This is a genomic window from Gracilibacillus timonensis, assembly GCF_900086715.1.
Lineage (GTDB): Bacteria > Bacillota > Bacilli > Bacillales > Amphibacillaceae > Gracilibacillus > Gracilibacillus timonensis.
In genome coordinates, this window is record NZ_FLKH01000012.1 from 2,076,172 (window position 1) to 2,191,514 (window position 115,343).

At 38.2% G+C, this 115,343-nt stretch carries 99 protein-coding genes and 2 pseudogenes (2 of these 101 only partly in view); 57 read left to right on the forward strand and 44 right to left on the reverse strand.

Going from position 1 to position 115,343, the window contains the following annotated elements:
- The 6 genes from BN6556_RS20835 to BN6556_RS20860 all read right to left on the reverse strand — a co-directional run.
- Positions 1-939 carry the start of an alpha-mannosidase gene (locus BN6556_RS20835; protein WP_066195954.1) on the reverse strand. It extends 2,046 nt beyond the left edge of the window, so the window shows 939 of its 2,985 coding nt (coding positions 1-939); its start codon is at positions 937-939; its stop codon lies off the left edge, out of view.
- Positions 940-975: 36 nt separating this feature from the next.
- A complete protein-coding gene (locus tag BN6556_RS20840; protein WP_066195956.1) occupies positions 976-3,153 on the reverse strand; it encodes a hypothetical protein in 2,178 nt (725 codons plus the stop codon).
- Entirely contained in the window at positions 3,146-5,188 is a 2,043-nt protein-coding gene (locus BN6556_RS20845) for a glutaminase family protein (protein ID WP_066195960.1), read from the reverse strand. Before BN6556_RS20845 ends, BN6556_RS20840 begins: the two co-directional genes overlap by 8 nt.
- Positions 5,189-5,257: 69 nt before the next feature.
- The gene (locus tag BN6556_RS20850) at positions 5,258-6,889 is read right to left on the reverse strand and encodes an extracellular solute-binding protein (RefSeq protein WP_066195963.1); all 1,632 of its coding nucleotides are present in this window, start codon (positions 6,887-6,889) and stop codon (positions 5,258-5,260) included.
- A gap of 42 nt (positions 6,890-6,931) precedes the next feature.
- Positions 6,932-7,822: a carbohydrate ABC transporter permease gene (locus tag BN6556_RS20855; RefSeq protein ID WP_066195966.1), complete on the reverse strand. Its 891-nt coding sequence runs from the start codon at positions 7,820-7,822 to the stop codon at positions 6,932-6,934.
- A 16-nt stretch (positions 7,823-7,838) separates the two neighbouring features.
- Positions 7,839-8,798 (reverse strand): ABC transporter permease, encoded by a 960-nt coding sequence (locus BN6556_RS20860; RefSeq protein ID WP_066195969.1) that lies wholly within the window; start codon positions 8,796-8,798, stop codon positions 7,839-7,841.
- A 349-nt stretch (positions 8,799-9,147) separates the two neighbouring features.
- Here BN6556_RS20860 and BN6556_RS20865 point away from each other — a divergent pair, with 349 nt between their 5' ends.
- Both BN6556_RS20865 and BN6556_RS20870 read left to right on the forward strand, forming a co-directional pair.
- Positions 9,148-10,272: a GntR family transcriptional regulator gene (locus BN6556_RS20865; RefSeq protein ID WP_161485733.1), complete on the forward strand. Its 1,125-nt coding sequence runs from the start codon at positions 9,148-9,150 to the stop codon at positions 10,270-10,272.
- Positions 10,273-10,325: 53 nt separating this feature from the next.
- Positions 10,326-10,733: a VOC family protein gene (locus tag BN6556_RS20870; protein ID WP_066195976.1), complete on the forward strand. Its 408-nt coding sequence runs from the start codon at positions 10,326-10,328 to the stop codon at positions 10,731-10,733.
- A gap of 158 nt (positions 10,734-10,891) precedes the next feature.
- Here BN6556_RS20870 and BN6556_RS20875 read toward each other — a convergent pair whose 3' ends face one another.
- The 8 genes from BN6556_RS20875 to BN6556_RS20910 all read right to left on the reverse strand — a co-directional run bounded on the left by BN6556_RS20875 (position 10,892) and on the right by BN6556_RS20910 (position 21,807).
- The gene (locus tag BN6556_RS20875) at positions 10,892-12,361 is read right to left on the reverse strand and encodes a sulfatase (RefSeq protein ID WP_066196709.1); all 1,470 of its coding nucleotides are present in this window, start codon (positions 12,359-12,361) and stop codon (positions 10,892-10,894) included.
- Between the two features lie 14 nt (positions 12,362-12,375).
- Positions 12,376-13,665, reverse strand: a complete 1,290-nt coding sequence (locus tag BN6556_RS20880) for a sulfatase-like hydrolase/transferase (RefSeq protein WP_066195979.1) — start codon at positions 13,663-13,665, stop codon at positions 12,376-12,378.
- A gap of 1 nt (position 13,666) precedes the next feature.
- Positions 13,667-14,626 carry an ABC transporter ATP-binding protein gene (locus BN6556_RS20885; RefSeq protein ID WP_078060206.1) on the reverse strand — a complete coding sequence of 320 codons (960 nt, stop codon included), beginning with the start codon at positions 14,624-14,626 and terminating at the stop codon, positions 13,667-13,669.
- The gene (locus tag BN6556_RS20890; protein ID WP_066195987.1) at positions 14,589-15,593 is read right to left on the reverse strand and encodes an ABC transporter ATP-binding protein; all 1,005 of its coding nucleotides are present in this window, start codon (positions 15,591-15,593) and stop codon (positions 14,589-14,591) included. Before BN6556_RS20890 ends, BN6556_RS20885 begins: the two co-directional genes overlap by 38 nt.
- A 29-nt stretch (positions 15,594-15,622) precedes the next feature.
- On the reverse strand, positions 15,623-16,486 hold the full coding sequence (locus BN6556_RS20895) for an ABC transporter permease (protein ID WP_066195990.1): 864 nt from the start codon (positions 16,484-16,486) through the stop codon (positions 15,623-15,625).
- A gap of 11 nt (positions 16,487-16,497) precedes the next feature.
- Complete coding sequence (locus BN6556_RS20900; protein ID WP_078060207.1) at positions 16,498-17,484, reverse strand: ABC transporter permease; 987 nt, start codon at positions 17,482-17,484, stop codon at positions 16,498-16,500.
- A 48-nt stretch (positions 17,485-17,532) separates the two neighbouring features.
- The gene (locus tag BN6556_RS20905) at positions 17,533-19,182 is read right to left on the reverse strand and encodes an ABC transporter substrate-binding protein (RefSeq protein ID WP_066195995.1); all 1,650 of its coding nucleotides are present in this window, start codon (positions 19,180-19,182) and stop codon (positions 17,533-17,535) included.
- A 267-nt stretch (positions 19,183-19,449) separates the two neighbouring features.
- Complete coding sequence (locus BN6556_RS20910) at positions 19,450-21,807, reverse strand: helix-turn-helix domain-containing protein (protein ID WP_066196000.1); 2,358 nt, start codon at positions 21,805-21,807, stop codon at positions 19,450-19,452.
- A 1,093-nt stretch (positions 21,808-22,900) separates the two neighbouring features.
- On the opposite strand from BN6556_RS20910, the gene BN6556_RS20915 reads away from it, so the two are divergent.
- From BN6556_RS20915 to BN6556_RS20935, 5 genes are all read left to right on the forward strand, one after another.
- Positions 22,901-24,658: a sensor histidine kinase gene (locus BN6556_RS20915; protein WP_066196002.1), complete on the forward strand. Its 1,758-nt coding sequence runs from the start codon at positions 22,901-22,903 to the stop codon at positions 24,656-24,658.
- Entirely contained in the window at positions 24,655-25,740 is a 1,086-nt protein-coding gene (locus tag BN6556_RS20920; protein ID WP_066196009.1) for a response regulator transcription factor, read from the forward strand. The genes BN6556_RS20915 and BN6556_RS20920 overlap by 4 nt, the downstream gene beginning before the upstream one ends.
- 64 nt (positions 25,741-25,804) lie before the next feature.
- Complete coding sequence (locus tag BN6556_RS20925) at positions 25,805-27,097, forward strand: ABC transporter substrate-binding protein (RefSeq protein WP_066196012.1); 1,293 nt, start codon at positions 25,805-25,807, stop codon at positions 27,095-27,097.
- Between the two features lie 88 nt (positions 27,098-27,185).
- Positions 27,186-28,112, forward strand: a complete 927-nt coding sequence (locus BN6556_RS20930; RefSeq protein WP_078060208.1) for a carbohydrate ABC transporter permease — start codon at positions 27,186-27,188, stop codon at positions 28,110-28,112.
- Positions 28,109-28,936: a carbohydrate ABC transporter permease gene (locus BN6556_RS20935; protein ID WP_066196014.1), complete on the forward strand. Its 828-nt coding sequence runs from the start codon at positions 28,109-28,111 to the stop codon at positions 28,934-28,936. The genes BN6556_RS20930 and BN6556_RS20935 overlap by 4 nt, the downstream gene beginning before the upstream one ends.
- 89 nt (positions 28,937-29,025) lie before the next feature.
- Here the strand turns inward: BN6556_RS20935 and dcuC are convergent, their stop codons facing one another.
- From dcuC to BN6556_RS20955, 4 genes are all read right to left on the reverse strand, one after another.
- Positions 29,026-30,447, reverse strand: coding sequence for a C4-dicarboxylate transporter DcuC (dcuC, locus tag BN6556_RS20940; RefSeq protein ID WP_222860571.1), 1,422 nt, complete (start codon positions 30,445-30,447; stop codon positions 29,026-29,028).
- A gap of 23 nt (positions 30,448-30,470) precedes the next feature.
- Positions 30,471-31,391, reverse strand: coding sequence for a ribonucleoside hydrolase RihC (gene rihC / locus BN6556_RS20945; protein ID WP_066196016.1), 921 nt, complete (start codon positions 31,389-31,391; stop codon positions 30,471-30,473).
- A gap of 151 nt (positions 31,392-31,542) precedes the next feature.
- A complete protein-coding gene (rbsK, locus tag BN6556_RS20950) occupies positions 31,543-32,439 on the reverse strand; it encodes a ribokinase (RefSeq protein ID WP_066196019.1) in 897 nt (298 codons plus the stop codon).
- 13 nt (positions 32,440-32,452) lie between these two features.
- A complete protein-coding gene (locus BN6556_RS20955) occupies positions 32,453-33,427 on the reverse strand; it encodes a LacI family DNA-binding transcriptional regulator (protein WP_066196021.1) in 975 nt (324 codons plus the stop codon).
- 659 nt (positions 33,428-34,086) lie between these two features.
- On the opposite strand from BN6556_RS20955, the gene BN6556_RS20960 reads away from it, so the two are divergent.
- From BN6556_RS20960 to BN6556_RS22220, 10 genes are all read left to right on the forward strand, one after another.
- Positions 34,087-35,886 (forward strand): cache domain-containing sensor histidine kinase, encoded by a 1,800-nt coding sequence (locus BN6556_RS20960; protein ID WP_066196023.1) that lies wholly within the window; start codon positions 34,087-34,089, stop codon positions 35,884-35,886.
- Positions 35,883-37,502 carry a response regulator transcription factor gene (locus BN6556_RS20965; protein WP_066196025.1) on the forward strand — a complete coding sequence of 540 codons (1,620 nt, stop codon included), beginning with the start codon at positions 35,883-35,885 and terminating at the stop codon, positions 37,500-37,502. Before BN6556_RS20960 ends, BN6556_RS20965 begins: the two co-directional genes overlap by 4 nt.
- Positions 37,503-37,920: 418 nt before the next feature.
- Positions 37,921-38,844: an ABC transporter permease gene (locus BN6556_RS20970; protein WP_235817568.1), complete on the forward strand. Its 924-nt coding sequence runs from the start codon at positions 37,921-37,923 to the stop codon at positions 38,842-38,844.
- 12 nt (positions 38,845-38,856) lie between these two features.
- Positions 38,857-39,732, forward strand: coding sequence for a carbohydrate ABC transporter permease (locus BN6556_RS20975; protein WP_066196028.1), 876 nt, complete (start codon positions 38,857-38,859; stop codon positions 39,730-39,732).
- 164 nt (positions 39,733-39,896) lie between these two features.
- Positions 39,897-41,528 (forward strand): type 2 periplasmic-binding domain-containing protein, encoded by a 1,632-nt coding sequence (locus tag BN6556_RS20980; protein ID WP_066196031.1) that lies wholly within the window; start codon positions 39,897-39,899, stop codon positions 41,526-41,528.
- Positions 41,529-41,807: 279 nt separating this feature from the next.
- Complete coding sequence (locus BN6556_RS20985) at positions 41,808-43,259, forward strand: sulfatase (RefSeq protein ID WP_066196035.1); 1,452 nt, start codon at positions 41,808-41,810, stop codon at positions 43,257-43,259.
- Between the two features lie 104 nt (positions 43,260-43,363).
- Positions 43,364-44,083 carry a YesL family protein gene (locus tag BN6556_RS20990; RefSeq protein WP_066196037.1) on the forward strand — a complete coding sequence of 240 codons (720 nt, stop codon included), beginning with the start codon at positions 43,364-43,366 and terminating at the stop codon, positions 44,081-44,083.
- A gap of 197 nt (positions 44,084-44,280) precedes the next feature.
- The gene (locus BN6556_RS20995) at positions 44,281-45,159 is read left to right on the forward strand and encodes an AraC family transcriptional regulator (RefSeq protein ID WP_066196040.1); all 879 of its coding nucleotides are present in this window, start codon (positions 44,281-44,283) and stop codon (positions 45,157-45,159) included.
- A gap of 321 nt (positions 45,160-45,480) precedes the next feature.
- A complete protein-coding gene (locus tag BN6556_RS21000; RefSeq protein WP_066196045.1) occupies positions 45,481-47,778 on the forward strand; it encodes a DEAD/DEAH box helicase in 2,298 nt (765 codons plus the stop codon).
- Position 47,779: 1 nt separating this feature from the next.
- Positions 47,780-47,950 (forward strand): hypothetical protein, encoded by a 171-nt coding sequence (locus BN6556_RS22220; protein WP_161485734.1) that lies wholly within the window; start codon positions 47,780-47,782, stop codon positions 47,948-47,950.
- Between the two features lie 214 nt (positions 47,951-48,164).
- On the opposite strand, the gene BN6556_RS22225 is transcribed toward BN6556_RS22220, so the two are convergent.
- The gene (locus tag BN6556_RS22225; protein WP_161485735.1) at positions 48,165-48,338 is read right to left on the reverse strand and encodes a hypothetical protein; all 174 of its coding nucleotides are present in this window, start codon (positions 48,336-48,338) and stop codon (positions 48,165-48,167) included.
- 145 nt (positions 48,339-48,483) lie between these two features.
- Between BN6556_RS22225 and BN6556_RS21005 the strand changes: the two genes are divergently transcribed.
- The 8 genes from BN6556_RS21005 to BN6556_RS21040 all read left to right on the forward strand — a co-directional run bounded on the left by BN6556_RS21005 (position 48,484) and on the right by BN6556_RS21040 (position 59,396).
- Positions 48,484-49,608 (forward strand): Rpn family recombination-promoting nuclease/putative transposase, encoded by a 1,125-nt coding sequence (locus BN6556_RS21005; RefSeq protein WP_161485736.1) that lies wholly within the window; start codon positions 48,484-48,486, stop codon positions 49,606-49,608.
- Positions 49,609-49,846: 238 nt separating this feature from the next.
- Positions 49,847-51,421 (forward strand): response regulator transcription factor, encoded by a 1,575-nt coding sequence (locus BN6556_RS21010; protein WP_066196048.1) that lies wholly within the window; start codon positions 49,847-49,849, stop codon positions 51,419-51,421.
- Positions 51,422-51,890: 469 nt separating this feature from the next.
- Complete coding sequence (tkt, locus tag BN6556_RS21015) at positions 51,891-53,891, forward strand: transketolase (protein ID WP_066196051.1); 2,001 nt, start codon at positions 51,891-51,893, stop codon at positions 53,889-53,891.
- Positions 53,892-54,306: 415 nt separating this feature from the next.
- Positions 54,307-56,217: a BglG family transcription antiterminator gene (locus tag BN6556_RS21020; RefSeq protein WP_262361343.1), complete on the forward strand. Its 1,911-nt coding sequence runs from the start codon at positions 54,307-54,309 to the stop codon at positions 56,215-56,217.
- Positions 56,210-56,668, forward strand: a complete 459-nt coding sequence (locus BN6556_RS21025; protein ID WP_066196057.1) for a PTS sugar transporter subunit IIA — start codon at positions 56,210-56,212, stop codon at positions 56,666-56,668. The genes BN6556_RS21020 and BN6556_RS21025 overlap by 8 nt, the downstream gene beginning before the upstream one ends.
- An 18-nt stretch (positions 56,669-56,686) precedes the next feature.
- Positions 56,687-57,001, forward strand: coding sequence for a PTS fructose transporter subunit IIB (locus tag BN6556_RS21030; protein WP_066196059.1), 315 nt, complete (start codon positions 56,687-56,689; stop codon positions 56,999-57,001).
- Positions 57,002-57,012: 11 nt separating this feature from the next.
- A complete protein-coding gene (locus BN6556_RS21035) occupies positions 57,013-58,104 on the forward strand; it encodes a PTS fructose transporter subunit IIC (RefSeq protein ID WP_066196062.1) in 1,092 nt (363 codons plus the stop codon).
- A gap of 11 nt (positions 58,105-58,115) precedes the next feature.
- Positions 58,116-59,396, forward strand: a complete 1,281-nt coding sequence (locus tag BN6556_RS21040; protein ID WP_066196065.1) for a class II D-tagatose-bisphosphate aldolase non-catalytic subunit — start codon at positions 58,116-58,118, stop codon at positions 59,394-59,396.
- A 306-nt stretch (positions 59,397-59,702) separates the two neighbouring features.
- On the opposite strand, the gene BN6556_RS21045 is transcribed toward BN6556_RS21040, so the two are convergent.
- Together BN6556_RS21045 and BN6556_RS21050 are read right to left on the reverse strand one after the other, a co-directional pair.
- On the reverse strand, positions 59,703-60,278 hold the full coding sequence (locus tag BN6556_RS21045) for a hypothetical protein (protein ID WP_066196069.1): 576 nt from the start codon (positions 60,276-60,278) through the stop codon (positions 59,703-59,705).
- Positions 60,279-60,836: 558 nt separating this feature from the next.
- The gene (locus BN6556_RS21050) at positions 60,837-61,490 is read right to left on the reverse strand and encodes a YesL family protein (RefSeq protein WP_066196072.1); all 654 of its coding nucleotides are present in this window, start codon (positions 61,488-61,490) and stop codon (positions 60,837-60,839) included.
- 221 nt (positions 61,491-61,711) lie between these two features.
- On the opposite strand from BN6556_RS21050, the gene BN6556_RS21055 reads away from it, so the two are divergent.
- The 6 genes from BN6556_RS21055 (at position 61,712) to BN6556_RS21080 (ending at position 74,318) form a co-directional block, all read left to right on the forward strand.
- Positions 61,712-62,641: a carbohydrate ABC transporter permease gene (locus BN6556_RS21055; protein ID WP_066196075.1), complete on the forward strand. Its 930-nt coding sequence runs from the start codon at positions 61,712-61,714 to the stop codon at positions 62,639-62,641.
- Positions 62,642-62,652: 11 nt separating this feature from the next.
- Entirely contained in the window at positions 62,653-63,486 is an 834-nt protein-coding gene (locus BN6556_RS21060; protein WP_066196078.1) for a carbohydrate ABC transporter permease, read from the forward strand.
- A gap of 131 nt (positions 63,487-63,617) precedes the next feature.
- Positions 63,618-64,946: an ABC transporter substrate-binding protein gene (locus tag BN6556_RS21065; protein WP_066196081.1), complete on the forward strand. Its 1,329-nt coding sequence runs from the start codon at positions 63,618-63,620 to the stop codon at positions 64,944-64,946.
- Between the two features lie 84 nt (positions 64,947-65,030).
- Positions 65,031-66,761: a sensor histidine kinase gene (locus tag BN6556_RS21070; RefSeq protein WP_066196084.1), complete on the forward strand. Its 1,731-nt coding sequence runs from the start codon at positions 65,031-65,033 to the stop codon at positions 66,759-66,761.
- A 200-nt stretch (positions 66,762-66,961) separates the two neighbouring features.
- On the forward strand, positions 66,962-72,688 hold the full coding sequence (locus BN6556_RS21075) for an immunoglobulin-like domain-containing protein (RefSeq protein ID WP_066196087.1): 5,727 nt from the start codon (positions 66,962-66,964) through the stop codon (positions 72,686-72,688).
- Positions 72,689-73,145: 457 nt separating this feature from the next.
- Positions 73,146-74,318, forward strand: coding sequence for an IS256 family transposase (locus tag BN6556_RS21080; RefSeq protein WP_066190544.1), 1,173 nt, complete (start codon positions 73,146-73,148; stop codon positions 74,316-74,318).
- A gap of 483 nt (positions 74,319-74,801) precedes the next feature.
- Here the strand turns inward: BN6556_RS21080 and BN6556_RS21085 are convergent, their stop codons facing one another.
- Positions 74,802-75,719 (reverse strand): IS3 family transposase, encoded by a 918-nt coding sequence (locus BN6556_RS21085; protein ID WP_066187785.1) that lies wholly within the window; start codon positions 75,717-75,719, stop codon positions 74,802-74,804.
- On the reverse strand, positions 75,716-76,018 hold the full coding sequence (locus BN6556_RS21090; protein WP_066187788.1) for a helix-turn-helix domain-containing protein: 303 nt from the start codon (positions 76,016-76,018) through the stop codon (positions 75,716-75,718). Before BN6556_RS21090 ends, BN6556_RS21085 begins: the two co-directional genes overlap by 4 nt.
- Positions 76,019-76,474: 456 nt before the next feature.
- On the opposite strand from BN6556_RS21090, the gene BN6556_RS21095 reads away from it, so the two are divergent.
- From BN6556_RS21095 to BN6556_RS21120, 6 genes are all read left to right on the forward strand, one after another.
- Positions 76,475-78,349 carry an anaerobic ribonucleoside triphosphate reductase gene (locus BN6556_RS21095; protein ID WP_066196092.1) on the forward strand — a complete coding sequence of 625 codons (1,875 nt, stop codon included), beginning with the start codon at positions 76,475-76,477 and terminating at the stop codon, positions 78,347-78,349.
- A complete protein-coding gene (nrdG, locus tag BN6556_RS21100) occupies positions 78,349-78,834 on the forward strand; it encodes an anaerobic ribonucleoside-triphosphate reductase activating protein (protein WP_066196097.1) in 486 nt (161 codons plus the stop codon). The genes BN6556_RS21095 and nrdG overlap by 1 nt, the downstream gene beginning before the upstream one ends.
- Before the next feature lie 53 nt (positions 78,835-78,887).
- Positions 78,888-79,391, forward strand: coding sequence for a GNAT family N-acetyltransferase (locus BN6556_RS21105; protein WP_066196099.1), 504 nt, complete (start codon positions 78,888-78,890; stop codon positions 79,389-79,391).
- Positions 79,392-79,478: 87 nt separating this feature from the next.
- Positions 79,479-79,997, forward strand: a complete 519-nt coding sequence (locus BN6556_RS21800) for a helix-turn-helix domain-containing protein (RefSeq protein ID WP_078060212.1) — start codon at positions 79,479-79,481, stop codon at positions 79,995-79,997.
- An 80-nt stretch (positions 79,998-80,077) separates the two neighbouring features.
- Complete coding sequence (locus BN6556_RS21115) at positions 80,078-80,920, forward strand: aldo/keto reductase (protein ID WP_066196100.1); 843 nt, start codon at positions 80,078-80,080, stop codon at positions 80,918-80,920.
- 18 nt (positions 80,921-80,938) lie between these two features.
- Positions 80,939-81,871, forward strand: coding sequence for a prenyltransferase (locus BN6556_RS21120; RefSeq protein ID WP_066196103.1), 933 nt, complete (start codon positions 80,939-80,941; stop codon positions 81,869-81,871).
- Between the two features lie 204 nt (positions 81,872-82,075).
- Here the strand turns inward: BN6556_RS21120 and BN6556_RS21125 are convergent, their stop codons facing one another.
- The 5 genes and pseudogenes from BN6556_RS21125 to tnpB form a co-directional block, all read right to left on the reverse strand.
- Positions 82,076-82,486 carry a type II toxin-antitoxin system VapC family toxin gene (locus tag BN6556_RS21125; protein ID WP_066196105.1) on the reverse strand — a complete coding sequence of 137 codons (411 nt, stop codon included), beginning with the start codon at positions 82,484-82,486 and terminating at the stop codon, positions 82,076-82,078.
- Entirely contained in the window at positions 82,473-82,727 is a 255-nt protein-coding gene (locus BN6556_RS22410; RefSeq protein WP_066196107.1) for a ribbon-helix-helix domain-containing protein, read from the reverse strand. Before BN6556_RS22410 ends, BN6556_RS21125 begins: the two co-directional genes overlap by 14 nt.
- A gap of 227 nt (positions 82,728-82,954) precedes the next feature.
- On the reverse strand, positions 82,955-83,140 hold the full coding sequence (locus BN6556_RS21135; protein WP_066196110.1) for a hypothetical protein: 186 nt from the start codon (positions 83,138-83,140) through the stop codon (positions 82,955-82,957).
- A gap of 29 nt (positions 83,141-83,169) precedes the next feature.
- Positions 83,170-83,409: a hypothetical protein gene (locus BN6556_RS21140; RefSeq protein WP_066196113.1), complete on the reverse strand. Its 240-nt coding sequence runs from the start codon at positions 83,407-83,409 to the stop codon at positions 83,170-83,172.
- 130 nt (positions 83,410-83,539) lie between these two features.
- Positions 83,540-84,660 (reverse strand): annotated as a pseudogene (tnpB, locus tag BN6556_RS21145) (IS200/IS605 family element RNA-guided endonuclease TnpB).
- 83 nt (positions 84,661-84,743) lie between these two features.
- Between tnpB and BN6556_RS22340 the strand changes: the two are divergent.
- From BN6556_RS22340 to BN6556_RS21165, 4 genes are all read left to right on the forward strand, one after another.
- Positions 84,744-84,884, forward strand: coding sequence for a ribbon-helix-helix domain-containing protein (locus BN6556_RS22340; protein WP_162840592.1), 141 nt, complete (start codon positions 84,744-84,746; stop codon positions 84,882-84,884).
- A 343-nt stretch (positions 84,885-85,227) separates the two neighbouring features.
- Positions 85,228-85,599: a hypothetical protein gene (locus BN6556_RS21155; RefSeq protein WP_066196119.1), complete on the forward strand. Its 372-nt coding sequence runs from the start codon at positions 85,228-85,230 to the stop codon at positions 85,597-85,599.
- A complete protein-coding gene (locus tag BN6556_RS21160) occupies positions 85,547-86,077 on the forward strand; it encodes an RNA polymerase sigma factor (RefSeq protein ID WP_392388606.1) in 531 nt (176 codons plus the stop codon). Before BN6556_RS21155 ends, BN6556_RS21160 begins: the two co-directional genes overlap by 53 nt.
- Positions 86,074-86,307 (forward strand): hypothetical protein, encoded by a 234-nt coding sequence (locus BN6556_RS21165; RefSeq protein WP_066196123.1) that lies wholly within the window; start codon positions 86,074-86,076, stop codon positions 86,305-86,307. The genes BN6556_RS21160 and BN6556_RS21165 overlap by 4 nt, the downstream gene beginning before the upstream one ends.
- Positions 86,308-86,399: 92 nt before the next feature.
- On the opposite strand, the gene BN6556_RS21170 is transcribed toward BN6556_RS21165, so the two are convergent.
- The 7 genes from BN6556_RS21170 to BN6556_RS21195 all read right to left on the reverse strand — a co-directional run bounded on the left by BN6556_RS21170 (position 86,400) and on the right by BN6556_RS21195 (position 91,367).
- Positions 86,400-86,648: a hypothetical protein gene (locus BN6556_RS21170; protein ID WP_066196126.1), complete on the reverse strand. Its 249-nt coding sequence runs from the start codon at positions 86,646-86,648 to the stop codon at positions 86,400-86,402.
- 188 nt (positions 86,649-86,836) lie between these two features.
- A complete protein-coding gene (locus BN6556_RS21175; RefSeq protein ID WP_066196131.1) occupies positions 86,837-87,316 on the reverse strand; it encodes a nucleotidyltransferase family protein in 480 nt (159 codons plus the stop codon).
- A 47-nt stretch (positions 87,317-87,363) separates the two neighbouring features.
- Positions 87,364-87,504, reverse strand: a complete 141-nt coding sequence (locus tag BN6556_RS22230; RefSeq protein ID WP_161485737.1) for a hypothetical protein — start codon at positions 87,502-87,504, stop codon at positions 87,364-87,366.
- 482 nt (positions 87,505-87,986) lie between these two features.
- Positions 87,987-88,157, reverse strand: a complete 171-nt coding sequence (locus BN6556_RS22235; RefSeq protein WP_161485738.1) for a hypothetical protein — start codon at positions 88,155-88,157, stop codon at positions 87,987-87,989.
- Positions 88,158-88,202: 45 nt separating this feature from the next.
- Positions 88,203-88,577, reverse strand: a complete 375-nt coding sequence (locus BN6556_RS21180) for a hypothetical protein (RefSeq protein ID WP_066196134.1) — start codon at positions 88,575-88,577, stop codon at positions 88,203-88,205.
- Positions 88,578-89,586: 1,009 nt separating this feature from the next.
- Complete coding sequence (locus BN6556_RS21190; protein ID WP_066196140.1) at positions 89,587-90,048, reverse strand: hypothetical protein; 462 nt, start codon at positions 90,046-90,048, stop codon at positions 89,587-89,589.
- A 623-nt stretch (positions 90,049-90,671) separates the two neighbouring features.
- A complete protein-coding gene (locus BN6556_RS21195) occupies positions 90,672-91,367 on the reverse strand; it encodes a DUF6060 domain-containing protein (protein WP_066196143.1) in 696 nt (231 codons plus the stop codon).
- Between the two features lie 382 nt (positions 91,368-91,749).
- Between BN6556_RS21195 and BN6556_RS21200 the strand changes: the two genes are divergently transcribed.
- The gene (locus BN6556_RS21200) at positions 91,750-92,658 is read left to right on the forward strand and encodes a polyprenyl synthetase family protein (RefSeq protein ID WP_066196148.1); all 909 of its coding nucleotides are present in this window, start codon (positions 91,750-91,752) and stop codon (positions 92,656-92,658) included.
- A gap of 65 nt (positions 92,659-92,723) precedes the next feature.
- On the opposite strand, the gene BN6556_RS21205 is transcribed toward BN6556_RS21200, so the two are convergent.
- Complete coding sequence (locus BN6556_RS21205) at positions 92,724-92,909, reverse strand: hypothetical protein (RefSeq protein ID WP_066196152.1); 186 nt, start codon at positions 92,907-92,909, stop codon at positions 92,724-92,726.
- A 51-nt stretch (positions 92,910-92,960) separates the two neighbouring features.
- Here BN6556_RS21205 and BN6556_RS21210 point away from each other — a divergent pair, with 51 nt between their 5' ends.
- The 5 genes and pseudogenes from BN6556_RS21210 to BN6556_RS21225 all read left to right on the forward strand — a co-directional run bounded on the left by BN6556_RS21210 (position 92,961) and on the right by BN6556_RS21225 (position 97,940).
- Positions 92,961-94,973, forward strand: a complete 2,013-nt coding sequence (locus BN6556_RS21210; RefSeq protein ID WP_066196155.1) for a sensor histidine kinase — start codon at positions 92,961-92,963, stop codon at positions 94,971-94,973.
- A gap of 4 nt (positions 94,974-94,977) precedes the next feature.
- Positions 94,978-95,598, forward strand: coding sequence for a response regulator transcription factor (locus BN6556_RS21215; RefSeq protein ID WP_066196158.1), 621 nt, complete (start codon positions 94,978-94,980; stop codon positions 95,596-95,598).
- 281 nt (positions 95,599-95,879) lie between these two features.
- Positions 95,880-96,278, forward strand: a pseudogene (gene tnpA / locus BN6556_RS21805) (IS200/IS605 family transposase).
- 11 nt (positions 96,279-96,289) lie between these two features.
- Positions 96,290-97,402 (forward strand): RNA-guided endonuclease TnpB family protein, encoded by a 1,113-nt coding sequence (locus tag BN6556_RS21220; RefSeq protein ID WP_066196161.1) that lies wholly within the window; start codon positions 96,290-96,292, stop codon positions 97,400-97,402.
- Between the two features lie 133 nt (positions 97,403-97,535).
- The gene (locus BN6556_RS21225; RefSeq protein WP_066196164.1) at positions 97,536-97,940 is read left to right on the forward strand and encodes a hypothetical protein; all 405 of its coding nucleotides are present in this window, start codon (positions 97,536-97,538) and stop codon (positions 97,938-97,940) included.
- A gap of 125 nt (positions 97,941-98,065) precedes the next feature.
- On the opposite strand, the gene BN6556_RS21230 is transcribed toward BN6556_RS21225, so the two are convergent.
- Positions 98,066-99,388 (reverse strand): DUF2254 domain-containing protein, encoded by a 1,323-nt coding sequence (locus tag BN6556_RS21230; protein ID WP_066196167.1) that lies wholly within the window; start codon positions 99,386-99,388, stop codon positions 98,066-98,068.
- 189 nt (positions 99,389-99,577) lie between these two features.
- On the opposite strand from BN6556_RS21230, the gene BN6556_RS21235 reads away from it, so the two are divergent.
- The 9 genes from BN6556_RS21235 to BN6556_RS21275 all read left to right on the forward strand — a co-directional run bounded on the left by BN6556_RS21235 (position 99,578) and on the right by BN6556_RS21275 (position 106,479).
- Positions 99,578-100,378: a VLRF1 family aeRF1-type release factor gene (locus BN6556_RS21235; protein ID WP_066196170.1), complete on the forward strand. Its 801-nt coding sequence runs from the start codon at positions 99,578-99,580 to the stop codon at positions 100,376-100,378.
- Positions 100,379-100,529: 151 nt separating this feature from the next.
- Entirely contained in the window at positions 100,530-101,192 is a 663-nt protein-coding gene (locus BN6556_RS21240; protein WP_066196173.1) for a lysozyme family protein, read from the forward strand.
- 558 nt (positions 101,193-101,750) lie between these two features.
- Positions 101,751-102,470: a hypothetical protein gene (locus BN6556_RS21245; RefSeq protein ID WP_066196178.1), complete on the forward strand. Its 720-nt coding sequence runs from the start codon at positions 101,751-101,753 to the stop codon at positions 102,468-102,470.
- A 168-nt stretch (positions 102,471-102,638) separates the two neighbouring features.
- Positions 102,639-103,010, forward strand: coding sequence for a GntR family transcriptional regulator (locus BN6556_RS21250; RefSeq protein ID WP_066196181.1), 372 nt, complete (start codon positions 102,639-102,641; stop codon positions 103,008-103,010).
- Between the two features lie 5 nt (positions 103,011-103,015).
- Positions 103,016-103,870, forward strand: coding sequence for an ABC transporter ATP-binding protein (locus BN6556_RS21255; protein ID WP_066196184.1), 855 nt, complete (start codon positions 103,016-103,018; stop codon positions 103,868-103,870).
- A 154-nt stretch (positions 103,871-104,024) separates the two neighbouring features.
- Positions 104,025-104,894 carry an ABC transporter ATP-binding protein gene (locus tag BN6556_RS21260; RefSeq protein ID WP_066196189.1) on the forward strand — a complete coding sequence of 290 codons (870 nt, stop codon included), beginning with the start codon at positions 104,025-104,027 and terminating at the stop codon, positions 104,892-104,894.
- A complete protein-coding gene (locus tag BN6556_RS21265) occupies positions 104,887-105,498 on the forward strand; it encodes an ABC-2 transporter permease (protein WP_066196192.1) in 612 nt (203 codons plus the stop codon). Before BN6556_RS21260 ends, BN6556_RS21265 begins: the two co-directional genes overlap by 8 nt.
- A 42-nt stretch (positions 105,499-105,540) precedes the next feature.
- Positions 105,541-105,789 carry a YfzA family protein gene (locus BN6556_RS21270; protein WP_066196195.1) on the forward strand — a complete coding sequence of 83 codons (249 nt, stop codon included), beginning with the start codon at positions 105,541-105,543 and terminating at the stop codon, positions 105,787-105,789.
- An 18-nt stretch (positions 105,790-105,807) separates the two neighbouring features.
- Positions 105,808-106,479, forward strand: a complete 672-nt coding sequence (locus BN6556_RS21275; protein ID WP_066196197.1) for a GOLPH3/VPS74 family protein — start codon at positions 105,808-105,810, stop codon at positions 106,477-106,479.
- A gap of 230 nt (positions 106,480-106,709) precedes the next feature.
- Here BN6556_RS21275 and BN6556_RS21280 read toward each other — a convergent pair whose 3' ends face one another.
- The 6 genes from BN6556_RS21280 to BN6556_RS21305 form a co-directional block, all read right to left on the reverse strand.
- Positions 106,710-108,374, reverse strand: a complete 1,665-nt coding sequence (locus tag BN6556_RS21280; RefSeq protein WP_066196200.1) for a glycoside hydrolase family 13 protein — start codon at positions 108,372-108,374, stop codon at positions 106,710-106,712.
- A gap of 18 nt (positions 108,375-108,392) precedes the next feature.
- The gene (locus BN6556_RS21285) at positions 108,393-109,235 is read right to left on the reverse strand and encodes a carbohydrate ABC transporter permease (protein ID WP_066196203.1); all 843 of its coding nucleotides are present in this window, start codon (positions 109,233-109,235) and stop codon (positions 108,393-108,395) included.
- A complete protein-coding gene (locus BN6556_RS21290; protein WP_066196205.1) occupies positions 109,235-110,128 on the reverse strand; it encodes a carbohydrate ABC transporter permease in 894 nt (297 codons plus the stop codon). Before BN6556_RS21290 ends, BN6556_RS21285 begins: the two co-directional genes overlap by 1 nt.
- A 72-nt stretch (positions 110,129-110,200) precedes the next feature.
- Positions 110,201-111,679 carry an extracellular solute-binding protein gene (locus tag BN6556_RS21295; protein ID WP_066196208.1) on the reverse strand — a complete coding sequence of 493 codons (1,479 nt, stop codon included), beginning with the start codon at positions 111,677-111,679 and terminating at the stop codon, positions 110,201-110,203.
- Positions 111,680-111,970: 291 nt separating this feature from the next.
- Positions 111,971-112,951 (reverse strand): LacI family DNA-binding transcriptional regulator, encoded by a 981-nt coding sequence (locus tag BN6556_RS21300; RefSeq protein WP_066196213.1) that lies wholly within the window; start codon positions 112,949-112,951, stop codon positions 111,971-111,973.
- Between the two features lie 465 nt (positions 112,952-113,416).
- Positions 113,417-113,809, reverse strand: coding sequence for a GIY-YIG nuclease family protein (locus BN6556_RS21305; protein WP_066196216.1), 393 nt, complete (start codon positions 113,807-113,809; stop codon positions 113,417-113,419).
- 154 nt (positions 113,810-113,963) lie between these two features.
- On the opposite strand from BN6556_RS21305, the gene BN6556_RS21310 reads away from it, so the two are divergent.
- Entirely contained in the window at positions 113,964-114,482 is a 519-nt protein-coding gene (locus BN6556_RS21310; RefSeq protein WP_148436848.1) for a type 1 glutamine amidotransferase domain-containing protein, read from the forward strand.
- Between the two features lie 821 nt (positions 114,483-115,303).
- Here the strand turns inward: BN6556_RS21310 and BN6556_RS21315 are convergent.
- Positions 115,304-115,343, reverse strand: partial view of an IS110 family RNA-guided transposase gene (locus BN6556_RS21315; protein WP_066188741.1) — the 3' portion only. The gene runs 1,079 nt beyond the window's last position; only the last 40 of its 1,119 coding nucleotides appear in the window; the start codon falls outside the window, past its right edge — the gene reads right to left on this strand; the stop codon is at positions 115,304-115,306.

Consider the following 115,343-nt stretch of genomic DNA (forward strand, 5'->3'; position numbering starts at 1 on the left):
TTGTACTTCCCAACGCCCTTCGGCAATTCGTTGTTTGATTTGTTCGTACAGCTTAGGGTAGTATACCTTCATCCACTGATATAACTGGGGTTGACTAGCGCCAAAGATATAGTCAGGATACTTTTCCAAGTTCCGAAGTACAGTGGCGAAGGATCTCGCTCCTTTACGAATCGTTTCCCTGATTGGCCAGAGCCATGCTAAGTCGATATGGGCATGGCCAATGGCGCTGATGGTCAATTCGACATCTCCATTTTGTTTGCCAAGTGGTACGGCCAATATATGGCGAGCCTGCTTGATGAGATCAGGTGACCAATCGACTAGCAAAAGGGAAACATCATATAAAGCCTGTAAGATCCTCGCCTTGCGGACAGCGTCATCCTCCAGCTGTTCTGCCAGCTCCAACAATACTTCTACATCATAGTATAAGGCCAGTGCCTCTTCATCACAGCTAGCAATCGTCGCCTCTTTTAAAGTACCGGATCTGTAATGACCAAACAGATCATTACAACCAGCGTCCGCCCATATGTTGATTTGTTCTGTCCCTAAGGCTTGATCTGTTACTTCTACCACTCTTTTTCCTGGCTTGCCTAGTGCGAGTTCGAATTCTGAATTGACATTGGTTAAGCCCTGAGTTGGAGTACCAGCATGATCGACGACACACAATTCCCCATTGACATCTATTAACAGTACAATTTTATCTCCGTGAGCACTTGAAGGAACCTCCCCGGTAAAATGGAACCAGGCACAATCCCAAAGCTCTCCCCATTTGTCGCCAGCAGCCAGGGTGAGGTAGTGGCCTGTCTCTTTTTCAGTAAAAGAGACAGGCTCTTTGGTTACCCATGCTTCTGTTCGCAAGGGAGCAATTTCTTTGTAAATGTTCGCTTCAATAAAATCTTTCATTCGATGTAATTTTTCTAATCTTATTTGTTCGTATGGCATGATTGACCCTCCGACCTTCTAAAGTTGAGTGGATATTTAGAGAGTAATTTGAATCGTTACTCCATCCGGGTGGTTATCATAAGTAAGCAGTAGCGTGTGGCTGTCTGGCTCCCATTCCGTATCTGCCTCCTGATATTTGCCCGGTTGTGTGGCAATAGATACTTTCTTCGGTTCTTCAGGACACTTTATTCTGTTGACGCCGGGTACATGCAGTGGTCCTTTTGCTAAAAAGGTGAACTGCCCTTGCTCTACTTCTGCTTCCTCTATTCGAGAGGAAGCGGCAATGACCTCGAAGCGTTGGCTATCTTGTTGATGCTGTAAATCATACACAAATGATTGCTTACCTGGAGAAACGTTGATGGTCTTATGGACGGTTAACTGATCATCTAATAAATCGACAAACAAACCGTCTAGCTGTAATACTTGTTCAGAAACCGACTCATCCAAAACGGCACTGATAATATAAGGTCCTCTTCTAATCAATAAATAGTTTTGTTCTTCCCAGATATCGTTTTGCTTGCCGGCTTCTTTGGTTCTTTTTACTGCTGTTAGTAATTGCTCTGCCATTTCTGCACTTTGCGCAAATTGCTTTGGATGTTTACGCAGAAGATGGACGACGCCTTTTCCGACTGCGTGCATATCTTGCTCTGATTGCTGATCTATCCCTAAGACTTCCAATAGATGTGCTGCCGGATTAGTGAAGGTTTTCTCCCCTTGGTTCCACCATTCTTTTGCTTGATGATAAGGATCACTGTCATCCCCAACATAAATGAGACAGCCGCCTTCCTGCACCCACTGACTTAAGGCAAGATGGATATCTGGTGATTCCGGTTTCATATACTCATAGCTTAAAATTAAGGTGCGATAAGGATCGAGATACGATGGGAATCGTCTAATATTATCTAATTGCACAGGTCTTATCGGTACCCCAGCCTTTAAAAATGGTAAGGTTAATCCATAAAAATCGGACCAGTGTAATAACTCCATGGCTGTATCGGTCTGCAGCATATCCACTTTTGTTCCATCATAGCGTTGTGATACCTCTTCGTTGGAGCTATCCAACGGACTACGTTGAAACATGGCGGAATCAGAAAGGAAAACGCCGATGGTATCTTGGTTTCCATCCCATTCGATGAAATCCTGCTTTAAATCTCGTAGGGTGTTCATCAGAATCAGCAAGGTTGCGGCATAGCTTGCAGGAATCTTCTCTTTGCCTGTGCCGTCTTTTTTGGGATAGGATTTAGTAAAAATACGATCCGGCCATGGCGAAATCTCATAGTGCCAGACATTAGGATGAAACAGTGATGCCGTTAATGTCTTGATATAATTTTGTTTGTAATCCTCCCAGTCATAACTTGGATTATCCTCAATCGGGTCATGTAAAAACCAGATTTTCCGATCGGTGCCGCGGGCAAGTTCTTGCATCATGCCATACTCTAAATAGGCCGTCTCAAAGGTACGCTCCTTGGTAACTCCTTTGTAGACATTTGGTGTGCGTGATGTCCCTGTCCAAACTTGAGCAATATAACCATCGATGGTAGGTAAATCAAGTAATTGTGATTGAGGACTGACAATCCGCCATTGTGTATAGTTAATTAAGCTATGTGTAGGCACATAGAAACGAAGCTCCCGACCATAGGTGACCAGTGCGTATTCTTTCAATTCTCCACAAAGCCGATCTAGGCAACGTTTGTATAGATAAGCCTTTAGTTTGGAAGCTCGGTATTGAGCGTCTGCCGATTCATGAGGGGCTTTCCAGGGTTCTTTATAATAAATTTGCCACTCTCTTTTAAAGGCTTCTGAATACCCGCCTTCTACCCAAAACTCTGGCTCTTCCAAATGAATAGCTTCTACTCCGGCATCTACGGCCTTTTTAATTCTTTGCGTAAGGAAATCGGTGTAAGCAATCGTTGGTACCATGTAGGGTACGTCCTTACCGTGGCTGATTATATCGCCAAGGCGGTTCTTTTGTGCCTCCTCCCAGTGATTTTTCCCGTCTACTTTTCCATATAAATAATCTTGATATTCTCCCCAAGCAACGCCAGTCATTAGATGGGTGATATAGCCTTTTTGCTGCCATTCCTGAATTCGTTGGGGCATCGAATCGTCAATGCCGTAAACCATGACAAAATCTGTTTGTAAATCAATCGCTGGGTGATAAGGCACCCTTTCCTGAAAGCCTGTACGTTCTTCCGATCTGTTTATACTATACATCCTGTCCCTCCAGATTAACTTTTTTATTGTTCTTCCAGTCTGCTTGTAAAAGTAAGAGGATATAGACACCACCTACGACGGATCGGTTTTTAAAGTTCATTCGCTTGGCTGTTTTGGTGTCATACCAATCCGAAAAAGGTACCCTGTCTGATGTTTCATGTAAAAAGCGCCAGAGCGGCTTGATTAGAGCCCTTTTATCCTCGCGTTGTTTCGCTAAGGACGCTGCCCATACCAGCCAATCCGCTTTCGTATAGGTTTCTCGACTATCTAATGGTGTGCCGTAGCGATTTCTTTGCGCTAGGTAGTAGCTAACCTCTTGTTCTTTTACCTCTTTAGAAAATAGATTCAATGAGAAGATATCATCCCAAATTAGGTTGTACTTTAGGCTCCATGTGTTTGGCTGGTTAAAGGTCAAGCGGTAGTGATCTTTGTCATCTGCCATGCGTTCCCATTCATTGGCCATGTCCTGAGCTAATGCTAACCATTGCTTCTTCTCTTCCTGTTTACCAATCCACCCACATAACAGACCATAACTGGCGATTCCCATGATTGCTTTGATGGAGAGGTTGGCATTATGAGCAAGATGTCCGGCAAAATCATCGGTGCAAAGTTGATGCTGTGGATCAAGGCCATTATTTTTTAGGTGCTGGGCCCATTGAGAGAGTAAATCCCAGTTTTCCTCGGCGAAATCGGTCTGATCGTCAGCCAAACAGACGGCGGCCATCATGATTAATAGATTGCCGGACTCTTCAATTGGCATTTGGTTTTCTAATTTGTTGTCACCATAGACCTGTCCGTTGGCAACTGGATAGCAGCCCACGTCATGTGGAGCAAAATCAAACGGCCACTCAGGTGATCGCGCAAAATGAAAGATAGCTCGCATCATTCCTTTAACCAAGTCAGGATTGTAAAGGAGAAACAGCGGAGTAGATGGGTAACTGATATCGACCGTCCCAATGCAACCATTGCTGTTGTTCTCCTTAGACAGAAATAATAACTCCCCATTATCATCTAAGACCAGCTTATGTGCTGCAATTGCTTGTCGATAGGCGAGGGCAGTGATATCGCGATAGTCCTCTCCACCGGCTGCAGTCGTGGCTTGGTTTAATTGCTGGTCAAATGCTTGACATTCTCGTCTGATATCGTGATATTCCGTGATGGCTGATTGGATAACGTCAGATATTTCCTGTCCGTTTCGTTTCCAGTAGCCGGGAAGGTGTTGATGAAAATATTCGATCGAAAAAATATCATCATAAGCAAGCACGATAAAGTTGGATTTTTTGTCTTGACTAACAGTGTCATAATTTATCGTAGTTGCCATGACAGGACAATCCTCATCCACGCTTCTTGGCGTATGGGAATGATCCTTTTCAGTTAAGCGCCCATTGATCGCCCATTTCCTGCGCACATCACTCGAATCAATCACCGAATGGCTATGCTGTGCATCAGGCAGTGCTAAATGGAGGTAGCCCCAGTCAATCCGGGTATCATCTCCTGTTCGTTTTAATATCGGTTGATCTTGAGTGCCCATTTTCATGACTTCGGTTTGATTTGCTAACGAATATCTCGACCAAGTGACCTTTTGTTCGGTGTCATGCACACACCATTCCCCAGTTACATCAAAATAAATCTGCACATCATGTGTTTGATGATCATTAGATGATACTTCAAATGCGACATAGGAAGCCGGACGAGACAGCAGATCCAGTTTATCAAGCAGAAGGGGCGTCATGAATTCTACTTGAAGCTGGATTCCGGCTCCTTCCAATGTATAACTAGTAGTTAATGGATCAACCGTAAGCTGTGTTTGCTCTAAGTGATCGATGTCGTCATGAATTTTCTTGCCCATAAAGTGATACACCTTACCATCGACACGTATCATGCCCGTCATACCGTGAATGCCAGTTGTTCCGTTTTCGTTATATGTCCAATGGTGGGTATGATTATCATAGAGGTGGTCATTACCGCTCCAAACATTGAAATAAGGATCTACCGTTAACAAAGGAACGGCAGGGGGTCTAAATGCAGTCGTCATGTTTTCACGTCCTTCTATTTGGAATAGGAAGCCCCTTCTATATTGGAAAGGGCTTCTTTAAGCAAGGTATTAATTGGAAGTACGATAACGCATAAATTCTGTTCCACTTTGTGCTTGTTCCGTGATCTCTGCAGCAACCTCTTCAATTCCGGCATTGCGGAGGGCGTCACGTGTTTCGTTAATAATGCTAAGCGCCTCTTCATCTGAACCTGCATGAATTGCCTGTTGCACAACATCTCCCATCACAATTGTCACCGGTTCAATTTGTTCAAAATTAGGGTGATCCCTTAAGACAGAATAAGGATCTATTCCAGTCACAGGTTGAACCCCGTCTTGTCTGACGATCTCAGCATACTCCTGTTGTACTTGATATTGTTTATTCGCTTGATGCCCCAAAGGTCCACCGCCTAATGTCGTTACGCGATCCATACCGGAAAGTGTTAAATAAGCGTTGTCTATTCCCTCATCCTTCAAAGTACCATCATTTATCTTTTCGATAACTTCTTCTTTAGCTACTACTTCGCCATCTTCTAAATCATAGTGTTCGCCTTCAATACCAAACTTGGAAAGCATATAACCTTCATCACTGGATAAATAATCAAATAAGCGGACAAATGCCTCTAGTTTTTCCTCGGAAGCGTCACCAAAGACAGCAATAAGCTGACTGCCCTGCACATTAAATTCGGTACGATAACGATCACCGCTAAAGTCTTCCATCGGTCCTAAAGGTACATATTTTTCTTCTAAGTCACCTTGTTTTGCGTCATTCCACATACCATTAAATTGATTCGGCATGACGGCATATCTTCCTTGAGATATTTTTTCGCGAGCAATTGTTCCTGTATGTGAGAATACCTCTGGATCCACTAATCCTTCTGCCATTAATTTTCGCATAAATAATACCCATTCCTCGTACTCTTCGGTCATAAAGTTGTATCTAGCATTACCTTCTTCATCGATAAACCAACTGCCTGCACCTGCTACGGGTACAAACATTTCAGAGGTAATATCTAATGGCCAGCCGTTATCATAAGCTCCTAAAGGGAAAACTTCATTGCCACTTTCTTCAAATCCACCTTCTTTCACTGCCTTCAGAAAATCATATAAGTCATCAGGTGTTTGCACCGAATCTGGGTCAATCCCCACCTCATTAGCAATATCCTGATTGACATATAAGCCATACAACCAATCCCCAATATCTTCTTCTGTTGATGGATACATAGAATGAAGAATGAATTGTCCGCCTTGCTGCTGACTGATGATATCATTGTACAAAGAAACAGACATGTTCTCTTCTTTCACTACTTCAGCTAATCTCTCATGTTCTTCAATATACGGTGTTAAATCATGCAAGAGGCCATCGTTCGCTGCTTCTAACAATAACTCTGATTCTTTACCCCAGGCTGGACCGATATAGACATCCGGAAATTCTCCGGTTGCTAATACCTGTGTCAGCTTATCTACCTCGCTGCCATTGGTATATTCAAACTCCAAGCTGACTCCTGTTTCTTCCCTGATTTTTTCTGCAACAGGATTATTCATGGGATCCTCTGGTGCATTACCACCGGAGCCATTCCAGTTGTGCAATACCTTTAACGTTACTTCACCATCACCTTCCCCAGAACTATCTTCGTTACTACAAGCCGCCAAAAGCGTAAAACTGAGCATCACCATCAACCACACAATTACTTTTGTTCTCATTTTTCTTTCCCCCATTTTAGGTTTTTTGGAAAACGAAATAAATTATCCTTTAATTGAACCTACCATAACCCCCTTGACAAAGTATTTTTGTAGAAATGGATATATACAGATAATCGGTAAGGTTGCTACGATTAATGTTGCCATTCTCAGTGACTCTGGAGTGACATTAATAATACCGGATGCTACGGTAGTGCCGGACTGTGAGGATCTTTGAGCGGCATTGGCTAATGCTTCGGATTCCGTTAATAATTCATTAAGTAATGTCTGCACAGGCCGCAATGCTTCATCGGTAACAAAGTAAGCACCGGTAAACCAATCATTCCAATGAAAAACGCCTTGGAATAAAGCGATTGTTGCTAATACTGGTCTTGATAGCGGCAAAATGATCGTCATAAAAATGCGAAAGTTACTTGCGCCGTCAATTTGTGCCGATTCCTCCAGTGATTTTGGCAGCTGTTCAAAGAAAGTACGAATAATAATGATGTGGAAAAAGCTGAACAAAAACGGAAACACATAGACCCAAAAGTTATTAATTAATCCCAGCTCTCGAAATAAAATAAAGTTGGGAATCATTCCTCCACTAAAGATCGAAGGTATAAAAATAAAGAAAGTAAAGAATGTTCTTCCAGGTAACCCCTTTTTGGTAAGGGCATAGGCAAATAATGCAGACAGGAATACATGTAAACTAGTACCAATAACGGTTCGTAACACGGTGATGACATAAGCATTTAAAAAGGTGCTATCTTGAAAGATTTGAATATAGTTTTCAAGAGTGAATCCGCGTGGAAAAAAATAAATAGGATGTTTCATTGCCTCGGCACCATCACTGAATGAATAGGCTAGGATGTAGATGAATGGATAGAGGGTGCAGAAGGCAAAAACAGCTAATAATGTATAGTTGACAATGGAAAACACCGACCAATTTCTCTTCATTTTGCGCGATACCTCCTTACCATAATGATGTGTCATTGACTTTTTTACTAATGCTATTGGCAATGATAATTAAAATCACACCTATCGCTCCTTGGAATAACCCCACGGCTGTAGCATAGCTTAGCCTGCCCTGCTCCAAACCTGATTGAATAACATGCACATCCAAAACCGTGCCAATCGAAGCAGTAGCTGGTGTATTAAGCAGTAGCAATTGTTCATAACCTACAGTCATAATGCCTCCACAGGCTAGCAGGAACATAATCACCATTACCGGTCGTATCGAAGGTAAGGTAATATGCCACATTTGCCGGAAGCGATTAGCGCCGTCCATCTTGGCCGACTCATATAATTGCTGATCAACCCCCGAGATAGCTGCTAGATAAATAATCGCTCCGAAGCCGACTGCCTTCCAAATATCAGAAAGGATAATGATTTGATAAAAATAATGAAGATTCCCTAAAAATTGAATTTTATCGAATCCTAGGGAAGCGATCATCTCATTGATTGGACCACCATATGGTGTGAGCATTCGCTGTAATATGGTAACAACTACCACCCATGAAATAAAGTGGGGTAGATAAGATATCGTTTGGACAGTCTTTTTAAATTTTAAGACTTTTACCTCGTTAAGAAACAAAGCTAACAAAATAGGCATGGGAAATCCTATCAATAATTTCATCAAGCTGATTGTTAGCGTGTTACGGATAATATCCCAGGATTGGTAGAAATTAAAGAATTCTTTGAAATATTTTAGACCGCTCCAATCACTACCGGTGATTCCTCCGACAAAATTAAAATCCTTAAAGGCGACGGTTAAACCATACATCGGTATATAAGAAAAAATGACAAACCAGATAATCCCAGGCAACATAAATAAATAATATAAGCGGTGCTGCCATATTCTTAACCAAAGACTTTTTTTGCGCGGTTTACTATCCTGGTCTCGATACACACCTTTTTCCGCTTCTGCATGCATTCCTGCCTCACTTCCTTTCTAGTTTTAAAATGTATGCGTTTTCAAGTGAATTATATTAAATATAATGTCATATGTCAATACATTATATTATATTAAAAATAATAATATGTTATAATTTTTGTATATGAGGAATAGATTAGGGTGAATAAATCTATCTTCTTTGGCATACGCCATGAAATGTGAAGGGGATAGAGTAAGCTTTTCTAATAAACATGATTATCGCAAAAATAGAGGGGGAAGAGGTAGTCTTTTCATTGATTAGACATGGAAACTAGGCTTATACTAAAAGATATATATGTTTTATAATTTTTGAGACGGAATATGGAGTTTGATGAATAGGTGGTGGCATATGAAACCTTTATACGAGCAAATATATAAATCGTTAAAAGAAGATATTATTACAGCAAAATATCAGGTGGGAGATCAGATCCCCTCCGAAAAAGAACTATCAAAATATTTTGATGTTAGTATCATTACGATTAAAAAGGCATTGGAAAAGTTAACAGATGAAGGATTAGTATCGAGAACGAGAGGGAAAGGGACGTTTGTTTCTAATCATACGAGTGGTAACACCATGCCAAGAAATAATGGTAACAAAAAAACACCCTTAATTGGTTTGATTGTAACCGATTTTGACGATAGCTTTGGCAATCGGCTAATCGGAGGGCTGGAGGATGCTGCTCAGGATAAATGTCATATTATTTTAAAACGGTCGCTGAGCAAACCAGAGAGAGAAGACAAGGCAATCCGGGAATTGCTTGATTATGGCGTCGATGGTCTGATTATTTCTCCTGCAAATGCAGAACATTATAGCCGTGAAATTCTTAAAATGATTGTCGATCAATTCCCGTTAGTATTAATTGATAGGGCCTATAAAAGCTTGGCAGTAACCTCGATCTCAACAGACAATGAAAAAGCAGCGAAAGAGGGAATCAATTATTTAATGAACCTTGGTCATGAAAGTATAGGTGTGTTAATACCGAAAGATAATACGACAACGGCTATTGAGGATCGGATTAAAGGTGTGGTAGAGGCCATCGTAGAAAAGAAGATGGTGGTAAACCGTGAATTGTGGTGTACCGATATCAAAAGTCCGTATCCGACCCATGTAGAAGAGATGCAAACAGACATCGAAACGATTAAAGCGCATTTACAACAACACCCTCAGATTACCGCATTATTTGCATTAGAGTATAATATTGCTTTATTAGCAAAACAAGCCGCGGAACAACTAAATTTGCAGGTTCCCGATGATCTATCGATTGTTAGTTTCGATAGCCCGCCAAGAAACATCATCGAATGGAATTTTACCCATTTACAACAGCAGGAAGAAGAGATTGGTCAACAGGCATTAAACCGATTGCTGGAAATGTATCAGGGCGACTTCGGGATTAATGATATTCGTATACCTGCAAAAATGGTAGAGGGCAGTACGACAAAACAATGGATGGTGGAGTATGTAAAGGGGGAATGACGCCTACTTCGCTCAGAGAATGATAGAAATTTCACAAATGGGAGGAATAAACAATGATCAAAAGAATTGGACACACGGCATATACAGTGGCGAATATGGAGGAATCGTTAACTTTTTATTGTGATTACTTGGGCTTCGAAAAATTATTTGAATTAAATAATCCAGAGGGAGAGCCATGGATTGTTTATGTGAAAGTATGCGAGGGACAATTTATTGAATTATTTTATGGTGGGGAAAAACGTAATCCAACAGATGAAAGTACGATCGGCTATCAACATTTATGCCTAGAAGTAGATGATATGAACAAGCTTGTCACTGACCTAAAAGCAAAGGGTGTAACCTTGGATGTAGAACCACAACAAGGTCTGGATAAAAACTATCAATGCTGGGTGAAGGACCCGGACGGGAATCGGATTGAGTTTATGGAATTGCATCCGGAATCGCCGCAGGTTAAGGGGTAGGGCATAATCGATTAGAGTGAAAAATCGATTAAAAAAGCATTTTCGAGCCAATTAGTATAAGATGATGTTACTTTCCGTATTATCATCCATAAATCCCCCTAAAAATTAGAATGAGATATTTAACTTTTAGGGGGTTGATACAAAGTCAACAGCTGTCTTTACACTTCCTCAGACTGTTTTTTTAAGCCGAATCGTTCATACTGCTCATTTGGTGCTTCATGTAGGTTCATTAAATCCACAATATACTGCTTCATTTGGGATTCAATTTTTATATCATTAATGGGCGTTTGTTGTTTGGGATCATGTTGAATATCAAATAATAAATGGCCCCCTTTCGTAAAGGGAGAGTTACTTTTAATTTTCAATAATTTGCATCCTTTCGTAAAAGTAAACGGCTCTATCAACTCTAAATTTTGAAGAATTTCAACTGGTGTTTGCTTAAAATGAAATAAAGGTAAGAGCGTATACTGGTATAATGGATGTTCATCATTGACCGGTGACCTCATATATACATAATTTCCATCCGTGCAATTTACATGACCACCATGAATTCCGAACAAGGCGGCGTTACGTATCTTTTTTCCCACCTTAATAACGTCTTTTAAAGGACTTCCTGTCATATCATCTGGGATATTTACTCCAAAATAATCCAAAATTGTCGGTGCAATATCAATGGTTTGGACTAGTTGTTCATTATCCATTCCTGCTCTTTCACTGCGAGGGTCCCAAATAAATAAAGGAATGTTTGCAATTTCATTATAATGCGGCATGATGTTTTTTGCCCACCAACCATGTTCCCCAAGGAGAAAACCGTGGTCTGTATTGACAATTAACATGGTATCTTTCCACAAATCTAATTCGTCCATCCTATCGATGATTTTACCTAAATAATGATCACACATACTAACGACGGATGTATATTGATACCGTATGTGTTCTACTAATTCTGGTGGCTCATCCACTTGCTTATAATTGGGCCAGTCACAATGCGGTCCATGATATTCATGAGGATACAATGCTTTATATTTTTCTGGGCTAAAGAAAGGTTCATGTGGACTAAAGCATTCCAGTTGTAAGAACCAGTTATCTTCTTGGAAATTCTTGTTTAGATAGTCCAGTCCCAGTTCAATAGTACGTGTAAGAGGATGATCTTCCTCGACAGCCATGTACTTCCGATTCACCCAATCTTGACGACACCTTTCTGGATCACGATCATTCAGCGTTTCTGGTACAGTAGGATTCCCCACATCTCCTTTCCATGTATCACCCTCTTGACCGCGTACGCCTTCCCATGTTGAGAATTTTGTATGATACGTCGAGGCATTTTCTTCCCAATAGTGATAATGATCTGTTATTAAATGGGAGCGTACATTATTTTTCTTTAGTAATTCCGGCATAGAATCGTCAAATGGTTCTAATGGTCCCCAGCTTCTGTGTAAAAAATTGTACCTTCCTGTGTGCATTTCACGTCTAGCAGGCATGCAGGGCAAGCTGCCAGCATAACAATTGGTGAATTTAACCGTTCGTTCCGCAAGCCTTTCAAAATTAGGCGCTTTCACCCAATCACACCCATAAGGTGGTAGCATATGGCGGTTTAACGAATCAAACATCAGTATAATGGCTTTCAAAACTTGATCACCCTTCATGTATTATTTGTTTGCTTATTCTTCATCTTTATTGTTAACGCTTGAACTATTTCCGGATAGTGGTCTGCAAGATTATGTCGTTCGCTAGGGTCTTCAGCTAAATTGGATAGATGAATACTATCGACTTGTTCTCTGCTGAAATCTAACATACCATTTATCACAAGCTTCCATTTACCCTGACGAATAGCTAGTTGGTTATTATATTTCCAAAAAACCTGTTCATGCGCTTGAGCCTTCTTTTCATGAATCATCTTGTAAATACTCGAACCATCCATTTCATGGCCTTCTGGAACGGTTAGTTCAGCAAGTTCTAAGAATGTGGGGAATACATCCATCATCATCCCCACCTTATGACAAACCTGACCTTGAGGTATGAGAGAAGGACCGCTAAGTATAGCTGGTTCACGGATGCCTCCTTCAAATAAACTCCCCTTATGTCCACGAAAAAGCCCAGCCGAACCGCCATAATATAAATCTTCTGTTCCATCTAAGAAGTTTCTAGATTCAGTGGACGGGCCATTGTCACTCGAGAAAAAAATCACCGTATTTTTATATTTATTCGTCTTTTTTAAGGTATTAACTATCTCCCCAATCCCATCATCCATTGCCGAAATCATTGCAGCCATTACCTGCTTATCAGTGGATAAATGAGTATACCTATCCATGTATTTCTGTGGCGCATGCATGGGATAGTGAGGAGCGTTGTATGGGATATAGAGAAAGAAAGGATCCTCATTGGATTCTTTAATAAATTGCACGGATTTTTCTGTAATAACTTCTGTTAAATATCGACCATTGCACCATACTTCCTCCTCATTTTCCCATAAATCATGTACAGGATTCTCCTCACTTTGTTTTCCCCAATAGTATATATGCGAGTAATAATCAACACAACCTGCTAAAAATCCAAAAAACTGATCAAAACCATGGGCGTTCGGTCCATGCTCTTTTGTGACACCTAAGTGCCATTTGCCGATGATTCCTGTGTTATAACCATGTTCTTTTAATACGCTTGCTAATGTTAACTGATTGGTGGGTAAGCCATGCGTTCCCCTTTTACCACCAAGTATTTGATTGACCCCAGTATTACCAGGATAACGTCCAGTTAATAATGAAGCTCTTGATGGAGAACAAACAGGAGCATTAGAATACCAATCTGTGAAGCGAACCCCTGAGTCTGCTAGCTTGTCTAGATAAGGTGTTTGAATCTCCTTTGATCCATAACATCCTAGATCACCATATCCTAAATCATCGGCATAAATAATAATGAAATTTGGTTTGCTCATATCAGTCTTCCTCCGCATAAAGATTACATCTAACTTGGCGATCGTTACCGTTCTCATATAACGGGATGGAAGTAGTTCTGCATGCTTCGGTCACAAAGGGGCAGCGATATTGAAATTGGCAGCCGTGTTCCGGTAAAGATGTATCAGCTGACTCGACGATTTCGATGTCTTCTTTGGTGGATTTCCATGGGTCAGGAGAAGAATGTAATAACAGCTGTGTGTAAGGGTGTTTAGGGTTATGGATTACTTCCTCGGTATCCCCTAACTCAACTACTTCTCCTGCAAATATAACCATAATACGATCAGCCATATAACGTGCACTTCCTAAATTATGTGTAATTAATATATAAGAAAGATCTCTTTCTTTACACAAATCCAGTAGTAAATTCATAATGTCAATACCAATAGATACATCAAGCATCGAGGTTGGTTCATCTGCAACAATTACTTCAGGCTCTAAGCCTAAAACTCTTGCTATAACTACTCGTTGTTTTTGACCGCCTGAAATTTGAAATGGATACTTATCAATAAAATCCTCAGCAGGGGTCAATCCTACCTGAGTTAGTAACTCTAAAACCTTTTCCCGTAAGGAACCACGTACTTTACGTTTTAATTCTAATGGTCTGCCAATCGCATATCCAATTGTATGGTTAGGATTAAGTGCAGCAAATGGATCTTGAAAGATCATTTGAATTTTTTCTGGAAGCTGTTTTCTTAGACTCTTTTCATTAATATTCGTTCCATCATATAAAATTTCTCCAGAACTAGGTTTAATTAAATTGGTTATCATTCTGGCAGTTGTGCTTTTTCCGCTCCCTGATTCTCCTACAATTGCTAATATTTCTCCTTTTTTAAGATTAAAGCTAACCTTATTTACTGCTTGAAATGAATTTTTTTTAAAAACGACACCTGATGAGAAGGTTTTATTGATTTCCTTCACTTGCAGCTTGTAGTTGTTCAAAGCCATCGCCTTCCTTTCCGTAAAGATGACAGGCAACGATCCCTTTGTTATCAGCTAATATTTGCGGTTCTTCTTGTTTGCATGTAGACATAGCAAAAGGACATCGAGGGTGAAAACTACAGCCGCTAGGTGGCGTAACTAAATCCGGTGTATGCCCAGTAATTCCCTTCAAACGTTTTTTCTTTCCTTTAAGCGGTGGAAATGATTCTAATAACCCTTGAGTATACGGGTGTCGTGCCTCTCTCAATAAAGTCTCACGTTTAGTTACCTCGACCAATTTTCCAGCATACATTACTCCGACTCTATCACATATTTCCAACATTAGAGGTAAATCATGGGTGATGAATAAAATGGAAAAGTCAAATTCTTTCTGCAACTCCAACACCTTTTTGATGATTCCGTTTTGAACGACAACATCAAGCGCGGTAGTAGGTTCATCCATAATAATTAAGTCAGGGCGAAGTGCTAATGCCATGGCAATGACTACTCGCTGACGCATACCACCAGATAATTCATGTGGATAGTTGTTCAAACGATTGGCACTTATATCTACTAATCCTAATAAATATTCTGCTTGTTTCACAGCTTCTTCTGTAGATATGTCTTTATGGGCAAGTATAGCGTCTATTAGTTGGTCTTGTATCTTAATCACTGGGTTTAGATTGTTCATAGCGCTTTGTAATATAATGGATATATTAGACCATCTTAAATGGTCAAATTCCTTTTCTGGTAAATGGGTCAGTTCTTGCCCTTTTAATTGAATGCTACCGCTTGAAACTTGTGCTGGCGGGCGTAATAGTCGACTTATTGCAAAGGCAGTCGTAGATTTTCCGCAGCCAGATTCCCCTACTAAACCGAAAATTTCACCTTTACCAATGGCAAAACTGACCTTATTAACAGCCCTGACCTTGCCTCTGGGTGAATCGTAATCTACACATAAATCACGAACTTCCAGTATATCTCCCAATGTTTCTCCTCCTTTATCATAACCCTATCCTATAAAGCGGCATTACCTCTATTAGCCTGAAAGCGATCTAAAATACCATTCCCAATTAATATAAAACCGAAGCACAAGCAGGCGATTGCCAATCCGGGAGGCAAAATCCACCACCAAGCGTTAAACAGTACGGCATTATTTGCATGAGCAAGGGACAAAATGGTTCCCCAACTCACAGCTGTTGGATCTCCTAAACCTAAAAAACTCAACCCTGCTTCAGCTAATACTGCCTGTGTGATCACTAATACCAAGTTTGCTAGAATCACAGGGATGATATTAGGCATGATTTCACGGAACATGATTTCAAAATCTTTCATTCCTGCCATTCTTGCAGCTTCTACATAACCACTCTCCCTTTCAGACATCGTTTGACTTCTAATACTTCTAGCCATATATAGCCAACTAAGCAAACCGATAATTAAAATCGTATTGGTAACTCCCATGGATGGCAAAAAAGAAGCTAAAATAATCATTAATGCTAATGTTGGGATAATTAAAAACAGATCGACTATCCTCATTAGTCCCTCGCCAATCCAACCACCTTTATAACCAGCGATGACACCAACTAGAACCCCGATTATGGTTGTAATTGACCCCGCTATTATGGCTACTAGCAGTGATGTTTGCGTCCCATAAATCATTTGAGATAAAATATCCTGTCCATAGCTATCTGTCCCAAGCCAATGTGTAAAAGAAGGAGAAAGCCATGCCTCAAATGCAATATCATTTTTTTCATATGGTGCAATATAGGAACCAAATAGGGCAATCATTATAAAGAGAAAGATAATGACTAACCCTAACATGCCTTTCACACCTGGTATTAGTGTCCAAATATATGTTAAGGTCTTTTTAAAATTTTCCAATATAAGCCCTCCTATTTCAAAGCTACTCTTGGATCAATAATGGGATACATAATGTCAGCAATTAAATTAGCGATGATTACGGAGATTGCGATAAATAAAAATGCGCCTTGGATTAGCGGGAAATCATGGTTTAAGATCGCATTAAAGGTCACTAATCCTACACCTGGATATGAAAATACAATTTCCATGGTAAGCGCACCGCCAATCACATGTCCTAACGTAATCATTAATCCCGTAAAGGATGGTAATAAAGCGTTTCTTGCTCCATAAACATATTTTCTCCTTCTATTAGACAATCCCTTCGCCTTTGCAAGAAGCATATAATCTTCAGATAGGACGCTCATTAAATTATTTCTAAGCACTAGAATATGACCAGCGAGAGAGGCAATAATCATAGAAACCACGGGTAGGGCAGCATGGTGAATAATCGATGTTACCTTCCCCATGAACGTTAAGCTATCAAAGTCATGTGGTATTGCTTTACCAAGCGGAAACCAATCCAAATGGAAAGAAAATATCATAATCATAATAATGCCAATCCAAAAATAGGGTACAGAGTTAAGAAAAAAGGAGACAAATAAGGAACCATTATCAAATAAAGAACCAGATTTCCACGCTCCTTTTATGCCAATCATCCAACCTATTCCATAACTAAATATGGTAGCAATTAAAACGGTCCCTAATGTCCAAGGTAAGGCGTTGATCATTACTTCTGTGACTGGTGCTGGATAGTTGACGTAAGAAACGCCCATATTCCCTTGAAATAGTTGTATAATATACTGTTTATACTGATAAAATAAACTGGAATTATCCAAACCGAACTGCTCCCTAAGTGCTGCCGCAACTTCTGGTGAACCTAAAGACATTTCAGAAGCAATTGTATCTGCAATGTCTCCTCCCATTAGTCGAGGGAGTAGAAAATTCACCGTTATTGCTACACATAATGTCATCATTGCAAAGCCGACTCTTTTTAAGATATAACCTGCATTCAATCCCAAAATAACTACCTCCTTTTTGGGACAGTATATTTACCGCCCCAAATGCCATTACTTTGGCTCAATTTGACTCAACGACAGTGCTGAATAGACAGGAACTTCTTCGTTATAGTTTGTAAAATTATCAACACGGTACGGAATATGACCACCTACGTTGTACATAACTGCTACAGGTGCTTGATCGGCTATGCGTTTTTGTATCTTTTTGTACAATTCTTGACGTGTTTCAGGGTCAGCAACAGAGGCTTCGTCTAACCAACCATCAACCTCATCATCTCTAAATCTCATATAATTTAATCCTGGTGTATTTTCCCCTTCAGGAGCGGTCATCCGGCTATGAAAAACTTCTAAAGCAGCCTGAGGATCAGGTGGAAATGCAATGCTATTTTGTAGTAAGTCAAAATCGCCAGACATAGCCAGTTTTGTTAATTCCGGCCAAGTTACTAATTTCACCGTCGTTTGGATACCAACCTCCTGCAGCCATTGTGTAATCATGGTTCCTTCTTTATTTTGAGCGGGTGCATTCGAGGCCATATTATAAGTGAAAGATAGCTCTTCTCCATCTTTTTCAAATACTCCATTTGCATTTTTACTATATCCTGCATCTTCAAGTTCTTGAACCGCTTGATCGATATTGTATTGATACTCAGGGCTATCAAATATAGTCTCATCCACCATTTCATTAAAAGCTTTTGGCAAGAATCCTGGGTTTGCTGGGAAGACGGCATTCATCTCTGCTTTTTCGATTAATGCTGTACGATCAATGGCCAATTGGATTGCTTTTCGAACCGCTTGATCTTCTAAACCGGGTCGTTCATTATTCATGATGACACTGAACACACTTAAACCAGGATATACCTGCATTTCTGCAGCTGGATTCTCTAATAATTTCGGAATGCTTGGCATGGCGATTGTGCCAGTAGAAGCTTCAACAGAGCCATCTTCTAAGGACAAGGTAAGTGTTGAAGCATTATTGAAGCGATTTATCACTAATTCATCAATCTTTGGAACATTGCTGTGATGTTTTGCATTTTTTTCAAGTATAATGGCACTTTCATTTACACTATTAAAGGTAAATGGACCTGTTCCGATGGGTTCCTTGTTCAGATTGGTGGAAGGGTCTTCATCTCCAAAACTATGCTCCCCAACAATTTCTACCGTTGAAAGATAAAAGGGCAGTGAGGGAAACTTTTCTGTTAGATGAAAGGTGATCGTGTTCCCATCAACGTTAATCTCCTTTAATCTCTTATCATTCCATATCTGATATTGATCCAATACCTTATGTTCTTTGATAGCATTAAAAGTATATAAGACATCTTCCGCAGAAAATTCTTCTCCGTCATGCCAGACCACGCCTTCACGCAAGGTAACAGAGTACGCTTTTTGATCTTCAGACCACGTACCAAGATCCTCTGCTAAAATAGGCATTAATTCGCCTTTGACAGGATTAAAGTAAAATAATGGTTCATAGATATATTCAAATAGTGTCTGCCAGTTACCATTGACTAAAAAAGGATTAAAATTAGATACTTGTTCTGGATTAATGGTTTCTCCTAGATGGAATTGAACGTTTCCACTTGAATTTCCGCTTGCGTTATCGGTATTTGATGAAGGAGCGTCATGATTGGAACATCCAATCACCAGAGTTAACAAGATAATAAATAAAAACGCAATCATGCTTATTTTTTTACCTTTTGCCATGTTACTAATTCCCTCCCTTTTTCATTGAATCCGCTTACTTTTTGGTGGTTCGAATGTCATCCTCCCTTCGTATTTTGTTATCACATATAGTAGATCAATCAATATTTAAAGTAAATGAGCTTTTTTTGACATCATGCATGTTCGTCCACATATGTTTTGTATACAGTATGTACTAAAATTGACATCGTGGATCTCCCTAGACAACATGTCAGAAAAACAATCAGGGAAAATCCATTTACTGATGGACCTGCCCTGATTTTTATAGTACTAATAAATATCTTTTGGATCTAACATCTTTGGATTGTTTTTTTCACGATATTTCCCAGGAGTCGTCCCTTCATTTTTTTTGAATATCCTGATGAAACTGTGTGCATTTACATAGCCAACAGACTTTCCGATATCCTTTACACTTAGTGAACTATGAATTAATAAATCCTTTGCTTTAGCTAAACGTAAGGATATTACGTACTCCATAAATTTCATTCCAGTTTTCTGTTTGAATAAGCGACTAATATATGCATAGTCTAGGCTGAGCTCATTCGCAATGCCATTTAATGATATTTCGTTATGATAATTCTTCTTAACGTACTCCATAATTTGAGTGGAAATGTCGAGATCTTCTTTCGTTAGTTGTGCTTTTAGTACATCAATAAGGTCTTCCATATACTTTGTTACCCAATTTTCTAATTGGACTAATGTATCAAACTGTGTGATTGTATGATATAAATCTAAATCTTCTTCATCTGATTTATCTTTTAATCCTAGCTCCGAGCTTTTATGTGTGATGGAAGTAACTAATTCTAAAATCATATGTTGAGCGAAAGAGAAAGGATAATTATCAAAGGTTTTAATAAATGTAAACAATTCATCTAACGATTGTAATATGATAGTGAAATTTGCACTCTTTAAGGCATTTATCATGGAGTATTCCAGCTCTCGTCTTTTTCTAAAGATGCTATCATTCCTATTTTTATCAGAGGCTAACTGCCATGAACCAATAATGGAGCCATTTCCTTTGTAGGCTCTTAATTCCAATGACCGACATGCCTCTTGATATGAATGTATAATGTGACCAATATATCCGACTTCTTCTCCTATACCAATAGAAACAGTAATATCTAAATGAGTTGCAATTTGTTTGCTAATCGTTTCAAATGGCTGTAGCAAAGATTCATGTGAGAGCTTTTGATTGGATTTTTTATAATGATTACTTATAAGCACTATATCCGAGTTGTCATTATTAATACAGATTACTCGAAATTTTTCTGTTAATATTTCCTCGGAAATTTTTTCGATAAAATAACGATAAAGGTCTTGGTCAATCTCGGTATAGTTTTCTACGAAATCCACGTATTTATCAATACTTATAATACTTACAAAATACTTCCCCTCAGATGAGAAATCGATTCCATAATTTCTCAACTTACGTATTTGTTCGATGTGGTTATCCGTTTTTGTCTGCAACATGTTAGTTAAAAAATTTTGCTTCATTACTGGTAAATTCTTTTGTACTTCTTGTTCCAATTCATCTTTTCTTTCGGAAAACTCTTCAATGGCTGATTGAATAAATGGAAATTCTCTTTTACTAGACATTCTTAAATTTTTTTCGGATAGATTTTGTTTTGCGCCAATCATTTGTACTAAAGACTGAATTGGTTTGTATATGCGCTTTCCAATTATTACAGCAAAGAATAAAGAGATGATAATGGAAATTCCTAACAGCATTAGTATAAACCAATTATTCACTTTTGTATGGGCGTATAACACCTTTGTCGGGACCAGATAAATGTACTTCCAGCCAGTGTGAGGAGAAGTAATGATAGAAAATCGATAATTCTTTCCTCGGTAATGATCATCGAAATTATTCATTTCTTTGCCTAACTGTGGGTGAACCGTTTTTAATTCTTGGGCAGTAAGTGGTTCCCCTCTTTTAATGTCAAATCCATATTCCCCTTTAGGGTGAAGCATCCAGATTTGTTCTCCTTCACGCATTAATTCTGCTGAAGGACTTTTAAACAATACCTGTTGGTTTAGATTTACAATGATAGCACCAGTATTATGTTCGCTTGCCAATGGCAGGGGGCGAATCAATGTGACCGTAAGTGGATTTTTTGATTTATTTGGATTTATTCCGTCTGAAAAGAACCATTGCTTTTCGTTATTCATTTTATTAAATGCAGATAATATATTCTTTTGTTCAAAATGAGCTATTGGTTCTAAACCAGTGATAGCGGATTGCAACATATTAATATTTTTGTAATAAACATAGAGGGAGTCAATATAAGGGGAGTTTATATAAAAATCTCTAAGGTGATATTGTATTTGATAGATCAGTGGCTTCATCTGATCTAGATCCCTCATCTCCATTACTTTGGCTAAGGTATCACTATTAGCTAACTGAATCGACATAGAATCAATATTGCTTAATTGATAATCCATTAGCCTTCTAGTTTGTTCCAGTACTTGTAAACTTGACTTATCTATCTCCTGTTGTAACACACGCTGACTATGCCAATTCCCAAATAACCCAACAAAAACAATAGGTATCACTACAAGGGCACATAAACTAAACGAAATATTCAATAAGAGCCTTCGGTATCTAAGATTAAAGAAAAAATCTTTCATTCAAATCCCCTACTCCCTTTTTTGATAGATAAGTTTAGCACATAATTGTAATCATATTCAGCGCAGCTCCTTGTATAAATACTTATGCGGTTAATAACGTATTCATACAATGTTATCGTAAGAAACGATGGGGAACACGTCTATGTTTTCATTTTATTCTATCATCTATAGTTTTAAACAGTAGTATATTCTCTAAAAAATAGGTAGTTAACGACCGACTGCATCACTATATAAGTTGAATGAAATAATGTCTCATGGATCGGATAGGTGCTACCTTCCAGCAGAGCTGTAAGACGTGTGAATGACCATTCCGAGGTATTATTAGGAAATATTGCGGGTAAGGACTTGCTTGTCACACATTTTTGTTACATTTATAAGTTCAACTTATATAGTAGGGTTTGTTTTTATTTGAAAAATCAGTGAGGTTTATCGTAATTAAAATAATCCAATATTTAAGCTTAAAATGGTGCATAAGATTACCAAAGAAAATTAGATAAACTAGAACTGTGGACAATAATGTAAACGCTGTCTTTTCGCGTCGTAAATGAGGGTTTGATGATAAATGGTTGTGTACTAGGATGATATAGTATTAATAGGTATGCTTATAATAGTGATTGCTGTACCTTTTAAGAAGTTGGTCTATGGGATGAACCAAATATTGCAATGAGGGAAGGTGATGAGCAATGATAGGAAGTTTTCACATGTGCAATTAAATTATCGAAGATTGTCTCAAGCTAATGGGAAGAATCAAAATATGATGTCTAAAATCAGTAAACGAACATACGTAATCTTACATACAGAAGCTATTTTTCTCAGTGTATCTATTCGGCTATGCAAGAATTAGTTGACAGTTAATCGCAGCTTCTTTCCAATCAATCAAAGAGATACCACCCTCGCTTTTTTTAAACTGATAAATAGTTCCTTTCGTGATAATGGGTTAATAACGAACTTATTTAATATTGATTAGTTAAAGGGTTTCTTTAGGATATGCAACATACATGATGGAGGAAGTAGGATGCTCAACGTGGTGTCCTGCTTTTTTCTTCATTTCCGGTGAATAATAAGAAATGCTCATTAGAAGGAGGCAGTTTTATTGAACTACAAATGGAAACATTTATTTACGCATACACGTCATCATATTCATTATAAATTATTTTGGACCGTTGTAATAGCGCTGATTACCTTGTTAGTTATTGTTATCAGTATGGCCTTTTATTTCGCCACAAATGAGTCATATAAAGAAATGAGACGATCCAATCAAGCAGCTATGGAGATGGCACAGACCTATATGCAAGAAAAAATCACCGATTATGACGAACTGCTTTATTCCTTATTATTTGATGAGAACTTTGTGAATAGTTTAAAACTTACTACGGATGATAGTGAGATCTTTGCAGCGAGACAATACATGGAAAGACGCATGATTAATCTGTTTAATAGTAATCCAAATAATATCAAACAAGTGCAGACTTACACCATATGGGATGAGCGATTGGTGTCCTTAACCGATTATCAAACTGCTTATCATTATCATGAACCAGAATGGCAAAATCTTGACTATGAGGGTCGTTTTCTAGTCGATATGAATCAAGAGGCTTTTGCCATCAAGCGGAACGTCAATGATTTTTATACGAGAGAACGGATTGCAGCGATATCGTTATCCGTGAAATGGGGCGTGATGGCCAGCGCCTTCCAAATGTTACAAGGAAAAGAAGAAGACATTATTTTAGTAGTAAATGGGGATGGAGAGATTGTCCATCAACCATTTGCCGATCAGTCGAAGGAATCCCAACTGACGGATTTAGCACAGAATGACCAATTGTATCAAGAAACATTTTTAGAATTAGAATCGTTTTATGCCTTTCAGCAGGCTGTTCATGATAATATTCACATTTTAAAGTTGATCCCAAAACAATCTGTGCTGGCAAGTGGGGAGTCTATTATTCAGTTCGGTATACTCATTGGAGTAATTGCTATTTTTATGATCATTGGCTTTTCCGTGTTTTTCTACTGGAAAGTAACCAGACCAATCAGTGTATTAGCGAGTGAAATGGATAAAGTGGTTCACGATAATTTTCAAACTACTATGGAGATTGACCAAAATCGATCGGATGAAATTGCTATCCTGCAACGGAATTTTGTCGATATGATTCACCAATTGAAGCATTTAATTGAGATTGAATATAAACACGCGCTAGAAAAACAACAAGCTCAGTATCAAGCGCTTCAGCATAAAATAAATCCGCATTTTCTACATAATTCCTTACAACTGATTGGTAATGGAGCTTTGTCCAATGAAGGGAAGCAGGTATATCGCATGATTCAAGCATTAGGCGAGATGTTCCGTTATACACTGCGGGCCAACAAAGATGTCGTCACCATTGATGATGAAATCAAACATTTACAGCAATATCTGTATATTCAAAAGCAGCGGTTTCAAGATCGTCTTGTCTTGGATTTATATGTGGATGAGGAAGTAAGCTGCAGTACTATACCGATTTTAACCTTACAGCCGATCGTCGAAAATGCATTTTCGCATGCCTTCGCCTCGGATGATCAGAAATGGCGGCTTTCCATTACAGTAGAAATTGTATTAGAGGAAGTAGAGATTTTGATTGAAGATAATGGAAAAGGGATGGAGCCAGCGACATTGCAAAAAGTTCTAGCATCATTACAAGGACACCATAAAGACTTATCCTATGTCAAGCAAAGTATTGGACTGCAAAATGTTAATAATCGCCTGAAAATAATCTATGGGGATGACTATGGCATTCATATGTACAGTAAGCAAGGGGGAGGGACTTCAGTTCTTATTCGAATACCACTTATTTTAGAGGAGGATGCACAATGAGATGGAAGGTAGTAATCGTAGATGATGAAAAAGCTACTTGGGATATTATCGAAAAATTAGCAGATTGGGAAAAATATAATATGGAGGTTGTTGCACATTTTTTCAATGGACAAGAGGCATTGGATTATTTGCGTGACCATCCGGTTGATGTGTTAATTACTGATATGAATATGCCTACGATGGATGGGACTAGATTATTGGAAAGCCTAACGGCGCAGTATAAAGATATACAAACGATTGTGATTAGCGGCTATGATGATTTCAAATATGTGCAACATGCGATTCGTTCTCAATCTGTAGATTACTTACTAAAGCCTGTAAATCCTTTAGAACTGAATAAGGCATTAGAAAAGGCCGTTCTGGAGCGAAAGAAAAGTCTATTCAAAAAACCTTTATCCTTTTCTGACTATGGTGAATCGATTATTCCTTTATTGCAAGAATTCAAATGGCGATTGTTTACCGCTATTGAAGCACGTGATCAAACTGGTTTATCTCAAGCATTTGATGAATTAGATCAAGCACTAAAAAAATATCAGGATGTGACAGAGTCTGTGCATGGAAAACTGCATTATGAATTAATAATTTATGTGGAAGAACAGTTATATCAACACAATCTATCCCTGCAATTTCTAGAGCTTTCTCATCATTCAGTAGAATTAAACCTAGACAACCGTATCACGGACACATTATCTCAAATGGAAGAAGTGTTTGTTGTGTTGTTGCGGTATTTAATGGATTTTAAACAAGAAAACTCTTTTTTACAAATAACAGATGTGAAAGAATATATTGACCGAAATTATCGCAACCCAGCTATGACATTGAGGCATATTGCAGAAGAATTTCATGTTAGCAAGGAGTATCTCAGTAAAGCATATAAAGATAAATTTGCAGTAAATGTAACGGAATACATTCTAAAACAAAGAATGAATAAAGCAAAGCAGTTAATGGCTAAAGACAATATGAAAATTAAACACGCAGCTGCCTATGTTGGCTACGATGATGTATCTTACTTTTATCGAGTTTGGAAGAAGGTATTTGGTTTTCCGCCGGGAGAATTAAAAAAGTCCAAAAACGGAAATTAATTCTATCAATAAAAATAAAAACGCTTTCTTATTATAATGGAAACGAATTCATAATTAATAGAAAATGGAGGGGTTCAAGTTGAAAAAGAGACTAATAAGCATCGTGGTGTTGTTGTTTCTAGGTTTGTTAGCAGCATGTGGAGATGGAGAGTCTAGTAGTTCTGGCGGGGAACAAGCCTCAGCTGGTGATGAAGTACAGTTGAAGGTATTCTTACCTCAACCAAGGTTTAAGGAAATCTATGAGAACTATTTTGATCAATTTGCTGAAAAGTATGAAAAAGAGAATGGTGTAAAAGTTACCTTTCAATTAGAGATGCCTGGTTCAAATGAGGCTTCGCAGATATTGCAGACACGTTTAGCTTCAGATGACAGTCCTGATGTGTTTTCCTTGCACGCCATCAATGAAATTCCTCGATATGCAGAAGCCGGATACTTAGAGGATTTATCTGATCAAACTTTTGTAGATCATTTGTTGGAAACACCAAGAAATGCTGTCACCTATGATGGTCAAGTAGTAGCAGCTCCAATGGAAAGTTTACATTGGGGGTTCTTATACAATAAGGATATGTTTGAGGAGCACGGTGTTGAATTGCCTCAAACGTTATCTGAAATGGAGGATGTAGTGGATACCTTTAATGCGGAAGGGATTACACCTTTTATCTCCGCTTATCAAGATCCAGAAGTACCACAACTTTATCTGCCAGTGGAAGTGGGGGGACAAGTGAACACCAATGCGCCTGATTTTATTGAGAACATGAATAATGATGAAGGTTCCTTTGCAGATTTAGAAGGTTTCTTTGACATCATGGATCTGCAGAATGCAAATGGTACGGAGCGGCCATTTGAAACAGATCCTGACCAAGGTAGTAATAAATTTGCCAATGGTGAAGCAGCCATGTGGGTGATGGGGCCATGGTATGCGGAAACGATCTTAGCAGCAAATGAAGACTTTAGCTTTGGAGTAGCGCCATTGCCAATAAACGATAATCCGGAGTCTACCATGATTAATACGGGTGTCTCTACTTCCCTGGCTGTATCCAGTCAAAGTGAACACAAAGAAGTGGCAACTGCACTAGTTAATTACATGTTGGATGAAGAGGATTCCAGTCAATTATTTGAAGATTTAAAATTCAATCCAGTAACCGATTTTCATGATTTTGAACCTTATCCATGGTTAACAGAAGCACTAGAGCAAGTGGAACAAGGGAAAAATTATCTAGATCCATCGATTCCAAATGCCGTAAAATCAGAATCTGAAAAAGTTTTCCAGTCTTACTTGGGGGGCAACTTGGATCAAGAAGGTGTCATTGAGGCATTAGATCAAGCATGGAGAGAAGCGAATAAGCTGAATAATTGATCAAGGAGTGGGTGATAGAGGGGTACTTCCTTTATCACCACTCTTTCCCATATACGTGAGGACAATATATCGTAAAGGAGGAAGACAAATGGGTTCTGCAACAGATGCTAGCAATTTACCTAGGCAAAAAACAAAAAGAAAATTTAACAAATCAAAGCTGTTATCATGGACAATCTTTATTGGGCCGGCTCTGCTGTTTTATCTGGCTTTTATGTTTATTCCGGCATTTGGTGCCTTTTATTATAGTTTGACTGACTGGAATGGTCTGGCAAGGACCACTAGTTTTGTTGGATTAGATAATTATGTAGAAGCTTTTACACAAGATCCAGATTTCCGGCATTCGATTTGGTTTACCTTGAAGTATACCGCAGTGGTGTTAGTGTTTCAAAATATTATCGCATTGTTATTAGCAGTTATGATTGAATCACGTTCGCGCATGAAGGGATTTTTCCGGACGGTATTTTTTATGCCGAACATGGTCAGCTTAATTATTAGTGCATTTATGTGGGTGTTTATCTTTACGATTGTTTTACCCGAATTATCTAAGTATGGGTTATCGATGTTGGATCAAGGATGGCTGGGGGATGCCGATGTAGCCTTTTATTCCATTGTAATTGTGTCTTTATGGCGTGGAATTGGTTATATGATGATTATTTATATTGCAGCATTGCAAGGCGTACCACAGCACCTAAAGGAAGCAGCAGTAATCGATGGTGCTTCACCATTGCAAAACTTGCTTCATGTGACGATTCCAATGATTATGCACGCTATTACAATTTGTGTCTTTTTAACATTAAATGAAGCCTTTAAAATATTTGACTTAGTATATGGTATGACAAATGGAGGTCCTGGAAGAAGTACACAGGTGATTGCGCTAAACGTTTATGAAGAGGCTTTCTCTGGTAATTTCAGATATGGTTATGCTAATGCGAAGGCAATGGTTCTGTTTGGCATCGTAATGATTATTACATTTTTCCAAGTAAGAGTGATGAAAAAGAGAGAGGTGGAATCGTGAGACAGGAACGAACCTTATCCGTGGTTAGTACAGTGCTGTTGATTATTTTTGCGATGATTTCATTTTTCCCTATCTATATGGTAGTGGTCAATTCCTTTAAGTCTCAAGAAGAAATATTTAGTAATGTGCTGGCACTGCCATCGAAATTACATTTTGAAAATTATACGCAGGCTTTTTCCCAAGTGAACTTATTGCAGGTAACTATGAACTCCGTGGTAGTTACAGTTGTCGGACTGGTTGGTATTGTGCTGGCAGGGGCGTTGGCAGGCTATAAGCTAGCAAGGACACCCGGAAGGATGAGTAATATCTTCTTCTTGTTGTTTATGTCTTCGATGCTTATTCCTTTTCATTCTATTATGATTACATTGACGCAATCGGCAAAGGCATTGGGTTTACAAGGTTCTACTGGTGGTTTAGGGTTGATCTATATTGGTGTGGGCGTTAATATGGCAATATTTCTCTGTCATGGATTCGTCAAGACGATCCCAAAAGAATTAGAGGAATCAGCAAAAATTGATGGAGCGGGGGAATTTCAAACCTTTATTAAAATTATTTTTCCTTTACTGTTACCCATTCTAATGACAGTCGCTATCTTAGATATCTTATGGATATGGAACGATTTCTTATTACCGTTGTTGATGTTAACCGATGTGAATGATTATACGTTGATTCTCTCAGTAAATATGCTATTTGGAGAGTATGTCAATGACTGGCCGAAAATACTAGCATCATTAATTATGACCACGTTGCCAATCGTCATCTTTTATGCATTTTTTCAGCGATATATATTGGCTGGGATTGCGGAAGGTGCGGTGAAGGGATAAGGCTTTTTAGTAAAGATAACTAAACCAGATAAAAGCTGCCTTCAACAGAAAGCAGCTTTTATCAATTAATTGCGTATCATTCTATCCATTTACAGAAATAGAATCATCGATAAGACGAACATAAATATGACACCTGACACCATTGGCACAGCAGTACGCTTAATAATTTGGATGGGATTTACTTTCAAAGTTCCTGCTATAATTAAAACAACTGCTGCTACTGGAGATACAGCACGGAATAAGTTTCCTGCTAATCCCATTGGCACACTGATAGCTATTGGATCGATTCCTGCTGCTTGGGCAAGTGGTACAACCAGTGGAACCATGGCGAAAAATAGTGCAATGCCACTACCGCTAAGTAAGACAATAAGTGCAGTAACACCTACAAGAATGAGTGGAAGAATAATACCACTTCCATTTCCACCAGTGCTTTCCATAGCTTGTTGTAGCGTGTCAATTAGACCAATAGACTGTAGTCCTGCAACAAACACAGAAGCGGCAACAAGCAAAGCCACTACTGGTAACATATTACCCATACCTGAAAAGAATTTCTCGGTGTTTCCAAGAACTTCCTTTGTATTTCGGTTGCGTATTAATTCACTGACAATCGCAATGATAAAGGAAATTAATACAGCTATTTCAACGCTGATCGTGACAGAGACAGATGTTGTCATTTCTAAAAGGAAAGAAATCAATAGAATGATAATTGGGAATATTGGTAAAATGGAATAAATGGTTTTAAATAATTTTCCACCTTCAATATTTTCAATGTCTTTCAATTCTACTTCTTCGTCTGAGTCACCTGTGTCGCCTTGCTTATCCCTATGCTTTTGCCAGAAATAATGCACTAGCGCTATGAAGAGAATGGTTGGAATGGAAACTAGCGCATGGTAACTGAAAACATACTGTGACACTGTTAAACCATCAAATGCAGCGTAGCTAGCAAGTTCTTGTGCAATAGCAACATTATCACTGCCAAGTGGTGTTGGTACAATCGTTGCTGAAGTTGCAAGTACTGCAGCGATGCTTAATGTGGACATGCCTGCTTGCTTTAACACAGGATATAATGTAGCTAATAAAAGTATTGCAAGCGTCGATGCACTTGGAATAACTAAAGAAAGAAAGTTCCCTAATAAAAAGGTTAAGGGTACTAAAAAATATACAGATTTTACGTTTTTTATCGGTTTTGTCAAGACTTGCACGGTTAAATCATTAGCGCCAATGGAAGACATATATGCAGTATATCCTCCAAGGATAAGAATAATTAATCCAGCTGAACTAAGAGTGGATTTAAATTGTTCTACAATGACTTGTAAGGGATCGAGTAGAGCTGTACCAGTTGATTGAAAGTCTTCAAATACGATCTCTTTCCCCATAAGCAGACTAATGATCAGTAAGATGATTCCCATTAAAAACAGGGCGATTTTAATATCTAATTTTTTTATCAGCATATAGACAATGACGACAACAGCCAATAAGGCTGAGCCGTACATTATAATATTTTCCATCATGATGTTTCCCCTCCGATGACAAATTAATTACACTTTCGAATGCTTTCTATAAACCATTTTTTAAATGCTACAGGGTCAATGTCGATACATACGTTTACATTTGGCTCTTTATTCATCTTACCTTTCAAGTCGACAACCGTTGTTCCTTTGGTTAATTCTCCTGTTAATTCTACATCGACAAAGGTATGAGCTGTTTCAAATAGGTCCGGTTTAAGAAGATAAGCAATAGCACAACTATCGTACATTTTCAGGCCATGATTAAAACTTCCTCCACGATATTTTTTAAATAAGTGGTAAATCATATTACCTGTTTTATTCATATCTCTTAAAATTTCACTATCTTCTGGATAAACAAGCGCCTTCCATCCAACGTCTAATCCTGCCATTACAAGAGGGATTCCACTTGAGAACACAATTTTTGCTGCCTCTGGGTCAGCATAAATATTAAACTCAGCCATCACAGAAGAATTTCCTCTACTTGTGGAGCCTCCCATTAGTACAATTTCTTCAATATTTTTCGTTACTTCAGGGTAAGTTCTGAGTAGTAATGCAATATTGGTTAAAGGTCCAATTGGTACAAGTGTCACTGGTTCCTTACTTTCTATAATTTCTCGACGCATAGCTGTCACGGCATGCTCGTCCAAAAGTAAGCTGTTATCTGGTTCTTCAAATTCATATCCGTCCATGCCTGTTTCCCCATGTATATCGCTTGCATCAACTGGTTCAACTATTAGTGGTGTTCCAGCTCCTTTAGCTACGGGTGTTTGTTTATTAAAGAATTTCATTAATCGGAGCATATTATAAGTGACTTTTTCTAAATTGACGTTTCCATTCACCGTGGTAATTAGACGAACATCAAGGTCCTCACTATATAATGCAATCCCCAGTGCAACGGCATCGTCAATTCCTGGATCAGTATCAATAATAATTGGTCTTTTATTCATTGAAAATTCCTCCTTGGGTGTTTATGTTTATAATGCTAAACTTAACGGATAAATAAGCTGAAATAAGCGTTTTCAATTACTTTTCACTTATTTACTATGGTGATAGGGAAGTGCGACCTTCCCACCATGAATTGCGGTACAAAAGTTTTGTTTATGACCCATTTCTTTCTTTCATTCGCTCTAGTACAGCCTCTCTCATCGGAATGCCTTCCTGTGCCCCTATTTTTTCAACGGCTAACGAAGCAGCTGCATTAGCAAATGCTATGGCCTTTTCAATATCTTGTTCTTTTGCGAATTCTGTGACAAATGCACCGTTAAAGGTATCACCCGCTCCGGTAGTGTCTTTCACATTTGCACTATAAGCATGTACTGTTTTTTTCTCTCCAGTGGATAACGTAAAATCCACACCATTTTTTCCTTTTGTCACCATTATTTTCTCTTTCATTGTTTCAATGTTTACGGTTTCCTTCATCGCATGCAGTTCCAGCTCATTGGGTGTGAAAAATGTTGCTGCTTCGGATACCCTTCCTGGGATTTCCTGAAAGGGGGCAGGATTAATCACAACTGGTATGTTATGTTGGGCTGCAAGTTGTGTCGTATATTCAATCGTTTCCATAGGTATTTCAAATTGCATCAGGATAATATCATTAGCACAGATCATATCTTTCTTTTTTTCAATTAGTTCTGGAGTTACATGGTGATTGGCTCCTGGTGCCACGATAATCCGGTTATCTCCATCGGAAAGCAGAATAGTTGCTACCCCTGTAGATTCATGGGAAATCAATTCTATTGCTTCTTTATTAATACCTTCTTGTTGGAATCGATTAATTAAGCTTTGACCAAAATCATCCTTTCCGACAGCTCCTATCATCGTCACTTCCGCCCCTGATCTAGCTGCTGCAATCGCTTGATTGGCACCTTTACCGCCAGGATAGGTTGTGAATGATTCACCTAGGACGGTTTCACCTTGTCCTGGAACTTTATTGGTTGAGGTCACCATATCCATATTTATACTTCCAATAACACAGACGCGTGGCGTTTTTCCCATACGATTCATTCCTTTACATTGTTGATTGTCTGCGGATTAGTTGAGCAGTATATTGCTCGGAGTCCATATTGCTATCTTTATTCTCTATTTGTTCAATAATTATTTCCGCAGCTCGCTTTCCGATCTCATAAATTGGTTGTCCCATCGTGGTGAGTGTTGGATTTGCGAATTTTCCTAGTTCAATTCCATCAAATCCAATCACAGATAAATCTTTAGGGACACGCAAATTTAATTCTTCTGCAGCTTTTAACACACCTACTCCCATCAAATCGTTGGCAGCAAAAACACCATCAATTTCTGGACGTTCTTGTAGTATACGTTTAGTTGCTTGATAAGCACCTTCAAAGGTATAATTTCCTTCTACAATGAAATCATTGGAAAACCATTCCTCATTTTTTATCGCTTCTAAATATCCCGTTGTACGCTCAACCGCGCTTGTTGTATCTTTCGGTCCACTGATATGAGCAATTCGTTTACAGCCTATTTTTTGCAAATAACGAACAGCTTCGATTGCCCCGTCGTAGTTATTGGCTGTAATGGACGTTAAATTAGGTATCTTTCTATCTAGTGCTACCATTGGTACTTGGATTTTATTTAGTGTTTCGGAAGCAATAGAACTGGATACCATTACAACGCCACCAACTGTTTTTTGTAACAAGGTGTGCAAATATTGGGTTTCTTTTTCTTGATTATTATCCGTATTACAAAGAATAAATGTATAGCCTGCCTTATTAGCAGTATCCTCAACGGCACGAGCTAGTTCTGGGAAGAAAGGGTTCATAATATCGGGAACAAATAGGGCAATCATGTTCGATGTCCCTTTAAAGAGTGTTCTCGCCACGTCATTTGGTCGGTAATCTAATTCTTGAATAGCCGCTTGAACCTTCTTCATTGTGTGCTCATTAACATATCCGTTTTGGTTTAATGCACGAGACACTGTAGCAACGGAAACTCCTGCAAGTTTCGCAACCTCTCGAATTGTTGCCATAACATTCCTCCTTGTAAAACAATGTGTAACCCGTTACATGTTGAGTAAAAATAATAGGGTTTATGTAACCCGTTACATAAATGTTAATACATTTTTATTTTTTTGTCAATGGTTTTAATTTGTAGAGAAATAATGAATTATTCTTAATCCTGCTCTTCGGGAGTATTAGTTCATTTGACTTAAATTATGATTTTGGATTTCTGACACAAAAAATGGTTAATCTTATACTTCACAGTCAGTTTCTTAGTTCCAATAAATATTTTTTTCTCTCTTTCTGTACATTTCGTTTTTCGGAGTCAATCTAGTTGCTTTGTTTAAAAAATGGAATGACCGCCTTTGCTTGTATTATTCTTTGATAAATATTAAATAGCTTTGTTTTATAGAGGCCAAAATTTAATTGAATATTTGATAAAAAGGAATCGTTCACCAATTATTAGAGTCTACTTCCACAAAGTTGTCAAATTCGGGTTTTATGATTTATAATCTATTGGACAGATAGAGTTAATGATATATTCAGTGTGATTCGTTCTTCGTTATAGAATTCTTTTTATTGAAAGCGCTTAAAATATAAAAACTTATCTACTCAACATGTAGGCAAATTTATTGCGAAAGGAGATGATAGCTAAAATCGTGAATATTATAAAATAGAGGTGATAAGATTGGCTCGTTTTCAGTGGAAATTTTTCAATGTGAAATCAAGCTTTAAAATGAAATTAATTGTTAGTTTATCAGCTGTGATTCTAATTGTTTTTTGTATAAGTGGTTATATTTCTTACCGTATCTATCTTCATATCTTTGAGGAAGAATTAAGCAAGCAGGTTTCAATGATTAATGAGCAAGCGCTCGAAAGATTGGAACTTCGTATCCAAAGTATTTACCGAATATCAAACTATATTGATTTTAATTCTAATGTTGAAGAAATTATTAAGAAATCATCTATTGAAGATAGCAGAAGTAAATATGAGCAATATTTAGATTCAGAAAAAATGGATGATTTCTTAAATACCGTAAAATTTAATATTCCTCAACTTAAGGCATTATATTTTTATGATTTAAAAGGAAAAAGCATTCATATTAAAGAAGGCGATCCCATTAATAATCTAGGCAAAGAGAATTACCTCGAAATAGTAAGTAGCCTGCAAGGAACAGATGGCGAGGTTATATGGAAAGAATTGAATGTTCCTAGTTCAAAGAAAAAAGAAGAATGGAAAGTTATCGTAGCTTCAAAGTTGATGAAAACATCAAAGTTAGAAACTTATGGCATGATGGTTATGATTTTTAATGAAGCTGTATTTTCAGAATTATTGAATACACTGACTGAAAAGGAATCTGAGAGATTTTATTTGTTTGATCAGAGAGATCAATTACTTTATACGAATGAACAAAATCCTGAACATATTAATCCCTCATTTTTACATACATTAAATCAAACAGAAATACAAACTGTGAAGGACATTCCTTATTTGTTTACTAAAAGTAAAGCTAATAAATTTTCATTTTCACTAGTGAGCCGTACATCCCTTCAGGATATACAAAAAGAAAGTCAGGTCATTTTTAAGATTTCTCTTTATTCTGGGATCTTAGCAGTTGTTTTAGCAGTAGTACTTGTTATCTTCACCAGTTTGCAATTCTTGCGACCTCTGAAATTACTTGTACACGGAATGCAACAGTTACGGAAAGGGAACTTCGATACACATATTGAAGTTCAAACCAAAGATGAACTGGCATTTATCGGAGAAAGTTTTAATTCCATGGTTGTCAATATCAATTCTTTAATTAAAGAAGTTTATGAAAGACAGCTGAATGAAAAGAAAGCAGAGTTGAAAGCTTTTCAAGCTCAATTAAATCCCCACTTTTTGTATAATACACTGGACACGATTTATTGGAACGTATACTTGAAGGATGATATAGAGACAGCAAAACTCGTCGTTTCGTTATCGGAAATGCTCAGATATGTATTGGAGCCTGTGGATGAATGGGTAACACTAGAACAAGAAATCGATAATATTAAAAATTACATGAATATACAGGAACATCGTTTTAAGGAAGAATTAGAAACAACCATTCGAGTTGAGGAAAATGTGAATCACTGTCTGTTAATCCGATTATTGCTGCAACCGTTGGTGGAAAACATATTCGTGCATGCATTTCGTGATAAAGAAACAAATATGCTTATTGATATACATGCATACCGCTGTTCAAATCAACTAATTATCACAATAATCGACAATGGTAGTGGTATGGATCCCGAAACACTGGAACAATTATGGAAAGGAAGTTTGAACGCTTCAGGCGATCAGACGCGACAGAAAATTGGAATGGCAAGTGTTATTAATCGTATTGAATTGGTTTATGGTGAGCCCTATCGATTAGAGATGTTAAGTAAGTATGGAGAAGGAACAACAATGAAGCTTATTCTGCCTTATCAGATAGATAATGGAAAAGGAGATCCTAAATGATGATATGTAATGTACTGATTGTGGATGATGAAGTCACAACTAGACGAGGGTTAACCAAGTTAATAGAAAAGAATGCAACGAACTGGAATGTAGTTGGAGCATTTAGAAACGGACATGAAGCTATTAAGCAAACAAAGGTTTTAAAACCTGAATTAGTCTTGACGGATATCCGAATGCCCAATATGAGCGGGATTGACTTGGCTAAAGCAATTCATCATGAACATCCAAGAACAAAGGTTGTTATGCTGACAGGCTACAAGAATTTGGAGTACGCGCAAGCAGGAATAAGATATGGTGTGGTAGACTTTTTGCTAAAGCCTTGTTCTGAGAAAGAATTACTTAAAGTGCTTGATAAAACCTATAATACTATAATAAAAGAAATGAAGCACCAAGAAAATCTTTTATTGGAAAGGCGATTAATTGAAGAAAATACGATTCGATCGCTAATGTTACGATTGCCATATGATCAAGCAAGAGTGGAAAGGATAAAGAAATATTATCTACAAAAAGAACTTCTACTATGTAAAGTAGTAACTTATTTTCCAAAATCAAAGGCATATCGGCATAAAGATCTGAGTTTGTTGCAACTTTCCATATCACAAATTACAGAAGAACTGATAGGGAAATTTGATCTGAGAGGCATTATGCTACCCATATTACATGATATGTATGCTATTTTTCTAGATCCGTCTTCTTCTATTTCTAATTTCAATCAAACTTTGGAAAAAGTGATTTACGAAGTGACTGGGATTACGATCGAAATTCATCATACAAATCCAATAGAAGATTTATTACAGTTACCTGATTGTTTGGAGAATAATATTAGGATAGATACGAATAATCTTTTGAAAAGAGCTAATCTTAAAAGGGAACCCATATCGAATTCAAATTTAGAGGTTCTCGCCTTAAATCAAAATAAAATAGAAGCTGTTCAAGGTGAAATTTTGTCGAAAATAATGGTTGGGCAAGTGGATCAAGTGAAATGTTACGTAGATAGCTATATCAAAAACATAAAAAACTTATCTATTGAAAAGGCAAAATTAGAGGTTTTAATTCTTGTACTTTCATTTTATGAAATTATCCAAAAGGAGTTTGTAATGAAAGATCTAGAGGTAGGTGTCGGTATTCAGATTAATCAGCTTCAGCCATTGAATGAAATGGATGAAGTAGTAGGGTGGGTTATGGAGCAGGGAGAGCTGTTTTATAACGAATTAAATACTTGGTTGAAAACAAAGAACGAAAATCTCGTTGCTAAGTCAATAAGTTATATTGAAGATCACTATATGGAAAACTGTAGTCTGAAGGAGGTAGCTGATTATGTTCACTTGAGTCCAAATTATTTCAGTAACTTATTCAAACTAGAAAAAGGAGAAAGTTTTGTCAACTACATTACCAATCTTAGAATTAATAAGTCCAAAATATTGTTAAGTAATACAAATATGAAAATTTTTGAAATTGCTGAATCGGTAGGATATGATGATTCTAACTATTTTACCACAGTTTTTAAACGGTTAACGAAAAAGACGCCAAGAGAATATCGCACGCAAGCCGAAAAACACAATCAGGGGAAAGAAAATATTGTACAAACTTCTACTACCACATTTAAATCTAATTGACATCTTTGAATTTTGAAATGTAAAAATTGATTCATTTAAATTAGAATACCCTGCCAGATAGTTAAATGATTAATCTAGCCGTTACTTATAAAAAGGAACGGTTATTTTTTATAATTTCAAAGCATAGAAGCGTCACCTAAAGAACAAAAAGAAATCAATATTCACATAAATTATGTTTCTTAAAAAAGTAAATTTCTCAAGTTTTACAGTTGATAATTCAAGGAAACAAAAACCATAATTATGTAGAATTAATTTGTAGAGATAGCAACTGACCAAAAATTAGGGAGTGATCGCCTATGAGATGATTAGAAATCCTGAGTATTTGAAGAAGAAAAGCATTTTAGAAAAGAGGTGTAGAAATATATCTATGCAGCCTACACAAGATATGCAAACAAACATAGAGTCAGTGGATGCGGAAATGATAAGAAAAAATTCTGCAAAATTAAAAAGAAAACAGCGTTTCAAACAAAATATCCCTTTATTAATGATGTTTTTGCCTGTCATCGCTTTCTATTTAACATTCAAGTACGCACCCATTATGGGGAATGTTATTGCCTTTAAAGAATACAACTTCTTTGATGGAATATTTGGCAGTCCATGGGCAGGATTTCAGAATTTCGAACTTTTATTTACTCAAACGGAGACAATAAATATTATTCGCAATACATTTATGCTAAGTATTCTGCAATTGGTACTTGGTTTTCCAGCACCTATTATTCTTGCCTTATTGTTAAACGAAGTAAGAAAAATATTTTTCAAACGGACTATACAAACGATTGTTTATTTACCTCATTTTTTTAACTGGGTAATTATCGGTGGTATTGTGTTAACTTTGTTTTCCATGGAATCTGGTTTTATAAATCAATGGGTAGAAAAATGGACTGGTGAACCTTATCCATTTTTGTATAAACCATTATCATGGATAGGGGTTTTTATAAGCTCTGGTATATGGAAAGAAATGGGCTTTGGCACGATTATTTACTTGGCGGTTATTAACATGGTTAATCCAAGCCTGTATGAATCGGCAAGCATGGATGGGGCCAATAAATTTAGGCAAATTTGGCATATTACTCTCCCACAAATACGTCCCACAATTGTTATATTATTTATTCTAGCAACAGGAAATGTTATGGAGGTTGGCTTTGATCAAGTTTATATATTACAAAATGAAGTCGTTTCCAATGTGGCAGATGTTATAAGCACCTATATATATCGAGTGGGCTTACAGGGTTCACAATTCAGCTTAAGTGCTGCAATGGGATTATTTGAAGCATTAGTTGGTTTGGTATTGGTGTTGTCTGCCAATTGGATTGCGCGCAAGTTCGACCAGGGATTATTTTAGGAGGTAATTATAATGAAACCAACACTAGGCGATAAGTTTTTTTATGTAGCTAATTATATTTTTCTATCGATTATCTCATTAACTTGTTTATTCCCAATTGTTCACATGGCCGCTTTATCGTTAAGTGATTCACACTCCATAATGTCAGGGCTTGTTTCCGTCTGGCCTAAAGGATGGACGCTTGATGCTTATGTAACTTTAATAGAAGGAACTCAAATCCTAAGTGCATTCAAAAACAGTGTGATTATTACAGTCGTTGGCGTGGGATTGAGCATGCTTTTTACAATCCTGGCAGCTTATCCATTATCTCGCAAGTATTTTTATGCAAGGAAAAAATTCACGTTACTTATGGTCTTCACTATGTTATTTGGAGGTGGAATGATTCCTACCTACTTAGTAGTACAAAGTTTAGGATTAGTAGATTCTTATTTTGCCATTTGGCTTCCGGGATTAATCAGTACCTATAATATGCTTGTGATGAAAAGTTTCTTTGAAAACCTGCCTGAAGAATTAGAAGAAGCGGCACGAATTGATGGATGTGGTGAAATTAGGTTGTTAATGAAGATTATTCTACCACTTTCAGTACCTATGATCGCTACATTATCTTTGTTTTACGCCGTGGGTTATTGGAATATGTTTATGAATGTACTAATTTATATCAATCAAACAGACAAGTATAACCTGTCTGTCCTTGTGCAACAGATGGTGCAAAGTCAATCGGTTATGCAGGAGTTAAATGAGGTTATGCCGGAAGATATACAAAACACGACACCAGAATCTGTTAAAGCGGCAGGGGTCATGGTTATGGTCATACCTATGTTATTAATCTATCCTTTTCTGCAAAAATATTTTGTGAAAGGTGTGTTGATTGGATCTATAAAAGGGTAGTTGGTTTTTGGGTCATTAGAAGGTAATTTTGGTCTGTGCTTTTACTATTAACTTTTGAGGTGCAAGCTTTTTTAGAGGTTGAATGATGTGCTTGATTGCAGATGAAACGAAACCTATTAGCTATATGCGGAATTCACACACTTAAATTTAGGAAGGGGAAAAGCATGCGAATAAAAAGAAAATGGTTATTTATGGTGATGATTCTTTGTTTGATGCTTGGGTTAGTGTTAATTGGTTGTTCAGAGAAGGAGAGTTCGGATACTGTAGACAATGATGGGGATCATCAAATTACAGCTTCGATTTATGATCGTGGTGAAGTCCCTGCCGTAGAAGGTACGATAGAAGATAATCGTTGGACGAAATGGATCAATGAAAATGTCTCGGCCAATGTAAAATATCAACCTATACCACGTTGGGAATCTACAGAGAAGTTCAATACTTTATTTGCTTCTGGCCAGGCGCCTGACCTTTTATTTGAATACAGCGCAGGGCCTAAAGATACTTGGTATCAACAAAAACAATTAATGCCTTTGGATTCAATAATTGAAGATCATAGCACCGAATATAAGGAAATGCTTGAGAAATATCCTTCATTGAAAAAAGCCGGAACGTTAAGTGATGGAAAGCTTTATTATTTGGGAAGGATGAATGAGGTCACTCCAATACGAGCCATTTTTGTTCGAAAAGATTGGCTAGATAAGTTGAATCTGGAAGTTCCAAAAACAACTGAAGAATTATATGAAGTAGCCAAGGCTTTTACTGAACAGGATCCAGATAACAATGAGGAAGATGATACTTATGGAATTGCAATTAGCCATCAATCTGCCCGTACTATAGATCAAGTTTTTCAAAACATGGGCTTTGTTATGCGTGATAATCAAATAGTACGTGCCTGGGACAGTGCGGTTGCCGCTACCAAATTCAGAAAGCGCTTATATCAGGAAGGCATAGTGGATCGAGATTATCTGAATGATAGTAATGGTGAAAAGGCAAGAAAGGATTTTGTTACTGGTAAGTTGGGTATTTATCCAGTTCTCTTAAAATGGGATCAGTTTGCAAAAAATGAGTATAAATCTTTGAAGCAAAATGTACCTGAAGCAGAAATTATCCCAATTGCTTATCCAGAAAGCCCAGCAGGTGCATTTAATCCTACCTTTCAAAATCCGGTGCAAATGACTGCTGCTGTTTCCAGGGGAGCAGAAAATCCCGAAGATGTTATTGATTTGGTTGATTTTCTAGTGAAACCATCGACAACAGAAATGTTGAATTACGGGGAAGAAGGTGTGCATCACGAGCTTGACAAGAATGGGTGTCCGAAGATTATAGATGGTGAGCACAAGGAAGAAGTAGGCTATATGACCGATGCTGCTATGTTATCTTCATCTAGCTTTGTGACGGAAGATAAGTGCGGATACGAAACAATGTTTAATGAAGATATACCCATTGAGAAGGAAGGACTTGAATTATATAAAATGGGAGAAGAGGTATACTTTGATTTAGATCGTCCTTATTCTGAAATTACCCATTCTGAGCATATGCCTCAGTTACCTAAAGAGCTGGATATCACGATAGGACAAACGGGAGATGCAATCAATGACTTATGGGTGAAAGCTATTGTTAGTGGCTCTGACTATTCCGTAGAACAAGCATTGGAAGATGCTAAAGAAGTATGGGCGAACGGTAAAGGTCCAGACGCAGAGGAATGGTGGACTAATTGGTATGATGAAAACAAGGATTCAGCTTTTTTAGCTAAGGATATTTATGACATCGTAGAGCAACAACAGGCGCAGAAGTAAATGTATGAGCGAAGATTTTCACTTTATAGATTAACCGTTAGATAAATATTTAAAGTTTTTGATTCACTTTACTTGAAGTATCTACAGTCATGAGAACATGATATGGCAATGTTTGATTAATCTCTTCAGGTAAAGTGAACATTTTTTTAACAAATTGTAGGATCGTATTTAACAGAAACTCATAACAAAGAGTTAAAATCTACATTGTGATTATATGAAATCCGATTCGTGAAAGAATGAATATCAGAATAAGAATACAAGATAAACGAGGTGATACTCTTGAGAACTATATTTATTTTAATGGATTCGCTTAACCGCGATTATCTCAGTTGTTACGGAAATTCATGGGTTCACACTCCTAATATTGACCGTTTAACTGCAAAAGGTACAGTATTTGATAATCACTATAGTGGTTCACTACCTTGTATTCCTGCCCGTCGTGAAATTATGACCGGTCGCCTTAATTTTCTTGAGTCACAATGGTGTCCACTACAGCCATTCGATGAAACTTATCCCGATGAACTTCGTGGTCAGTCTAATGTATACAGTCATTTGATAACAGATCACTATCATTACTTTGAAAAAAAGGGATGGGGGTACCATACTCCCTTTGACACTTGGGAATTCATACGTGGACAAGAGGGCGATAACTGGCATCCGAAAGTAAAAGACCCTGATATTCCAAAATATAAAGGGAAAAATAGACGGCAGGATTGGATTAATCGTGCTTTTATGGACTCTGAACTAGATGAAGATTACCCTACACCACAATGCTTTATGCAAGCGATAAATTTTATTGAAAATAATCATAAGGAGGACAACTGGCACCTGCATTTAGAATTGTTTGATCCTCACGAACCATTCATATGTCCAACCAAATATAAAGAACTATACAATGATACGTGGGCAGGTAAATACCATTTCGATTGGCCACCATATGAACCAATAGATTCAGATTGGGAGGCGATCGATCATATTCGCAAATGTTATGCAGGTACGCTGACGATGGCTGATCAATGGCTCGGTAAGTTGTTTGATAAAATGGATGAATGGAATATGTGGCATGATACAGCGGTTATTTTAACCACTGATCATGGGTATTTACTTGGCGATCATGGATACTGGGCCAAAAACTATATGTTTGATTATCAAAAGTTAGTAAACATTCCATTGATAACATACATCCCTGAGGCTTTAATGAACGGCGGTCGTGTATCTGGACTTACTTCAACAATGGATCTTATGCCAACATTGCTTCGTTTACACGAGGCAAAACCATCTCAGCATGTGCACGGTAAATCTTTGACACATTTATTTGAATGTGACGAACCACATCATGATGCAGTGCTATATGGTTATTTTGGTAAAGATATTAACCTAACAGATGGTCGGTTTACTTATTGCAGAAAGCCTATTCCTGATAGCGCTGTATATCATCATACAGCTGTCCCTGTCGCAACAGATAACAACTTGCAAGATTATGAGGTAGCCGAGGTGGGTCAATTTCTTTCGCAGACAAATATACCAGTTTATCGTCTTGCTCAAAATTCTTATCAGCATCACCATGCTACAAAAGATCATTTATTATACAATCTTAGGGAAGACCCAGAACAAAGCGTTCCCATTTCTAATTCACAATTGCATAAACATTATGAAATTAAGTTACTAGAGTTATTGAAGAAGTATCAAGCCCCAAGTTGGCAATATGAACGGGTGGGATTAGATGGATAAAAACTTCAATTCTTAAGGTTTAGAATAACAATAATGAGAAACAGTTAGGGAAAAGAGTGATTAAAAAACCTTGTTTTAAGGGGTTGCATAGGGGGAGTAATAATATGGAGATTAACGGTTTTACAGGTGGATTATATAGAATATCAAGCTTGATCACCATATTTACTGGTTCAAATTTATTGTGGATTTTATTTAATTTTCCTATTGTTTATTTAATTTTGTGTATAATATTCGCTCAAAATGTTAGCCAGATTATTACCTTAGGAATTACTATACTTCTCATAACTCCTATTGTTTTTTTTCCAGCTACAACTGCTCTGTATGGAGTAATTCGTAAGTGGGTATATGGTGAAGAGATAAAGATATTTCAATTCTACTTAAGATTTTATAAGGAAAATTATATAAGAAGTGCAGTTGGCGGATCATTGATTTGTCTGATGTGGATCGTACTGTTTGCTGATTATTATTACTTTACAACGTTTTTTGCTAATTGGTTTATATATTTGTTTATCGTAGTAGCTATCTTTTCATTTATCTTTACTTTACACTTCTTTTCATTAACAGTTCATATACATGTGAAACTAAAAGATACTTTTAAGTTTGCTATATTGTTGACATTTGGGAAACCACTCCTCACACTGGTATTAGGCGCAATAATTGTTCTTATCATGTATTTAAGTTTTTACATGCTGACATTTTTGATACCATTTTTTTTGGGTTCACTTATAACATATTTATCATTTTATGGATTTCACAAGTTTTATATGAAAATTCATTCATTTAAAATAACAGACCAAAAGATATCTCATACTTCTATAAGTTAATAAGAGTATGGATTATAAATAATGGATTAAAATAACTTTACTTTTGCCATGCTGACTCAATTTAATGAAAAGAAGTTTGTAATACGTAGGTTTGGCTTTGTGCAAAAGTTATTCTGTGAAACAATTATGAATAATTTCAAGGATAGTTTTTTCACGTCGAGCAGAGCGAATAACTTCCCACAAAAGGAGATAAACGCATGGACAATACAACAGAACCCATCCAAATTACATATAGAAACACTTCTTTGGCTCTTTATACAGATAAAGTATTCCAACACTCCCATCTCCGGTATGAAATTTACTATTTTCATGAAGGAGATTGTAAATATGTGATTAATGATGATGTGATGGAATTAGAGAAGAATGACATCATTATTATGAATGGTTCGACTTTGCATGGTCCATACCCAAAACAGGGTATCTCCTATGTGCGAAGTGTGATCGAATTTTCTGCCGAATGGATAGATCCGATCCTTCAGCAATTGCATGTACCGATGCTTTTAGAACCTTTTGAAAAGCTACATCATTTTTTGTTGCGAGGTGTGGATCAGGCCACTCTTGATAAAATAGTGTCGATAATGAAAGAATTGGATGTCCAAAAGAGATATTTGAATGGTTCCACTTTATCTGAGACGGAGCGGAATTTGTTGAAAGGGCAAATGATCCATCGCTTTATTGGGCTATTGTTTATTATTTATGAACTTAGCTATCAGAAGCTTCAACATACCCCGATTGCAGATGATGAAAAGACTCGCCATGTCAACCGATTAATTGCTTGGGTGGATCAGAATTTTCAGCGTACGATCACATTAAATGAGATAGCAGATACCTTGCATTTAAGTAAATATTATGTGTCTAGAATCTTTAAAGATATTACTGGCCAAACGATTATGCAATATTTAATGAATAGAAGATTAACGCGAGCGAAGTATCTGCTAGAAATATATCCAGATAAGCCGATGATGGATATTTCAATGGAATCGGGGTTTGAAAGCCCGTCTCATTTTAGTCGGAAGTTTAAAACGAAATATCAGATCAGCCCCACAGCGTATCGGAATAGGAGATTGTTAGAGTGAATGGTGAGTTGGGAAAATCAATACTTTATATTGATGAGAACAATATGGAGTCCATATGCGTTTTTTGACCTTCAATATTAAAGCTCGAATTCCTTCTATCTTAATAATGGATGGAAAAGAGTTCGGGCTTTGAATTTTTAGCTGCCGTTTTGTTTTTGCTGAAGTCTTTTATGTAATATTAGTTATTTGTTATAATATAGACCAAATAAAGGAAACAATATGACTAGGAATGAGATTTATTGACTCCCATAATGTGTTTGCAATTAATCTATTGGATACACTGGATAAAAACAATCACAAATAATCAAGAGGTGCTCCTCCATGGAAAACAATCTACAACAACAGCTCTCAGCATTTGAAGCGGAAAATCAGCGACTCAAACAAGAGAACCATCAACTCAAACAACTACTAAAACAGCACAATATCCCATTCCACACCAATAAACAGAATACCCATCCATACAACAAGGAGATTAAACGACGATTAGCTATATTTAAGGACCTCTTTAAAGGTCGGAATGATGTATATGCGATTCGTTGGGAAAACCAAAAAGGCGAAACTGGTTATTCACCAGTAACCAGAAAAGCTTCCAATCATCCAAGCAAACAGTATATTCCATTAACGGATCAAACCATCTATCATCACCTTACTGGAGAACAAGTTATTGGACTATATCCGCTTTTACAAGACAATACATGCTGGTTTTTAGCCCTGGATTTTGATAAGGCAGGTTGGCAAAAAGAATCGCGAGCTTTGTTTGAGGTATGTCAACAATATCAAGTACCAGCAGCAATGGAGCGTTCGCGATCAGGTAATGGCTGTCATGTTTGGATATTTTTTAGTGAACCAATCCCTGCAGAAACAGCTCGTCAATTGGGCGATTTTTTCATTCAGGAAACCTTGAAGCGCTATCAATGGACCAAGATGCCTTCTTTTGATCGCATGTTTCCTACTCAGGATCGAAGAAAAGATAATGGCCTAGGCAATCTCATTGCATTACCACTGCAAAAAGAAGCGCGACACCATCATAATAGTGTTTTTATCGATGATCAGTTCCAGGTTATTGCGAATCAATGGGAGTATTTACGAAGTTTAGACAAAATCAATGTAGCAGCAATAAATGATCTGCTCTCATCGAGCCAGCAAGAGGTACCACCAGCAGACATCATTAGAGAGGAGGGAATTCCGCAGCAAGTCAACCTCCTCTTGAAAAATGGTATTTATATCAACAAAAGCGAGCTTTCCGTCATTTTGTTAGAGGAGATTCTCAAGTTGGCCTCCTTTAGTAATCCGAATTATTACAAAGCAAAGGCGCAGCGGCGATCGACGCACCGTATTCCTAAGGTATTGGATTGTTCAGAACAGGATGCAGCACATGTCATTCTTCCGCGGGGGTGTTGGCCTGCTTTAACCGAATTGCTTCAACATCAATCGATTGAGTGGACGGTACAGGACGAAAGCTATCAAGGACAGCCGTTATCGACGACTTTTCAAGGCGAACTTACTTTTCAGCAGGAAGAGGCGTTATCTTGTTTGTTGAATCATACAAATGGTATTGTGGCAGCGGCGATGGGCTTTGGAAAAACAGTAGTAGCTGCTTCATTAATTGCTAAAAGGAACGTCAATACCCTCATCATCGTTCCTAGTAAGCAATTATTGCAGCAATGGAAGGAAAAGCTGTTAGCCTTTTTGGATGTTGAGGAAGCAAGTATCGGTCAAATGGGCGGAGGAAAATATAAGCCTTCTCATATCATTGATATAGCAACGATTCAAACCTTGAACAGCAACAGGCAAGTAAAGGATATTGTCACTGAGTATGGGCAAGTGATTGTAGATGAGTGTCATCATATTTCCGCTTTTAGTTTTGAGGCGGTATTGAAAAAGGTGCAAGCCAAGTATGTGTATGGACTGACAGCTACCCCATCAAGACGAGATGGCTTACAGTTTATTACCAATATGCAATGTGGACCGATTATTTATAAACTAACTGCGAAAAAACAAGCCAAAATCCATCCATTTCAGCATATTTTAATTCCGAGGTATACGTCGTTTAAAAGCGAGTTAGGGGAAAAGGAAAAGACCTTTATGGCGTTAGGTTCGGAATTAGTGCAGGATGAGGCGCGCAATAAACAGATTTTTAATGATGTATTAGCTGCATTGGATCAGGGTGCAAAACCGCTGATCCTGACGGAAAGAATCGAGCATATTAACCTATTAGAAAGCATGTTTAAAGGCTTTGTGAAAAATATTATTGTATTAAACGGTAACCTGACGGAACAGGAAAAAAAGGAGCAAGTGGGCAGATTAAATCGTATAGAAGATAACGAATACCTAATTATTGCGACTGGCAAATATATCGGAGAAGGCTTTGATGATGATAAGCTGGACTGTTTATTCTTAGTCTATCCCATTTCATGGAAGGGTGCTTTACAGCAGTACGTTGGTCGTCTGCACCGAGTTCATCAGGATAAATCAGAAGTGCGGGTGTATGATTATATTGATCATCAGGAACCGATCTTACAAAATAGTTATGAAAGTCGCCTGAAGGGATATCATTCGTTAGGGTACAAAGTGAAAGGCGATCACTCGGATGGTGCGGAACAGATGGAGATGTTTTAGGGTGTGGAAAGTAAAGTGGAAAAGTTACGTATGTAGCTGGAAAATGGGGAGTCAAGCAAATAGAAAGCGAAAGTCTCAAGGGAAGTGGAAAGTGATTTGGGCAGGTGGAAAAGAAACGAAAGAAGGTATAAAACTGTTATTAAATAAACAAAAAGTAAATAAAATGTTATAACTCAACAATATCCCATACGAAATGGTAACTTTATAACAATTATTGGATTATAAGCAGATGAATAAAGCGAATAATACGATGGATAGGAGCGAGTGTTTTACTGTTTTCAAAATATCTTGCTCCTGCTGTTAGAATCTGTTTAGGGCCTTTTGGTATTAGGAAACAGAAAAAGAGGATAAATAATCCTTTCTTTAAAGCACCTCTTACTTTAACACTATTTCGTAAGCATCGCTTTCATTTTGTGTAATCCCAACTTGACAGATGTCTCTACATAACCAATGATCTGATTAAATGTAAATACATGAAGTTGTTCAATTATGACGTTCTTATCGTATTCCATATCACCTAGTACAACCGGAAGGAATTTTTCAACATCTGCACCTTTCACTTCTTCTAAATCCAAAACGGTGGGGAAATGACAAAGTTGTTTTTTAATTCATCTGTAAATCCGTAGTATTCTAATAATTTGCCGTTAAGTAATCGGAAGTCATGATGGTAACAAATTTATGATGAAGGAAGGATATGGTATACTAATGTTAACCGCAGTAAAAGAAGATACCAATCAATATCGCACGACGCATCCGGATTATGATGGCTTATGGAAAAAGATAATTGAAGAACTCTTTCAAGAATTCATGGACTTTTTCGCACCTGATTTATACCCGGAAATTGATTTTGAAGCAGGGGTCGACTTTGCAGGCACGGAACTTCTTCCCTTCATTTTGGATACCGCAATGGGGAAAAGATATACTGATAAGTTAGCCAAAGTGAAATTAAAGAACGGGAAAAATCAATATGTCCATGTCCATATTGAAGTGCAGGCCGTTGGGGATAAAGAATTTACGGATCGCATGTTTGAATATTTTTACCGCATTTACGAAAACAATCAACACGATATATACTCTATTGCTTTATTAACGGATGCGAGCAGAGAAGACCACAGAGATCGATTTAAGTATTCTTTTTATGGTACCACCTTAACTTATGAATACAACACCTATCGATTTCATGAACAAAATGTGGAAGAACTAAAAAAATCGTCAAACCCCTTTGCTTTAGTGGTGCTTGCAGGCATCTACGCAAGTGAAAAAATCACCGTGACAGATAAGAAAAAGAAGAGCGAGAGGCAGAAACAGAAGGAAAGAGAGGAAGCCAGGTTACGTTATAAACAGAAGCTGACCAATCTGGTATTTGACAAATACGCACACCGTCCCAAGTATCTTTCCGCATTATTGTATTTTATCGATTATATCATGAAACTCCCAGCAGCATTACAGAAACAATTTTACGAGTCGTTGTCCATCACACTCACACAAAATAAGAAGGAGGAGAAAAGAATCATGGGAATGGAAGATCTCAGAGATACCCCGACATTTGGCAGACTGATTAGAGACATTGAGAAAGAAGCAACAGAAAAAGGTATGGAGCGTGGCATGAAACAAGGTATCGAACAAGGTATCGAACAAGGTATCGAGCAGGGTGTCGAACAAGGTATCGAGCAAGGTATGAGTAAGGGAAGAGAAAAAGGCATAGAAGAAGCAGGACGGAATTTTGCTAAGAAGCTTTTAGCTAGGGATTATTCGGATGAAGAGATAGTGCAATTAACGAGTCTTGAACTGGGTGAAGTAACGAAGCTTCGGAGATCATTGGAACATTAATATACGAACGAAACAAGTGGATCGCTTGTTTCGTTCTCTTTTTTTGAGATTGATTTGGCAGCAACGATGGTAGCGGAATAATCTTCATGTTGAAAACATCAATCTTCCCATATCCCTTCAAGGTAAAAATAATACACAAAAGGTAAAAAAGATCACTTAATTTTCCCGCTCAAAAGGTTTACAATAGGCATAGATCTATATAAATAGGATAATTGCTAAGCCAAAAGGAGGGGGTAGCTTGTATCGAATCATGTTAATCGATGATGATGTGCCTATGCTTCGGTATTTAGAGAAATTAATTAAGGAAACGGATATCGAGGTAGAGGTGTGTGCTTCTGAGTACTCTTCTGTGAAAGCGTTTGATCGATTTAAGCAGAAATTGCCGGATATTGTTTTGTCTGATATTGGTCTGCCTCAAGTGGATGGGCTGGCGCTGTCTGAAAAGTTGAAAAAAATAAAACCGGATGTGCGCATTATCTTCTTAACCTGCCATGAGAGCTTTGATTATGCTAGAAAAGCGATGGAATTAAACGTAGATGATTATTTATTGAAAGATGAGTTGGATAAGGCGCAGCTGACGGCTAGCATTAAGAAATCACAGCAGCATATCCAGCAGTCACAATCGCAACATGACTTGATATCCTTTAAAGAAACCTTGCATAAGCATAAATATGTGCTGCGTCAGAATTTCTTGGAACAGTTGCTGGATAGTAATCCTATCGAACAGACCATTCAAGATGGATTAAAGCTAGGGATTAAGTGGGAGTTCCCACATTTTTATATCGGCAGGGTATTGCTTCATTATGCTGAGATTGCTGCGTATTATGACAAACAGGATATCCCGCTTATTAAGTACGGCATGTATAATATTGCCGAGGAGATAGCGAAGGATTTTCAAGGTGTAACGCCACTAATGGATAATGATCGAAATATCTACTTGTTTTTGAACTTTCGCTACTCTTTATCATCCAATCATCTGCAGCAACTGCAGGATTATGTGATGACTTTAGCTGAAAAGGTGAAAGAAATTTTGAGAATATCTGTATTTGCCATCTATCATCCGAAACGCCTGAATAAGGAAGAAATTAGGAATGGTGCCTTAGCTTTACGAAATGATGATAATTATTCCTTTTATACAAACGATAAGATGGAGGCACTGATGACAGAGGAGTGGAGTGTGGATTCACGGCGATTGTTGAAGTCGCTTGAAATGCAGATGTTGCAAGCGCTTCAAATGTTGGATATATCAAAATTCCAACAACTATTGGGAGAATTAGATCATCTATCGACGGAACATAAGGTAGATCCGAGCTTGGTCAAAGAGTTGGGTGAACATTGTCTGGCCAGTATGGAAGTAAATCAGCACAAAGCAGGAAAGTTAGCGGATTTTAAGTTTTATATCACTACTGCTTTGCGGATCAAGGATGTGCTGAATCTTTTGGAAGCAAGTGCTGTCTATTATGAACAGAATAAACGGCAGGTTTCTACTGGTCAGTTACAGTTGCAAGAGATTGACCGCTATATCACACAGTACTTATCAAGTAATATCACTTCAGCGGATATGGCCGGCTATCTTTATTTGAATCCTAGCTATTTTTCTCGTTATTTTAAAAAATTAGCCGGTGAAAACTTTACGGAGTATATTCAAAAGTATAAGATCGGTATCGCCAAAAATATGCTGTTGGAAGGCAAGACAATTGAGGCGGTGGCAAGTGAGTTAGGATTTTCCGATCGAACGTATTTCTCTAAGATATTCAAAAAGCATACCGGATACAGTCCTGGTGAGTTTAAGGCGAAGGAAGTATTCGTATAAGAAAAGCGCAATGTCACACACATTGCGCTTTTTTAATATTGTGTTAAAAGTTTGATAAAATCAAGAAGTTTTTACTGTGCATTATTGTGATTATGAGTTTAGATCAACATGGTTGATTTTAATAAAATCCCCTCTTTCATCAACATAGCAATCTATTACATCATTTTTTATGGTTTTTTGAAAACCTCCTTATACCTACATTTTTTAACTGGATTCCTTCGTTAAAGAAAGTTAGTAATAGTTTTATATTTTTCAAGAACTAATTGAAATAAGAAGTATTGTACATGAATAACTGAATTTATTAAAATTTGATTGTAAATGACAGTATTAAACGAGCTTGGTTATTAAACCGAATCAAAGGATCAGTGTAAGCAGAAGAAATAAGTCAAATGAGTGCTAAGATTATTGTTATAAGGGGCTTTCTGTTTTTGAGTTTAATAACTCGTGCTAAAGTGAAAGGAGAATACTTATGTCACAATCAATAGAAGAACTATCCATTAATACCATTCGTACTTTATCCATCGATGCAATTGAAAAAGCAAACTCTGGTCACCCTGGTTTACCAATGGGGGCTGCTCCTATGGCATATATATTGTGGACAGAATTTATGGTTCATAATCCAAAACATTCAAAATGGTTCAACCGCGACCGCTTTATTTTATCTGCTGGTCATGGATCGATGCTGCTTTACAGTCTATTACATCTTTCTGGTTACAATGTATCTATGGCTGACTTAAAAGCATTTCGACGATGGGATTCTAAAGCTCCAGGCCATCCAGAAGTACATCATACAGATGGAGTAGAGGCGACGACTGGCCCATTAGGTCAAGGTATCTCTATGTCTGTCGGTATGGCAATGGCTGAAGCACATCTTAGTGCTATTTATAATAAAGAGGGGTATAATATTGTTGATCATTACACGTACGCACTTGTAAGTGATGGGGATCTTATGGAAGGAATTTCTCATGAAGCAGCGTCCTTGGCAGGGCATTTAGGTTTAGGTAAGCTCATCGCATTATATGACTCAAATGATATTTCTTTAGATGGTGACTTAAACCGAGCATTCTCTGAAAATACAGAACTACGCTTTAAAGCATACGGTTGGCAAGTATTACGTGTGGAAAATGGAAATGATGTGGATGAAATTCGTCAAGCCATTAAAGAGGCACAACAAAATCAACAACAACCTACATTAATTGAGATTAAAACCACTATTGGTTATGGTTCTCCTAATAAATCTGCTTCCAGTGCTGCACACGGAGCTCCACTCGGAACAGATGAAGTAAAATTAACGAAAGAAAATTATCAATGGGGTTACGATATATTCCATGTACCGAATGGAGTATATGCTCACTTCCAAGAAAAAATTATCGGCGATGGATCGGTGAAAGAAGCAGCATGGCATAAACAAGTTGCAGCTTATAAAGAAGCATACCCTGAGTTAGGTGAACAATTTGATCGTGTCATTAAGGAAGAGTTACCAAAAAACTGGTTTGGAAATCTACCAGTCTATGAAGAGGGCTCTAACATTGCTACCCGCTCCTCTTCTGGTGAGGTTTTAAACGCAGTAGCTAAAGCTGTTCCAAACTTTTTTGGCGGAAGTGCCGACTTAGCTGGTTCTAATAAAACAATAATTAATGCGAGTGCAGATTTTACAAAATCTGATTATATGGGACGAAATATTTGGTTTGGTGTACGTGAACACGTCATGGGAGCAGCTCTAAATGGGATGGCACTACACGGTGGTTTACATGTTTATGGTGGAACTTTTTTTGTATTTAGTGACTATCTACGTCCATCCATTCGGCTGGCTGCTATTATGAAAATGCCGGTAACCTATGTATTTACCCATGATTCCATTGCAGTCGGTGAAGATGGACCAACGCATGAACCTGTGGAACATTTAGCTGCTTTACGTGCGATGCCTAATTTGTCTTTAATACGTCCAGCTGATGCAAATGAGGTACAAGCGGCATGGAGATTAGCTTTGGAGTCAACCGACCAACCTACAGCTCTTGTTTTGACTCGTCAAAATCTCCCAACCCTGGCTAATACAGCAGAATTAGCCTATGAAGGTGTAAAGAAAGGCGCTTATATTGTAAGTGAATCTAAGAAAGAAACTCCTGATGTCCTTTTGTTAGCCACTGGTTCAGAAGTTCAATTAGCGGTTGCAGCAAAACATGTTTTAGAGGAAAAAGCTATTGATGTGCGAGTAGTAAGTATGCCGTCGTGGGATCGTTTTGAAGCGCAGGATAAAGCATATCAAGATGAAATAATTCCTAAAGATGTTACAGCGAGAGTTGGGCTTGAAATGGCTTCTTCATTTGGATGGGATCGTTATGTTGGCTCCGAAGGAAAGACAATTGCTATCGATTGTTTTGGGGCTTCGGCGAATGGTGATCTATTGATTGAGAAATTTGGTTTTAATGTAGATAATATTATTCAATTAGTAGAAGATGTTATGAAATAAAGAAAGTAATTAAGAAGTACGATTCCAGACGACTTGTTTATAAACAAGTCGTCTTAAATGTGTGTTTGACATAGTGGTGAGAATTAAATGTGTGTTTGACATAGTGGTGAGAATTAAATGTGTGGTTGGTAGTAGTTATTGCTAGCGAATACCACTTTTATAGTAATTAATCAAATAAAAAACATGGTAATGATAATGATTATTGTATAAAATTTCCAATCATACTTATTTAACCAATATCAAATGACAGCGTTTAATTTTTTTCAAGAAGTTATTGAAATAAGATGTCTTTTACGGCGATAACTACGTTTATTAAAATGTAATTGTAAGCGATATTGGTTCTAGATGGGTATTCGGCAGATGGTTGACTAATGTATAAGAGGAGGTTATCAAAATCGAATTAACGGAACGTCAAATAAGCCTAATCAAACTATTGATGAAAGAAGACAACTTAAAGCCAGTCGAATATTTTGCCAAAAAATTAGATGTAACCACTAGAACTATTTATTCGGATTTGGATAAAATTAATAGTTATATTAAGAACTTAGGCTTTCAATTAGAAAGAAAAAAAGGAGTAGGCATTTACCTCCATAAAAAAGAGAAAGAAGTAGACAATGTTGAAAAAACGTCACCAAGTTTTATAGGAACAGAGGAAAGAAGGCTTACTGTTATTAAACAGTTGTTATTTCAAAATGAAACAGTGACATTTCAACAATTAGCTGACAAATTTTTTGTTAGTAAAAGCTCTATACGTGCAGATTTGAAATTTATTAAAGATAATTTTCTGGATTCAACAGCAGCAATTCTTGTAAGCGATATGCAAGGCACAAGGTTAGAAGGTTCTGAAGAAGCATTTCAAAACACCTTCATATTATTAAATTCTTTTTATGAATCTTATGAGAATAAGTATACTATTTTTAACACTCAGAAAGAGGATGAATTTGCATATCTTGAACACTTATACGGGAGAGATATAACAAACGCATGTAAGAAAATTATTTATGATTTTACTAAAAACAATGTAGAAGTAGTTGCAGAGTATTATGTTAACAATTTGCTTAATCGGGTTATTGTATTAGTTTATCGTCTGAAACATGGTAATCATATAGAACAGCCAAATAATATAGATCTTGATCAAAACACAGTTCCATATATGCTATTGCATAAATTGTCGCAATTAATAGAGGTTGAATTTACCTCAAGTGATGTTGCCTATTTAAGTAAACACATGGAAGCTAATAAGATGACAGAAGTTATCTTACGTGAGGATTATCAACCGGTAATTGAACAAGTATTGTATAAAATGAGCGATACCCTAAGAGTAAATTTAACAAACGATAGGCAAACCCGAGAGCAGTTAGCTAAACATTTTCCATCCATGATATATCGAATGGAGAACAACATTTTTATACAAAATCCTTTTTTATCACAAATAAAGCAAGAATTTGGTCTAATGTTTAATATAACTTGGTTGGTCATGAGTAGTTTCGAGGAAGAATTGAAATTAAATTTTACAGAAAATGAAATAGGTTTTTTGGTGATTTACTTCCAATCTGCAATTGATCGCTTACAAGCCAGTAAAAGAGTGCTTATCATCTGCCCTACTGGTATTACAACATCTGGTTTACTATTAAATAGAGTAAAGAAAATATTACCACCTTTAGATGTTATTGAAGTTGTATCACTTAGCCAATTTTCACAAATGGATATGGAAGATATAGATTTTATTATATCTACAACATATCTCAATGTAGAAAATAAACCAACTATTGTGGTGTCTCCATTACTTAGTGATGAAGACAGAAAAAATGTATTGCAATTCTATAACAAACATTTTGTCTTAACTAATGATGAGGCTCCTTCACATAATGAGCCAAATACGAAGCATATTGCTCAATATTTGCATCAATCTTTTATTGATTTTAATAGCAACTTTGATTCTGCTGAGGATTTAATTAATCAAGTTACGGAACAATTACATCAACTAGATTATGTAACAGATGACTATCGTGAGACGGTGATTAATAGAGAAAGAATGGGCGGTACAGAGTTATCGACAGGAGCAGCAGTACCTCACGGACATCCGCAATTTGTGAATGAAACGATTATTGGTATTTATGTTAATAAGACACCCATTAAATGGAATGAGCAATATATTAGAGTTATCATATTTCTTAGTGTGTCCAAACACGATGTAAAAAAGGTTAAGGATTTATTAAAAGACATTTACAGCTTAGTAGAAACCAAAGAAATGGTTGAAAATATATTTCTCCATTCTAACGAAAAGGAATTTATTGATTTACTGGGAGGAGTCACCATTGATTAAGAAAGAATTAATTTTTTTAGGGGTTCAAGCTATTGAAAAAAACGAGGTTTTTGGATTCTTATCTGAGAAAGTACAGAAAGAAGGCTTAATTGAAGATATAAGTGCGTTTACAAATGCAGTGATTGAAAGAGAAAATCAAGTTTCAACCAACGTTGATTTTCAAATTGCTATCCCGCATGGAAAATCTCAAACGGTTTTAGAACCATTTATTTCTTTCATGAGTACACAACAACCAATTCAATGGGATGAGGGAGAAAATGGAACCGTTAAATATATATTTTTAATCGGGGTCCCTAAACACGGTGGAGATAAAACGCATTTAAAATATATATCAGAGGTAAGTAAGAAATTGATCGATGAGGAATTTAGGGATATGCTTTTTCAATGCCAAACGCAAGAACAAGCCTATCAATTATTAAACAAAATTAATGTGGAAATTAATGAAAAATGAAAAGGGAGAATGATAAAGATGAAAATTGTTGGAGTAACAGCATGTACTACTGGAATTGCACACACTTATATGGCACAGGAAGCCATTGAAAAAGAGTGTAAAAAAAGAGGTTACGAAGTAAAGGTAGAGACCCAGGGAGGAATGGGGACAGAAAATGAACTAAGTCAAGAGGAAGTTAATGAAGCAGATGCCGTCTTGCTTGCCATTTCTATAGGAATAGAAGGCGATGAACGTTTTGAGGAAAAAGAGGAGCAAGGTAAAGTGCTAACATTGGATCCTTCTGTAGTTATTAAAAATGTAAGTGGGGCATTAGATCAATTAGAAAACCTATAGGGGGTTGAAAAATGAGCTGGAAAAAGTTTGGTGATGATTTAAAGAAAGCATTTAGTACAGGTGTTTCTTATATGTTACCAGCGGTTGTCGTCGGAGGTATTTTTCTAGCTATTGCGTTAGCTAGTGGTACACCGACAGATGATGGAATGGAAGTTACCAACCCATTTCTTCAAAATTTAAATACAATCGGTGAAGCTGGTTTTGCAATGATGATTCCATTATTAGCAGGATATATTGCTTATTCGATAGCTGGTAAACCAGGACTTATACCAGGAATGATAGCAGGTTATTTGGCTAATAACCCAGTTGGAACAGAAGGAATTTCAACAGGCTTTCTAGGAGCAATGATTTTAGGGGTAGCAGCAGGTTATGTTGCACTGTTCATTAAAAAATGGAAAGTTCCAAATACCCTTCGAACCATCATGCCTATCATTATTATTCCTGTTATCACAGTATTCGTTGTCTGTGTTACTTACATTTATGTTTTGGCAAATCCTTTATCAGGGTTAGTAGATGGAATTGTAAGTTTACTTTCTACACTAGATGGAAGCAGTGCTTTATTATTTGGATTACTCCTTGGTGGGTTCACAGCTATTGATATGGGAGGACCTATTAATAAAACGGTAACGGCCTTTACCTTAGCTTTAATGGCAGAAGGAGTATTTGGTCCAAATGGAGCCCATCGTATTGCCGTTGCTATTCCTCCATTGGGATTAGCTCTATCTACCTTTATTTCTAGGAAAAAATATGGCCCCGATGAACGAGGTCTAGGTATAAGTGCAGGATTTATGGGTTTGATTGGGATTACAGAAGGAGCTATCCCATTTGCAGTTAAGGATATGAAACGTGTCATACCGGCCATTGTAATCGGCAGTGCCGTTGGTGGAGCTATAGGTATGATGCAGAATGTGGAAACCTTGGTGCCACATGGAGGACCTATCGTTATTGCTGCAGTTAATGGAAAGTTATGGTTTTTGATATCTATGGCAATTGGTGCAGTAATTGTAGCATTAATTCTTCATTTTACGAAACCAAATTTACCTGAAAATGAATCGAAGAGTGATAATCAGAAAAATTCAGATACAACTAACACAGAGAATTAAGGAGGCTAACAATGCAAAAAGTATCTATTAAAAGCGCAGTTAATTCACTATTAGAACTACAAAAAACAGGTGAAGGGGCAACCATGCTTGGAATTGGTCCTATGTCATCCAATTTGTTACAAGCTAGTTTTGAATTGGCGAGAGATGAAGATTTTCCAATCATGTTTATTGCCAGCAGAAATCAGGTTGATATGGATGAGCTAGGTGGAGGCTATGTTAATGGATGGAATCAACAGACTTTTATGAAAGCAATTAATGATATAGCAGAACTGACTAATTTTAATGGCCTTTCCTATGTATGCCGTGATCATGGAGGTCCATGGCAACGCGATAAAGAAAGGAACGATCACCTGCAAGAAGAAGAAGCAATGGCTTTAGGGAAAAAATCATACCTTGCTGATATTGAATCAGGCTTTGACTTGCTAATGATTGACCCGACAAAAGACCCTTTTGAAAGAGGAAAGGTAGTCCCCTTAGAAAAAGTTATTTCAAGAACGGTAGAATTAATCGAGTACTGTGAACAGGAAAGAAAAGCTCGTAATCTACCTGAAATAGGCTATGAAGTCGGTACGGAAGAAACAAACGGCGGTTTAACATCAACGGAAGTCTATGAAACTTTTGTCATGCGTTTACAAGAAGAGTTACAAGAACGTGATTTACCAATGCCTACATTTATTGTTGGACAGACAGGGACCCTAGTGAGAAAAACAATTCAAGCAGGAACATTTAATTTTAACAATGCTAATGATTTAGCAGAAATGGCTAAAAAGTATAGCGTAGGTTTAAAAGAGCATAATGGAGATTATTTAGACGATGTTTCTTTGTTAGAACATGTTCCATCTAATATAACAGCAGTAAATGTTGCTCCCCAATATGGCACAGAAGAAACAAGGGCTTATATTAAATTAGCAGAAGTTGAGCAAAGATTATATGAATATGGTATTATTATAGAAAAGTCTAGCGTAAGAGATGTACTTTTGGTTCAAGCGATTAAGAGTGAACGCTGGCGTAAATGGATGGAAGATGATCAAGTTAACTTATCAGTTGATGACATTATGAAGGATGAAGCATTATCGGACGAAATATTAGATATTGCAGGTCATTATACCTTTAATCAGGAAGAAGTAAAAGAAGAAATTAATAGATTATATCAAAATCTAGCTGAAGCAAATATAAATGGGCAAAGGTTTGTAATTGACCATATCAAGCGTCCAATTAGAGATTACGCGGAAGCTTTTAATTTGAAAGGCACTACATCTAGGATCTTGAAAAAAGTACATGATCATAAGTAATTAACAAGTGTACGTATTTATAAATAAAGAGGGATCGCTTCCATTTTAATATGGTATGAAATATAGCATCCAAATCCTAAAAAAAGCGCAATGTTACGCACATTGCGCTTTTCGATATTATTTTTTAGACATTGATCTAAAAAATGATAGACTATTTGATCTTATTTAAAACCAAGAAATTAATACTAACTTCTTGGTTTCTATTTTAAAAGAACTCTAAACGTATACGTACGTAGTAAACGACGTTTTTATTGTGTTGACCATCCTGAAATCTACCCTAAAAAAAGTAACTATAAATATATGAATCTATTTCTCTGTATATTCAAGAGTCTCATTTCTATAAAGTAAAGGTATAGCAATAAGAAATAGAATGGGACTAATAATAAAAACCCCAAAATGTGTAAATAATCGAAGAATAAAATCTTTAAAGATAAATTTCATTACAAGATAATATAAATATACACCGCGTGCCTCACTAACTCTTTCCCTTTTTGTTTTATACCCTGAACTTACAGTATATCTAGTACCACTTGAACCACGCATATAAATATCATCGGGGATGTTTTCACCAATATTTGTGTATATAGAAAATCCGGATTTTATTTTACCCCAAGCCGTTCCGAAAATCTTTTTATAAATTTTTGTTGTCTGGATAAAGAAATTAGCATGTGGATAGAAGAGTATTTGAATAAAAAATAACGAATTGACTTTAAATAAAGAAACAATAAATATAATGTAATCCATTGCATCTTTGCTATCAAACGTGATGAACCTTGACCAGTGTTCCCAAATTTGCAAAAAAATCATTGCATATATTAATAGAAGAAACGGAGTCAGGTAATATTTTTTATTGAGACTTTTTATTGCTTCTATGTATTGCATGATAGGACTCCTTTTTTTAACTAATGTAAATTCATCATATTTTGTAATAAATGGTATATCAATAAAATTGAAGATTATTCTTTATCAAATTAGGTCAGATAATCACTTGCATGTTGGAAATGATTAAATTAAATCTTTAGAACTAGTTTTATTATAACATATAATTACCATTATCCAACTGTTTAAAAAGAATTAATAGTTATTTTAGATTAATTTTCAATTGGTTAATTGGGAAAATTACTTTTAATGAATTTTAATAATATATGAATTAAAAGTTGAAGTGACATAAAGGTTGGGATAAGTCAATGAAGAGAGAGGAGCATAATCCAACAGAAGAGCTACTTTTTTGCACAACAAAAGTTTGCTTACATAATTAATATTTGTAAAAAACAATACCGTTTAACTCCAAGCATTACACTTTTGAAATTTCTAGTCACTCCCCACGATAAAGAAGGCATGCTAATTCGCAAGCCTTCTGGAGTAACTGAGTGAAAATCACATTAATATGAGAGTCAACATAGACTCATGATTTTATCCCGCTAGTACCGTTACCAATCTTTACACTTTTAAGTACACACATTGCGCTTTTCGATATTTAGCAGCCTTCCCCTCAATTTTCCGAACGGATCGACTCGTAAAATAAGCAATCGTCAGACAGACCGAGCTGACACCAAACAGGACGAGCAAGGTAGACAGCAATAGGAATATATAGGTTGTGCCGAATAGAAAGGCGACGATCATCAGCGTGCGGAAAGGGGTAGCAATCCCGATCAGAATCGCTTGCGTAAAATAATCTTTAAGGCTTAACGAATAATCAGCCATCAATGGAAAGATGTAGATTAAGGTGACAACAAAGAAGCATGCAATCACAAACATTATCATCAAAAATAGGAAGTGAGCCGTTTGATTCTCGAGATGCACCAGCTGAAAATTAATAACGATTAAGGCGCCTGTCACCGTTAATATCAAACCAGCTAGATTGGCACGGAGAAATTGTGACTTATAAGACTGAAAAAACGTGCGAAAAATGGATACATCTTCTTCTCGTAACCATTGTTTTACAACGGTGAAGGTGGCGGCGGTAGCTGGGTAGATACCGAGGATAATGCCGCCTACCAAAGTAAACAGTACCCAAAGCACATTGATATACACGAGCCGCATCACCCATTCACAGCATACATATATTAGTTTAAATGGTCCACTTGCTACCATCGTACCATTCCCCCTTTTTCTTCAGTATAAATCAATCATCCTACTTTCTTTGTGTGTGATTTTGACCAAGGTGTGTTGGATTCTGACCATCCGAAGAGTTATATCAGAGAGCGAATACATCAAGTCAAAATAGTGCACGCAGATGTATAAATTCTTAATGGGTATCTGGGTTTATATCGATTACATTAGAATATATCAAAACAAATGTGAGGTGATAGAGCTTGAGTGAAAAAGCGGCAGTGCATAATCGTGGACGAAAAGGGACTAGCCTTTGGAATAATAAGCTCAAAGAATCGGTAAGTGGTTATTTGTTTTTAGTTCCTGAATTTATTGGGGTTTTTATTTTAGGGATTTTTCCTTTATTCTTTTCATTATACTTAAGTTTTACCGATTGGGATTTAGTAAGTGGTTTAGGTTCGATCCACTTAATCGGATTGGAAAATTATCGTTTCCTCTTTGAAGATCCGCAGTTCTTCTTAACCTTAAAGAATAACCTGATCTTTTCTGCAGTTTATGTGCCAGCCAGTATCTTTTTGGCATTGTTGATTGCGATTGCCATTTCTTCTGTCGTCTATTTTAGGGATTTCTTTAAGATTGCCTTTTTTATCCCTTATATTTCGACGATGGTGGCGATTGCTTCTGTGTTCTCTGTGTTATTTCATCCTTCTTTAGGAGTGGTGAACAACTTCTTGACCTCCATTGGGGTGGAGAATCCTCCGGGCTGGTTCGGTAGTACGGATACGGCGTTATGGGGAATTATTATTATCTCGGTCTGGCAGGTGGTGGGTTACAATGTGGTGATCTACATTGCTGGTATTACGGGTATTTCTAAAGAATTATATGAATCGGCGCAGATTGATGGGGCAGGTAAACTGAAACAGTTTTGGTATATTACCATTCCTCAACTGGCGCCAACGACCTTTTTCTTATTGATTACGTCAATTGTTAACTCGTTTAAGGTGTTTGATGTGATTGCCTTCTTGACGCAAGGTGGACCGAACAACGCAACAAACGTGTTAGTGTATTATATCTATGAAGAAGGTTTCCAAAATTTCAGAATGGGTTATGCTTCCGCCTTATCTTGGGTATTATTCCTGATCATAGCGGCGATTACCATTGTGACTGCTAAATCGCAGAAGCAGCAAGTCTAGAAGGAGGGTGAATGATGAAGCGATTAAAAATGTCAAAAGTAATAGGAACCATTGTGATGGGGATGTTTGCCTTCTTGTTTATCTCTCCTTTGTTATGGATGCTTTCCTCTTCTGCAAAGGTAGAACAAGATGTGATGACCTATCCGATTGAATGGATTCCGCGTGAATGGAATTTTTTTAATAACTTTTCTGCCGTATGGCTAGAAGATATTCCGTTTGATTTATTCTATTGGAATTCAATCAAGATTGCCGTGATTACAACCTTGTTAACGATTATCATTAGTTCGATGGCGGCGTACTCTTTTTCTAAATTACATTTTCCGTTTAGAAATGCCTTGTTTATTGTGTTGCTGGCCTTTTTCCTAGTGCCGACGGAATCAACATTGGTACCTCGTTTTATCCTAATGAATTGGCTGGGGCTTTATGATACCCATACGGCATTGATCATGATGATGGCCTTCTCAATTCCATTGACGTTTCTGATGCGTCAATTTATGGCGGGGATTAGTGATGAATACATTGAAGCTGCTAAAATGGATGGTGCCGGATTCTTTCGTATTTATTGGAAGATCATGTTGCCAATGGTTAAACCGATTATCGCAACGGCTGGTATCCTGAAGTTTATCTGGACATGGAATGACTATCAGAATCCATTGATTTTCTTGTCCAGCGATCATTTATACACGATTACCTTGGGGATGCAACTACTCTCCAGTGAGTTTGGTACGAGTTATGCGACTACGATGATGGCGGCTGTATCAGCTATTTTACCATTAATTATTGTTTTTCTTATTTTGCAGCGTCATGTTATCGATGGTATTACGATTGGCGGCGTGAAGGGGTAGTGTAAATTGTTCACACAATGCCCAAAATAAGACACAGTTTTCTTATACGTACTTTTTTATAATAAACAAGACATATCGAGGTGCTGCTGTCTGGTGGCACCAGGATAAATAAAAAATTGGAGGGGTTTCATATGAGTTGGAAAAAAGGTATATTTAGCCTACTATTAGCCAGTTTCTTATTCGTGTTAGTGGCTTGTGGCGGAAATGATGATAGTACAAGTGGTGGCGATGCCGACGAGGGAGACGATGGCAAGGTTTCGATCAACTACTATTCTTGGGAAACAGGCGAGAAAGAAAATATAGTCGAGCAGATTATTGAAAATTTTGAGGCAGAAAATCCAGACATTGAGGTAAACTATGAACCACTTGTAACGAGTAATGATTCTTTAGAGTTTTATCAACAATTAGATATTAAAGTGGGGACTGGTGAGGCGATCGATGTCGTGGCTTTCTCTCATGTGGACTTTCTGTTGGAGCGTGCCTCTCGCGGGGTATTGGCACCGTTAGATGAGTTTATGGAAGCGGATTCGATTGATCCGACGGAAGAATACTATGTCGCACCACAGTATGAGGGTGAAACATTTGGTATTCAGGATTTATCCCAGCCTTGGTTTGTGGCCATTAATAAAGACGCTTTAGATGCAGCTGGCTTAGATATGCCGGAGTGGGGCTGGACTTGGGATGATTTCCAAACGTATGCAGCTGAATTAACGAATGAAGATCAGTATGGTGCTTACTTCCATACATGGGGTGAATTCGCAGGTTTTCCGGCATATTCGGAATTACCACACCCTTATTTGACGGAAAATGAAGAACCGGTCTTTGATGATGCAACGTTTGCTGATTTCTTTGAATTACGTCGTGAAATGGAAGAAGAGGGATCTGTGCGTAAGTTTCAGGATGTAGTGGCGTCAGAGACCCATTATGCTAGTGAATTCTTTAATGGTGACGCGGCCATGCTGCCGATTGGCTCCTTCATTATTGATATGATTAAAGACAAGGAAAACTATCCACACGATTTTCAAACCGTATTTGCGCCACTTCCTAGATCTTCTGAGGATGTAGAAGTTGGTTCGACTTATATGGGCGGCCATTATCTAGGTATTGGTGAATCTTCGGAACATAAAGAAGAATCATATAAGTTCGCTAAGTATATGGCGGAACAAGTAGAAGTTATTTCGGACTTCCCTGGTTCCAGAAACGTCGATCAAGATCAAGTATTGGAAACGATGGTAGAAGATCAATCCGACTTGATTGATCAAGAGACATTACAAACAACGGTTTATGATGATAATGTCATTATACCATATGATCCGGCCTACTCTACTGCCTATTCTAATGAACTCAAGAGCGTGTTAGAGGATGGCTTTAGCCGATATATCCTGGATGGAATCAGTGCTAGTGAAGCACAAGAAGAAATGGTCGATCAAGCCAATCAGATTATTGAACGAAATCAATAAATGAAAAGGGATGGAGGTAGCCTCACGGGCTGCCTCTATCTGTTATAATGGTGGGATGAAATATGGCTGGGGAGATGATACATCATGAAGACATTATTGCATTCCTCTTTTTATAAAAAAATTCAATCGACGATGATTATATTTATTATTATCCCTTTAATCATTGCCTCGGTCCTGTCATTTTTTCTGATTGAGGACTTGGTGATTGAAAAGGTAGAAAATACACACAAAAATGTCGTCAATATGATGGCCTCCGATATTAATGATATGGTGGATGAAGTGATTGATACGACCAATTTGTATGGCAAGCCGCAAACGAATATATTAGATCATATGAAGAATATTGCGGACAGTGAGACGATTTCTTCTTATGAGATCTATCAGAATTACCAAGAGATTTCGGACTATTTAAGCATCGCCTTTTCCAGTGTTTCCAGTTTGAATCCAGAAACCTTTTATATGAACAAAGAGCAACTGCTGATGATGGGAAATAACAATGGACTGACGCATGAGGAATTACATAACAGGCTCGATCCACGGTTGACTCAAGAGGAGATGGCGGAGATTAATCCGAATCAAACCTATTTTTTGCCGGCAGAAGACCTGAATCTGGCAGGGGTTGGCGAGACGTCTCCTAGGCTTTATGCAGTAAGGGCTTACAAGGATTTTGTAGCTAATGAAGTCATGGGCATTCTCTATTTGGGAATCTCGGCGGATTATTTTGCTCAGTTATTTCGTGATGTGGAGAGCGGTGCTTTTCAACTGTTGGATCAGGAGGGGCAGTCGTTGGTTCGTTCCGCGGGTTATCAGGCATTGGAAGCAGAGGATGACCTGCTCATTACCAAGGCGGCTATACCATCAACGGATTGGGAACTGGTCTATTATGTGCCATCGGGCGATATCATGAACGAGATCACCTCGACTTTCTCTTTTTACGCGGTTATCATTGCGGTTTGTATATTGTTGTTCTTAGGAATGTCTTTCTTTATCGCGGGAAATATTTATCGTCCGATGCATAGGTTGAAAAATACGGTAGAAGCGTTTGGTGAGGGTGATTTACAAGTTCGTTATCCGGTGGAGACGAAGGATGAGATTGGTTTATTAGGGGGCGCCTTTAATAATATGTTAGATCAAATTAATCACCTGCTAGAGAAGGTGAAACAGGAAGAAGCGGAGAAGCGACAGTTGGAATTGCGTGCCTTATTTGCCCAAATTCGACCACACTTTCTGATCAACACATTAAATTCGATTAAGTGCAGTTTGTTGTTAGAGGATGATGCGGTCCATAGTAAAAAAATTGAGTCCTTAACCCGGCTGTTGCGCGCGAATATGCGTGCGGAAGAGCTAACGACGATCAGGGAAGAATGCAATCTATTATATGATTATATCGAAATTATGAAATTGCGCAGTGACTTACCGATTGAATTACGAACAACGATTAGTGAGGAGTTGGAGTCTTTTAAGGTGCCGAGATTGCTGTTGCAGCCAATTATTGAAAATGCGATTATTCATGGATTCTTTGACATGCCGGAGGCACCAGTGATCGAAGTTCAGGTGACGAAACAGTTAAACGATGTCGTGATCGAGGTAAGTGACAATGGTGTAGGGATGGATCAGGCAAGCCGTCACCAGATATTACAGCATATTCAAACAGAGGACTATACATCTGACCATATTGGGATGAGGAATATTTATCAACGTTTGAAATTAACGTATAAGCAGACAGATATCGATATCCTGCCTAATGAGTGGGGTGGCACAACAGTTATGTTTGCTATTTCCAGTAAGGTAGATCCTTTGATCGAGGAAAGATAGGCTAGTGCGTGTGTGTTTTTGACCGAGTTATGTAGGGTTTTGACTAAGAGCGACTGATTTCCCTTATTTTCTTTGTAGCGGTGTTATAATCGAAGCGTTAATCAAAAGCCGCTGTAAGGAAGGGGGATATATTTGTATGTATGCGGTTTCAATTTTAAGGGAATTAGATTGTGAAGTCATAAGAAAGGGGATTTTTTACTGTGAAAAGAGGAAAGCAATTACTGGTTTTGAGTATGATATGTATACTGTTTTTGTTTGCGATCGGCTATCAAGAAGTAGCAGCAGCGCCCGCAGATGATACCGTGATCAAGGCCGAGGCCCTATATGGAGCTACCGTGAGAGGTGGCAGCTATGCCGATCAATCAGCTGAAACAGGCTCTAATTCGATTCCTAGAGAGATATTAGAGGCGAAGACGGCGGGAAATGAAAGTTATAGCAGACGTAGTCACTTAGAATTCGATATCCCTAGCGATACCAATTGGGAAGAGACAGCTGCTGTGATGTTGTCTTTATATTTACATGAACATACAGGGGATGGTAAAGAAGATACCGTCCAAGTCTTACTAACAGATAAAGCGGATTTAAGTGAAGAGAATTGGACATGGAATAATACCGATGATTTGTTAAACAATGCCGAGATGATCGGAGAACAGACTTTTACGGAAGAGGATGCTGATACATGGGTAGAGATAGATGTGACGGCTATCAAGGAACATTTACAGGCCAATCCAGATAAAGATTTTGGCATTGTGCTTCGCGTGGAAGAGGAGAATGATCAAGGCGGAATCCGTTTCTATTCGGCCTATCAAGATAATGGAGTTTACACGCCATATTTGCATATTTTCCAGGATGAATATCAAGATACCTTGCCTCCTCGTGTGCAGGTAACTGGTGTGGAAGATGGCGCTACTGTAACGGATTCGGAAGTAGATGTGAATATACAGGCGACAGATAATCACGATGAAGAGCCGACCATTCATCTGACTGTAAATGGTGACAAAGTGGAAGGTGCACAGCAGGGAGTCAACGTGATCCAATTAAAGGAAGGGAAGAACACGATCGAGGTTTATGCAGAAGATGCGGCAGGTAACACGTCTGTTACGCAGACAGTGGAAGTGGTATGGGAAGCAGTGACGGCGTTTCCTGTTATAGCAGATACGTATACTGATTACCGTAGTCCGGATCAAAACCATAATGGTGGTAATCTAGATTTGAAAAAGGCGGCAAGTGACGACAGTAATCAACGGGAAACCTATTTATCGTTTGACTTGTCGGATTATGACGCGCCTTATGTTAAAGAAGCCACAATTCAATTTTATATCAATGAATTGATGGGAAATGATCGTACCTCAGAGCTTGTCTCGATTTATCAAGTGGAGGGCTTTGAGGAAGAAAACGTAACATGGAATAATGCGCCTGAGCGAGGGCAATTGGTAGCAGAAGCCTCTTATGAACGAACGGAGAATAACACATATGGTGAATTGGATATCTCTGCTTTTATCAATGAAGAGTTGCAGCAAACAGAGGGGGTAGGGACCTTACATTTGGTGTTAGCGATTGATAACGGTCACGATCAAAAAGGGGTTTTCATCAATAGTAAAGAGCAGGATCAAGACAAGGCAGCCCGGATTCAATTGGTGGAAGGTCTGCCAGCTCCAGAGGTGAACATAGAAGGTATAGAAGATGGAAAGACCTATACAGCCGATACGCTCACCGATGTCAAAATCGAGACGACGAGTGTAAATGAGTCGATTGACATCCAAACGGAAGTGTTGGTTAATGGAGAAGCAGTTGCAGAGAAAGCGGATCATCTCTATGATCTTCCTTTGCAATTAGGGGAGAATTTGATTGAGATAACAGCAACTGATCAAGAGGGGAATCAAACGGAAAAGACCTTGAAGGTTACTAGATTAGAACAGGGAGAATCGACGGTTTACTACATCGATAGTGAAGCGGGGGATGATGCAAATGATGGATTGACAGAAGATACTCCATGGCAATCCCTTGAAAGATTAAATCATGTTCAATTTCAGCCAGGCTCGAGTATTTTATTCAAACGTGGTGGTAGTTGGCAAGGGCAGTTCCGACCCTATGGCTCCGGCACGGCAGATCAGCCAATTACAATCGACGCCTATGGAGAAGGAGAGGCCATGCCGAAAATCGAAGGAAATGGTATCTCTAATGCAGATACAGGAAGTATTTACTCAGAAGGAGCGATTCATCTATATGACCTGTCCCATTGGCGTATTCAGAATATCGAAGTAACCAATAATGGGGAAGAAATAGCGGAAGCAGCACGAGCTGGTATTATCGTAATCGCAGGTGGTCAAGGGGATGTAGAGAATGTTCATATCGACAATGTCCATGTTCATGATGTCAATTCTGGCGTCGATGCGGAGAAGCTTTCTGGTGGGATTATCTTTTCTTCAGATACCCGTGATGAGCAGGGAAATGTGACCGATATCGAATCAAGTTTTCATAATATTTCAGTAGAGAATTCGCACATTCATGATGTAGCGATTGAAGGTGTTAGAACCAAAACACGTCGCAATGGCAGTGATACAGGTTCGATTCACAGCAGTGATGTGGTTATTCGCAAGAACGTGATTAAGGATACGTTTGGTGATGCCATTGTAATGGCCGAGGTAGGTTCAGGTGGCTTGGTCGAAAAGAACATTGTGCGTCGCCACAGCAGTAATAACAATAATCGCAACTATGCCGGTGTTTGGTTATACCAATCACATGATGCGGTCATCCAGTATAACGAAGTAACGGATGGTGTGTACGGTTATAATGATGGTGAAGCCTTTGATTTTGATATTGGAACGACAGATAGTGTCTTCCAGTATAATTATACCCGCAACAACCGAGGCGGCTTGCTATTAACGATGAGCAGTGCTGGCCAAAATAATGTTTTCCGTCATAATATCAGCTATAATGACGGTCAAGGCACGGAACTATTTTATGTGATGAATAACCGTACGCAGATTTATAATAATACCATTTATGTCGGAGAAGAAGTGGCCACCGAGTATGTTGTCAAAGATAATCCGATCGATTACATGTTTTTTAAGAACAATATCCTTTTTGTTGAGGGAGAGATCGAAGCATACTCACAGCAGCCAGGATCGTTTGAGGCACCGAATATGTCGCATAACCTGATCTATCCAGCCGAGTTGTTAGAACTGAATGGAAGCCCGAATCCATATCCAGGGCTGATTCATGAAGATCCGAAATTTGTGAGCAATGGACCGGATTATACAGAGATGGATACTTGGGATGAAGAGATATGGAATCAAAACATCGCAGCATTTCAATTACAGGATGATTCACCAGCCATTGGTGCAGGAACGGCTATTGATGGCATGGGGTCAGAGGATATGCTAGGTAACCCTATTGATTCAGACAATCCGACAATAGGTGCCTTGCAACATACTGTAGAAGAGATCGAATTAAGCGAACCCGAGGTGACTGTAGATAACGAGGCTTGGAGCAATGCCGAATCTGTCGGTGTTTCTATAGAGGTAACAGGAGATGATGTCACAGCTGAGTACCAATTGAATGGTACCGAAGGCGAGTGGCTATCATATGATGGCGATCTGCAGATTACGGAAGAAGGCGAAACCACTGTTTATGCACGTGCTGTTGATGCTTCGGGTAATACAAGTGATGTGGCAGAAGCGGTTGTGAAGTTAGATCGCACGATGCCTGAAAATCCGGTTGTCGAATTGTCAGAAGATGGCTGGACATCTTCGGATCGTGTGGAAGTGAATATAGAGAGTGCGGATGATCCACTAAGTGGTGTTGCCTATACCGAATATCGGATGGGTAAAGAAGGTGAATGGCAGCCATATGAAGATGCTTTTGCGATTACAACAGAAGGAGAGACGGTGATCGAGGCACGTACAATAGATAATGCCGGAAATCAGAGTGGGGTGACAGAGGCAACGGCTCAAATCAAGCGTACCGCTCCATCTGCACCAATGATTGAACCAGAAACAAGTGATTGGAGCAATGCAGCTAGTGTTTCTGTTTCCATCACAGGGGAGTCAGATAAACGTGTGGTAGAATATCAATTAAGTGATACAGAAGGTGAATGGTTAAGTTATGCGGAGCCGATTGCTATAACAGAGGAAGGCGAAACCACTGTTTATGCACGGGCCGTTGACCAAGCAGGAAATGTAAGTGAAGTGGCAGAGGCAGTCGTGAAGATAGACCGGACGAAGCCAGAATTGAGTTTGCATGGAGATAATCCATTATATGTTCTGCAAGGTACAGACTTCGAAGATCCGGGATATGAGGCGACAGATAATTTTACAAAAGAGCCAGAAGTCACGGTAGAAGGTGCTATCGATACAGAGGAAATTGACCAGCAGGAATTAGTTTATACGGCCAAAGACACAGCTGGTAATCAAACTTCTGTTACTCGTGAAGTGGTGGTATATGAAGCAACACAACCATCGATTACCTTGCAAGGTGATAATCCATTGATGATAGAAGCTGGCACAAGCTATGAAGAACCTGGAGCTACTGCAGAAGACGAAGAAGATGGTGACCTTACGGATCAAATCGAAATAACGGGCGAGGTGGACGAGTCTACACCGGGCAGTTATGCGCTTGTTTATCAAGTAACGAATCGTGCAGGTTTGACAACGACAGTCACTCGTTATGTGGAAGTGGTCGATACCCAAGCGCCTGAGTTAACGCTAGATGGTGAAGAGACCGTCACAGTGGAACTCGGTGAGGAATATCAGGAAGCTGGTGCAACCGCAGTAGACGCAATAGAAGGTGATGTATCAGAAGCTATTACGATTAGTGGAGCAGTAGATCCAATGAAAGCAGGCATCTATCAGCTTAACTATACGGTACAAGATAGCTCTGGTAATAGTACCTCTGTCACACGTACGGTTCATGTCAAAGATACGACCGCCCCTGCCAATGTTCATCTAGAGGTGATAGATGCTAGTGAAGATGCGATTACACTGACTTTTAGTGCGGAAGACTTGGCTGGCATTAAACAATATATTCTATCTCGTGATGGCGAAGAGATTGCTGTTGTGGATGGGGAAGAATCAACGTATATCGATACAGAAGTCGAGTCAGGCATTGCTTATTCTTATCAACTAGTAGCAGTAGACCCTTCTGAAAATCAAGCATCCAGTGAGCCGGTAGAAGTCACGACAGACACTACTGAGCGAGAATCTCCAGAAGTGGAACTAGACAAAGAGGCCGAACCAGTGGTGCCAGGGGATATGATTGCGATAAAAGGTACTAACACTTCCATTCAATTACCGCAAGATTTACCAGAAGGGACAACCTTACAAGTCAAAAAAGTGAAAGATTTAGAGATGGCAGGGTTGGAACTTGCAGGTGAAGTCTATGATTTTATTTTCACTTATCCAGAAGGTGAGGAAGATTATCAAGGAAACTTTATCTTAACGATGGGTGTGAATGATGGAGTAGAGCAAGCGGCTATCTACCATTTCAATGAAGAGAGTAACGAGTGGGAGAAACTAGGTGGCGAGAGAAACGGCCAACAGATTTCCCAAGAAGTCAGTCATTTCTCTATCTATGGTGTATTAGCCGAGGTTCAGGAGGAAGATTCGGATGAAGAAGAGACATCGAATGAGGAAGAAAATCAACCACCGATTGATGATGAAGGTGGGGAGCTCCCTGTAGATTCTGACGAAAATTCAGCAGATCAACCGAAAGAAACGAATCCAGAAGAGATAAGCAACACAGATAACGAAAAATCAGGTGACGTCAGAGAATCAGACCAAAACGAAACACAGACGGGGGCTTCACAAGAACAGCTGCCAAATACCGCAACAAATATGTTTAATTGGCTGGCAGCAGGTGGGGGGCTCTTGTTGGTGAGTGTTGTATTGTTGGCTATGAAAAGATTTAGAAAAAGAACAGAAGGATAATAAAGAGAAAGGCCTGTTCAGAGAGTGTGCAGGCCTTTTGCTCGTGAGAGGTGGAAGCCATATTTCATAGCCTGCAAGGATGAATCTCGTGAAGTGAGGAGAAAGGATCGCGTTCCTAGGTCCATAAGAATCTCGCGGACTGTAGAAAGCAAATCCCGTTCTACAGTCCATAAGAATGAATCTCGCGGACTGAAAGAGAGCAAATCCTGTTCTACAGTCCATAAGAATGAATCTAACGGACAAAAAACGGCCGACTCACGAAGTTTTGTCCGTAAGAACGAATCTAACAGACAAAAAACCGCCAAATCACGAAATACAGTCCGTAAGAATGAATCTAACAGACAAAAAATTGATGAATCGATTAAGCCCATATAATTGTGTAAAAAGGAAAAGGCCTCGTTCATTTCCTGTTATAATGTTTTTATCCCACTAAAAACTTATAAAGGAGAAATGAACGATGACCCATATCCATTTTAAACTGAATTTTGAAGAATTAAAAGAAAAAGTATTAGGATCGGATTTAGAAGATGTGATGAAATCAGCGTTAGTGATTGTGCTGAATTCGTTCATGGAGAAAGAACGGGATGACTACCTAGAGGCAGCATCTTACGAAAGAACCGAAGGGCGTAAGGACTATCGCAACGGTTACTATGAGCGCGATTATAAAGTACCTGTGGGAACCTTAAAATTACATGTTCCCCGAACGAGGAAAGGGGAATTTTCCCCATCCTTGTTTGAAAAATATACACGCTCCGATCAATCCTTGGTCTTATCGATGCTGGAAATGGTGGTGAACGGGGTATCTACTCGAAAGGTCACCAATATCATGGAAGCGCTCTGTGGAGAAGGGGTGTCTAAATCCATGGTATCGAATATCACCAAGAAATTGGATCCCCTGGTCATGGAATGGGCCAATCGCCCGTTGAATGTGAAGTATTATCCCTATATCTATACCGATGCCATGTATATCAAGGTAAGAGAGCATCATAAAGTGGTCTCTAAAGCGGTGTATATTGCGGTAGGGGTCAACGAAGAAAAGAAACGGGAAATCATCGGGATGACAGTTCAGCATGCCGAGTCGAAGGAAAGCTGGAGCCGTTTCTTGGAAAGTTTACAATCGAGAGGTCTCCAGTCGCCCAAACTGGTTATTTCGGATGCCCATGAAGGGTTAAAACAAGCCATTCAACAACGGTTCATTGGTACGAGTTGGCAGCGTTGCACGGTCCATTTCAAACGGAATCTGTTCGATACCTTGCCGAAAAAAGGGAGAGAGGAGGCCAAGAGATGGATCAAACGTGTATTTAACGCGAGCAGTGTAGAGGAAGCGCGAGCGTTAAAAGATCAGTTTTTGAAGGCGTATGAAGATCAGCCAAGATTTACGAAAGTAGGAGAATTGTTAGAAGAAGGATTTGATGATGCGGTTCAATTTATGAACGAACCCGTTGATTATCACGTGCAGTTACGGACCACCAACAATGTGGAAAGAATCAATGGAGAAGTCCGAAGAAGAGAACGAGTGATTCGCATATTTCCTAACACTCAATCCGCTTTTCGGTTAATTGGGGCCGTCCTCATGGATATCGAAGAACAATTAGACCGAGGCAATCGAATATACTTGAAAGGTACCTAAAAGCCCGCCAGCGTCGGCGCGAAAATGTGTGGAGGAAGGAGGGGGTACCCCCTCCTTCCTCCACACATTCACCATACCCTAACCGGATAAAAACATGTAAATGTATTTTACACAATAATATGGACTTGACTGATGAATCGCTGAACTTTGTCCGTAAGAACGAATCTAACGGACAAAAAACCGCCGAATCACAAAATGTTGTCCGTAAGAATGTGCACATGCATCTGTCAAGTAGACAAACGAAATTGTCCGTCATTTTTTCTTACCCTGATGATACGTAGGCCGTTTATCCGCCATCCTTGCCAGCTATTTGGGGTCGTGGTGAGGTAGGCATGTCGAATCGGGAAAAATAAAGCCTTTAAGGGCTGTCGATTCGCGCATGCAGCGTACCATGACCCATCTCTTCTAAGCTCTCGCTGGTCGGGTCCCGGGTCCCAACACAGCGAATCGCTAAGAAGAGGCATAGCTGGCAAGGACAAGCAGCTACGCTGTGGCTTTCGCTGTTCCTCTTGTGCCCCATTGACCCTCCCATCGCTCGATAAAGTGCACAGGATTTGTTTGTAATTTGGTGTGGATTCGTTTATGATTGTAATAGTGAATGTACTCGGTTATCGCGTATTGCACTTCAGATGCTGTCTTTGCGTCTTCAAAGAAACAGGCCATTTCACATTTTGCGTGACTGAAGAAGTTTTCAATACATGCGTTATCCCAGCAGTTGCCTCTGCGGGACATGGATGGTGTGAGACCCATCTCTTGGACACGCATTTGATAACCAGCGTTTGTGAATTGTGTGCCTTGATCACTATGTAGGATGGCGCCTTTCACAAACGTTTTTTCTTTTAAGCCCTCTAAAGCCTCATAGACCAATGCCATGTCTTGACGAGGTCCCACGGCATGAGCTACCACCTCATCATGAAACAGGTCCTTAATGGCGCATAAATAAAGAAATTTATTAACCCCTTGTTGGACAGGCAAGTAGGTGATGTCAATGGCAAATTTGCATCCTGGCTTTTCCGCATGAAAGTTACGATCCAAGATATTCGCTACTTTATGATGGCTGTCATGACGTTTCACATAGCGCTTTTGTCGAATCTTACAACGCAAGCCATATTGTCGCATGATACGAGCTACACGCATTTCTCCCGCCTGAATATCATAGGTTTCCTTCAGAGCTATTTTCATTCGTTTTCTCCCCAGTGTCCCACGATGCTCCTGATGCAACTTCCATAAGTAGCTATACAATTGTTCATCTTGATTCGCTTGCATACTGCCGCCTCCACGGTTTTTCCACTTATAATAACCTGCCCTCGATACATCGGTTAGCTCCACTAAGTCCGTCACCGGATAATCCTTGGCATTGGCTTCAATAAAAGCAAACTGTAGCTCTTTCTGTTCTCTCACCCCCTTTCCAACTCCAAAAGCTTTTTTAATAATTCAATCTGGAGCGCCTGACGCTCGAGTTTTTCGTCTTTAGTTAGCTCTTTCTTTTTCGCTTTTGTCTCCAGGTTTTTCCTTTGTTTGTCACTAGGTTGCTTCTTGTTTGTAAGCGCTTCATAACCTCCCTCTCGAACTCTTTGTACCCAACGTCTAGCCACTCTTCCATCACTAATATCATATGTTTGTACTAAGTCTCGAATGGCATGTCCTTCAAAATATTTCCCCACTACTTCTTTCTTCAATTCATAACTATAAGTTCTCATCTGTTCCGCCCACTCTCCTGTTGATTAAATTCCCTATTATAGTGGACATGTCTCGAACTTGTCTACTCTACTAATACAATATCAATGAATCTAACGGACAAAAAACCGCCGAATCACGAAATACTGTCCGTAAGAATGAATCTAACAGACAAAAAAACACCAAATCACGAAATACAGTCCGTAAGAATGAATCTAACAGACAAAAAAATCACTAAATCACGAAATACTGTCCGTAAGAATGAATCGATCAAACAGATAAAACCGCCCCGCTTTGTCCATAAGACTCGATCTAACCAAGAGTTAAAGGATGATGATCTGTTCATAACTCCAAAAAGTCATAAAATGTCCATTTGAATTTCTTATCCCAGTGATTTACGATTAAACTATATATAGTGATATTTTAATAAAAAACACTACATATAGTTACGTGAACGCGAAAATCGAGGAGGAAGAATGATGGAATCACAAGTAGCACCTACCCATGACAGTGAAAAGTTAATGCAGACGTTTCAAGAGATTGTAGCAAGTGCCAATCAGGATTTGCTGCAGGAAAATGCTAATGTAGACGGGCGATCTCCATGTGGGCAGATGAATAAATTCGCCAACGAAAGTGCCAAGTATTATGCCAAACAACACTTGCTGAGCGACGAAGCTCATCAAGCGATGGCAGACAACTATATTCATATTCACGATTTGGATTACATGCCGACGGGAACAGTCACCTGCTGCCAGATACCACTAGGTCAATTATTATCTCAAGGATTTAATACAGGGCACGGCTATATGCGCTCACCGCAAACCATTATGAGTGCGATGGCGCTAGCAGCGATCGTCTTTCAAAGCAATCAGAACCAGCAGCATGGCGGGCAGAGTTTTCAAGCCTTTGATTATGATTTGGCCCCATTTGTCCAAAAATCGTATCAAAAGCGATTAACTCGATTACAGCACTATCAGCTCCCGCTAACCGAATCGGCCTTGGAAGAGCTGGCTTGGCAGGAGACGGATACGGAATGCTATCAAGCTTGTGAAGCGTTTATTCATAATTTGAACAGTCTCCATTCTCGTAGCGGTGGTCAAGTACCTTTTACCTCGATCAATTATGGGACAGATACAAGCAAAGAAGGACGCATGATTATTAAGAACCTATTATTGGCTACCCAAGCGGGGCTGGGCAAAGGGGAAACACCGATTTTTCCAATTCAGATTTTTAAAATGAAAAAAGGGATTAACTTTTACTCGAATGATCCGAACTATGACTTGTATCAGCTAGGATTGGAAACGACGGCCAAGCGACTTTTTCCTAATTTTAGTTTTATGGATGCCCCTTTTAACTTACCATACTACGAAGCAGGGAATCCGGCTACAGAGGTAGCATATATGGGCTGCCGGACTCGAATTATGGGCAATCGTCATGGTGAAGAAAATAGCGTTGGCCGCGGGAATTTATCGTTTACGAGCATCAATCTGGTAAAAATAGCCCTCACTACGCAAACCTATGCCGATTTTATCGATAGTTTAGATCACTATACGGATCTGGTGATTCGTCAGTTATATGATCGTTATCGATTCCAAGCAGCTAAATATGTGAATAATTTCACTTTTTTACATGGTCAAGGGGTTTGGACAGGGAGTGCCAAGCTAAAGCCAGAGGATAATTTAGCTGAAGTGCTGAAGCAGGGCAGTCTCAGTGTTGGATTTATTGGTTTGGCCGAATGTCTCGTAGCTCTTATCGGTAAGCATCACGGTGAATCGAATCAGGCACAGGCATTGGGTGAAAAAATTGTCGCCTTTTTACGCCAAAAATGTGATCAAGCGGCGGAAGCGTATGATTTAAATTATTCGTTGATTGCAACTCCTGCTGAAGGACTAAGCGGACGTTTTACCAGACAGGATCGCGAGACATTTGGCAATATTTCAGGGGTGACGGATAGAGATTATTATACCAATTCATTCCATATTCCGGTCTATTATCCGATCCGAGCTATCGAAAAAATCCGGCGTGAAGCCGTTTATCATGCGTATACCAATGCCGGTCATATCACGTATATTGAAGCGGATGGCGATATGAGCAAAAATCTGCAAGCGATGGATACCTTGGTCAAAACAATGGCTGAAAGCGGGATTGGCTATGGCAGTATTAATCACCCAGTTGATCGTTGCAAGGATTGCGGCTATACTGGGATGATTGATAATGAATGCCCAAGCTGCCACACTACCGATGAAAGGCAATTTGATCGGATTCGTCGAATTACTGGCTATCTAGTTGGAACCATGGACAAATGGAATACGGCCAAGGCGTCTGAGGAGCAGGATCGGGTGAAACATCGCTAATGGATACTGCTCGGATTTTATCTATTTATCATGATTCTGTAGTCGATGGCAAGGGAATGCGCACGGTCATTTTTTTCGCAGGGTGTCCCCATTTTTGCCCGGGCTGTCATAATCCGAGGTCATGGAATATTCGAAATGGGAAAGAGATGTCGGTGGAGCAGGTGGTTGGCGAGGCGCTTAATCCTTTAACCGACATTACTCTGAGCGGCGGTGATCCTTTTTTTCAAGCAAAGGTAGCCGCCAGGATCGCCAAACAGCTAAAGGCACACGGCAAACATATTTGGGCATATACCGGCTGGACGATCGAACAATTATTGGAAAATAAAAATCCAGATCAATTAGCATTACTGCAATATGTGGACGTGTTGGTGGATGGTCCTTTTCGTATGGAGGAACGGGATCTAACCTTGGCCTTTCGCGGCAGTCGCAATCAGCGGATTATTGATATGAACGCGTATAATGATACAGCCAGGCTATTACAGTAGTCTGGTTTTTCGTCGTTTAGCTTGTTAAAATAAAAGGAGGAGGCCTGATAGAAATGACGATACATATAAGGGAGTATACTAGACATGATTTATTGGAAATGAGCACGATATGGAATGATATTGTTGAAGAGGGAATTGCCTTTCCACAAGAGGATCTATTGACGATGGAGGCCGCTGCGTCTTTTTTTGCAGAACAATCCTATACAGGCGTTGCCGAAGAAAAAGGGGAGATATTGGGACTTTATATTCTACACCCCAATAATGTCGGACGCTGCGACCATATTGCCAATGCCTCGTATGGTGTCAAATTCGGACAGAGAGGGAAGCATATCGGTGAAAAGCTAGTCGTTGATTCGCTACAGGTTGCTGGCGCGTTTGGTTTCCGGATTTTGCAATTCAATGCCGTGGTCGCTTCGAATCAGGGGGCCATTCATTTATACCAGAAATTAGGGTTTGCCGAGTTAGGTGTCATCCCTGGTGGATTTCGACAAAAAGATGAGCAGTATGTTGATATCCTATCCTTTTATAAAGAGATACAAACAGAAACAAATCCCTGATGCAACCAATAGTTGCGGATTAGTTGGTGGTCTGCAACCGGCGAAATGATTATGATAAGAGTGACAAAAGGGAAAGGGGAATAAAGAATGTCACTTGGATCCAATATAAGAAAGAAAAGAAAATCCTTAAAGCTGTCCCAAGAATATGTAGCCGAACAGCTAGAGGTTAGTCGGCAGGCAGTATCCAAATGGGAAATGGGGCAGTCAGAACCATCCACCAATAACCTGCTCAAATTGGCAGACATGTTTTCCTGTGATGTGCAAGAAATCATTACTCTAGAAAAATCGGTAGAGGAAAGCATAAGTATAAATCGTCAAACGGAGCAAAGGCCTATTACATTTAAGGATTACCGTTTTTCTTACACACACCTTATCCTAACCATGATGCTTTTTTCGACCAGTTTTTTATCTGCTGAAAACCCGGTATTGGTAACGTTGCTTTTTCTATTTATCGTTAATATGTCTTGTTTTTCCAGCGAGTACTTAGTGCTGAAATATTACCGTATGAATCCAGATAAAAAGTTTAATCAAGGATATGCTGTATTTATTATGATTCATGTATTTGTTACCGTTTTCATTTTCCTTGTAGTGAAATGGTTGTTTTAGAGGGGTCTTCCTTCGTTTAATGTTGCTCGGCTAAGGGTATACGAAAGAATAATCAGACAAGGCGAAAGGGATGTGTCAGCATGGTGCAATTACTACATAAAGATCGTTTCCCTATTGGTATGGGAACGTGGCATATGGGGGACTATCCTGCCCATCGGAAGCAGGAAATAGAAGCCATTCGTTATGGTTTGGCAAATGGCATGGAAGTCATCGATACTGCAGAAATGTACGGAGATGGGAATGCTGAGCGCTTAGTTGGTGAGGCGATTCAAGATTTGGACCGGGAGCAGATTTTCTTAATCTCGAAGTTCTATCCTCACCACGCCAAGGATCCAAGTCTTGGACGCGCACTTGAGCATTCCTTGCAACGTCTGGGAACCGATCACCTAGATATGTATCTCTTGCATTGGAAGAGTAGTACGCCATTGGAACAAACGATTCAAGACTTGGAGAACTATGTGCAGCAAGGCAAGATTCGCTCCTGGGGCGTGTCTAATTTTGACGCAGAGGATATCGAGGACATGTGGCGTATAGAGGGAGGACGGAATTGTGCGGCCAATCAAGTCCTCTACCATGTAGGAAGCCGAGGAATGGAGTATGATTTGCTGCCGTTACAAGCCAAGCAATCGCTCCCAATGATTGCTTATTCGCCAATCGCACAAGGTGATAAACGCGGGGTGCCGGTTCATAAAAAAGAGGTACTGCAACAAATCGCGAAACAGCATGGCGTCACCGTGTTTCAAGTGATGCTGGCTTGGGTGATTCGGCATAATCAGGTATTAGCCATTCCCCAATCCAGTGATGTCAAACATATGCAAGCAAATATCGACGCAGCAGCGATTCAACTCAGTGATGAGGAATTAAAACTGCTGGATAAGGCTTTTCCAGAACCAACAAGTAAGCAGCCCTTGGATATTATCTAAGCAAAAAGGAGGTTTGTCATGACTCCCGTTCAAGCGATACGCAGTTTCAAAGGAATCGGTATGCTTTTACGCTTGGTAGCCGTCATCTTTTCCAGTGTAGCAGCACTGTTGTCTGCTACCTTGCCATTGATGATGCATTACTCCTTGTCATGGTTTTCTGTCGGGAGTACCTTTATGCTACTGCTTATCGGTGCCATTGTCATTCACGGTGGCTTAACCCATGCGCTTAATGATATTGCCGATCATCAATCGGGAACCGATCAGGTTAGTCCCGGTATATTATCGGGAGGAAGCCGTGTGATTCAAACCAATACGTTGCCGATCACTATGTTAAAGCAGTTAGGGCTTTGGTTGAGTCTGGTTTTGCTACTGGCATCCTTTCTTTTTGCTGTGTTCGATTATCGTGAATTTGCTATTTTAACATTGGTTGGAGTATGGGGAGCCGTCTCTTACTCGATGCGTCCATTGCAGCTTTCTTATCTCCCTTTTGCCGGTGAATGGCTCAGCTTATTCCCGGCGATGTTGCTGCTGGGTATCGCTATGTCGTGGGTGATTTTAGACCATCTTCCGGTATGGGCTTGGCAAAACGCGCTCGTCAATGCGGTTTGGTGTATGGCGTGGGTTATGTTTCATCATATCCCTGATCGAGAAGCAGATCGTCAGGCAAAACCGATGAAGCGAACATCTGTCGTCTGGGCGATCGATCGTTTTGGTTCCAAATGGGCGATCTTCCCTGCGATTCTTTATTTTCTGATAGTTGGATCGCTCTGTGTCTGGATTGCTTTTACGCGCCCTATTGCAGCAATCGGCGCGGTCCTGATCCTGTTGTATGCTATCCGAATCGTTCAACAAACGGATATAGACGATATCGAGGAGCTCACCAAAAATGAGAAACAATTGCTTGTACTTGCGATGGCTACGGCGTTATGGTTAGGTTTTTTTAGTGGGTAATGAGGTTAGGATGATGTCTACTCACCCGATCTCAAAAAAATTAAAAAAATTTTAGAAATAGGTTTAAAATCTGCTTGATCGATTCTCTTTTATTAGTATAGCCACAGATAAGTATCGATCCAACTTCTCTTACATCTTTTTTCTTTTTTTCAGAAATAGATTTAAAATCCGCTAGGTTGTATCTCTTTTATTAGAAACAACCTTTTATACCCGAATAAGTTGAGCTCCCATTATTTCAAAATGATGATCAAAAGCAAAAATATGTTGGATTTGCTGTTCTTGCATAATCGCAACACTTAACGCATCACAATAGGAAATTTTCTGGTCGCTATATTTTTCGAGAATTTGTAAGGTGGTCTTTCTGGTAGCCATGGTGATGTCCGCAAATACAAACGGAGATCCGGCTAACACTGTTTCAAGGAAGTAACGCGCCATGTGGAAGCCTGAACGATATCTTAAAAGGTTATAGGTCTCTGTCAAAACAGCATCCGAGATAACGAGCTCATGGTCTTGTAAGATTGCTGCCATTTTACGCGACGCTGCATGATATTGATCAGTGCTATCATTTAATGCAAGGAATGCACTGGTATCCATAAAGCATCTATTTTTTTTCATTTTCATCTATCTCCTGTAAATAGAAATCGTGATTCACTGACAAATCCCCTTTGGAGTTGACCGTATATCGCTCCGCTTCCTCTGCCATTTCCAATAACGGATTTTTTTTCTGCAGATTGTTTACAGCATACTCCCGAACAGATTCTCTCACAATTTCCGCTTCGGACAATCCTTTCGTTTGAGCCAATTCCTTTAAGAGCTTTTCATCTTCATTTGTCATATGAAATTGTTTTCTTTTCATGGAATCGCACCTCCTACACACTTATTATATATGAGGTGTGTAGGATAATCAAGAGAGTATATCGATTCTCAAAAAAATTAAAAAAATTTCAGAAAGAAGTTTAAAATCTGCTTGATCCATTCTCTTTTATGAGTATAACCACGCATATGCCTAACCTACGCCTTGCGAACAGTGGCCCGTTTTTCAACCGCTTCCAAAAGAACCTTAACTGAATGACGCCATATTCCTTACGCTATTTGCCACACAAAAACCTGTACCGCAATACATAAGATAATAAGAACGGATGAAAAAATAATCCTGTATTTTCGCTCTTTTTTCCGGCCTTGCTGCCCCTTTCGAAGGTAGACAATAAGATAAACTAAACTGAACACCATCACCAGGCTTGCTAATGTGCTAACCACGGTATAATCCATCGCAATCACCTCCATTCTTTATGATCGTTCTAGACAAGTTCTTTAAATATATATGAGATAAAAATGAGGATAAGCAGTGCTGAAAATAAATAACCATTTGTTTTGTTGTTCTTCTGGAATTGATCAAGTATACATCCAGTTAAAAGGAAAATGGCGGTAGTACCGATCACTAGGTTAAATAGCTTATCGTTAATTGGAAGGATCAAGGCAATCAGACTGAATAGCAGTATGAATGAGGCGAGCACTACAACATATATTTTCTTAAACACAGGATTTCTCCTTTCTCTTTAAGTTTTACGATAAACTGCACTATATTGAACTACCCGCCACTTATTCGACCTTACGGCCTAATGGAAGTGGGGGATTCCTAAGAACATCAGTGTAACCACCGATTATTGATTAGGCTAACCCCGTCGCACCGACGGTTAGAAGTCTTATCGCTTCATTTTTAAGATTTGTGCTTGCGTTAATATCTCTATCGTGATAAGTTCCACAAGAAGGGCAATCCCATTCACGCAGTGCGAGATTTTTAACGTCTTTGTTTTTATGACCACAACAAGAGCAAAGTTGACTGGAAGGGAAGTTTTTAGCAACGATTACAACCTGTTTTCCATACCATTTGGCTTTGTACTCCAACATGGTACGAAATTGTGACCAAGATATTTCACTGATTGCTTTTGCTAATTTGTCGTTCTTGAGCATAATTGACACTTGCAAATCCTCCATACCGATTACATCGTGGTTTTTGATGATTTTAGTAGAGATTTTGTGCAAGTAGTCCTTACGGGAATTTTGTATCCTTTCATGAATACGTGCAACCTTCATTCGTTGTTTATGCCAATTGGAAGAACCTTTAATGCGTCTTGAAAGTATACGCTGTGCGTTTGCTAATTTTTCTTCTAGTTTGCGTAACCATTTTGGATTGGGAAATACTTCACCAGTGGAAAGAATAGCGAAATCCTTTAGTCCTAAATCAACACCAACAGAAGCATCTGTCTTTTCTAATGGTTGTACTTCGGTTTCAACAAGAATAGATACAAAATGTTTTCCACTCGGGTTACGTCTAACAGTCGCATGGAGAATACGACCATTCGCTTCACGACTTTTAGCAAAACGAACAAATCCGAGTTTAGGTAGCTTGATTTTGTTGTCCACAATGGCAATATTACCGTTTGTATGCTTAGTTGTGTAAGATTGAACCTTATTCCTTTTAGACTTGAACCGTGGTGCTTTGTTTTGTTTTTTGAAGAAACGAGTGTATGAATCGGCAAGGTTTTTAAGGGAGGATTGAACAGCTATACTATCCACTTCTTTTAACCAGACTAACTCTTTCTTTAGTTGTGTTAATTGAGCAGAACAAGCGTTGTATGTTAAGCCTTTGCCAGTCTCTTTGTATGTGTCCTTCCACTTAGCTAAGAAATGATTAAAAACAAAACGTGAACATCCGATTGTTTTAGCAATTAGAACTTCTTGTTTTTTTTTGGATAGATACGAAATTGATATGCTTTGTTGACTATCATTGATTTTCATCTCCTTTTTATGTATTATTATGATATACAACCATTATATCGTGTATCATTTTAATCCACAAGGAGGATTCACAATGTCACAAGTATTAAATATGCGTTATCCAAAAGAATTGTTGAAGCGTATTGATGCGTTTAAAGAAAAGAAGGGTTTTACAACTCGTACCCAAGCTATTATATATCTCATTCAATATGCACTCGATAAGTCGGATAGTTAACGTGGCATAAGCCACACCCTATCCGAAGGCGATTCATCCCCCACTTACTCATTGAGCTAACGCCCTTCACATTCCTTGAAGATGGAGGTTTTCTTGCCTATTTTCGATAAAATAGAATAGTGTTAACTTTTGCGAAACGGAAATGTAACATAGCTAGCTTCATCATAACATAATTTGGAATAGTATGTTCCACAAAATGTTGGCGCTTTTTTTCGGAAAATCGACATGTATTCATGAGCAGCTTCTCATCCACCCTTTTAAAAAAATTCCATAAAATAAAATGAACCATTTCTTCTATCCAGCTGTATAAGTTAGTGAAAAGAAAAAAAGGAGATGGTGAGATATGGCTTTAGGCTGGCTAATCAGTACGATCGTAGCAGTTATTCTGGGAACGACATTTGCAACCTTGATCCTAACGATGAATAAGAAAGTGGTGCGGGATAAGAGGGGGGATATCGACTTTCACAAATCGGACATTTACTTTCAATGGACGAGATGGGATTATGTTATTGTCGCAGCAGCGGTGTATACCTTTTTATGCATATTAGGCCTTTTTATCTTTCTACTTCGTGGTGACAATATTGACAGTCCTTGGATACAATTCTTTATCCATCAAACGTTTGTGTTTTCCCTAATCACTTTTGTCTGGTTCACAACCCGGATTGCTTATGTATTTAAAGGCATCAAAGAGCGGTGGTCTGATGAATTCAACTAACGAGATGGACATGGAAAAATTGTTTATGACATACAAAACGCCTATTTATCACTTTGTTTACCGCTACTGTCAGGATGAACAGCTTTGCTTAGATCTGGTGCAGGATACCTTTATTCGGTTTGAAAAATATCAGAAACAATTTGACGAGGAGAAATCCAGTATCAAGACCTACTTATTTCGTATGGCTTATCAGCTTATGATCAATCGGCTCAAAAGGCGCCAGCGATTAGAAAAAATATTGCCTTTTCTATACGCAGAATCACAAAGACACACTTTCTCACATGAGGATAAGCTAACTGTCCAGGCAGCTATACGACAACTTCCCGACGAGCAAAGGGCTGTCATTATATTAACCTACTATCACGATATGACTCAAAAGGATATTTCAGAAATTCTTGCTATTCCAATAGGTACCGTGAAGTCCAGGCTGCATACGTCGCTAGGGAAATTAAAAATAGTATTGGAGGTAAGCGAATGAGTAAAAGAGAGATTCCTCATGAACTTCGAGACAAGTTAGATGAATTTCACGTAGAAGTACCAGACATTACACAAAAAGATAAGTGGGGACGACTAGCGAATTGGATTTATGCCCCGGCACAGAATCCCGTAGAACTATGTAGGATCAAGGGGGATTCCTTCACACGTCTTACCGTTATGCCATTAATCGTGGTACTTATTGTGTTTTTTACACCCATTTTTTTATTTTGAGCTGCTTAGGATAACCTCACAAATGCTCTCAGGTAAACCATAAAATCCGGCTAGGCATTTTTATAACCAAGCCGGATTTGTCTCACCATAGATTATAAGTAAGCCTCCACAAGACTGCCAATAAACATCACTAGAAAAAAGCTGACACTCATCACCGCATTTAAAACAATTAATAAGGCACTTTTATTGAGTATCCCAAAGGTAATACCAATAGGACCTATCACATACGTTAGCATCCAAAACCCTGCACCTATTTGAAAAACCAGATTGGGTACCCATAACAAAACACAAGCTAAGAAACAAGACCATGAGATGATTTTAAACTTCTTCTCCCGAGGCATGTATGCACCACCTTTAGTCATGATAGAAAGCAAATTCTCATCATATGGATCGCTTTTTATATAACAAAATCTTATGAAAAGTGTAACACAAAAATATACATTCGTGTCCCCTAAATAGTAGATTGTGGAAAACCGCAACAATGGCGGAAAATCCTCAGAAAACATTGGGTCTTTCCTAAGGGTGAAGATTAGGACCTGGATTCCCTTAACTGTTTGATTATTTTCAGCTTTTCGCCATCTTTTTTATTTCGATAATGTACTCGATAACCATCTTGCGCAGATCTTTGATAAACCCTGTCATATTGCTCGAGATTCAATACTTTATATGTTATGTTTTCCTGTCGTTTTTCTTCTATTTCATCTATATTGATTTGTGCAAATTCAGTTAAATCTTCTATATAGGAAAAACCAATTTTATGTTTCCCATTGCAGAATTCATGCTCGTTCACGTCTTCTAAGTAATATCCCAAATTTTCGATTGCTTGTTTTAGTTTATTCCAATCTTCATTTAAATAGTTATGAGGAATTAATATATCAATATCCTTTGACTTAAAATCGATATTAGTTATCATTCCTAAGCCGAGTGAACCGTATAATAGCGGACTTATTCCGAATTCATTATTTAAATGCTTGGCAATGGATAAAAATTCTTTAAATAAGGTGTTCATTTTCATCTTCTCCTGTTTTTGAGACCTTTAATGAGTAACAAGGGTAGTCACTCCCTTACATCACCGAATAGAGTTTCTGTCTGATCATCGTCATCGTTATTTAGGTTTTCCGCTGCCAGAACTGCTTCTTCCATTAATTGTTCTACTACTGGTCTGACCTTAGCTTTTGCCCTCCGAAATTCATCCATCAAATCTGGGCCTTCAAAGCCTTGGCTAATTCTGCAATTAAGTAGTTACCTGTAAATCAAAAGTAATTTCGTTCTAGGTCGATTTAACAGCTTAGAAAATGGTATAATCATAGGACAATAGCTTAAAAACCATAAAAAATAAAATCCACCCTTGAGTTCTCGGCTCATTAATAGGGTGGAAATACTCTGAAATTGTGCCAGCCCCCTTGTAGGGAACAAGGCTATTGTAGGACTTAAGGTGCGCAAACGCCTTTGCTCTTTTTTAATTTATTCAATTTCTAACATTAGTATACCCTTTTTTTGGCTCTGTTAAACTAAAATAGAAACGACAGGCTGCATGTTCAAATATCACTTGGTCAAAAAGCCTATACTTAGCAATATAATAGCAATAATAAGCCAAATAAGCGCTACCTTGTTTTTACCCATGTGTTAACCTCCTTCAGCGCTACAGTCAACCTCGTGCAATGCTCTTGCATTCTGATTCAAGGGTTTTGATTTTTCCTGCTGAATACCACCAAGCAAATCGCCAGCAGATTTAAAGCCAGCATAACGCCATAATACCAATTAGCTGTATCTGTGATGTATTCCTCTAAATAACGAAGCCCATTTAAAACCAAAATAATGACTAAAACAACATATACTTTCGTTTTCATGTAAGCAACTCCGTTTCTTTTGTCAGGAAAAAATAACGGCAAACTTCAAGCAGAAGAGGTCATGCGTAAATAGAATGTTCCGATCATGGATGAGCTATATATCATAAGCAGCAATAGCGCTAAGACAAACCCCGCTTCCAGTTGGATAAAGAAATAATGAATGACAATAAATATAATAAGCAGAGAATAGATCAATCGAAGGGTTAGATCATGGGCTTTTCGCTCCAACAGCGGGTGATTTTCATCAGCTTTTTGGTCCTTTGGTTTCCCAATCAGCGTGTTGTCGTCCATCGTAATACCGAGTAAGATCAATCCGAAAACAAATATGTACAGTTTTTGGGACAAAAAATAAATGGACGATACAGCAATGAGTATTGGAAACCATAAGCTCATCACGTTTGTTAAGAATTTATTAGACATGATAACATTACCTCATTTTCCTGTTTTTCGCTTGGCCAGGCTTCTTATAGAGAGCTTTTAGCATTAGCTAGTATCTTATCTTTCTTTTGGTTCTTCTTGGTCTTTTTTTGGATGGATATGCGTAGCTCTTGATTAATATGTAAACCACTGGGACGGTAATAAAAATGTTGAATAACCAATGATAATCGATATATCTTGATAGGAAGTGTTCTGCAAATAAAGCTATTTAGACTATTCGTAGTAACATGAATTCTCCTGTTCGGCTGTGGGTGCTCATGTCTTTCACCTCTATCATGAGTTTTGTTGAAGCTGACTCTAATGGACAAGCCGCAAAGAATGAATAAAATAAATATATACCCCGAACTCACATAAAAAAAGAATGGTAAAGCGACAATTACGATAAGTAGAATCAAACCAATGATAAAAAGGAGTCTATTTTGCATACGCAACATACTCACTCCTTTTGCCGAACTTTATGTACTAGATTGCTTTTTTGGAATAATCGTTTGGACACTACATGAGCCATCCAAGTTCCAAGGCAAAGAAAATGGATGTTTTTATGTTGCATAAATGTTTTTCTTTGTTTTGCAGTCCCCATTAAATCATATCACATCTTTGTAGGGTATTCTCCGCAAAATTTATGTGCTTTTTTCGGAAAACCGAAATACTTTATCTTCGGAAAAAAGAACGCCAGGATTCTCGTGGAATGTTACTGGCGTTTTATAAAGATAGTAAGTTGTCTTATGGAAAAGAATTCCGCTGATCAATAAGGTTCATTAATAGCTTCCCAGAAAAACGAGTGATGCAAGGTCATCAGTGTGCTGAGAGCTACCTTATGTCTTACTCTGATTTACTTAGGTACCCATATATAACAAACACTAATCCAATAACTCCAATAGTAAGTGATACGAAATCCATTCCATAGCTACATAACTGAAATAGGATTGAAAAAAGGAGTATGCCAGTACCAAACTGTAATTTTTTCATGTTCAATATCCTTTTCCCTCTATCATAAGGAATCTTTATAGATAACACTAAAATCATCGACAACACTGTGATGATTTTCTTCTGTCACAAGATCAAAGTAATAATCAGAATTTGGCACAGAGAAACTCCCCTTCTTTGTATCGGAAGTTATAATGAGTAGGTAGTCTTGTTCTTCTATAGGAATCTCGAATGTTGCACCAGTAGTGTTATTTAATGCGATATTAGCCGTTAGTTTGCGGGGAACAAATCCCTCTTCTTGCTCTTTTATGTCACCTGCAAAAAAGGTCTCATTATTTTCAGCGAAAAAGAGTTGCTGATCATCAGTTGTGTGGATCAGTACTATGAAACCACTAATTTGATATTGGTTAAAAATATTATGAATAGCGGCTTGTTGCGTCTGATAAGTTTTTTCGTTGTTTTCCTCTGTTGTACAACCATTTAGTAACAGAAATAAAATGAGCGAAAATAAAATAGTCTTTTTCATATCATCACCTATTTTTTGAATTTTCGGAATGCGATTATCAAGTATTATAAATATTAATATGATATTATGATCTATGTATTATAATTGTGAAATATTACTAATAATTGGTGATTCATTATGTAACCAGTTCTGAGAGTCTTTCATATTACAAACTAAAATAAACATCCTTAGGTAGAATATTACTAATAGAAATTGCTCAGGTCCACAACAAATTGAATTTCTTGTTTTTCATCAAACTTTTTAAGCATCCACTAAGAGTTAAGCTTCCTCGCTATTTAGTATCGGAGCGGAAGAGAGTTTGGGAGGTTTTATATGGAGATGCTCCATGTCAAACCGACTACAGTTCTATCTTTTGGTTATGTTTTCAACATCAAATAGCGAGGAACCATATATTGTAACGTATTAGATACAGTATTATTGAAATATTTGTCATTTGATGATAATGATATTTATTAACAATAGTACTTGCAGTCTGTAGTATGCTCAATAATAAAGGCAACAACTTGCCATTTTTAACCTAAAATTGTTAATGAAGCACTTTATTATAAGGGTTTGGCAAGTTGTTGTATATAAATATATCTTTTTTGAGATTATTAACCTAAATTTAAGAATTTTTTCTTTGATTAAAATTGTACAAAGAATGTACCATCCGGTTGTCCGTTAGCAGTTTTTTTCGGTGAATCTGCATAAACATACCTATTACTTATTACTGTGTTTCCATTATATGTTTTTACATAACCATAAGTTCTGTTGAGATATGGAAAGAATCTAACATGACCATTCTTTCCAGAAGGTATTGTCATATTGTAACTTGTACTTCTAGTAACTGATTTGTTCCAGGAAAAAGATGCTCCTGCTCTTATTACTGGATGCCCATAGTTTAAACTGAAAGATTCTGAAATACTCCACCCCTTACTAACTGATATGGAACAATCAGATCCACTGGAAGGACATGCTAAATCTGCGCTTACTTTTTTACTACTCCCGATTCTATTCAATGTTCCTGTTTGATTAAATACATAGACAAATGGGAGTGCATTAGGAGAAATCTCTTCATTTTTAACGATCTCTTTTCTATTTTCATCAATATTCTTTTCTTTTTCCTGTTCTTCAAATAATTGCTTAAGTTCTTCGAGAGATAAGTTGTTTGAATTACCATTAGTAACTTGTACTCCATCAATATACTTGTCTCCTGTTTCTGTATCTAACACATAATCATTTTCAATAACAAAACGGTCTGTTTCGGAACCAAATACTTGTTGCGAAAAAAGTACTGAGAAAGACAATAGTAATACAATAGTAAATAAAACTTTTTTCATTTTTAGGAACTCCTTTCAAAAATGATCTTTCAAACATAATCCATTAAAATTTTTCTACCACCATAAAACTTTTTAGACAAACAATTATACTTTAAGCATTTGTCTAATATTAAATCATAACCTGTGCAGATAATCCCAAAAAGTAATAACAAGATTGAGGGCCCATCAACCTTACTAAAAGCCTAACATAAATATATGCCTTTGTAACCACAACCCAACACCCATTTTTACTTGTCGGAAAACCGCAATCCTGACGTAAAAACCGCAAAAAAGCAAGAAATTGTCATTTCCACAAGAAAGAAATCTAGTTATTGGGTATTTTTCTCAGAATAAGGTGTGCAAAAGACCTAATATATGTTATGGTAGATATTAGGTGGTATAAATGGATAAAGAACCATTACAAGAGATGGCAAAGGTGATTATTGATAGAGGCTTTTCAGAAGATAGTATGAAGGTCTTAGCCAATCGTTATGTTACCTACAAATTTGCTGAATCGCTGGAATTTGCAAGAATAGCAGGTATTCATTATGATATTTTTCGAACAAATCAAGATCAGCAGGAAAAAGTAAAAGTATTGACCATCGTTGAACTGCTTATACTGGCGGGAGATATTATGGATGACATTCAGGATCAAGATGCCCATGAGAATGTACCTTGGTCTCAAGTAGAAGATAGCTATAATTTCAATATAGTTGTAGGAATCATCCTTATTTGTTTACAAGAAGTGTCAGAATTTGGCAGAGGTCAACCGCAGGCAGACATTTATCAGCTTCTTTTGCAATCGATTAATGGGCAACAGATAGACTTGCAGAATGAACTACTCACTGAAGATGATTATTTCCATATGTGCTTTTTGAAATCGGGTTCATTAATCGCTATAGCATGTCTACTTGGTGCAGGGCATATCGAAGAATCCATTAGTGAAAAGATAAAAGCGTACGCCAATTATTTAGGCGTCATTTTTCAATTGCGAAATGATGTGAACGATATGGAGGAAGGATTCAGCAAAAATGATCTATTACATAAGAAAAGAACCTTACCGATTCTATATTACTTGAATACTGACAATCAGGCATATACAGTGATTCAGGATTATTACCTAAACAGTTCATCCAATCAGGATGTTTCTATCGTTCATCGGGATTTGATGAATGAAGACGCATTGCTCTATTGTACTGTTGTGGAAAAAGTGTTTATCCGTAAGTTTCATCAAGCAGTGGAGCAACTGGGTTTATCATCAATACAGGAAGAGCGATTATTACAGATTGCAACGGTTGCGGAGAATGGATGAATGTATACATGAGCATTGTTAAGAGGAGTACAATCATTGCACCCCTTTTCGAAAGCGTAATTATTTTAAGACCAAAGGTTAGGAGTGGGTTCACTGTTGTTTTTTTCAACTGTTACGACATTTTCAATAAATTTACAATCTTCTGTCGTCAGCTCTAAATTCACTTTGATATTGTGATTATTAACATTTTTCCATAGGTTAAGACTGGATGACTTTTTATCTAACTTTTCGTGAACTAGTTCCATAATCATTTAATCTACCTCCTTTCTACTTAAGGATAAAAGAAATGGGGCAAAGGACTAATGGATAGAATAAAAAAATATCAGGTCATTAAAGCTATCTTTTATTTCATCCATATTTACTTGATGTTTGAGCTGCTTTCTCAATATGGCAGCTTATTGGATGAATTATATTTACCACTTGTTTTTTCAACAATAATAGCCCTCATGACCTATATTATAAACACACAAGTCAATAGTAAGTCTAGTAATTTCCTTATTTATTTTTTATTAGCAGGTTCTATAGCATATACCTCTTCGTTAGGCCGAAGTGTTGGTGTCTCTGAAACGGTGCTCCCTTTTGTTATAACTTTTCAATTATGCGGCTGGTATTTCCAGAAGTTTATGCATGAAATATTAGCGAATCATCGGTTAGTGCGCAGGAATCATCCCAAGAAGTATGATATACGACTAATTCTTTTGGCTTTAATTAGTGGTTTCTATGTTTTTGCTCACTTCTCCAATACGTTGTACGCTGTTGCTAGAGTTGTTTTTATCCTTTACTTTTTCATTAATATAGGCACACCACTAGTTAAAGTCATCTATTTACTATTACATAAAAACCAGCCAAAACGCTCGCTATTATCGTGGATGCTTGGGGTCCCCGTTGCGGCTTTTTTTCCGTTTTTTCTCTTACACGTGATCCCGTCTTTATTTGGTCAGCCATGGGTGAATGCCTATCTTACGGCCTGGGCCTTCTTTATTATTCCAATAGGATATACCTACTTGATTTTGGCTAAAAAAATGATTTCGATCAGGTTAGTGATGAATCGGGTTATTTATTACAGTGGTCTGGCATTGCTTCAATCGTTATTTCTGCTGTTCTTTTTATTTTGGTTTCATGTCGATCTTAACCTGATGGATACGTTGCAAGTCTTTCTCCCGTTATTATTGTTGAATATTTTATTTTTCTTTATCAAGGAGCAGTTCGATTATCGACTGCGCAACCTCTTATTTCGAGACAGGAACAATCGGGTGCAGTCTATCGAAAAATTGGTGAACGAACTGGAACACTGCCTGACCAAAGAAGAGGTTGATAACGTGGCGATACGCGAGATAAATAGAAAGTTCGAGAGAGTGGATGTCACGGTTCTAACGTACCATGAGCAAACGGATCAACTAGAGCGAGAATATCTAATCGGCGAGGCGGATTTTGCAGAGGTCCCTTTTTCACAGCTTGCGAATCAAGGGAGCCCTATCATGATCGAGCATGAAAATAGGATGGGTATCTGCCTAGCTAAACAGTCCAATACATGGGATTATCTATGGATACGAAAGCAACAAGGTAAAGCGCGTTTTCAACAAGAGGATAAGGATTGGCTGGTACAATTGGTTTCTTATCTGCGTTTTGCTTATGAGATCATTAGAAGCAATCAACGCTCGGTGAGGCAATTGATGGAGGAAGGGGATACATCCCCAGAGGCTTCGCGTTTTCTGTTTCATTTTGGCGAAATAGAGAGACGCAGGTTGGCGGAAGATATTCATGATACGATTTTACAAGATCAAATCTATGTTTCTCGAGAGCTAGAAAGGTTGGCCGAGGAAAAAAATCAACCAGAGCTACAAAAACTTCGAAATAAAGTAAAGCAAATCATCGATAAAACAAGAGAAACCTGTGAAGATATGATGCCTGCTACCTTATCGCAACAAGGGTTAGCTGCTTCTTTGGAGAAGTTAGGTGTGCAGTTTCAGCAAACGACTGCTTTTCAGTTTCGCTATGATGTGGAAATAGAGGCGGAACCTTTTGAGCATCATCAAAAATCACGAGTCATCTATCGGTTGGTCGAGGAGCTGCTGAATAATGCGATGCAACATGCAGATGCTAAACACGTAACCGTTCATGTGTGGCAAACAGCAGCAGATGTCTACCTTGATTATCTGGATGATGGCAAGGGTTTTGATGATAAAGAAGCACTACAAGAAGGAGGGACAGGGTTAAACAGCTTCGTAAACAGAGTAGAAAGTGTCGATGGCAGCATGGAGTTGAAAACAGATACAAGAAGAGCAGTACAAATCTTAATAACGATACCGAGGTGAGCGTATGGTAAACGTGTTAATTGTGGATGATCATCAGTTAGTAGGAGAAGGCACCAAATCCATGCTGGAAGCTAATGAAGAATTCTCTGTTACCTATACAGCGACAGCGGAGGAGGCTTTATCATTACAAGCATCCTTTGACCTATATATACTGGACCTCTATTTAGCAGGCATGACAGGATTGACGTTAGCGCAGAAATTATTGCAGCATGATCCGCAACGGAAAGTAGTGCTTTGTACGGGTTTTCCGAAGCAGCATACACCGGAGTCTCTTGCGAAAATGGGTATTAGAGGTGTGGTTAGTAAGGAAGCGCCGAAATCGGAGTTTATGCCATTTATCCATTTGATTGTAGCTGGTTATACCATTTTTCCTTTCTCGGCTAAACAACACGTTACATCCAATGTGTATGGATTAATAGAGGAAGAGTTGTTAGTGTTAGAGAAGGTTTCCCAAGGCTATAAAAATAAAATTATCGCAGAAGACTTATTTGTTTCTGATCGAACCATCGAGCATCGATTGACGAGTATATTTAAAAAATTGGCAGTGAAAAACCGTATGGAGGCAGTACAGGTGGCGGCGAGGGAAGGGTTGGTTGGAAATCCGGAGAATTTTAAGGAGGAGTAAGCAAGGATTCTTAACTGAAGCCCAAATAGGTATCATACGTATATTGGAGCATACTCCGATAAACATATTCCTACTAAGATAGATTTAGACTGGTATGATTGATCGAATATTTCTTTTAACGTATTTCCGAAAGAAGTCTCCCCCTTCAAGGCGTGTGAAGGGCATAGCCCAACGGTAAGGGGGAGATGAATTTCGGTTGGGCGATAGCCCAAAGGCTTTTTTTTGTCTTTTTTCTCATTGTGGTATAATCATTATTATAAGAAATAGGGGCTGATTTGACAATGAAATTAGATAGTAATAATCATTCAGTATTCTTGATGTATTATCATCTTGTGTTGGTTGTAAAATATCGTGGAAAGGTTATTGATGACACAGTTTAAGACTATGCTAAAGACAAATTTGTGTCCTTGAGTGAGAAATACAATATTACATTGGTCGAGTGGAACCAGGATATTGACCATGTTCATATTTTGTTCAAAGCACAACCTAACAGTGAATTATCGAGATTCATCAATGCATACAAAAGTGCAAGTTCAAGGCTTATCAAGAAGGCGTTTCCTCATGTTCGTAAAAAGCTATGGAAAGAAATGTTTTGGTCAAGAAGTTTTTGTTTGTTGACGACTGGCGGTTCACCTATTGAAGTGGTGAAAAAATATATTGAAAATCAAGGGATAAAGTGAGGTGATTTGATATGGCTAAACAAAACAAAGCGTATAAATTCAGGGTGTATCCAACAGATGAACAGGCTTTGATGATACGCAAAACTTTCGGTTGTGTTCGTTTTGTCTACAACAAAATGTTAGCAGAGCGCAAAGAAACATACGAAAAACTAAAAGATGATAAAGAAGCACTGAAAAATTTGAAACACCCAACTCCTGCTAAATATAAAAAGGAGTTTGCATGGCTGAAAGAAGTGGACTCTTTAGCGCTGGCGAACGCACAATTAAACGTAGATAAGGCTTATAAAGCCTTCTTCAAGGGGAATGCCAAGTTTCCAAAATTCAAAAGTAAACGACACAGACAAAGCTACACAACGAATGTAGTAAATGGAAATATTCAGTTGTTGGATGGTCATATCAAATTACCTAAACTTAAAATGGTTAAAATCAAGAAACATAGGGAAATCCCTTCAGAATACAAAATCAAATCTTGTACCTTATCTATGACTTCATCAGGAAAATACTATATTTCTATTCTTACAGAGTACGAGAAGGAGATTGAAAGCAAAGAAATTGAAAAAGTTGTTGGTTTAGACTTTGCGATGGATGGACTATTTGTAGATAGTAAGGGTGAGAAAGCCAATTACCCCAAGTTTTATCGACAAATGCTTGAGAAATTAGCGAAAGAACAACGCAAGCTTTCTCGTAAAAAGAAAGGCTCTGCAAATTGGAATAAACAACGTATTAGGGTAGCTAAAACTCAAGAAAAAGTTGCAAATCAACGTAACAACTTTCTCCATCATAAATCAAAGGAGTTAGTGTCTAACTTTGACGCTGTTGTGATCGAAGATTTAGACATGAAAGGGATGTCACAGGCACTAAAGTTTGGAAAAAGTGTCGCTGATAATGGGTGGGGAATGTTCACTTCTTTCTTACAGTACAAACTAAAAGAACAAGGTAAACAACTTGTCAAAATAGATAAATGGTTTCCCTCTACAAAAACTTGTTCGAACTGTGGTTCAGTAAAAGAAATCGAATTATCAGAACGTACTTATCAATGTGCTTGTGGACTAAACATTGATAGGGATTACAATTCAGCACTCAATATCAAAAAAGAAGGAATTCGCTTATTGGCAACTGCCTAAAAATGATATAAACTCTTGGAACAAGAGGGTTAGCTTGGTCAATTTCGTTAGCTACCAAAAGTGGCGATTACCCAAGAAGCCCCCACTTCAAGCAACCCGCAAGGGTGGTAAGTGGTGGGAGTAGTTCACGAAGGTGAATCCATTGAGTTTACGAACGTTTGTGATCAGTGTGTTAAGTGTCATCGGTTGTACAACATTGCTAGGTTGCACCTCAGAAAGTGATCAAATTCCGGTTTCAGGAAAGATTATCGTGGAACAAGAGGAATATGAAATGATAACAGCGAATTATTCCTCAGATGGAGAGGAAGTAGACCTCTATTCCGTTGGAGAGAAATCTGCACAGGAAGTAGCTGACGATTTTGAAAATAGGACACTGCCAAAGAATACGGAGATAAAAATTGCAGTAGAAGATCAACCATCTCTTACCGTTTTGGAATGGTCAGAGGATGAACAATCGACCGAAGTGAGTATAGAAGATGATACCATTACCACGCCATCAAAGACAGGTGTTTATATTTATGGAAGCAATCTGGCCTGATGGCGAAGCTACTTTTGTATTTGATATCAATGTAGAGTAGGACTATGGCGCTCATGGAATAGTAGGCTTTTTTAAATTCAAAATACACCACCCTAAACAACCCGCAGAAGGAAGAACTCGAGTGATCATCCTTCTGCCTTTTCCCCATCCCATTCTTCCCCGCAGAAATGCGCGAATTTTTCGGTGATATCTTTTAGATGTTGATACTCCATTGCTGAGAGATTGCTACTATCGACGGCTTCCAAGGTGTATTGCGTGAAATTCCATACTTCTTTTTGAATCGCCGCCTCACTGACGACAGCCATCTTGTATAATGTGTCGACCATGCTATATATAACGGAGATATCGTCTTTTCCATAATGTTTGATTTGATAAAAACTAAGAAATAAGTAATCACGAAAGTTTTCTTGTTCCATGATGAAGCGCAAGTCGCCGTTTTTATCTGAAAAATAGGTCACGGGATAATAATGATCCGCTAACTCGGAAAGCAAACCACCAATGCGATGAATACAATTAATCGCCGTATTCGGATCATTCATACTGGGTGATAGTGCCTTTACCGCAATCTCCACCAATTTTCCAATCGAAAAGCCAATATCCTGCAGATCAGTCCGTTCATCACCGATTACTAAAAAATCGTCGTGTTCGGGTAAGTTATTGTTTTTGTCGCCTAAAGTCCAAAGGTGAAAAACGGGCATACCTTTCGGGACATAATCACCTACCTGAAAAGTGGATTCTAACACCATATTATTCACACTAGCCCAGTTAATCAGGTAATTATAATAGACTTGCTGAATATAACCGGATTGCCTAGCATAAATGGTCTGTCTATCCTTTTCCTTGATCGTATCTATTTGTGAAGGCTCCCAGTGCTGATGTTCTCCATACGTTCGTTCTACAAATGTTTCGCTGATTAATGCGGACGTCTTGTTACGAATGACGCCAATTAAGAAGTTTACTTGGGCCCATCGTGCAGAAAAATGGATAAACAAAATAAAAAAGCCAAGTGAAATCATCGTAATGATAACCGTGAAAAAAGGACTAAGCAAATCTTGTTGGTTTGTTTCTGTCAATAACCATAAGTTAATGAGCACAAAAAGAAAACCAAATGTGTAAACACCCAACACATGCTGGGTGATCTTGCTCTGCATAAAGTCCTGTAAGGCACGAGGGGAAAATTGGGATGAATAGGTTGTCAGCATCACCATAATCGTTGAGAAGCTGATCGTTGTCATTGTCAGCATCGCTGTAATTAAGGCAGCATAAAGCTGTTTTGCTATACTTTGGCCGGTTAGTAAGATATTCGGTATACTGTCGGACGCTTTAGGGACGAGCCAAACATCCAGTGTCGTGATTACTCCTGCTGCAATGATAGAACATACCCCATATACGACAGGTAAAAACCAGAAACTGTCGCGAGCGGTTGTCCAGAATGTGGTGTTTTTCACGTTATCCCTCTTTTCTCATAAAGTTTCCTCTCGCCTTATCATCCTTTCCCTTTTTGTATAAAATGAAACGAAAAAGCAGAAAAACGATGAGTCTTGCAGATGTTTAGGGTTCATTAACAGCGGGAACAACGACTGAACAAGTCTTCTTACCATGCAGAAGATATAAAAAATATAAAGGAGAGTTAGTTCATGCTTTTACAAGATAAAATCAAGCAACTCAAACAAATCAGTTACGAGGAACCGCAAAAGGTACTTTCTGTGTATCTGAATACCGACCATAGAGACCCTGAACAACAAGGAGGGGCCTGGAAAATCGAATTAAAAAACGGATTGAAAGACCTGGCAGATGCAACAAAGGAAAGCAGCTCCCATGAGGAAAAAAATCAATCCAAGACGATTCGGCAAAAGGTGGAGCAAGAGGTTTATGATCGAGAAGCGAGAAAAGAATTATTTAGAGGTTTCGTTCTTTTCGGGACGGCAGATGAAGATTTATGGTTTACACAAGCTTTGCATATTCCCGTCGAAACAGCCTTTCATTGGGAGAATGAACCTGCCCTCGACCAATTGAAAAAACTGGAGCAGGCGTATCCTTACACAGGTATCATCGTCATTCAACAAGACGAAGTTGCCGTTCTTGAAACAGAGTTGGGGACGTTGGTGGATCACTCGCACTATACCTTGGATCTGAACACGAATGATTGGCGCCAACACCAAGGCCCACAGGGTGATGATATCACACAAGGCGGAGCCAAAAAAGATGAATTCAAAGCACGCGTGAAAGAACATCAACAACGGTGGTTTAAAGCGTTGGTTGCCAAGATGGAAAAAAGGGCTGGCCAACGAAATTGGGAACAAATATATCTCGTTGGTGAAAAGAATGAAGTAGAACCGTTGAAGGATTATTTTAATAAAACCATTGATAAAACCATCCCTCGTAACTTATTAAACAGTGATGCCGATAAAATCCTCGATGAGGTACTGGGAGACTAGGTTGACCAGTACAAACCGTGAGAATCCCGATCCTGATGGCTAAGCCCTTAACTAGGTCTTGCTTCATCTGCCCAACAAGCCATGAAAAGTGCGCTTTTGTTCAATAGGTGTTATGATTACGGATAAGTAAGTCGGTAAAGGAGCAAGGCAGATGAATCGGAACCAAAGGAAAAGATGGGGAGAGGCCATCAAGTACCTCGTGTGGACTAGCTTGATCACCGTTGCGGTGCTTGTGTTTGTTTCCCTTTTGATAAACAATCTATCATCCGAACAAGCAGATCAGGAAGAACATTTGCCAAGATTAAGTGAATCATTGTGGGAGCATCGGCCGTTAGTCGAAAAGTATGCCGAACAAGAGGGTGTCGAAGAGCATGTCGATACGATCTTGGCCATGATGATGCAGGAGTCTGGCGGAAGAGGGACGGATCCAATGCAATCTTCGGAAAGCTTTTGCGGAGAGCGAGGCTGTATTGAGGATGTCGAAGAATCGATTGAAAAGGGTGTAGCTTACTTTTCAAGTGCATTGGAAAAGGCAGATGGTGATGTCAAATTAGCCGTGCAGTCCTATAATTTTGGACATGGTTTTATTAATTATGTTCAAGAGGATCAAGAAGGAGCCTATTCGGAAGAGGCAGCAATTGCCTTTTCACAGCATATGTATGAGGAATCCGGCAAGGATGAATCCATCTATACCTGTTTGCGTGCTGAGGCAGAGGAGCTGGAGGCGTGCTATGGCGATATTCATTATGTGACGTCGGTAATGGGCTATAAGGAAGCCGTGGATGAAGAGATGGCCGAGCAAGCAAATCAATAGGTTTCAAACAAAGAATCTGTTCCTTCCAATTTGAGAGGGGCGGGTTCTTTTTTTGTAGAAGACGAGATGGAAGCTGCAATAGGTTCATCTTTTGGAAGTTTGATTATAGCGATATTGTCATTTGAACAAAAAACTACTGATGAGCCTAGCGAGCAAAATGGTGGTTATTTTATAACTACAGGATTGTGTAGCTGCCTCCTTGAAAGGCTATGCACTACTAGCATTTGGTGTTGCAGCAAAGAGCGCTTTTTTTAGTATATGTTCTATCTGTAATTATTATATCCTATTTAGTAGTTAGTTGAAAAACATGACTATGCTTTTTTAAACAAGGGTGTCATGATAGCTACTGGGACATACCGGAGGCAGTCTAACTTAACTCCATTACCTTTATCAACTTCAAGCTAAACCTGTACCAAATAAAGTAACTAGGGGCTAATTTGTCAAGATGTTGAAACTTTTTGGTTTATCGCTCGTAAATACTAGGTATAAGAACTATATGGGGATACATAGGCATGATAAAGAGAGAGTCGTACAAATAACTGAAAATGGAGTGATAAAATGGAACAGGAGAACAAACAGCAAGAAGAGCTGGAAGAAACAAGTGAGCAGGAACCAGTTCATGAGACGCAAGCGGAACAAGAAGGTGGCGAGGAGCAAAAGCAAGCCTCCAAGGAAAGCAACTCGCTAAACTTTGATTTTGCAGCGAGTATGAAAGAGACAAAAGGGATTGCCTTAGACGCTATTATTCGACCGCACAAGGTGGTGAGCTCCGGTCAATCGGTTCGGCTGGAAACAAGTGGCTTGATCTTATTGGTGTTAGCCCTGTTAATTAGTATTTGCAGTTTTCTTTTTTATAGATTTGGTTTTGACGGTTTATTAAGCTTTTTTGAAGATGTAGGGTTTGTCTTTGTCTTAACCACCTTCTTTTCATGGGTGATTACCTTTGTGATTGGTTATCTTTCCGTCTATCTGCTGCTGCGCTATTTCGGCGATCGCATGATGGATCATAAGCAATTGCTCACCCAATATGCGATTGTGAATGTCCCATTTGCTTTGGTATTTTGTCTTGTTATTCTTTTCTTTGGCTTTTTGATGGTGGACCTGTTTGTGATTACCTATGTGTTTGCTTTAATGCTGTATGGTTTATTGCATATTTACTTGTTTGTCGTGAATATGAAACAGCCGAAATACGATCTCTATTGGACGATGACTGGTTATTTATTGTTTTTAATCGTGGTTAGTTATCTGTTGACGGGGATTGATTTTGGCTCGCTATAAGAGAAGAGGGACTATCGCGAAATCCATGAGGGATTTTACGTTAGCCCCTTTTTTAACTTGAAATAGATAAACAATGATGGTTAACTAGTGTATATAGTGATTATGTGATATACATACAATAATAAGACGTATAGGGATAGATAACAACGTATAAAAAGAGGTATCGACATGCAAATTATGATATCAAACAGCTCAAAAGAACCCATTTATGAGCAAATACTAAAACAAATCCAGACAAAAATATTGTCTGGAGAATTGCCAGAAGGAACGGCTCTACCTTCGATTAGAGGCCTGGCCAAGGATTTAAAAATCAGTGTGATCACAACCAAAAGGGCATACGAAGAATTGGAAAGGTCAGGATTTATCTATTCGATTGTTGGCAAAGGCTCTTTTGTAGCAGAACAGAATTTAGATGTAATCCGTGAAAAAAAGCTGCGAGTTATTGAAGAGCAATTACATGCGGTGATCTCTAATAGTCGAGAAATTGGATTACCTTATGAAGAACTACAAGAATTATTGAAGTTGTTGTACGAGGAGTGATGGGGATGGATAACGTGATCGAGTTGCGCGGTGTTTCTAAAGCATTTAATGGATTTTCCATAGAAGATGTAGATTTACAGATCAAGCAAGGCTACATAACTGGATTTATTGGCGAAAACGGAGCGGGCAAGTCTACGATGATAAAATTGATCATGAATCTCTTGGAGCCAGATGAAGGAGAAGTGCATGTATTCGGACTGGATTATACGCGGCATGCCAAGGAGATTAAGGGTCGTATTGGCTTTGTTTATGACCAGAATATCTACTATCCATCGTTATCACTTAAAGACATTAGCAAAATCGTTGCCCCGGCTTACCAGCATTGGGACAAGCAGCAATTTGCGAAATATGTCGATCAGTTTGAACTGCCTTTCCATCAACCGATTAAAAAGTTGTCCAAGGGGATGCAGATGAAGGCCTCCATAGCGATGGCCTTATCACATGATGCCGAACTTATTGTGATGGATGAACCGACAACGGGATTAGATCCTACTTTTCGCAGGCAACTGCAAGATATTTTTCAAGAAGTGATGATGGATGAACGAAAAAGTATATTCTTTTCCACCCATATTACTAGTGATTTAGAACGACTGGCAGATTATATTGCGTTGGTTGATAAAGGGGAGATCCTTTTTCATCAATCGATTGATGATTTACGCGATCAGTACGCCCTCGTGAAAGGCAACATGGATTTACTGGACCGGGATACGGAAGCGAATTTTGTCAACATCGATCGTTCCTCTAGTGGTTTTCAGGCTTTAACCAATGATATTGCAGGAGTCAAGGAAGTCTTTGGTGATCATGTGGTTATCGAAAGAGCCTCGTTGGAGGACATTATGTTTTATGTGAAAAATAGATAACGATAAAGAAGGAGGAGATCTTACCTAGGTTAAGGTCTCTTTTTTTATCCATTTCGATTGACAAAATAACAAAACATTGTGTATATTGTATATATAGTTTATAGTGTTTATATAACATATATACAAAAATGCGCATAAACGAGGAGTGATACCGATGGAAAATATAGTTGAGTTTAAAGGCGTCACCAAGCGCTTTAAGGAATTCGCCTTAGAAAATATCGATCTGCAAATAAAAGAAGGCAGCGTAACCGGATTTATTGGAGCAAACGGAGCGGGCAAATCCACAACCATGAAGCTGATGATGCATCTCTTACAACCAGATGCGGGAGAAATACGTGTATTTGGACTGGATTATGCCCACCATGAAAAAGAAATAAAGGAACGATTGGGCTTTGTTTATGATAGCAATGTGTTTTACCCCCATTTAAACTTAGCGGATATCAAGAAAATCGTAGCCCCTTCTTACAAGCGCTGGAGCGACAAACAATTTGCTGATTACACAAAAAAGTTCGAGCTGCCATTAAATAAAGCGATCAAGACCTTTTCCAAGGGAATGCAGATGAAGGCATCCTTGGCGCTGGCCTTGTCACATGAAGCAGAGTTTATTATGATGGATGAACCGACAGCAGGCTTAGATCCCGTTTTTCGTAGAGAATTGCTCGATATCCTGCAAGCTATGATGAAAGATGGCGGTCGAACATTGTTTTTCTCCACCCATATTACCAGTGATTTAGAACAAATTGCGGATGATATTACCTTTATTCAAAAGGGGAATATTCTTTTTCATGATTCGCTGAAGGATGTGCAAGAGCGTTACGCGCTAGTCAAAGGAAGTGTAGATTTACTCGATCCGGATACAGAAAAAAGCTTTATAAAAGTGGAGCGTTCTGCTGATGGTTTTCAGGCTCTGACAGATGATGCGAGTAAGATAGAAGTATTATTTGGTAATCGCGTTGAAATGGAAAGAGCGACGCTAGAGGATATTATGTTTTATGCGAAAGGAGCGGATCATGCCTATGTTTAATTTAATAAAAAAGGATTTGATTATACAGAAAATACAATTGCTTATCTTTTTACCGTTTATTTTGTTTTTTATTTTTTTCGGCGATCATCTTCCTGCATTTCTGCTTTTCTTTATCGTTGGCATGTTCATTCCGATGAACGGTTATACGTATGACGAATCCGCAGAAACGAATATTCTGCTGAATTCTTTACCATATACAAGAAAAGAAATCATTGCTGCAAAATATATGGGAGCGGTTGTGTATATGGTGGTAGCGATGGGGGTAGCCTGTATTCTCTTTTCTTTATTCAATAAATCTTATACCATCACTGATATAGCATTAGGCGCAGGTTTGTTTTTGCTGTTTGGCGCATTGACTTTTCCGTTATTTTATATATTGAAACGTGGTTACATAAGTACGGTAGTGGTGATTAGTTTCATTGTATTCGTGTTTATTTCAGGTCCAATTATCCAATTGTTAGAGATTGATTTGCAGGGGATTATCAATTTTTTCACAAGCATATCTACTGCTACGCTTTATCTTAGTGGTGCGGTCATCACAATTGGGCTTTATCTGATTTCCTGGTTGGTTAGTCAATTTATTTATCAGCGAAAAGCATTTTGATAAACAACGTCTCTCCTATTAAATGAAAAAGGTGGTAGGTGCATGAGAAATTGGTTGATTCAAATTGGGTTTTTTCTAGCTCTTAATGTTCTATTGCTGATTGTGGATGGTACACCCCTTGTGCAGGATATTGCATTTGGTAGTTTTGGTGATAAAATGCTGCAGACAAAACTGTTTACGGACTGGTTTCATTTTTATGATACACCATTCTTTAACGTGGTTTTATTGTTTGCTTTGGCCCATGTTTTGTTATTTCCGTTCTATGGTATAAAGTTAAAGAAGCAAAAGTAATGATAGAGGAGAGATGGCATGACTTTGTTAGCTGAACAACTTTTCTTATTATCGATAGATCCCAAAACCAAGCGACCCTATGGACGAGCTTCTTCCACACTGCCCTACAGTCTAAGTGGTGCATTGCTGGCAGAGCTTGTGCTGGAAGGGCAAATAGAAATGCAGCGTTCTAAATTAGGAGTCATTGATTCAGAAGTAGCTGATCCGTTGTTGCAAGAAAGCCTAACGGTGATGCAACATAAAAAGAAGAAAACACCAAAATACTGGGTTTCCGCCTTAAAAAGAACACATAAAAATCTCCCACGAGAAATGGCGATAAAATTAGACCATGCTGGGGTAGGCAGTATGGAGGAAAAACGAGTTTTGGGTGTTTTTTCATCGTATACCTACACGTTTGATCGAGCGGATTTTATCCAAACCACAAAGAAAAGCTTCCAGGTGGTTCTAGAAAAAATCAACAAGCACGAAGCATTAGCAAAAGAAGAAGAACGCATCGTGGTGCTGATGTCATTCGTCCATGTCAGCAACCTCATTCGCATCGTCTTCTCCGATCGAAAAGAAGCAAAGCAAGCTGAAAAACAAATAAAAAAACGAAGTAAGAATCTACCAGTTCCTCAGGCGGTTAAAGCAACGATAGATTCCATCCATGCCAGTATTTTTGCAGCAGCTGGCTCTGCTTCGAGATCATAGGGGAGTAGATAAACAAATGTAATCATTTTGAGTGTTTTTTATGTATCTCCTCTATTTAGTAAGGTGACATGAGATATTTTTTGGAAATTACAAATGGAGTGGCAGGCATGAAACAATGGTACGCGTATATGAAATCATTTGTTACCAATTTTTGCTCGTAGATCATGCCTGCAGATACTCCGTGACAACCACTAAAATTCTCTCTTTTAGATTAATATCTCGTTTTCTTATTATTCTATATCTAACACTAAACTCTGAAATGGCTTCAAATAAATTAATCGCTGAGAACTTACAGTAATATCGGTGTAATTATTTAATAAAACTTTAAAAGGCATTTCAACTTCTATTTCACAATATTCTGATTGGAAATTATTGATTATGTAGATGGTTTGCTCATTATTGGTTCGTTGATAAGCGACAATATTCTTCATATTTTCGAACAAAGGTGAGAATTCACCATATACCAAAACAGAACAATATTTTTTTTGTTTACGTAACTCAATCATTTTTTTGTAGTAATTTAATATTGATTTAGGATCATTAAGCTGCTGATCTACATTCACATTCTGATAATTAGAGTTTACTTTTAGCCATGGTGTCACCTCAGAAAAACCAGCATATTTACTATTTGACCACTGCATTGGTGTTCGTGCATTATCACGACTTCTTGGTGAAATCAAGCGTAGTGCTTCTTCTTCCTTAAATCCAGCATTTAGAGCTCTTTGGAAATGATCATGGGTTGATATATCATCATAATCATCAATCGAATTAAAATGTACGTTTGACATCCCCAGTTCTTGTCCTTGGTAGATGAAAGGTGTACTTCTTAAATAGAAAAAGATAGTTGCCAACATTTTCACACTATGACCACAAATTTGATCTGGATGTAAAAATTTATTGATAGACCGAGGACTATCGTGGTTTTCTATATGGGTAGGAGACCAACCAATTTTGGAAATGTGTTTTTGAGCTTTATAAATTTTTTGTTTCCATTCATCAACAGTCCACTGCTTATAGTCATACCAATTACCTTGACTAGGCATGCTGGGATTGTCATAAGAAAATTCAAATATCATTGAAAAGCAACCACCATCACCAACATACTGCTCTAAGTCCTTATATGGTACACCGACTGCTTCTCCTACAGTCATACAATCATATTTGTCAAATGTCTCTGTTTTCATTTCCTTTAGAAAACTTTCAATACCGGGTTGGTTAATACTTCCTTTATCTACATGAGCTAGGCCATCCAATCCGTCTGGAGCGAAATTAGGGAATTGTTGATTTTTCTTAATATAGGTAATGGCATCTACTCTAAAACCTTTGATTCCCTTATCCAGCCAAAAATTGATCATTTTATATATTTCTTTACGTAATTCAGGATTTTCCCAATTCAAATCAGGCTGTTCTTTAGAAAAAACATGAAAATAATATTCTTCGTCGTTAGAATTTGGTAATGGAGACCAAGAATTCCCACCGAAAATAGCACGCCAATTAGTAATCTCTTCTTTTTTCTTTATAATGAAATAATTTCGTTCTTTAGAGTTAGGCTCTGCAATAGCTTTTTGAAACCACTCATGTTGATCGGAGCAGTGATTAACTACAAGATCAAATAGAATTTTTATATTTTTCTTTTTTGCTTGATCTATTAATTCATACAAGTCTTCATTTGTTCCAAACATGGGATCCACCTGATAATAGTTTGATATATCATAACCATTATCTATCATAGGAGATTGAAAGAAAGGGCAAATCCAAATAGTATTTATACCTAAATCTTCTAGATAATCTAATTTTTCAATAATTCCCTTTATGTCTCCAATACCGTCATTGTTGCTATCTTTAAAGCTTTTAGGATATATTTGATAAACAATATCTTCTTTCCACCAATTCATAGTATCTATTGAAACCTCCTATTTTACCGCACCATCTGAGACGCCTCGAATAATAAATTTTTGTAGAAATAAAAACAAAATAATGATAGGAATGATAGTAATTAGTACAGTTGGGAAGATTAGGTCCCAAGCATTTCCATATTGCCCAGATTGTATTTTAGCAAAATAAATGGATAGAGTTAAAGTTTTATTCTCTCCATTTCCAATCACTAAGAAAGGTAGCAAATAATCATTCCAAATCCACATGGTGTTCAAAATTATAACGGTAACCGTAGTTGAACGAACCAACGGCATGATAATTTTAAAATAAACTTGAAACACAGAAGCACCATCCATAATGGCTGCTTCTTCAAGTGCAAGTGGTACATTTTTAATAAAACCATGATACAAGAATATAGACAAACTAAGACCAAAGCCGCCATACATAAACACTAATCCAAGCCCATTTTTTAGTCCTGCGTTATCAAACATATTGATTAATGGATACATGACAGACTGAAAAGGAATGAGCATAGATGATGTAAAAACTAGTAATAGTAATGATGATATTTTTCTCTTAAACCTTACCATCATCCAGGCAACACTTGATGAGACAGCTACAATAAGCAGAATCGAAAATCCAGTAATTAGTACAGTTACCGTAAATGAATTGATTAAATTAATTTCATCTATTGCTCGCTGAATATAGGCGAAATCCAACGTTTTCGGTAGAGCAAAAGGCGTACTCACAATCGCACTTTGTGATTTAAAAGAATTTATAATTAGAAAACTGATTGGAAATAATGTGTATATTGCTAAGATAATTAACAATACATACTTTAGTGTATTTGTAGTTTTACCAGATTTCGATAAATTTTTCATTACATCTCCACCTCTTTACGTTTGGTTATCACTACTTGTGTTAAGGCAATAATTGCAACAACAACAAAAAAGATAACAGCCTGTGCTTGTGCTAAACCATAATTGTTTGATGTATCACTAGGGACTCGAAGAATTTGCAAAGCTAGCATACGTGTATCAAACTCACCATTAGTCAATGCGACGTTCTGATCCAGTAATTTAAAACAATTTGAGAGAACTAAAAACAGAACAATGGTAAATGATGGCATAAGCATTGGTATGGTTATTTTTGTGAATCTATACCAAGCATTTGCTCCATCAATTGCTGCTGCTTCATATAATTCGGTAGGTATGTTGTTTAAGCCTGTAATATAAATGATCATCATATAACCAGCCATTTGCCACACAACAAGAAGTAACAGAGCAAAAAGATTTTTAGTGTTATCTTGTGTCATATTTGTAAGAGCTGAGAAAGGAATTAAACCATCTGGTCCAAAAAGTACTATAGAAAAGATGTTTTCAAATATAAACAGCCAAATAAAGCCTAATGCTAAACCACCCAATAGATTAGGTAGGAAAAAAGTAGCTCGGAAAAAACCAACTGCTTTTCCGATATTAGTTACTAATAAAGCTAATATTAATGCAACCACATTTACTACTACGACAGCTAATAAAGTGAATTTAATTGTATACATAAAGGCTTGTCGAAAATCTTCATTATTAAATGCTCTAATATAGTTTTCAAAACCAACCCAAGCCTGAAAAGCATTTTCTCCCCCAGCAAAATATACACCTCTCCATGCTGAAAAAGAATAAATTAATCCAATAATAAATGGGATTACAACAACGAACAAAAAAAGTAATACGGCAGGTATAGAAAAAGGAATAAACCATTTCTTGTAAACATTATTCATTACAATGCCTCCTGTAATTGAAAATGGAAACCCTTCATTGAATAGCAAATGAAGGGTTCATTGAAGCTTAAGTTAGTACTGACTATCTTGCTTTAACTCTACCCAGTCTTGAATAACTTGATCAGCAAAGTCAGGGTAGGTAGCTGGATCCCATTCTTCTGTATTCATATAGTTTTCTTTTAAAATGTCACCTGTGCTAAATAAGAAATTACCTGGTGAAGCATTAAATGGATTTGTCATTGTTTTTCCACTAGCTAAATAAGAACTTACTGCAGCATTAAGTGTATTAACACTGTCTACATTTTCCATATCATTATATAGTATAAACCCAGCTTGATCTCTCAAGAATTCTAAGCCGCGATCAGAAGTATATAACCATACAATAAAATCTTCTGCATCTTCAATTTGTTCTTCATCTGCTTTTTTATTAATAATCCAGTAGTTTGGAACAAAAGTAGGAATGGTTTGATTATAGTCTTCGACAGTCCAATTATCTAAATGAATATCATCATCTTCAAAAGGCATTTTAATAGGGATAATATCCAAAGATGGTAACATTTCTTCATTTATTTTTGCTAATTCGGGATATATCCAGTTCCCTTGTTTTAAAAATAATCCTTTATGCTCTGAAAATAATTGCAATGAATTATCATAACTACCAACCGTACCATTAATGAATTCGGAACCACGTGTCATAGGTCCTTCATCGCCTGCTGCATGAGAAGTATTATATTCTAAAACTTCCATATATTTAATAAGTGCTCCTTTAACTTGTTCGAAATCATCTGGTTCCGAATAAAGAGCATCGGAGTAGCTTTCAAATACTGTATTCATTGGAACATTAATCATGTGATCAGAGTAGGTCCATTTCTCAGCACCAGCTTCTGTAAAGATACCGGTTAAATTAGATGTTAATTCTGTTTTTTCATCAGCTAGGCTATACTCATTGCCATTTAGAGAAATAGTACTTGTTTCATCGTTTTGAATAAATGCGTCTACTTTATCTGTGAAATCAATGAATTCTTCGTAGTTTACTGTTCGAAGATCCTCAAATAATGCTTCAAAATCAGCTTCCGGAAATAAATCTGCTAACAATTTTTTATCAACAATGTAACCATAACCTTCAAGCGTGTATGGTATTCCGAAATTTGTATCATTGTCTACGTTTAATCTCAGATTATCTGGAACTTCATCCGCCAATTGTTGCAGTTCATCGTTTGTGGATTTTTGCATATTGTACATGAAATCACCATCATCAGGTCCCCAAGTAACTAAACTGTTTGTTGCATAAATGGTAGGCGCAGCGTTGGAATTCATCTCAACATTCATGGTTTCTGTGACATCAGCGCCAGACCCTGGAGAAAATGTCTTTATCGTTTTACCAGTTTCTTCTTCATAATCCAATGCTAATTGATCTAATGAATCACTTATTTCACTTTTTGTATTAAAGATGTAAATATCTTCACCTGAACTAGATCCGCCACTACTTGAACAACCGCCTATAAATAAAGCGCTTAAAAATAAAATAGATAAACTAACCATTTTTTTCATGTATAAATCCTCCCCTTAAACATTAATAAAAAAATATAACTTCATGAAGTGATTTCTCAAAAATAATTATATGTCAACCGTTTTCATATGTCAATCGTTTTCATATGATTATTTTAAGAATCCTTGATATATAAGTAGAATTTACTTGTATATCAAAGGCTTTAGAAGTGGTAACTAGTTTTGATGTATTTTTGATATTGGTTAGAACATTGAATTATATTTATAAGTAGTATCCTCGCCGGAACAAGGTAGTGAGATCTAACTATGACCCTTTTTGAGTTATAACATAGTCTACGTTGATTCTCTAATAATCAGTGATGTTTTTAAATCTATTTGTTTAGGTGCCCTAGTTCCTAATAATTTTGAAAATAAGATCTCCGCTGCGTATTCTCCCATTTCTTGTATAGGTTGACGAATAGTGGTTAGTTTTGGATAAACCAAAGAAGCAATAGGCTGGTCATCAAAGCCTAATACCGCAAGTTCATCGGGGATTTTTATATTCTCATCATATGATTGACCAATTACTCCTGCGGCAACTAAATCACCATTAGCAAATACGGCATCTGGTTTTTTTGGAAAGGAACAGATAGTTTTAGTCCAGTTTTTACCATCTTCAATAGTTAAGATATTTGGAAAAAATAATTCTTCATTGTAAGATACTCCAAAGCTTTGATGTGCAGATATAAAACCTTGCAAACGAAAGTCAGTGTCTTGAATGGACCCTCCGGTTAGATATGCAATGTTTGTATAACCTTTTGTTAAAAGATAAGTTACAGCCTCGTGAGTAGCTAGGTGTTCATCAATTTTAATAATAGGCATTTCATCATTAGCTGTGTATCGATTACAAATGACTACTTTACTCAAATCTATGTATCTTTTTAATGTTTTATAGCTATTTTCTGCATTTGTCATTATCAAACCATCTATTTGTTTTGCTTGTAACATTTGCAAAAAATTAATTTCTCTATTTTTATCTTCCAGTGTCTGCAACACTACCACCTGGTAGCCATTCCTATAAGCCACTTGCTCAATGGCATCAACTAAATATGAGAAGAAAGGATTAGTAACTCTCGAGATAATTACTCCAATTAATTTAGTTTGTTTTCCTCTCAGTTGTTGTGCAATCCTATTTGGCGTGTAATTCATGGTTTCCATAGCCTCAAAAATTAATTTTTGTGTTTTTTCAGAGACATAAGGGTGGTTATTTAATGCTCTTGACACAGTTGTTACGGATACTCCTACTTTTTTCGCTACGTCTTCAATAGTTGCCATCAGAGATCACTTCCTATGTATTTAATAATATTTTATTTTATGAATGGTACCGATCAATGTATAAACATAACCTTCTTATATTTTCTTTGTTAGATCGCGAGTAATAATTAACCAATAATATCCAAGTGCGGATAGAAAAAAGACCTCCTTCTTGTAGATTGAAGTTACCAACCGACAAACTACAGAAGAGGTGTCCTCATAAAAAAGAATACCACATTCCTTAAAGTGTTTCAAAAGAATATTTCCAATTAAAAACTTATTATCATTCATGGAGCTATCGTTTACAAAGATTCAGCCCAGAAAATGGGTATGTTTTAAAGCTCGCCATTAACCCACGCACGAGAAATTATAAAAAGGGTTAATGTGACTGTGTAAACGCAAAGATCAGGAGTACCCGAGACCGTTATTTAAGAAAGACTAATACAGGATGAAAAAATTATCCCATCTCGTCTTGTGCGTGCGACATTAAAAACTCCCTCTCCTTACATAAAACAAATGCGCATAACACCTACAATCAGACGACCCAAACCCTTTTACAGGCATAACGGCATTAAGTTCTGTTCTTAAACGCTGAAAAAGTGCACACTCCCCTTCTTCTCCGGGATAAGTCTGCACTACTTCGACCCGCAAAAATGGCCGCAAATAATCGATATGCCAACTCTGTTTCTTTTCGACTTGCAGATGCCTCTGAATCCTTGCTGTTATATGGCGTTTGGCACTGCCGACATATACATACCATCCTTTGTCAAAATCAAATGTTCCTAATTTTCCAATGGTGATGGTTTGTGCTTCAGGTAAATAGCCTTTGATAGCATAGAGAGTGTCTTCTTGATTAACGGAATAAGTAACCTGCTCCATCTTTCTCACCTCTAATGATTAGAATGGAAGAAATTATAACGCAGTGTACCGGATTAATCAACGATCTAAGGTGAATATGTTTAGTCCTTTCCTACTCGTGGTATTATGGACAATGTAGGGCATACTAACCTTAGATTACAAAAAGGAGTGTATGATAATGGCTAAAATTGCAACCGTAATTACCGATATGTTTGAAGATGTGGAATATACAGATCCTGCACAGGCGTTTCAGGATGCAGGTCATGAAGTCGTAACGATTGAGAAAGAAGCTGGTAAGCAAGTAGAAGGAAAACAAGGCGAGGCGACAATTACCATTGATAAAGGGATAGACGGCGTATCACCGGGTGATTTCGATGCCCTATTTATTCCTGGTGGTTTTTCTCCGGATATACTGCGGGCGGATGACCGCTTTGTGGCGTTTGCCAAGCATTTCATGGATGAGATGAAGCCGGTTTTTGCGATTTGTCATGGTCCTCAGTTGTTGATTACAGCAAGGACGTTAGACGGTCGTGGTGCTACAGGATTTAAGTCAATCCAGGTCGATATGGAAAATGCCGGCGCGAAATTCAAAGATGAAGAAGTGTTTGTTTGCCAAAATCAACTAGTAACTAGCCGTACACCGGGTGATTTACCAGCATTCAAACGTGAATCGTTAAACGTATTGGCATCTTAAAGGAGGAAGAGGGCAGTGATGACTGCTCTCTTTTTCTTGAAAGATAAGAAAGTATAAAATTCTGAGTATGAAAGGATGTGGACCGATTTTGATCTTGAACGAATGGTGATACCGATAAGATGGATGATGTAAAGTATCTAGTTCCATTATTCCATGTAGTAAAGTTGATTGTTTGTCAATGCTAGGAAACGCTCCGAAAATAGGTTCCGCTTCGATGCATAGGACATGCAAGTGCAGGCGTTACGACAGGAGGTCGTGATCTTAGCCTGCGAACCTCCATGTCTTGGCTCAGCCTCCTGATATGAACGAAACTGTCAAGCCTCCCACTCTGCACTAAGTTTTAATCTATTTTTGACAAACTTTAAGAAGAGAACCGATTTTTGGCTTCTTTACTTTCTGGGTGTTATATGTGCAGCCTACTGGCTAGACTAGCTTCTTCTTTAACTTAGCGATCATTTCTCACCTCTTCGAATGGTTGTCAAGTGCTCTTCTTTACTACCATTCGAAGAGGTGAGACACTCTTTTTAGTTAAAGAAGGAATCATCTTACCTCCTTCATCATTTTTGGAATAGATGGATAAGAACACGGCACGAAGGCAAAAATCTCTACTGCGGTTTGCATTCTGATATTCGTGGGTTTTCACATTTTATCTTTCCGTATAAAGGACTTTTCCACTAACTCGTGACGTGCGTTATTCTATACAGAAATGGCACAGAGGAGGCACGTGGGTTTTCCTTTCCGGTTTTTTTCTTTGCCTTCGGGCCCTATTCTCATTCTTCTATTTTTATTCATAAAACGTGTATGCTGGCTTCTATCATTTATTAGAGATTAGACGTAGGAACATCCTCCATTTCTTGCGTA

Bases quoted from the DNA above. Each gene is read 5' to 3' on its own strand.
- BN6556_RS20840 (WP_066195956.1), bottom strand. From the start codon at position 3,153: ATGTATAGTATAAACAGATCGGAAGAACGTACAGGCTTTCAGGAAAGG.
- BN6556_RS20845 (WP_066195960.1), bottom strand. From the start codon at position 5,188: ATGACGACTGCATTTAGACCCCCTGCCGTTCCTTTGTTAACGGTAGAT.
- BN6556_RS20850 (WP_066195963.1), bottom strand. From the start codon at position 6,889: ATGAGAACAAAAGTAATTGTGTGGTTGATGGTGATGCTCAGTTTTACG.
- BN6556_RS20855 (WP_066195966.1), bottom strand. From the start codon at position 7,822: ATGAAGAGAAATTGGTCGGTGTTTTCCATTGTCAACTATACATTATTA.
- BN6556_RS20860 (WP_066195969.1), bottom strand. From the start codon at position 8,798: ATGCATGCAGAAGCGGAAAAAGGTGTGTATCGAGACCAGGATAGTAAA.
- BN6556_RS20865 (WP_161485733.1), top strand. From the start codon at position 9,148: ATGAAACCTTTATACGAGCAAATATATAAATCGTTAAAAGAAGATATT.
- BN6556_RS20870 (WP_066195976.1), top strand. From the start codon at position 10,326: ATGATCAAAAGAATTGGACACACGGCATATACAGTGGCGAATATGGAG.
- BN6556_RS20880 (WP_066195979.1), bottom strand. From the start codon at position 13,665: ATGAGCAAACCAAATTTCATTATTATTTATGCCGATGATTTAGGATAT.
- BN6556_RS20905 (WP_066195995.1), bottom strand. From the start codon at position 19,182: ATGGCAAAAGGTAAAAAAATAAGCATGATTGCGTTTTTATTTATTATC.
- BN6556_RS20910 (WP_066196000.1), bottom strand. From the start codon at position 21,807: ATGAAAGATTTTTTCTTTAATCTTAGATACCGAAGGCTCTTATTGAAT.
- BN6556_RS20920 (WP_066196009.1), top strand. From the start codon at position 24,655: ATGAGATGGAAGGTAGTAATCGTAGATGATGAAAAAGCTACTTGGGAT.
- BN6556_RS20925 (WP_066196012.1), top strand. From the start codon at position 25,805: ATGGAGGGGTTCAAGTTGAAAAAGAGACTAATAAGCATCGTGGTGTTG.
- BN6556_RS20930 (WP_078060208.1), top strand. From the start codon at position 27,186: ATGGGTTCTGCAACAGATGCTAGCAATTTACCTAGGCAAAAAACAAAA.
- dcuC (WP_222860571.1), bottom strand. From the start codon at position 30,447: ATGATGGAAAATATTATAATGTACGGCTCAGCCTTATTGGCTGTTGTC.
- rihC (WP_066196016.1), bottom strand. From the start codon at position 31,391: ATGAATAAAAGACCAATTATTATTGATACTGATCCAGGAATTGACGAT.
- rbsK (WP_066196019.1), bottom strand. From the start codon at position 32,439: ATGGGAAAAACGCCACGCGTCTGTGTTATTGGAAGTATAAATATGGAT.
- BN6556_RS20955 (WP_066196021.1), bottom strand. From the start codon at position 33,427: ATGGCAACAATTCGAGAGGTTGCGAAACTTGCAGGAGTTTCCGTTGCT.
- BN6556_RS20965 (WP_066196025.1), top strand. From the start codon at position 35,883: ATGATGATATGTAATGTACTGATTGTGGATGATGAAGTCACAACTAGA.
- BN6556_RS20970 (WP_235817568.1), top strand. From the start codon at position 37,921: ATGATAAGAAAAAATTCTGCAAAATTAAAAAGAAAACAGCGTTTCAAA.
- BN6556_RS20975 (WP_066196028.1), top strand. From the start codon at position 38,857: ATGAAACCAACACTAGGCGATAAGTTTTTTTATGTAGCTAATTATATT.
- BN6556_RS20980 (WP_066196031.1), top strand. From the start codon at position 39,897: ATGCGAATAAAAAGAAAATGGTTATTTATGGTGATGATTCTTTGTTTG.
- BN6556_RS20990 (WP_066196037.1), top strand. From the start codon at position 43,364: ATGGAGATTAACGGTTTTACAGGTGGATTATATAGAATATCAAGCTTG.
- BN6556_RS20995 (WP_066196040.1), top strand. From the start codon at position 44,281: ATGGACAATACAACAGAACCCATCCAAATTACATATAGAAACACTTCT.
- BN6556_RS21000 (WP_066196045.1), top strand. From the start codon at position 45,481: ATGGAAAACAATCTACAACAACAGCTCTCAGCATTTGAAGCGGAAAAT.
- BN6556_RS21005 (WP_161485736.1), top strand. From the start codon at position 48,484: ATGTTAACCGCAGTAAAAGAAGATACCAATCAATATCGCACGACGCAT.
- tkt (WP_066196051.1), top strand. From the start codon at position 51,891: ATGTCACAATCAATAGAAGAACTATCCATTAATACCATTCGTACTTTA.
- BN6556_RS21030 (WP_066196059.1), top strand. From the start codon at position 56,687: ATGAAAATTGTTGGAGTAACAGCATGTACTACTGGAATTGCACACACT.
- BN6556_RS21035 (WP_066196062.1), top strand. From the start codon at position 57,013: ATGAGCTGGAAAAAGTTTGGTGATGATTTAAAGAAAGCATTTAGTACA.
- BN6556_RS21040 (WP_066196065.1), top strand. From the start codon at position 58,116: ATGCAAAAAGTATCTATTAAAAGCGCAGTTAATTCACTATTAGAACTA.
- BN6556_RS21045 (WP_066196069.1), bottom strand. From the start codon at position 60,278: ATGCAATACATAGAAGCAATAAAAAGTCTCAATAAAAAATATTACCTG.
- BN6556_RS21050 (WP_066196072.1), bottom strand. From the start codon at position 61,490: ATGGTAGCAAGTGGACCATTTAAACTAATATATGTATGCTGTGAATGG.
- BN6556_RS21060 (WP_066196078.1), top strand. From the start codon at position 62,653: ATGATGAAGCGATTAAAAATGTCAAAAGTAATAGGAACCATTGTGATG.
- BN6556_RS21065 (WP_066196081.1), top strand. From the start codon at position 63,618: ATGAGTTGGAAAAAAGGTATATTTAGCCTACTATTAGCCAGTTTCTTA.
- BN6556_RS21070 (WP_066196084.1), top strand. From the start codon at position 65,031: ATGAAGACATTATTGCATTCCTCTTTTTATAAAAAAATTCAATCGACG.
- BN6556_RS21080 (WP_066190544.1), top strand. From the start codon at position 73,146: ATGACCCATATCCATTTTAAACTGAATTTTGAAGAATTAAAAGAAAAA.
- BN6556_RS21090 (WP_066187788.1), bottom strand. From the start codon at position 76,018: ATGAGAACTTATAGTTATGAATTGAAGAAAGAAGTAGTGGGGAAATAT.
- BN6556_RS21095 (WP_066196092.1), top strand. From the start codon at position 76,475: ATGGAATCACAAGTAGCACCTACCCATGACAGTGAAAAGTTAATGCAG.
- nrdG (WP_066196097.1), top strand. From the start codon at position 78,349: ATGGATACTGCTCGGATTTTATCTATTTATCATGATTCTGTAGTCGAT.
- BN6556_RS21105 (WP_066196099.1), top strand. From the start codon at position 78,888: ATGACGATACATATAAGGGAGTATACTAGACATGATTTATTGGAAATG.
- BN6556_RS21800 (WP_078060212.1), top strand. From the start codon at position 79,479: ATGTCACTTGGATCCAATATAAGAAAGAAAAGAAAATCCTTAAAGCTG.
- BN6556_RS21115 (WP_066196100.1), top strand. From the start codon at position 80,078: ATGGTGCAATTACTACATAAAGATCGTTTCCCTATTGGTATGGGAACG.
- BN6556_RS21120 (WP_066196103.1), top strand. From the start codon at position 80,939: ATGACTCCCGTTCAAGCGATACGCAGTTTCAAAGGAATCGGTATGCTT.
- BN6556_RS21125 (WP_066196105.1), bottom strand. From the start codon at position 82,486: ATGAAAAAAAATAGATGCTTTATGGATACCAGTGCATTCCTTGCATTA.
- BN6556_RS22410 (WP_066196107.1), bottom strand. From the start codon at position 82,727: ATGAAAAGAAAACAATTTCATATGACAAATGAAGATGAAAAGCTCTTA.
- BN6556_RS21135 (WP_066196110.1), bottom strand. From the start codon at position 83,140: ATGGATTATACCGTGGTTAGCACATTAGCAAGCCTGGTGATGGTGTTC.
- BN6556_RS22340 (WP_162840592.1), top strand. From the start codon at position 84,744: ATGTCACAAGTATTAAATATGCGTTATCCAAAAGAATTGTTGAAGCGT.
- BN6556_RS21155 (WP_066196119.1), top strand. From the start codon at position 85,228: ATGGCTTTAGGCTGGCTAATCAGTACGATCGTAGCAGTTATTCTGGGA.
- BN6556_RS21165 (WP_066196123.1), top strand. From the start codon at position 86,074: ATGAGTAAAAGAGAGATTCCTCATGAACTTCGAGACAAGTTAGATGAA.
- BN6556_RS21170 (WP_066196126.1), bottom strand. From the start codon at position 86,648: ATGCCTCGGGAGAAGAAGTTTAAAATCATCTCATGGTCTTGTTTCTTA.
- BN6556_RS21175 (WP_066196131.1), bottom strand. From the start codon at position 87,316: ATGAACACCTTATTTAAAGAATTTTTATCCATTGCCAAGCATTTAAAT.
- BN6556_RS22230 (WP_161485737.1), bottom strand. From the start codon at position 87,504: ATGGATGAATTTCGGAGGGCAAAAGCTAAGGTCAGACCAGTAGTAGAA.
- BN6556_RS22235 (WP_161485738.1), bottom strand. From the start codon at position 88,157: ATGAAAACGAAAGTATATGTTGTTTTAGTCATTATTTTGGTTTTAAAT.
- BN6556_RS21180 (WP_066196134.1), bottom strand. From the start codon at position 88,577: ATGTCTAATAAATTCTTAACAAACGTGATGAGCTTATGGTTTCCAATA.
- BN6556_RS21190 (WP_066196140.1), bottom strand. From the start codon at position 90,048: ATGAAAAAGACTATTTTATTTTCGCTCATTTTATTTCTGTTACTAAAT.
- BN6556_RS21195 (WP_066196143.1), bottom strand. From the start codon at position 91,367: ATGAAAAAAGTTTTATTTACTATTGTATTACTATTGTCTTTCTCAGTA.
- BN6556_RS21200 (WP_066196148.1), top strand. From the start codon at position 91,750: ATGGATAAAGAACCATTACAAGAGATGGCAAAGGTGATTATTGATAGA.
- BN6556_RS21205 (WP_066196152.1), bottom strand. From the start codon at position 92,909: ATGATTATGGAACTAGTTCACGAAAAGTTAGATAAAAAGTCATCCAGT.
- BN6556_RS21210 (WP_066196155.1), top strand. From the start codon at position 92,961: ATGGATAGAATAAAAAAATATCAGGTCATTAAAGCTATCTTTTATTTC.
- BN6556_RS21215 (WP_066196158.1), top strand. From the start codon at position 94,978: ATGGTAAACGTGTTAATTGTGGATGATCATCAGTTAGTAGGAGAAGGC.
- BN6556_RS21220 (WP_066196161.1), top strand. From the start codon at position 96,290: ATGGCTAAACAAAACAAAGCGTATAAATTCAGGGTGTATCCAACAGAT.
- BN6556_RS21235 (WP_066196170.1), top strand. From the start codon at position 99,578: ATGCTTTTACAAGATAAAATCAAGCAACTCAAACAAATCAGTTACGAG.
- BN6556_RS21240 (WP_066196173.1), top strand. From the start codon at position 100,530: ATGAATCGGAACCAAAGGAAAAGATGGGGAGAGGCCATCAAGTACCTC.
- BN6556_RS21245 (WP_066196178.1), top strand. From the start codon at position 101,751: ATGGAACAGGAGAACAAACAGCAAGAAGAGCTGGAAGAAACAAGTGAG.
- BN6556_RS21250 (WP_066196181.1), top strand. From the start codon at position 102,639: ATGCAAATTATGATATCAAACAGCTCAAAAGAACCCATTTATGAGCAA.
- BN6556_RS21255 (WP_066196184.1), top strand. From the start codon at position 103,016: ATGGATAACGTGATCGAGTTGCGCGGTGTTTCTAAAGCATTTAATGGA.
- BN6556_RS21260 (WP_066196189.1), top strand. From the start codon at position 104,025: ATGGAAAATATAGTTGAGTTTAAAGGCGTCACCAAGCGCTTTAAGGAA.
- BN6556_RS21265 (WP_066196192.1), top strand. From the start codon at position 104,887: ATGTTTAATTTAATAAAAAAGGATTTGATTATACAGAAAATACAATTG.
- BN6556_RS21270 (WP_066196195.1), top strand. From the start codon at position 105,541: ATGAGAAATTGGTTGATTCAAATTGGGTTTTTTCTAGCTCTTAATGTT.
- BN6556_RS21275 (WP_066196197.1), top strand. From the start codon at position 105,808: ATGACTTTGTTAGCTGAACAACTTTTCTTATTATCGATAGATCCCAAA.
- BN6556_RS21280 (WP_066196200.1), bottom strand. From the start codon at position 108,374: ATGAATTGGTGGAAAGAAGATATTGTTTATCAAATATATCCTAAAAGC.
- BN6556_RS21285 (WP_066196203.1), bottom strand. From the start codon at position 109,235: ATGAAAAATTTATCGAAATCTGGTAAAACTACAAATACACTAAAGTAT.
- BN6556_RS21290 (WP_066196205.1), bottom strand. From the start codon at position 110,128: ATGAATAATGTTTACAAGAAATGGTTTATTCCTTTTTCTATACCTGCC.
- BN6556_RS21295 (WP_066196208.1), bottom strand. From the start codon at position 111,679: ATGAAAAAAATGGTTAGTTTATCTATTTTATTTTTAAGCGCTTTATTT.
- BN6556_RS21300 (WP_066196213.1), bottom strand. From the start codon at position 112,951: ATGGCAACTATTGAAGACGTAGCGAAAAAAGTAGGAGTATCCGTAACA.
- BN6556_RS21305 (WP_066196216.1), bottom strand. From the start codon at position 113,809: ATGGAGCAGGTTACTTATTCCGTTAATCAAGAAGACACTCTCTATGCT.